This window comes from Mycolicibacterium monacense (assembly GCF_010731575.1).
GTDB lineage: Bacteria > Actinomycetota > Actinomycetes > Mycobacteriales > Mycobacteriaceae > Mycobacterium > Mycobacterium monacense.
In genome coordinates this window covers 2,353,066-2,468,408 of record NZ_AP022617.1, presented here as the reverse complement: position 1 = coordinate 2,468,408, position 115,343 = coordinate 2,353,066, and the positions used below count along the sequence as shown (strand labels likewise).

Sequence of the window (115,343 nt, the reverse complement as noted above, 5' to 3'; positions counted from 1 at the left end):
CCTTTCGTGCCGCACGCTGAAGCACGTCGACGAATGCCAGCCGTTCCTGCTCGTCGGCGAGGCCCTGACCGCCGATGCCGAGGTGCCGGGCGGCTTCGAACAACCGGTCGTCGCCCTGCCTCATCAGGCGCCGGCCGATCCGCAGATGGATCCGCCGCTTGTCCTCGGCCGACAGGCCCACCCGTGCCGCCTCGGCCACCCGGTCATGGCTGAAGCGGTACCGCGCGTCGCGGCTGATCGCATTGGCGATGCGTCGACCACCGCCGTCGACGGCCTCGATCAGGCGCAGTTCGAGTGCCGACCAGAGTGCGTGGGCCACCACATCCGCCGGACGTGCGGCCGCCGCCGTCGCGTCGTCGAGATCGAACTCACCGGCGAAGCACGTGAGCGAACCCAGCACCGCGCGGTCGATCGGGCGCAACTGGCCGAGGAGGTGGCCGAGGAACTCCGCCGTCGTCGCGGTCACCTCGATCGAGGACAGCACGCGCAGATCCCAACAGGGCCGGCCGCCGGTGCCGGACGTGATCAGCGCGCCGTCGCGCTGCGCGCGGTGCAGCAGCTGGCGGACCTGCAGCGGATTGCCGCCGGTGCGGTGATGGAATTCCGCGGCGACGTCCCCCAGTTCCAGCCCCCGGCCGCACACCACGGCCAGGAGCTCCTCGAGATTCTTGCGGGTCAGCGGTGCGAGTTCGAGGGTGCGTACCTGTGCGGAGGCCAACCCCGCCACGGCCGGGTCGAATTCGCCCGACCGATGGGTGCCGAGGACCAGCACGTTGCGAAGCGACGTCGTCAACAGTTCCGACAGCAGCAGCAGCGAATCCCGGTCCGCCCAGTGCAGGTCGTCGATCGCCAGCGCGACCGGCCGGAACGACGACGTGTCGGAGATCAGGCGGATCGCGGCCCGGTGCAGCCGGCGGCGGGCCTCGGCGGCGTTGAGGTCGCTGACCTTGGTGGTCTCGCCGAGCACGCGGGCAACGTCGGGCACGAGGTCGCCGAGAACACCTGACAGCGCTGACATCCCGGACAGGAGCTCCGCGCGCCACCTGTCGCGTTCGGGTGCGGCGGTGGACTCCATGGCCCGCACGATCCCGCCGAGCGCGTCCGATAGCGCTGCGTAGGGTGCCGGTTGTCCGTCGCGGCATCGGCCGTAGGCGAACACGCACCCGTGCTGGGTGATCTCGTCGCCGAACGCCTGGACGAGGGTCGATTTCCCCACGCCCGGCGCACCGCTGAGCAGGACGCAACCGCCGCCCGCGCGTTCGGCGGCCTCCACCGCCGAGCGCAGTGCGGCGAGCTGATGCCCGCGCCCCACCACGCGACCGTCGAGATCGAGCAGACGCGCGGTCACGGCACCTGGCCCGCTGTCGTGGGCGGCGTTTGCCAGCCAGCGCGCCACGGTGGTCGCCCGGTGTTGCGCATGCTCCGTCCTCCGCTTAACAGGCCAGGTCATCATCGTATTGACCGGTCCGTCAGCACGCAGCCGGGACAGCGGAAGACGCGGGACCCTATTTGCGCTGTCAATGAGCGGCGATCACGTCAGCTAATCCCCGCGCGGGATGACTAGGGTCACGGTCATGACCCGACCCGACCCCGCTTCACTCAACGACTTCAACCAGGCCATCATCGACGAGTTCCGCAACAACGACGGCGTCGTCGGCGGGCCCTTCGAGGGCGCCACACTGCTGTTGCTCCACACCGTCGGCGCCAAGACCGGTAAGGCGCGGTTGTCACCGCTGGCCTATCTCACCGTCGACGGCAGGATGCTGATCGTCGGCTCCTACGCCGGGGCGCCGAAGGATCCGGCGTGGGTGCACAACCTGCGCGCGCTGCCGAAAGCACACGTCGAGGTCGGCACCGAGGCCTACGACGTCGAGGTGCGCGAGTTGCCGCGCGAGGAGCGCGATGAGCTCTACGCCAAGATCGTCGAGATGGCGCCCACGTTCGCCGAGTATCAGGCGAACACCGACCGCGTGATCCCGCTGTTCGAACTCACCCGGGTCTGAGGCCGGGTCCGCGTCTGTCCCACTCTCACTTTACGGTCGGGGTGGGGGCTTGCGGCAAGGCCCCCGACCTGCTGCACAATCGCCGTCCAGCTACTACGGACGGGGGTTGTTGTGACCAAACCTTTCGAGATCCACGAGTCGGGCGCCTACTTGCACGGCACCAAGGCCGACCTCGAGGTGGGTGACCGGTTGGTGCCGGGGCGGCCGTCGAACTTCGAGGACGGCCGCGTCTCGAATCACGTCTACGTGACACAGACGCTGGATGCCGCCGTGTGGGGAGCCGAGTTGGCCGCGGGCGAGGGCCGGGGCCGCATCTACATCGTCGAACCCGAAGGCGCACTGGAGGACGACCCGAACGTGACCGACAAGAAGTTCCCCGGCAACCCGACCCGCTCCTACCGCACCCGTGAGCCGGTGCGGGTGGTCGGCGAACTCACGGACTGGGTGGGGCACGCACCCGAACAGCTCCAAGCCATGCAGGACACCCTCGCGGACCTCCGCCGGAAGGGACTCGCCGTCATCTACGACTGAGTGCGGCGTGATTTCGGCGTGGCTGGTCGCGCTCAGCGCGACCAGCCACGCCGAAATCGCTCAGAGGCGCTCGATGATCGTCGCGTTGGCCATCCCGCCCGCCTCGCACATGGTCTGCAGCCCGTAGCGGCCGCCGCGCTGCTCCAACGCGTTGACCAACGTGGTCATGATCCGTACGCCGCTGGCCCCCAACGGATGACCGATCGCGATGGCGCCGCCGTTGACGTTCGTCTTGTCGAGATCGGCGCCGGTGTCCCGTGCCCATGCCAGCACGACGGGTGCGAAGGCTTCGTTGACCTCGAACAGGTCGATGTCGGCAAGCGTCAGGCCCGCCTTGGCCAGCACCTTCTCGGTCGCGGGGATGACTCCGGTCAGCATGTAGAGCGGATCGGATCCGACGGCCACCGCGGTGTGGATACGCGCCAGCGGCCGCAGCCCCAGCCGTTTGGCCGCCTCGGTCGTGGTGATCAGCACCGCGGCGCTGCCGTCGGACAGTGGTGACGAGTTGCCCGCGGTGATCTCCCAGCCGATCTGCGGGAAACGCTCCTCGTAGGTGGGGTGGTAGAACGCCGGTTTGAGTCCGGCCAGCGTCTCCACGGTGGTGCCCGGACGGATGATCTCGTCGGTGGCGAGCCCGGCGATCGGGGCAAGTTCGCCCTCGAACAGACCCGCCTTGGTCGCCGCCGCGGCCTTCTCGTGGCTGCCCGCGGAGAACTCGTCGAGCGCGGTGCGTGAGAGCCCCCACTTGGCGGCGATCAACTCCGCGGAGATACCCTGCGGCACAAGGCCGTCGGGGTAGCGGCGGGCGAAGTCGTCACCGAAGGGGTTGCTGCCGGGCAGGACCGACGACCCCATCGGTACCCGGCTCATCGACTCCACGCCCGCGGCGATCGCGATGTCGTACGCGCCGGAGGCCACGCCCTGCGCGGCGAAGCTGATGGCCTGCTGGCTGCTACCGCACTGGCGGTCGACGGTGGTGCCGGGAACCGACTCCGGAAAGCCCGCTCCGAGAAGCGCATTGCGGGCGATGTTCACAGCCTGATCGCCCACCTGGGTGACGGCGCCGGCGATGACGTCGTCGACCTGGGCGGGATCGACCCCGGTGCGGGTGACCAATTCGCGCAGGCTGTGCGCGAGCAGGTCGGCCGGCAGTACCTCGTGCAGCCCGCCGCCCGGCTTACCCTTGCCGATCGGCGTCCGTACCGCCCCGACGATGACGGCGTCGCGTCCCGTGAATCCACTCATGTCGACTCCACTCTGAGTATGGTTGTGGCTACCTAGACGTGTGTACCACCTAGGTATAGTGAAAACAACTCAGAGATGGGGATGATTCCGTGGCCGTGCTGCAAGGGCCGCTCGCCGACCGCGACGCCTGGTCGGCGGTGGGGCAGTGCCCGATCGAGAAGACGATGGCGCTGCTGGGCACCAAGACGACGATGCTGCTGATGCGCGAGGCCTTCTACGGCACCACCCGCTTCGAGGATTTCTGGCGACGGGTCGGGGTGACCAAGGCCGCCGCGGCGGCGCGTCTGTCCGAACTGGTCGACGCCGGCCTCCTGGAGCGCAGGCCCTATCAGGAACCCGGTCAGCGGCGGCGCGACGAGTACGTGCTGACCGACACCGGCCGTGACTTCATGCCGGTGGTGTGGGCGATGTTCGAGTGGGGCCGGCGCCACATCGACGACAGCCGGCTGCGGTTGACCCACCTCGGGTGCGGTGAGGAGGCGACCGTGGAGATCCGCTGCGCGGCCGGCCACGAGGTGCCCGCCGCCGAACTCGGTATGCGACTCGTCAAGCGAAGCGAGGCGTGACAGCGCTGCGATGACGCTACCCTCGGGCCGTGCTGCATCTGCGGGTCATCGCGCCGCCCGACCTGTCTGACCCAGTACTCGAGCTACTGACCGACAACCCCGGTGTCGCACACCTCGTCATCCACCGCGACGCCGCGCTCGACCCGCGCGGCGACGAGATCACCGCCGACATCGCACGCGAATCCGCGAACGAGGTCGTCGACGGGCTCAAGGCGCTCGGTGTCAAGGACCGCGGCGCGATCACCCTCGACGTCGTCGACACCGTGCTGTCGGTGCGCGCCTACCGCGCCGAGGACGAGGCCGAGGGTGACCCCGCCGATGCGGTGGTGTGGGACGAACTCGCCGCGCGCACCCGCGAAGAGTCCACTCTCAACGTGACGTTCGTCGCCTTCCTCACCCTGGCCTGCCTGATCGCCGCGGTCGGCGTCGTCACCGACTCGCCGGTCACCGTGGTCGGCGCCATGGTGGTCGGGCCCGAATTCGGCCCGCTCGCCGCGCTGGCGGTCTCCTTGGTGCGCCGGCGCACACACCTGACACGCCGCGCCCTGGCCGCCCTGCTCATCGGCTTCCCGATAGCGATGGCCGTCACCGCGTTCGGGGTAATGGCCGGGGAGGGGCTCGGCTGGATCGAGCTGGCCAGCACCCGCGACCTCGAGGAGGTCGACTTCATCTTCCAGGTGGGGCCGCTGTCGCTGGTCGTCGCGCTCCTGGCCGGCGCGGCAGGGATGCTGTCCCTGGTCTCGGCGAAGTCCGCCGCACTCGTCGGTGTCTTCATCTCCGTCACCACCGTGCCCGCCGCCGGTTTCGCGGTCGTGGCCGCCACGGTCGGCGACTGGGACATCGCCGGAGAGTCGGCCGCCCAGCTCGCGATCAACCTGACCGGGATCGTCGCCGCAGGCGTCGCGGTGTTGTGGATCCGTAAACTCGCCGACCGCCACCACCACCGGCCGGCCTGACCGCCCCGGACCCGGACGGCGCGGGCATGCGCACCCCCACGCCTTGTGATGGGATCAGCGGATGGGCATCAAGGTGGCGCTGGAGCATCGCACCAGCTACACGTTCGACCGGCTGGTGGAAGTGCACCCGCACGTCATCCGGCTGCGTCCGGCGCCGCACTCCCGAACGCCCATCGAGGCGTACTCGCTGACCATCGAGCCCGATGACCACTTCGTCAACTGGCAGCAGGACGCCTTCGGCAATTTCCTTGCCCGCGTAGTGTTTCCGACGCGCACCCGGCAGCTCACGATCACCGTCGGCCTGATCGCCGACCTGAAGGTGATCAACCCGTTCGACTTCTTCATCGAGGAGTACGCCGAGCGGATCGGATTCGCCTACCCCAGGGCGCTGGCCGAGGATCTCAAACCGTATCTGAAACCGGTCGACGAGTTCGGCGACGGATCCGGGCCCGGAGACCTCGTGCAGGCGTGGGTGAAGAACTTCACCGTCGCGCCCGGCACCAGCACCATCGAGTTCCTGGTCGCCCTCAACCGCGCGATCAACGCCGACGTCGGCTACAGCGTCCGCCTCGAACCCGGGGTGCACACCCCCGATCACACGCTGCGCGTCGGCATCGGCTCGTGCCGCGACTCGGCCTGGCTGTTGGTGTCGATCCTGCGCCAACTCGGGCTGGCGGCCCGGTTCGTGTCCGGCTACCTCGTCCAGCTCACCTCCGACGTGCAAGCGCTCGACGGCCCGTCCGGACCGGCCGCCGACTTCACCGATCTGCACGCGTGGACGGAGGTCTACATCCCCGGCGCCGGGTGGATCGGCCTGGACCCCACCTCGGGGCTCTTCGCCGGTGAGGGACACATCCCGCTCTCGGCGACCCCGCACCCCGACTCGGCCGCACCGATCACCGGTGCCACCGAACCGTGTGAGAGCACACTGGACTTCGCCAACCTCGTCACCCGTGTCCACGAGGATCCGCGCGTCACGCTGCCCTACACCGAGACCGCGTGGGACGCCGTCTGCGCGCTGGGCGCCCGGGTCGACGACCGGCTGACCAAGGGCGATGTCCGTCTCACCGTCGGCGGGGAGCCGACATTCGTGTCGGTCGACAACCGCACCGACCCCGAATGGACCACGGCGGCCGACGGTCCACACAAGCGGGAGCGGGCCTCGGCGCTGGCCGCCGGGCTCAAGACGGTGTGGGCGCCGCAGGGGTTGGTGCAGCGCGGCCAGGGCAAGTGGTATCCCGGAGAACCGTTGCCGCGCTGGCAGATCGGCCTGTACTGGCGCACCGACGGGGCACCGCTGTGGACCGACGCGTCGCTGCTGGCCGATCCGTGGGGCGCCGAGACGCACACCGTGGACGACGACGCCGCGCGGCGACTGCTCGCCGCCGTCGCGGCCGGCCTCGGGCTCCCCGGCACACAGGTCCGGTCGGCGTTCGAGGATCCGCTGAGCCGGTTGGCTGCCGCGGCCCGCCGCCCCGCCGGGGAGCCCGTCGCCCCCGACGACGATCTCGCCGACGACACCGCCCGGGCCCGCGCGGACCTGCTGGCCCGGCTCGACACCAGCGTCACCGAACCGGCCGCGTTCGTGCTGCCGCTGCACCGCCGCGACGACGACTCGGCATGGGCCAGCGCCGACTGGCGGCTGCGCCGGGGCCGCATCGTGCTCCTGGACGGCGATTCACCCGCCGGGCTGCGGCTGCCGCTCGACGCGATCAGCTGGCAGCCACCGCGACCCGGCTATCCCGCCGACCCGCTGGCCCGGCGCGGTGCGCTCGCCTCCGTTGCGGACGCTGCCGAGCAGACCGACGCCGAGGTCGAGGATGCCGACTCGCTGCCGACGACGGCGATGGTCACCGAGGTGCGAGACCGGGTGCTCTACGTATTCCTGCCGCCCACAGAGGAACTCGAACATTTCGTCGACCTCGTCGGCCGGATCGAGACCGCCGCGTCGGCGATCGGCTGCCCGGTGGTCATCGAGGGCTACCCGCCGCCCGCCGACCCGCGCCTGACGTCGGTGACGATCACACCCGACCCGGGGGTCATCGAGGTCAACGTGGCCCCGACCGCCAGCTTCGCCGAACAGCGGACCCAGCTCGAGACGCTCTACGAACAGGCGCGGCTGGCCCGCCTGACCACCGAACAGTTCGACGTCGACGGCACCCACGGCGGCACCGGCGGGGGCAACCACATCACGCTCGGCGGTCCGACGCCCGCGGACTCACCGCTGTTGCGCCGCCCCGACCTGCTGGTGTCGATGCTCACTTACTGGCAGCGCCACCCCGCGCTGTCCTATCTGTTCGCCGGCCGGTTCATCGGCACCACGTCGCAGGCGCCGCGGGTCGACGAAGGCCGGTCCGAGGCGCTCTACGAACTCGAGATCGCGTTCGCCGAGATCGCCCGGCTCTGTGGTGGCTCCGGGCCCAAGCGAGCCAGCGCGTGGGTCACCGACAGGGCTCTTCGCCACCTCCTCACCGACATCACCGGCAACACCCACCGCGCCGAGTTCTGCATCGACAAGCTCTACAGCCCCGACAGCGCCAGGGGGCGGCTCGGCCTGTTGGAGCTGCGGGGCTTCGAGATGCCGCCACACTTCCAGATGGCGATGGTGCAGTCGCTGCTCGTGCGCGCCCTGGTGGCATGGTTCTGGGACGAGCCGCTTCGTGCGCCGCTGATCCGCCACGGGGCCAATCTGCACGGCCGATACCTGTTGCCGCACTTCCTCATCCACGACATCGCCGATGTCGCGGCCGACCTGCGCGCCCACGACATCCACTTCGACACCAGCTGGCTGGACCCGTTCACCGAGTTCCGCTTCCCCCGCATCGGCGCTGCCGTGTTCGACGGTGTGGAGATCGAACTGCGCGGCGCCATCGAGCCGTGGAACGTCCTCGGTGAACAGGCCACCGCGGGTGGCACGGCCCGGTACGTCGACTCGTCGGTCGAACGGTTGCAGGTGCGGTTGATCGGCGCCGACCGGCACCGCTACCTCGTCACCTGCAACGGCCACCCCATCCCGATGCTGGCCACCGACAACCCCGACATCCAGGTCGGCGGGGTGCGGTACCGCGCCTGGCAGCCGCCCAGTGCACTTCACCCGACGATCACCGTCGACGGGCCGCTGCGCTTCGAACTCGTCGACACCGCCGGTGGCGTGTCCCGCGGTGGTTGCACCTACCACGTCGCCCATCCCGGCGGCCGGTCCTACGACACCCCGCCCGTCAACGCGGTCGAAGCCGAATCGCGGCGCGGACGCCGCTTCGAGGCCACCGGATTCACCCCCGGACGCATCGACCTGTCCGACCTCCGGGAGAAGCAGGCCAGGCAGTCCACCGACCTGGGCGCGCCGGGCATCCTCGATCTGCGTCGGGTGCGTACCGTTCTGCGGTGATGATCCTGTCTGCCGAGGGTCCGACCGGACCCGCCGATGTCGACGGCGTGCTCGCCGAGTACCGCGCCGCCCGCGCCCAGCAGGCGCTGTTCGACGTGCGCGGTGGTGCGGGCTCGGGGTACGACGAGTTCGTCGACGCGGCGGGGGAGATCCGACCCGCGTGGCGGGAGCTGGCGCAGTGTGTCGTCGAACGCGGCCGCGACGGGCTCGACCGGTTGCGGGCGGTCGTGCGCAGCCTGGTCGACAACGACGGCATCACCTACATCCACGTCGACCAGCACGGTGAGGCGGTCACCACCGACGATGACGCCGTACCCGGGCCGTGGCGGCTCGACGGTCTGCCGTTGGTGATCTCCGCCGACGACTGGGACCGGCTGGAATCCGGTCTGGTGCAACGGTCCCGGCTGCTCGACGCGGTGCTGACCGACCTGTACGGCCCGCAGCGGTCGATCACCAGCGGGGTGTTGCCCCCGCAACTCCTCTTCGCCCACCCCGGCTACCTGCGCGCCGCCCGCGGCATCGAGATCCCCGGCCGGCGCCAGCTGTTCCTGCACGGCTGCGATGTCAGCCGCACCGCGGACGGCTCGTTCAACGTCAACGCCGACTGGACGCAGGCGCCGTCCGGCGCGGGTTACGCGCTCGCCGACCGCCGCGTGGTCGCCCACGCCATCCCCGAACTGTACGAACAACTCGGGCCGCGACCGGCGTCACCGTGGGCGCAGGCCCTGCGCCTGGCGCTGATCGACGCCGCCCCGGAATCGGCCGAGGACCCCTTCGTCGTGGTGCTCAGCCCCGGCATCCACTCCGAGACCGCGTTCGACCAGGCCTATCTCGCTAGCGTGCTGGGCTTCCCGCTGGTGGAGAGCGCGGACCTGGTGGTGCGCGACGGCAAGTTGTGGATGCGCTCGTTGGGCACCCTCAAGCGGGTGGACGTGGTGTTGCGGCGGGTGGACGCCGACTACGCCGACCCGCTCGACCTGCGCGCCGACTCCCGCCTCGGGGTGGTGGGTCTGGTCGAGACGCTGCGCCGCGGCGCGGTCACCGTGGTCAACACCCTCGGCAGCGGCATCCTCGAGAGCCCCGGGGTGCTGCGGTTCCTGCCCGAACTCGCCGAGGAACTGCTGGGGGAGACACCGCTGCTGGCGACGGCGCCGGTCTACTGGGGCGGAATCGACCTGGAACGCTCACACCTGTTGAGCCACACCGCATCGCTGTTGATCACGCCGGTGACGGGCGGCGACACCATCGTCGGGCCGGCACTGTCGCGAAGCCAGCGCGACGAACTGGTGGCCCGGATCGAGGCGGCCCCGTGGCAGTGGGTCGGCCGGGAACTGCCGCAGTTCTCCTCGGCCCCGACCGTGCACCGCACGGGCGGGCTGTCGGCGGCCAGCGTCGGCATGCGGCTGTTCACCGTGGCGCAGCGCGGCGGGTACGCGCCGATGATCGGCGGCCTCGGCTACCTCTTGGCGCCTGGAAACCCCGCGTATGCGTTGAACAGCGTTGCGGCCAAGGACATCTGGATCCGGACGCCGGCCCGTGTCACCGCCGAGCGCACGGTGCCCGTCGAGCCCGAGGTCGTGGCGCCGCCCGCGCCGGTCACCCCGAGCCGCACCCACGAGGTCAGCTCCCCGCGCGTACTGTCGGACCTGTTCTGGCTCGGCCGCTACGCCGAGCGCGCCGAGTACACCGCCCGGCTCCTCAACGTCACCCGCGAGCGCTACCACGAATACCGGTACCGGCAGGAGATGGACGGCAGCGCATGTGTCCCGGTGCTGCTCACCGCGATCGGCAAGCTCACCGGTACCGACACCGGTGCCGGCGGTGACTACGCCGAGATGATCGCGATCGCGCCGACCACACTGTGGGCGGTCACCGCCGACCGCCACCGCGCCGGATCCCTGGCCCAGTCCATCGAGCGGCTCGGTCTGGCGGCCCGGTCGGTGCGCGACCAGATGTCGAACGACACCTGGATGGTGCTCGCGGCCGTCGAACGCGCCGTGCTGCGGTCCTCGTCCGCGCCACCGGAGTCGAAGACCGAAGGCGATGCCTACCTCGCGTCGGCGCACAGCGCGACACTGGCCGGGATGCTCGCACTGTCCGGGGTGGCCGCCGAATCGATGATCCGCGACGCCGGCTGGACGATGATGGACATCGGCAAGCGCATCGAACGCGGCCTCGGACTGACCGGCCTGTTGCGCGCCACCCTCGTCGAGGCGCGCACCCCCGACGCCGAGCAGACCATCACCGAATCGACGTTGGTGGCGTGCGAGTCCTCCGTCATCTACCGGCGCCGGATGCTGGGCACGGTCCGGGTGGCCGCCGTGGCCGACCTGCTGCTATTGGACGCGGAGAACCCCCGCTCGCTGGTCTACCAGTTCGACCGGCTGCGCGACGGGTTGCGGGCACTGCCGGGGTCGTCGGGCTCGTCGCGTCCGGAGCGGCTCGTCGACGACCTCGTGACCCGGTTGCGCCGCGTCGATCCGGCCGACCTCGAAGAGGTCACCGCCGACGGCCGCCGAGCCGACCTGGCCGATCTGCTCGACGGTGTGCACCGCGACCTGCGCGCGCTGTCGGGGGTCATCACCGCGGCGCACCTGTCACTGCCCGGCGGCATGCAGCCGCTGTGGGGCCCGGCCGAGCGGCGGATGGTCCCGTGACCGCGGCCGACCGACCCACCCGGACCTACCGGATCACCCACCGCACGGTGTACCGCTACTCCGATGTGGTCACCAGCTCCTACGGGCGCGGCTTCCTCACCCCGAGGGATTCGCTGCGCCAGCGCTGTCTGACCCACGAACTGCAGATCGACCCGGAGGCCGCCGACCGCTCGACCAGCCGCGACGCGTACGGCAACCTCAGCTCGTATTTCCATGTCACCGAACGCCATCAGAGGCTGAGCATCACCAGCAGATCGGTGGTCGAGGTGGACCCGCCGCCGGACACCGTCTACGGGGGAGGGTCGGCCAGGGCGCCCTGGGAGATCGCCCGGCCGGTCGGCGCCGACGGCGCACTGGCCACCGAGTTCACGCTCGACCTGCAGCCGCCGGAGATCACCGCGGCCGTACGTGACTACGCCGCACCGAGTTTCACCCCCGGCCGACCGTTGATCGAGGTGCTGCGCGACCTCACCTCGCGGATCTACCGCGACTTCACCTACCGCTCCGGGTCCACCACCGTGTCCACCAAGGTCAGCGAAGTTTTGGCGGCGCGCGAAGGGGTATGCCAGGACTTCGCTCGGCTGGCGATCGCCTGCCTGCGCGCCAACGGCCTGGCCGCCAGCTACGTCTCGGGATACCTGGCGACCGACCCCCCTCCCGGAAAGGAACGCATGGTAGGCATCGATGCGACGCACGCCTGGGCCTCGGTGTGGACACCGCAGGACCAGTGGCTCGGACTGGATCCCACCAACGACCAGATGGAGGACGAGCGGTACATCCGGGTCGGCATCGGCCGCGATTACGCCGACGTCCCGCCGTTGCGCGGCATCATCTACACCGACTCCGAGAGCAGCAAGATCGAGGTGTCCGTCGACGTCGCACCCGTGGAATCCGCGGCCGGGGGCGTGCGCTGATGCGGGACTTCAACTGCCCGAACTGCGGCCAGCGGCTGGCGTTCGAGAACTCGCTGTGCCTCAATTGCGGTAGCGCGCTGGGGTTCTCGCTCGACGACATGGCACTGCTGGTGATCGCCCCGCCGAAGGAGAGCGACCACGCGGGTGCGGTGTCGGCGCGGCATTACCAGTTGTGCGCCAACATGCATCTCGCAGAGTGCAACTGGCTCGTGGAGACGGGGCCGGTCGCGCTGTTGTGTGAGGCCTGCGCCCTGACCCGCACCCGGCCCAACGACGCCGACGCGAAGGCGCTGGCGGCCTTCGCCGTCGCCGAACGGGCGAAACGCCGGCTGATCGCCGAACTGCACGAACTCAAATTGCCGATCGTCGGTCGCGACGAGGACCCCGACTACGGACTGGCGTTCGACCTGCTCTCCAGCGAGAACGAGAAGGTGTTCACCGGGCACGCCAACGGGGTGATCACCCTGGACCTCGCCGAGGGCGACGATGTGCACCGCGAACAGTTGCGCATCTCGATGGACGAACCGTACCGGACCCTGCTCGGCCACTTCCGCCACGAGATCGGGCACTACTACTTCTACCGCCTGATCGGCCCGTCTGCCACCTACCTCGAGGGTTTCAACGAACTGTTCGGCGATCCCGACCTGGACTATCAGGAGGCGCTGGACCGCCACTACAGCGAGGGCGCCCCCGCGGGGTGGGAGGAGAACTACGTGTCCTCCTACGCCACCATGCACCCGGCCGAGGACTGGGCCGAGACGTTCGCCCACTACCTGCACATCCGCGACACGCTGGACACCGCCGCGGCGTTCGGGTTCGCGCCGGCCGGCGCCACGTTCGAGCGACGGGTGCTGGGCCCCAGCGGATTCGACACGATCATCGAGATGTGGCTGCCGCTGTCGTGGGCGCTGAACATGGTGAACCGGTCCATGGGCAAGGACGATCTCTACCCCTTCGTGCTACCGCCGCCGGTACTCGACAAGATGCGCTTCATCCACCACGTCATCGACGAGGTCACCGCGGACCCCACCAAACTCGCCAGCTCCACCGCATCCCAGCAGCAACAGCAGGGTTAGCGGGCAACACGCGGGGTGGGCGTTCGGCCGTGAACGCCGTCACCGTCCCTACGATCACCCGGTGACCGATCGCTACGGCCGCGACGTGCTGGCCCGCAACCCCCATGCGCCCAAACGCGTGCGCTCCACCGAACACCCCGTGGAATCGGGCATGGTGGTCGAGGACGCGCAATCCGGCTACGTGGGCGCCGTGGTCCGCGTGGAGACCGGCCGGGTCGAGCTGGAGGACCGTCACGGCAAGGTGCGCACCTTCCCGCTGGGACCCGGATTCCTGCTCGACGGGCGTCCGGTCATCCTGACGGCGCCACGGCGTGCCCCCGCGGCGCCGGCCCGCACCGCGTCGGGTTCGGTGGCGGTGGCCGGCGCCCGCGCAAAGGTGGCGCTGGCGAGCCGGATCTACGTCGAGGGCCGGCACGACGCCGAACTCGTCGAGCAGGTCTGGGGTGACGATCTGCGCATCGAGGGTGTGGTGGTCGAGTACCTCGGTGGCGTCGACGATCTGACCGCGATCGTCGAGGAGTTCCGACCGGGTCCCGGCCGCCGGCTCGGCGTGCTCGTCGACCACCTCGTCACCGGCTCGAAGGAGTCCCGTATCGCCGAGGCCGTCGGCCGCGGTCCGTACGGTGCGCACACGCTCGTGGTCGGCCACCCCTACATCGACATCTGGGAGGCGGTGAAACCCGCCCGGCTCGACATCCCGGCGTGGCCGCGGGTGCCGCGCGGCACGGACTGGAAGCACGGGGTGTGCGCCGCACTGGGCTGGCCGCACGACACCCAGGCCGATATCGCGCGGGCCTGGCAGCGCATCCGGGGCCGTGTCCGGAACTGGACGGATCTGGAGCCCGAACTGATCGGCCGCGTCGAGGAGCTGATCGATTTCGTGACGGCTCCCGCGTCGCCGTGACGTGGTAAGCACGAGACGTGTCCGACTCGCTGTTCGATCTGCCGGCTGACGGCCCCGTCGCGGCGGCCGGTGCACCGGTGTCGGCGCCCCTGGCGGTGCGGATGCGTCCGGCGAGCCTCGATGAGGTGGTCGGTCAGCAGCACCTGCTGAAACCGAACTCGCCGCTGCGCCGCCTCGTCGAGGGATCCGGCGCCGCCTCGGTGATCCTCTACGGTCCGCCCGGCACCGGCAAGACCACGCTGGCATCCCTCATCTCGCATGCGACCGGCCGCCGGTTCGAGGCGCTGTCGGCGCTGTCGGCGGGCGTCAAAGAGGTGCGCGCCGTCATCGAGACCGCTCGCCAGGGCATCCTGCGGGGGCAGCAGACCGTCCTGTTCATCGACGAGGTCCACCGGTTCTCCAAGACCCAGCAGGATGCGTTGCTGGCCGCGGTGGAGAACCGGATCGTCCTGCTGGTCGCGGCGACCACCGAGAACCCGTCGTTCTCGGTGGTGGCGCCGTTGCTGTCGCGGTCGCTGATCCTGCAGCTGCAGCCACTGGCCCCCGACAGCATTGCCGAGGTGGTCCGCCGCGCGGTCGCCGATCCGCGCGGGCTCGCCGACAGCGTCGACGTCAGCGACGACGCCGTCGACCTGATCGTCCAGTTGTCGGCCGGTGACGCCCGCCGGGCGCTGACGGCGCTCGAGGTCGCCGCCGAATCGGCCGCGGCGGCCGACGGCCGCGTGACGGTCGACATCGTCGAACAGTCGTTGGACAAGGCCGCGGTGCGCTACGACCGCGACGGCGACCAGCACTACGACGTTGTCAGCGCCTTCATCAAATCGGTCCGCGGTTCCGACGTGGACGCCGCGCTGCACTATCTCGCTCGGATGCTGGTGGCGGGGGAGGACCCCCGATTCATCGCGCGCAGGCTGATGATCCTCGCCAGCGAGGAGATCGGCATGGCCGATCCGACGGCGCTGCCCCTCGCGGTCGCGGCGGCGCAGACGGTCCAGCTGATCGGGATGCCCGAGGCGCAACTGACCCTGGCCCACGCGACCGTGCATCTGGCCACCGCCGCGAAGTCCAACGCCGTCACGACCGCGCTCGGGGCCGCGATGAGCGATGTCCGCAACGGCAAGGCCGGCCAGGTCCCCGCCCACCTGCGCGACGGCCACTACTCCGGTGCGGCCAAGCTCGGTAACGCCGTCGGGTACGTCTACGCCCACGATCACCCGGACGGGGTTGTGCCGCAACAGTATCCACCCGACGAACTGGTTGGCGTGGACTACTACCGGCCCACCGGCCGCGGCGCCGAACGGGAGATCGGCGGTCGCCTCGACCGGTTGCGCGCCATCATCCGCAAGCGGCGCTGACCGAACCCTTGACACCCGGACGGCACAAGCCTACCGTTGTAATCAACAAACGGGTTGATAAAGGAATCGGTTTACAAATGGTGGGTGGTGACGGTGACGAGCAGTTGGATCGGGCGTTCATGGCGCTCGCCGATCCGGTGCGACGGGCCATCGTCGCGCGACTGTCCCGCGGACCCGCCACCGTCAACGAACTCGCCGCACCGTTCGACATCACCAAACAGGCGGTGTCCCGCCACATTTCGGTGCTCGAGCAGGCGGGGCTGGTCACCCGCACCCGCGACGCACAGCGGCGCCCCGTGCATCTCGACGCTGCCGCCCTCGAACGGCTCACCGGCTGGATCGACCGCTACCGGCTCGACGCCGAACGCAGCTACCGCCGGCTGGACGCCGTGCTGGCTGAGATTTCCGACAGGACAACAGAAAACCCAGAGAAAGGACGATCATGAACAACGGACTCGATCTCGTCGCGCCGGTGGACACGCTGGCCATGGACTACACCCGCGACTTCGATGCCCCCGTCGCGGCGCTGTTCCGCGCCCATGCCGAACCGGATCTGGTCCGGCAGTGGCTCGGGCCGCACGGTGTCGAGATCTCCCTCGAGCGGTGGGACTTCCGCGCCGGTGGTGGCTACCGCTACGTGCACTCGGATGAGAACAGCAGCTATGCGTTCAACGGCGTCTTCCACAGGGTGCGCGAGGACCTGGTGATCCAGACCTTCGAGTTCGAGGGCGCGCCGGACATGGTCAACATCGAGTTCCTGTGGTTCGAGGATCTCGGGGACGGGCGCAGCCGGCTGCGCGGCCGGTCGATCTGCCCGAACACCGACGCACGCGACGCGCTGCTGTCCTCGGGGATGGAAGGCGGCATGACGGAGGGTTACGAGCGGCTCGACGCACTGTTGCCGTCGCTGCACAGCTCCCGGTCACCGAATTCGCATTGATCTCGCAGATTCTCCGCCATTTCTGGGAGCCGGCACAAATGGCGTTCAGATTCCCGGTGAGTTTTCAGGAAAACGCCGTCTAGCTGCGGTTATACGCTCGAAAAGCGGTGATGTCCCGCCCTTGTCCGTTATTTCACAAATGGGGAATTCGGGGATTCAATTTCGTTTTCCGGCCGTTGGACCGCGTATGACAGATACCGCATTGCACAGCCCGTCCGACGTCACCGCCACCACCGACCGGGGGGCTCCCCGGATCGCGGGGACGGCGACGGCCTTCACCGCCAACCGACACACACAGGAAGAGGTCGCACAAGCGCTCACCGAATTCGCCGATCCCGCATTCGCCCGCTTCGCCCGCACCAGTGGCGTGGAGTACCGCAACCTCGCACTCCCGCTGGAGCGGTACCCGAGGCTGTCCGGGTTCACCGAGGCGAACGCCGCCTACGTCGAGGTGGCGACCGAGTTGGGCGAGCGGGCCGTCCGGTCGGCACTCCACGAGGCACACATCCGGCCCGACCAGGTCGACGCCATCGTCGCGGTGTCGAGCACCGGGGTGGCCGTGCCCACCATCGACGCGACCATCTGTTCGCGCCTGGGGTTCCGGCCCGACGTCAAGCGCATCCCGCTGTTCGGGCTCGGGTGTGTGGCCGGAGCCGCCGGCATGGCGCGCGTCCACGACTACCTGCGGGGCTATCCAGACCACGTCGCCGTCCTGCTCTCGGTCGAGCTGTGCTCGCTGACACTGCAGCGGGACGACACGTCGATTCCCGCGCTGATCGGGTTGTGCCTGTTCGGCGACGGAGCCGCCGCGGTGGTGGCGACCGGAGCGGACCGCGCTCCGGCGCGGGGCCGTCCTGCGCCGCGTGTGCTGGCGACCAGGAGCAGGCTGTTCCCCGACACCGCGGAGGTGATGGGCTGGAACGTCAGCTCCAGCGGGTTCCAGCTCGTGATGTCGCGCGACGTGCCCGCGATGGCCCAGAACCACCTGGGCGACGAGGTCGACCGGTTCCTCGCCGACCACGGACTGACCACGAACGACGTCTCGACATGGATCTGCCATCCCGGCGGACCGAAGGTGCTCGAGGCGATCCACGGCGCGGTCGGAATGCCCGCGGACGCGCTGCGGCACAGCTGGGAGTCGATGCGCGACAACGGCAACATCTCCTCGGCGTCGGTGCTCGACGTCCTGGACCGCACGGTCGCACAGCGCCCGACCGACGGCACGTTGGGACTGATGCTGGCAATGGGGCCCGGCTTCGGCTTCGAACTGCTGCTGCTGAGCTGGTGAGACCGCCATGTATCCGGTGATCTACTACCTGTTCATCGTCGCGGTGGGCGTCGAGCGGGTGCTCGAGCTCGTGGTGGCCCGTCGACACACGCGGTGGTCGATCGCGAACGGCGGCAGGGAATTCGGGCGCGGGCACTACCCCCTCATGGTGACGATGCACACCCTGCTACTGGTGTCGTGCGTCGTCGAGGTCTCGGTTGCGCACCGGCCGTTCATCCCCTGGCTCGGCTGGACCATGGTCGCGGTCGTGGTCGCCAGCACCGTCGTCCGCTGGTGGTGTGTGTCGGTGCTCGGGAACCACTGGAACCCAAGGCTCATCGTCATCCCGGGCGCACCGCTGGTCCGGCGCGGTCCCTACCGGTGGGTGCACCACCCCAACTACATCGCAGTCGCCGCCGAGGTCGCCGCACTACCCCTGATCCACTCCGCGTGGGTGACGGCGATTGTGTTCACCATCGCCAACGCGCTGGTGCTCACCGTCCGGATACGCGCCGAGAACGTGGCCCTGGGATATCAGAACGTGGTGACGAAACCGCCGGTAGGCCACCATTCGCCGACGTGATGAGGGACGATGACGCCGTGCCTCAACGAGGTGTGCTGGCCCGGATCGCCGCCTTCTCCATCGCGGCACCGCGGCGGATCATCGCGGCCGCGATACTGGCTGCGGTGGCCGCCGCCGTGTTCGGGGTCCCGGTAGCCGGCAAGCTGTCGCCCGGTGGCTTCGAGAACCCCTCCGCCGAATCCTCCCGGGCCACAGCGCTCCTCGCGCAGCGGTTCGATCAGGGCGACACCCAGTTGCTCATCACGGTCACCTCGCCGCGGGGAGCGATGGCGGACCCGGCCCGCGCGGTCGGCACCGACATCGTCGACACCCTGCGCCGTTCACCGCACGTCGTCTCGGTGACGTCGGCCTGGACGGAGTCGGGTCCGGCCGCCGAGAGGTTGCTCAGCGAGGACGGTGACACCGGACTGGTGGTCGCCGGGGTGACCGGCGGCGACGAGGCCGCCCGCAACGCCGAGGACCTCGTCGAGGCCGTCGGCGGTGACCGCAGCACCCGCGACGGGGTGACGGTGCGGGCCGGCGGCGTCGCGATGGTCAACAGCCAGATCACCACCCAGACCCAGCACGACCTGTTGCTGATGGAGTCGATCGCGATTCCCTTCAGTTTCCTGGTCCTGGTCTGGGTCTTCGGCGGCCTCCTGGCCGCTGCCGTTCCGGTGGGTGTCGGGCTGATCGCGATCGTCGGTTCGCTCGCCGTTCTGCACGTCATCACGTTCCTCACCGACGTGTCGATCTTCGCCCTGAATCTCTGCATGGCGATGGGCCTTGCGCTCGCCATCGACTACACCCTGCTGATGGTCAGCCGGTACCGCGACGAACTGGCCGCCGGCGCCGACCGCGATGTGGCGCTGACCCGCATGATGCTCAGCGCGGGCCGCACGGTGGTGTTCTCCGCGACGACGGTGGCGCTGCCGATGCTCACGATGGTGCTGTTCCCGATGTACTTCCTCAAGTCGTTCGCCTACGCGGGGGTGGCGACGGTGGTCTTCGCGGCGGTCGCGGCGCTGGTGCTGACCCCGGCCGCGATCGCGTTGCTCGGCGACCGCATCGACGCCCTCGACGTGCGGCGGCTCGGGCGTCGGCTGCTGCGTCGTCCCGAACCCGCACCGAAACCGGTCCAGCGCCAATTCTGGTACCGCAGCACCAAATTCGTGATGCACCGGGCGGTGCCGGTCGGGCTTGCCGGCATCGCGGTGCTGATGCTGCTCGGTCTGCCTTTCCTCGGGGTCCGGTGGGGCCTACCCGACGATCGCGTGCTGCCGCAGTCGGCGTCCGCCCACGAGGTCGGTGACCAGTTGCGCACCGAATTCGCCGCCGACCCGGCGACAGCGGTCACCGTGGTGATCCCGGATGCGCGTGGGGCGACCGAATCCGAGCTGAGCCGCTACGCCACCGACCTGTCCCGGGTCGCCGACGTATCGTCGGTGTCGGCGCCGACAGGCACCTACGTCGCCGGGCGGCGAGTCGGACCGCCGACCGCGGCGACCGGAGTGCGCGACGGCAGCGCGTTCCTCACGGTGTCCACCGATGCGCCGCTGTTCTCCGATTCGTCTGCCGCGCAACTCGAGCGGTTGCACGAGGTCACCGGACCCGCCGGTCGCCCCGTCGAACTGGCCGGCGTGGCGCCGAGCAACAGCGACAGCGTCGCCGCCATCACCTCACGCCTTCCGCTGGTGCTCGGCCTGATCGCGGTGTCCACGTTCTGTCTGCTTTTCCTGCTGACGGCCAGCGTGGTGCTGCCGCTGAAAGCGCTGCTGCTCAACGTGCTTTCGCTGAGCGCGGCGTTCGGCGCCATGGTCTGGATCTTCCAGGAGGGTCACCTCGGCGCGCTGGGCACCACTCCCACCGGGACGCTCGTCGCCAACATCCCCGTGCTGTTGTTCTGCATCGCGTTCGGGCTGTCGATGGACTACGAGGTGTTCCTGATGTCGCGGATCCGCGAGTTCTGGCTGGCGTCCGGACGTACCGCCGCCGACGTGACCGAGAGCGTGGCGCTCGGACTGGCGCGGACCGGTCGTGTCGTCACCGCGGCCGCCCTTGTGATGTCGATCAGCTTCGCGGCGCTCATCGCCGCGAACGTGTCGTTCATGCGCATGTTCGGGTTGGGGCTGACCCTCGCGGTACTCGCCGACGCGACGCTCGTGCGGATGGTGCTCGTGCCGGCGTTCATGCGTGTATTGGGCCGGTGGAACTGGTGGTCTCCGAAACCGTTGGCACGCCTGCATCGCAGGATCGGGTTGGCCGAGGCTCCGGCGGCGGGCTGAACCGGCGACTCAGACGGCCGCCGAGACGTCCATTCCACGCGTTGCAGCGGGAATCTACGGCGACGGCAATAATCCCTCTGGGGAGTCGCGGCCGGGGGTGCCGGGGCAGAGGGCGGTCCGGACCGGCGACGGATCGAGCAAGGAATGTGACTCACGCCACACCCGATGTGACGCCGCCTTCGTGGGCGGCCAACAGCACTGCTGATCGGAAAGTGTCCATCGCACCACGGTCGGCGAACTCGGCAGCCGTGCTATGCGGTGGCGCGGTCGATTCGGAGATGCACGCAGATCGGCTCTGCGGCACGAAATGACAGCGCCGTCAACAGGGTTCGGCCCACCGGTCGGCTCTCGGCCGAGCCGGGTGTCCGAGCGGGTGATTCCGGCGCGAAAGGTGAATCCTCATCGCTAACTCGCTCGGTGCGCCAAGGAGATGAATTCGGTGACGGACCGCCGTAAATACGACTTCCTGTGCTCATACGCGACGATCAACATCAAAACTCGATCAAAGAATGAATTGCCGTTCAAGATCATGGAATTCACCGCAAATCGAATTATTTCTATTTCGCGCACAATGCGCGGGATGAATAGTCTGGCAAACTATGAATTTGGCGGATGTATCAACGGTCCGGTACCGGTTCGCGTCGGAGGTGATACCGCGCACGATCGGGGAAGGCCGGCTGTGCGGGCCAGTCGCGCGGCCATGGGTGCGGGAAAACCGCTGCGAGGAATCCTGAACAGCGTAAATGCTGGCGAGCGCACACCTGTGGGAAGCATCTGGTCCGGCTCCGGCGGCGTCGCTCCTGGCCGGTGTGCGGGGGGGGCCGGTCGCGCGGCGGACCGTCGTCGTGAACGTAATCAGGCAAATATTCAAGTAAGCGAAAACAATCTAAGTTCCACGATTCGGATGCAGTTCTCCCGGGTAGGTTCTATTTCAGAAAGTGGCCAACACAACCATCCAGGTCCGGCCGGATGCGACCGAACCCCGTCATATACAGGAGGAGGGCATCATGGCCAACGGATCAAAAGTAGCGCTGGCAGTCGGGGCGGGGTACTTCCTCGGGCGAACGCGCAAGATGCGGCTTGCACTCATGCTCGCCGCAGCAGGAATCACAGGAAAGTTCCCCGCCAGCCCCACTGAACTCGTGGCGCAGGGCTTGAAATCCCTGGGGGCATCGGCGGATGTGACCCAGCTGAGTGACCAGCTTCGCGGTGAGCTTCTCGGCGCAGCGCGCGCCGCGGCGCTGGCGGCGGCGACGAATCAGGTGAACGCGCTCAATGACCGCATCGGCGGTGTGACCTCGGCGGTTGACACGGAAGAGGTGCTCGACGACGTCGGAGGCACGGTCGGTGACGTCGGTGACACGGTCGGCGGCACAGTCAGCGGCACGGTCCGGGGAACGGGGAAGGGCCTCAGGTCGGCGCGGCGACTCGGGCGCCGCCGCCACACGCCCGAGGAGGCCGTCGACGAGGACGTCTACGACGACGAGGTCGAGGACGAGCAGGATCTGCTGGAGTCCGAGGACGACGTCGACGATCTGTCGGACGACGACGAGGATCAAGCCGTCGATGAGGAGACCGACGAAGACACCGACCTGGATGAGGAACCCGAGGAGGAACCGGAACCGGAACCGCCGCCACGGCGTCGGCGAGCAGCCCGGCAACCCGCAGCGGCGAAGACCGCGATGCGTCGCTCGTCACGGGCGACCGCTGACGACGTGCCGGCGACTTCCGCTGCCCGCCACGGCCGTTCGGCCACCAAGCGGGCCCCTATTCGGCGAGGACGGTGAGACCGGTGACACAGAACACCACAAGCGCGACCAGCGCGAAGAACGCACCCTCGGGTCAACTGCGAACGTCTCTACAACAACTCGCAGGAACATTCACAGACCGCGCGGTGAACAAGGTCACGGATCGCGTGGGCGGCACCACCCAACGGCTCACCGACTACGCCCAGAGTGGCGGGGGCAACGGGGGACTGTTGGCGGCCGCCACGGGCAGCGAGAAGCTCCTGTCCGGCGAATCACCGGTGAAGGCGGCGTTGGCCGGCGGTCTGGCGGGGGCGAAGGAGAAGGCCAAGGATGCGCTGAAGGGCGTGACCGGCGCCCTGACAGGTAAGGGCGGCGGCGGCGACAAGATCAAGGTCACCAACATCGTCGAGCAGATCGACGTGGGTGTGCCGGTGGACCTTGCGTACCGGCAGTGGACGCAGTTCGCCGACTTCCCGAAGTACATGAAGAAGGTCGAGCAGGTCGAGCAGGTCTCGGACGAGAAGCTGGTGTGGAAGGCGCAGATCTTCCTCTCGCACCGCAGCTGGGAGTCGACCATCACCGAGCAGGTGCCCAACGAACGGATCGTGTGGCGCTCGAAGGGCGACAAGGGATACGTCGACGGTGCGATCACATTCCACGAGCTGGCGCCGAACCTCACCAGGGTCATCGTGGTCCTCGAATACCATCCGAAGGGCCTGTTCGAACGCACGGGCAACCTCTGGCGAGCGCAGGGACGCCGAGTGCGTCTGGAACTCAAGCATTTCCAGCGTGAGGTCATGGCGCACGCCATGCTGAACCCCGACGACGTCCAGGGCTGGCCGGGCGAGATCCGCGATGGCGAGGTTGTCGAGGACGGAGAGCCCGACCCGGGTGCCGACGAGCCGGCCGACTCCGACTCCGATACCGGACCGGACTCCGACGACGAGGCCGCACCGCCCAAGCAGCGCCGGCGAGCCACCGCCCGCACCCGCGGCGGCGACCGCGCCGCTTCGCCGGTGCGCCGCGCCGCGAAGACCCGGAAGACCCGAGCATGAGCACCGCGATCCAACCCGCGGGCACCGCCGGCGGCGGAGGTTCCGACTCCAACGGGCTGGCCGACGTCGTCGACACCATCCTCGACAAGGGCCTGGTGCTCGACGCCTACGTCCGGGTCTCCGTGGTGGGAATCGAGATCCTGACCGTCGACGCACGCGTGGTGGTGGCCAGCGTCGACACCTATCTGCGTTACGCCGACGCGGTGAACCGGCTGGACATCGTGAACGAGGATCCGAAGTCGGACCTCGGGGGCCTGGTCGGCGACGTGGCCGAGAGTGCCACCAGCGGTGTGGCGAAGGGCAAGACGACCGGCGTCCTCGAAGCCGCGGGCGAGAAGCTGGGCGACATGCTCACATCGGACGAACCCGAGCCGAGGAAGGCGACGCGGGTGCGCAGCCGGAGGGCCGACAGGTGACGGCCGCCGACCAAGTCGAACGCGCCGAGGGCCGAGACGCGGGACGCGCCGTCTACGTGTACGGAATCGTGCCCGCCGACGTCGCCGTCGAGGAAGACGCCGTCGGTGTCGGGGATCCGCCCTCGGAGGTCGAGATCGTCAAAGAGGGGGACATCGCCGCGCTGGTGAGTCGGATAGCCACCGATCATCCGCTCGGCACCCCGGACGATCTGCAGGCGCATGCTCACCTGTTGGACGGTGCGGCGGCCGTCGCGCCGGTGCTGCCGCTGCGCTTCGGTGCGGTGATGACGGACGCGGAATCGGTGGCCGAAGAGCTTCTTCGCGAACACCACGACGAGTTCCGCGAGACACTGGAGAAACTCGAGGGGCACGCCCAGTACGTCGTGAAGGGCCGATACGACCAGCAGACGTTCCTGCGGGATCTCCTCGAGGAGAGCGAGCAGGCCCGCGCGCTGCGTGACGACATCCAGAGCAAACCCGAAGACGCATCCCGTGATTCGCGGATGGCGCTGGGGGAGTTGATCGCGAACACCATCGAAGCCAAACGGCAGGCCGACACGAACACGGCCGTCGACGCGCTCAACACCGTCGCGCAGGCGGTCAACGTCCGCGAACCGACCCACGAGTGGGATGCCGTCAACGTCGCGGCGCTCGTCGAGGTGAAGGCGCAGGCCGACGTCGAAGCGGTCGTCGACGAGCTCGCCGAGAACGCTGCGGGACGGGTCGATCTGCGACTGCTCGGCCCGATGGCCGCATACGACTTCGTCGTGACTTCGAATCCCGAGGGCTGACTGATGGGACTGTTCTCGGCCATCCTGCTCGCCCCGCTGCTTCCGGTCCGCGGGGTGATCTCGTTGGCCGAGGTGATCCAGCGGCAGGTCGAGCAGGAGATGAACGATCCGGCGAGGACTCGTGAGCAGTTGGAGGCGCTCGCCGAGGCCCGTGATTCCGGTGAGATCTCCGCCGAGGAAGAGAAGGCGGCGCAGCGAGAGATCCTGGCGGAGCGGATGGAACCGCAGACTCCCGAGGCGACACCGCCTGAAAGTGGGTGACGGACATCATGGCAGAACGCACACGCGCCCGGCCGACCGACGACGGCGGTGCCGACCCTCCGCCGCTGACGGCGCGGGAGGCGATCGATCTCGCCCGCGAGCAGATCACCGATCTGCTCGGACGCGAGGAGGTCCAGATGACCTCGGTGGCGCCGACGCAGGAGGGTGGGTGGGTGATCGAGGTCGAGGTGGTGGAAGACCACCGGATACCGTCCTCGTCGGACATCCTCGCGCTGTACGAAGTGGAACTCGACGCCGACGGCGAGCTGCTCACGTACCGCCGGACCCGCCGGTACGGGCGCGGACGCACCGGTAACGGGAACGGGGGTGGTCTCGAGTGACGCTTGCCGGCGACGACAGTTACTCCCCGGTGCCGCGGAGCTCCGGTTCGCCTCTGAGCAGCCCACAGGGCACCAACCTCGGCGACATCCTGGAGCGGGTGCTCGACAAGGGGATCGTCATCGCGGGCGACATCCGGGTGAACCTGCTCGACATCGAACTGCTCACCATCAAGCTGCGCCTGGTCATCGCATCACTGGACACCGCAAGGGAAGTGGGCATCGACTGGTGGACCCACGACCCGTGGCTGACGGGCAACAAGTCTGCGCTGCAGTTGGAGAACGACGAACTGCGGTCCCGGATAGCACAACTCGAGATGGGCAACGGCCGCCGTGCGGCGGTCGAAGTGGACTACGTGGAGCCCGAGGATGTCGACTGACGGGACCGGTGTCTGGGCGTATGCGATCTTCCCCGATGACTCGGGGGACGAGCGCGTCGCCGGCCTGGTGGGGGTCGCCGGCGAACCGGTTCGCGTGATCAGCGGCGCGGGGCTCGCCGCGGCGGTCGGCACCGTCGGACTCGACGAGTTCGGCGAGGAGGCGTTGCGGCGCAACCTCGAGAACCTGGACTGGCTGGGTGTCAAGGCGCGTGCGCACGACGCCGTCGTCTCCACGCTCGCGCGCTCCGAGCCGGTCATCCCGGTGCGGATGACCACCGTCTACCTGACCGACGAACGGGTGCGGCGGATGCTCGAGAACGGACGAACCGTATTCCGCGCCGCGCTGGACCGGGTCACCGGCCGGGTGGAGCTCGGCGTCAAAGCCTACGCCGACCCGAAAGCACTTGTTGCCGAGGATGATCCGGTTCAGGAACCGGGCGGTCGCGGATCGGGTGCGGCCTACCTGCTCCGGCGCAAACGCCAGCTCCACAGCCAGGAACGGGCGCACGGGATCGCGGCCGCCGCAGCGGAGCGGTTCCACCGGGCTCTACTCGCGGGCGCGACCGACGGTAAGCGCAAACCGGTGGCCGACAACAGTCTCTCGGGCCGGTCCGGCTGGACCGTGCTCAACGGCACCTATCTGGTGGATGTCGACCGGGTCGACGAGTTCCGCAGCATCGTGACGTCTCTCCAGAGCGACTCCGACGGAATCGAATTGGAGATCACCGGGCCGTGGCCGCCCTACTCGTTCACCGGGGATGTGGTGTCCGCCGATGAGTGAGGTTCTGCCCGCCGACAACAACCGCGAGATCGCGCTGGTCGACCTCCTCGACCGGGTGCTCGCGGGAGGCGTGGTGATCAGCGGTGACATCACCCTGTCGATCGCCGACGTCGACATGGTCGTCATCTCGCTACGGACGTTGATCTCGTCGGTGGGCACGCTGCTGGGACCCGAGGACCTCGAGTGACCGGCCCCACGCCGCGGCAGCGGATCAACTCGGATCCGGAGAGCGTCGAGCGCGGTCTGGTGAGCCTGGTGCTGACGCTGGTCGAGTTGTTGCGCCAGTTGATGGAACGCCAGGCCATCCGCCGGGTCGACAGCGGCGACCTGACCGACGAGCAGATCGAGCGGATCGGGACCACACTGATGTTGCTCGAGGAGAAGATGGAGGAGTTGCGGGAGCATTTCGGTCTCGAACCCGAGGACCTCAACATCGACCTCGGACCGCTGGGGCCGCTGTTGCCGCGCGAGTGACGCGTCAGCGGGGCTGCGGTTCCGTGCCGGCTTCCAGACTGTGCTTGACCGCGAGGCGGCGCAGCTTGCCCGACGACGTGCGTGGCAGCGAACCCGGTCTGACGAAGACCACGTCCGAGGGCACCACACCGCATTGCGACGCCACCTGTTGCACCAATTCGCTTCGCGCACCGGCCTCGTCGCGACCACGGAACTCCGCCGCGATGACCAGGCCCGGCCGGATCGACCCTTCCCCGGTGCCCACCGCGACGACGGCTCCCTCCCGTACCCCCGGCACCTGGGCGGCCACCCGTTCGATCTCGGCGGGGAAGATGTTGCGCCCGGCCACCGTGATCAGTTCCTTGGCGCGGCCGCACACCACCAGCGCACCGTCGACGAGATAACCGAGATCGCCGGTGGCGAACCAGGTCTGCGCATCCAGCGATGCGCCGCCGACGTAACCCGACATCATCGAGGAGCCGCGGATCTCGACCTCGCCGACCTCGCGCCCGGACACGTCGGCGTCGCCCTCGCGCGGTGAGATGCGCACCTGCATACCGGGAATGGCATGACCCAGGACCGCGTGTCGGCGCAGCGACACCCCGTCGTCCGTGCCGACCGCCACCTCGTCGGTGCGCAAACCGTCCCCGGGCTCCGGAACCGTGACCGCACAGGTCGACTCCGCCAGTCCGTACGACGGTGCCAGGGCGCCCGCGGAGAATCCGAATCGGCTCATCGCGGTGGCGAACAGCGCGGTGAGTTCGCAGTCGACCGGCTCGCCGCCGTTGAGCGCGAACCGGACGTTCGAGAGATCGACGTCGGTGACACGGCGGGCGTACTTGCCGATCATCCCGAACGCCATGTTCGGCGCCGCGGTGATGGTCGCGCGGCTGTCGCTGAGCCAGTTCAACCACCGGAAGGGTGACGCCTGGAATGCCGATGTGGGGGCCTGCCATGTCTCGACTCCGGCGAGCGCCCCGGTCAGCAGGAAGCTCAACCCCATGTCGTGGTAGAGCGGCAGCCACGAACACCCGACGTCGTGGCCCCGCTCGAGACCGATGCGGGCGCTGAGGCCGGTGAGGTTCGCGAGTACGGCATCGGGTGACAGTCGCACCGTGCGAGGCGTTCCGGTCGAACCGGCGGTGCCCTGCAGGATCGCGACGTCACCGGTGGGCAGTGACGCGTCGAGAGGCGCCGACCGGTTCGGTCCGGCCCATGTCGTCACGTCATGGACCGCCGCGGAACCGTCGGCGACGCGCAGGTGTCCCAGGTGGCTGCCGTGTGTCAGGACGTGGCTGACTCCCGCACCGGCGAAACGGGCCAGGGTGTTGTGCGCCCACTGGTCGGCGGCGGCGCCGCGGACCGGTCCGGGTAGCACGGACACGCCTCGCCCGGCCAGGAAGGACCCGACGATCGCGGCGACGAACTCGACGTTCGGTTCCCCGATCACACCCACCGCGGACGCGTCGGCGTCGCCGATCCGTTCGGCGACGTTCATCGAGCGGGCGAGCACCTCTGACCACGGGTGGCGCCGCCACGCCCCGCTCTCACGGTCGAGCAGCACCAGATCGGTGTCGGCGGCGGCCATCGAATCGGACAGCGCCGATGCCAGGGGGTTGGTCCTCAGCGTCACGCACGCACAGTACAACCCGAAGATAGGTGAGGCTATGCTCAGTCCCGCATATCCGCGCTCGAAGCGGTCTGAGAACGTCAGAGCCCGGCCGACGGGTGTCGGCCGGGCTCGTCGGGGTAAAGGGTCAGCGCATCATCGGGCGCCGCCGGCCGCCCATCACGCCGCCGCGGCGGCGACCCATCAGCGTGGCCACCAGGGCTACACCGATCATCGCGACGACCACCTGAACCAACAGTTCCAGCCAGTCGACGCCGCTGGTCGCGGTGGGCAGACCGATCGCGCGGGCGACCGCTGTACCGATGAGGGCCGACACGATGCCGACCAGGATCGTCACGATCATGCCGATGCTCTGCTTACCCGGTAGCAACAGACGGGCGAGCACACCGACGACGATGCCGATGAGAATTGCGCTGATAACACCGGTGACTGTCATGGTTCCTCCAAGAGGTGTGGGTGCCGCGGAGATACCCGGGCAGCGCCACGAATAAACGCGCGCGTCAATCGCATGTGCGTCAGGCCATTTCGGGGACGCGCAGGTTCGCGATCACCAACTCGAACTCGCCGACGTCGAGTTGGTCGGCGCCGAGATCGCGCAGCCGGGCGGTGCGCAACGAGCGGGCCTGATCGCGGGTGCGGTCCATCGCTCCCATCGAGTCGAACGACACCGAGGAGACCGCCCGCCCCGAGGTGCGGTCGATCATCAGGCTGGCGCTGCAGAACCCGTCCAGTTCCTCGATCGACGGCAGCACCTCTGAGCGGTAGAAGGCGACCGCCTGATCGAACTGTTCTGGGCGGGCCCTCAGCCAGGTCGCCCGTACCCCGGCGCCGGCGCCGGCGCGGTGTTCGCGGTGCAGGACCGCGATCTCCCACTCGTCGACGACCGGAGTGCCGCCGAACACCTCCGCGGCGCGCTCGCGTACCGGCCGCACCCGCTCCTCGGCGGCGTGCATCGCCTCGACCGACTCCCAGGCGGTGGTCGCGATGCACCGGGACGACTCCCGATCCACCAGAAGGGACAGCCCGACACAGCCGTCGACGTCGCGCAGTACCGGCATGACCTCGTTGCGGATGTGAGCGACGCCGGCGTCCACCGCGTCCGGTCGTGCCTCGATTGTGGTTGTGCGTGCGAACACAGCCTCACCCCCTTCGGGTGACGGGGCAGCGCCCCGGTGGCGCCACCGGTTCCCCTCTCACTGTCCTCCCTCGCATCGGACCGGGCAATGGTCTGAGCGGCTCGTACGCTGAGGTTCATGGACACCGATCTCCTCGACGTGGACACCTCCCGGCGCCGCATCGTCGATCTGACCGACGCCGTCCGGTCGTTCTGCGGGCAGCGCCGCGACGGCCTGTGCAACGTGTTCGTGCCCCACGCCACCGCCGGGGTGGCGCTCATCGAGACCGGATCCGGTTCCGACGACGACCTGCTCGACACGCTCGAACGGCTGCTCCCGCGCGACGACCGCTACCGCCACGCGCACGGCTCGCCGGGGCACGGCGCCGACCATGTGCTGCCCGCGTTGATCTCACCGTCGGTCACGGTGCCGGTGCAGGACGGCCAACCCCTTCTCGGGACGTGGCAGAGCGTGGTGCTCGTCGATCTCAACAGGGACAATCCCCGCCGCTCCGTGCGGTTGAGCTTCCTCGGACGGTGAGCGCGGTCGTCGACCGGACGGCGCGGCAACGGCGGCGGGTACTGTAGATCGGTCGAATTACCCAACCCTTTAAGGATGCCCCAGACGTGCAGACACACGAGATCAGGAAGCGCTTCCTCGATCACTTCGTGAAAGCGGGCCACACCGAGGTGCCGAGCGCCTCGGTGATCCTCGACGACCCCAACCTGCTGTTCGTCAACGCCGGCATGGTGCAGTTCGTCCCCTTCTTCCTGGGCCAGCGGACCCCGCCCTACCAACGGGCCACCAGCATCCAGAAGTGCATCCGCACGCCGGACATCGACGAGGTCGGCATCACCACGCGCCACAACACCTTCTTCCAGATGGCCGGCAACTTCTCGTTCGGCGACTACTTCAAGAAGGGCGCCATCGAGTTCGCCTGGACGCTGCTGACCAACCCCGTCGACCAGGGCGGCTACGGGTTCGACCCCGAGAAGCTCTGGGCCACCGTCTATCTCGACGACGACGAGGCGATCCAGCTCTGGCAGGAGGTGGCCGGGCTGCCGCTGGAACGCATCCAGCGCCGCGGGATGGCCGACAACTACTGGTCCATGGGCATCCCCGGGCCCTGCGGTCCGTCCTCGGAGATCTACGTCGACCGCGGCCCGGAGTACGGCATCGAGGGTGGCCCGGAAGCCAACGAGGACCGCTACATCGAGATCTGGAACCTCGTGTTCATGCAGAACGAGCGTGGCGAGGGCACCGGGAAATCCGACTTCGAGATCCTCGGCCCGCTGCCGCGGAAGAACATCGACACCGGTATGGGCATCGAGCGGGTGGCCTGCCTGCTGCAGGGTGTGGACAACGTCTACGAAACCGACCTGCTGCGGCCGGTCATCGACGCCGTCGCCGCACGCGCCCCCCGCGGTTACGGCAGGGGCAGCCACTCCGACGACGTCCGCTACCGCATCATCGCCGACCACAGCCGCACCGCGGCCATCCTGATCGGCGACGGGGTGAGTCCCGGTAACGACGGCCGCGGCTACGTGCTGCGCCGGTTGCTGCGCCGGGTGATCCGCTCGGCGAAACTGCTCGGCATCGACGACGCCGTCGTCGGCGACCTGATGGCCACCGTGCGCGACGCGATGGGCCCCTCGTATCCCGAACTGGTCACTGATTTCGACCGGATCCAGCGCATCGCGGTGGCCGAGGAGACCGCGTTCAACCGCACGCTGAGTTCCGGATCGCGGCTGTTCGAAGAGGCCGCCCAGTCGACGAAGGCCGCCGGTGCCGACCGGCTCTCTGGCCGCGACGCGTTCACGCTGCACGACACCTACGGTTTCCCGATCGAACTGACCCTCGAGATGGCGGCCGAGGCGGACCTCGCCGTCGACGAAGAGGGCTTCCGCAGCCTGATGGCCGAGCAGCGGCAGCGCGCCAAGGCCGACGCCGCCGCCCGCAAACAGGCGCACACCGACCTCACCGCCTACCGCGAACTGGTCGACGCCCACCCGACCCAGTTCACCGGATTCGACGAGCTGACCACCGAGGCGCGCATCCTCGGGATCTTCGTCGACGGCCGTCGGGTCCCCGTCGTCGGGCACGACACCGCCACCGCCCAGCACCGCATCGAACTGGTCCTCGACCGCAGCCCCTTCTACGCCGAATCCGGCGGCCAGATCGCCGACGAGGGGACCATCACCGGCACCGGCGCGTCCCAGACGGCCAAGGCCGCGGTGTCCGATGTCCAGAAGATCGCCAAGACGCTGTGGGTGCACCGCGTCACCGTGGAGTCCGGCGAATTCGTCGAAGGCGACACCGTGACGGCGGCGGTCGATCCGCGTTGGCGGCACGGCGCCACCCAGGGCCACTCCGGGACCCACATGGTGCACGCCGCGCTGCGGCAGGTCCTCGGGCCCAACGCGGTGCAGGCCGGTTCGCTCAACCGGCCCGGTTATCTGCGCTTCGACTTCAACTGGCAGGGTGCGCTCACCGACGATCAGCGCACGCAGATCGAAGAGGTGACCAACGAGGCCGTGGAGGCCGACTTCGAGGTGCACAGCTTCACCACCGAGCTCGAGAAGGCCAAGTCGATGGGCGCGATGGCGCTGTTCGGCGAGGCCTACCCCGACGAGGTCCGGGTGGTCGAGATCGGCGGACCGTTCTCGCTCGAACTGTGCGGCGGGACGCACGTGCGCAGCTCGGCCCAGATCGGGCCGGTCACCATCCTCGGTGAATCCTCGGTCGGATCCGGCGTCCGGCGGGTCGAGGCCTACGTCGGCCTGGACTCGTTCCGCCACCTCGCCAAGGAGCGCGCGCTGATGGCCGGGCTGGCGTCGTCGCTGAAGGTGCCCTCCGAGGAGGTTCCCGCGCGGGTGGCCGGTCTCGTCGAGCGCCTCAAGGCCGCGGAGAAGGAGCTCGACCGGATGCGGCTCGCGAACGCGCGCGCCGCGGCGGTCAACGCTGTCGCGGGTGCCGAGCGGGTCGGTAAGGTCCGACTCGTGGCGCAGCGGATGGCCGGCGGTATGTCGGCGGGCGATCTGCGCACACTCGTCGGTGACATCCGCGGCAAGCTGGGCGGCGACCCGGCTGTGGTCGCGCTGATCGCCGAGGGCGACAACGACACCGTGCCCTTCGTGGTGGCCGTCAACCCGGCCGCCCAGGATCTGGGGCTGCGCGCCAACGAACTGGTCAAACAGTTCGGCGCGGCGGTGAACGGCCGTGGGGGCGGCAAAGCCGATCTGGCGCAGGGTTCCGGTAAGGGGGCGGCGGGCATCGACGCGGCATTGGCTGCGTTGCGTGCCGAGATCGACAGGAGCTGACCTCGTGACCGACAGCGACCACCGCCTCCCCGATCGCCCCGGAGAGGGCGATCCGGGCCGCGGCCGGCGGATCGGCATCGACGTAGGCTGCGTGCGGGTCGGTGTGGCCACCAGTGATCCGGACGGCGTCCTGGCCACCCCGGTGGAAACCGTGCGCCGCGAGAAGAGCTCGGACCGTCACGTGCGGCGGTTGGCGCAGCTGGTGACCGAACTCGAGGCCGTCGAGGTCGTCGTGGGGTTACCGAGGACGCTGGCCGACCGCACCGGACCGGCGGCCCACGACGCCATCGACGTCGCCGAGGCGTTGGCCCGGCGGATCGCACCGGTTCCGGTGCGGATGGCTGACGAACGGCTCACCACGGTGTCCGCGCAGCGTTCGCTGCGCGAGGCGGGCGTCCGCGCCAAGGGGCAGCGGGCCATGATCGACCAGGTCGCGGCGGTGGGAATCTTGCAGAGCTGGCTGGACCAGCGGCGCGCGGCTCTGGCCGCGCCCGGAGAGGGCGGGCATGGCTGAGGACTGGCGTCACGACCGTGCCGAACCCGTGGCGGTGGGACCGCCGCGGCGCGGCATGAGCCGTTCGGACCGGATGCGTCTGGAGCGGGGCCGCAGGAAGCGCCGGATGGCCGGTGCCCTGTCGCTCGCGCTGCTGATCGTCGTCGTGGTCGGAGCGGTCTTCCTCGGTTCGAAGCTGTGGCACAACATGTTCGGCGGCAACAGCAACGACTTCGCCGGCGAGGGTGTCAACGACGTGGTGATCCAGGTCCACGACGGCGACTCCACGACCGCCATCGGTCAGACGCTGCACGACAACAACGTCGTGGCGACGGTCAAGGCGTTCGTCGAGGCGGCGGAGGGCAACTCCGGGATCACCGCCATCCAGCCCGGTTTCTACAAGGTCCGCACCGAGATCCCGGCCGCCAACGCGGTCGAACGGCTCACCGACCCGCAGAGCCGGGTCGGCAAGCTCGTGATCCCCGAGGGCCGTCAACTCGACGACGTGTCCGACGTCAAGACCAACGCCGTCACCGAGGGCATCTTCACACTGATCTCCAAGGCCACCTGCGTCGACCTCGACGGCGAGCGGCAGTGCGTCCCCGTCGACGAACTCAAGCGGGTCGCCGAGACGGCGGCGCCGTCCGCGCTGGGCGTCCCCGAATGGGCGGTGCAGCCCGTCACCGCCATGGGCGACGACCACCGCCGCCTCGAAGGGCTCATCGCACCGGGCAGCTGGAACATCGACCCGTCCGCGACACCGCAGGACACCCTCGCCACGCTGATCCGCGCGAGTGCGAACCAGTATGCGCAGAGCGGCTTGCTCGAAACCGCCACGGCGATGAACCTGTCGCCGTACCAGGTGCTGACGGTGGCGTCGCTGGTGCAGCGCGAGTCGAAACCGGAGGACTTCGCGAAGGTCGCCCGGGTGATCTACAACCGACTCGCCGAGAACCGCACCCTCGAGTTCGACTCGACGGTGAACTATCCGCTGGACCGCATCGAGGTCGCCACCACCGACGGCGACCGCGGCCAGATGACCCCGTGGAACACCTACGTGCGGCCGGGTCTGCCCGCCACTCCCATCTGTTCACCCAGCCAGCCGGCCCTGGTCGCGGCCGAGAAACCCGCGGAGGGGGACTGGCTGTACTTCGTCACCATCGACCTGCAGGGCACCACGCTGTTCACCCGGGATTACAACGAGCACCTGGCCAACATCGAACTGGCGCAGCGCAACGGTGTCCTCGACAGTGCCAGATAGGCGGCTCGCCGCCGTGCCCGATAGGCGGCTCGCCGCCGTGCCAGATCGGCGGCTCGCCGCCGTGCCAGATCGGCGGCCCGCCGCCGTGCCAGATCGGCGGCCCGACAGCGCGCGTAAGGCGGCCGTCCTCGGCTCACCGATCGCGCACTCGCGGTCACCGCAGTTGCACCTCGCGGCCTACCGTGCGCTCGGCCTGACCGACTGGACCTACGAACGCATCGAGTGCACCGCCGAACAACTGCCCGGGCTGGTCGGCCGATTCGGCCCGGAGTGGGTCGGGGTCTCGGTGACGATGCCGGGCAAATTCGCCGCGCTGCGCTTCGCCGACGAACGCACCGAACGCGCGGAGTTGGTCGGGTCGGCCAACACCCTGGTCCGCACACCGAACGGGTGGCGGGCCGACAACACCGACGTCGACGGTGTGGCCGGGGCGCTGGGAAACGTCGACGGGCCGGGGATCGCCGTGGGCTCCGGCGGGACCGCTCCGGCCGCCGTGGTGGCGCTCGCCGGACTCGGCGCCACCCGTCTCACGATCGCCGCCCGCAACGCGGACAAGGCGGCGTCGCTGGTCGACCTGGCGCACCGCCTCGGCGTCACCGCGCGGTGGTGCGACCTCGACGACCCGGACCTGACCGCACTCGCGGCGGCCGCCGGTGCGGTCGTCAGCACCGTCCCCGCCGACGTGGCGCAGCGGTATGCGGCGACGTTCGCGGGCACGCCGGTCCTGCTCGACGCGATCTACGATCCGTGGCCGACACCGCTGGCGGCGGCGGTGCAGGCCGCGGGCGGCCGCGTGATCGGCGGGCTGCAGATGCTGCTGCACCAGGCCTTCGCGCAGGTCGAACAGTTCACCGGCCTGCCGGCGCCGAAAGAGGCGATGAGGGCGGCGCTGCAGACCGCTTAGCCTCGATTCGTGGTGGCGGGCGTCGTGCTGGTGTGGCTTAGCGCGCTGACCGTGTACGACCTGCGGTGGCGCAGGCTGCCCAACTGGCTGACCCTGCCCGGCGCCACGGTGATCCTGGTCGGCGCGGTACTGGCCGGCCGAGGGACCCCCGCCGCACTCGGCGCCGCGGCGCTGTTCACGCTCTACGCCGCCACACACCTGCTTGCGCCCGCGGCGATGGGCGCAGGTGACGTGAAGCTCGCCCTCGGGGTGGGCGGGCTGACCGGTGCGTTCGGCGCCGACGTCTGGCTGCTGGCCGCACTGGCCGCACCGCTGCTGACCGCGATCTGCGCACTCGCGACGCTCACCCGGCGCGACCGCACGGTGCCGCACGGCCCGTCGATGTGCGCGGCGAGCGCGGCGGCCGTCGCGTTGGTGGTGCTCTGACGGCGGTCGGCGGGTCAGTCGCTCACCCGCACCAACACCTTGCCGGTCACCCCGCTCTTGACCGCATCGTGGGCACCCGCGGTTTCCTCGAGAGCGAAGTAGTGCAGCGGCAGTCCGTTCTCTTCGCCGACGCCCATCGCACCGTCGCCGACCGCCGCGGCGACGTCCTCGCGCGCGTTGGCCAGCGCGTCGTCGCCGACTGTGTAGAGGACCAGGAACTGGTAGCGGGCGTTGACCCACATGTTCGGGATGATGTCGAGTTCGACGCTGCTCCCGCCGTCGTTGGCGTAGATCGCGATCGTCGCCCGGTTCGACACCACGGCCGCGTCCAGCGCGGCGTTCGGTGCCGGCGCCACCTCCACGACGATGTCGACGCCGTCGGGGGCCACCTCCCGGATCGCCGCCGCGGTGTCGCCCGCCCTGTAGTTCACGATGTGGTGGGCGCCGGCCGCCGCCGCCAGCGCCTCCTTCTCGGAGGTGCTCACGGTCGTGATCACGCGCGCGCCCGCCCACCGGGCCAGCTGGATCGCGGCATGTCCGACGGCGCCCGCGCCGCCCGCGACGAGCACCGTCGCTCCCTCCAGCGCCCCGGGCCGCAACCGTGACGGCCAGCCCTCGGCGACCGTGAGCGCACGGTGCGCGGTGATCGCGGGCACCCCGAGGCTCGCGCCCACCTCGAAGCCGACGCCGTCGGGAAGCGGCACCACCGATGCGACGGGCAGCACGAGGTACTCCTGCGCCGTACCGTCCGGGCGTTGGTGTTGCGCCATGAACACCCACACCCGGTCGCCGACGGACAGTTCGGAGACCCCGGCGCCGACGGCGTCGACCACGCCGGCGCCGTCGTGGTGGGGGACGACCTCGGGGTATTCGAGTTCCTGACCCGGCGCCGCGCCCCTTCGGTGCTTCCAGTCGGTGGGATTGACCCCGGACACCACGACGCGCACCCGCACCTCCCCGGCGCCGGGTTCGGGAAGCGGACGGTCCTGCAGCTGCAGTACGGAACTGTCTCCCGTGCGGGAGTAGGTGATCGCCTTCATGGGACCCACAACCGGCCCGGTGCGCACGATGTTCCGAGCAGGTTGGCGGATTTAGCCGTGAGCAGCGGGCATGGGAAGATGGGACGCGTGTTGCGTTGGACCACTGCCGGTGAATCCCATGGCCGCGCGCTCGTGGCTGTGCTCGAGGGCATGGTCGCGGGCGTCTCGCTGACGACCGAGGACATCGGCGCTCAGCTCAGGCGCAGGCGGCTCGGCTACGGCCGCGGCGCCCGCATGAAGTTCGAGCAGGACGAGATCACGATGCTCGGCGGCGTCCGCCACGGCGTCACGCTCGGTGGTCCGATCGCGATCCAGATCGGCAACACGGAGTGGCCCAAGTGGGAGACCGTGATGGCCGCCGACCCGGTCGACCCCGCCGAACTCGCCGAGATCGCGCGCAACGCGCCGCTGACCCGGCCGCGGCCCGGTCACGCCGACTACGCCGGCATGCTCAAGTACGGGTTCGACGACGCCCGCCCGGTGCTCGAACGGGCCAGCGCCCGCGAGACCGCCGCGCGCGTCGCCGCGGGCACCGTCGCGCGGGCGTTCCTGCGTCAGGCGCTCGGCGTCGAGGTGGTCTCGCACGTCATCTCCATCGGCGCATCCACCCCCTACGACGGTCCGCCGCCGCAGCCGGCCGACCTGACCGCGATCGACGACAGCCCGGTGCGGGCCTTCGACGAGGCGGCCGAGAAGTCGATGATCGCCGAGATCGAGGCGGCCAAACGCGACGGTGACACGCTCGGCGGCGTCGTCGAGGTCGTGGTGTCCGGACTGCCGGTCGGGCTCGGCTCGTTCACCAGCGGCGACAACCGCCTCGACAGTCAACTGGCCGCCGCGGTGATGGGCATCCAGGCCATCAAGGGCGTCGAGATCGGTGACGGGTTCGAAACCGCACGGCGGCGGGGCAGCGTCGCGCACGACGAGATCTATCCCGGACCCGACGGCGTCGTGCGGTCGACCAACCGCGCCGGCGGCCTCGAGGGCGGCATGACCAACGGTCAACCGCTGCGGGTCCGTGCCGCCATGAAACCCATCTCCACGGTCCCGCGCGCTCTGGCCACCGTCGACATGACCACCGGTGACGAGGCCGTCGCGATCCATCAGCGCTCCGACGTCTGCGCGGTACCCGCCGCAGGCGTCGTCGTCGAGACGATGGTGGCGCTGGTGCTGGCGCGGGCGGCCCTGCAGAAGTTCGGGGGCGACTCCCTGACCGAGACCAGGACCAACGTGGAGTCCTATCTGCGGGCCGTCGCCGCACGCGAACCGGCCACCGCGCAGCGGGCGCAGGCGTCGGGCTGATGGCGCCGCGGGCAGTACTGGTCGGCCTGCCCGGGTCGGGCAAGTCGACCATCGGCCGTCGCCTCGCCAAGGCGCTGGGGCTGACGCTGCTCGACACCGACGCCGCGATCGAGGAGACCACCGGGCGCACGATCGCCGACATCTTCGCCACCGACGGTGAGCAGGAGTTCCGGCGTATCGAGGAGGAGGTCATCCGCTCGGCGCTGCAGACCCACGACGGTGTGCTCTCGCTCGGCGGCGGGGCCGTCACCACCCCGGGTGTGCGCGATGCGCTGGCCGGGCACACCGTGATCTACCTGGAGATCAGCGCCGCCGAAGGGGTGCGCCGCACCGGCGGCAGCACCGTCCGTCCGCTGCTCGCCGGACCCGACCGCGCCGAGAAGTACAAGGCCCTGATGGACGCCCGCGTCCCGCTGTACCGGCGGGTGGCCACCATGCGGGTGAACACCAACCGGCGTAATCCCGGCGCCGTGGTCCGCCACATCGTCGCCCGGCTCGAGAAGTCCGCTCCGCGGGCCGAGGCGGCCACCCCCGCGCCGCCCACGCCGAACCGGCCGCGGCGCCGTCGTCGCCCACCGTGGCGGCGTGACGCCGCGAAGGACCAGCAGGAGTCCGACGGCCCGCCGACGCCCGCGATCATGGCCGCCCGCGCGGCGGAGCGGGCATCGGATCCCCATCGCGATACGACCCTGGAGAAGAACACGTGAGCGAGCCGGTCACCGTCGACGTACTGGTCGACCCGCCCTACCCGGTGATCATCGGCACCGGACTGCTCGGCGAACTCGGCCGGCTGCTCGAGGGTAGGCACAAGGTGGCCATCCTGCATCAGCCGACGCTCTCGGTGACCGCCGAAGCGGTGCGAAGCCACTTGGCCGACAAGGGAATCGATGCCCACCGCATCGAGATCCCGGACGCCGAAGCCGGTAAGGACCTGCCGGTGGTGGGGTTCATCTGGGAGGTGCTCGGCCGGATCGGGGTGGGGCGCAAGGACGCGATCGTCAGCCTCGGCGGGGGAGCGGCCACCGACGTCGCCGGATTCGCCGCGGCGACCTGGTTGCGCGGTGTCGACATCGTGCACGTCCCGACCACGCTGCTCGGGATGGTCGACGCGGCGGTCGGCGGTAAGACCGGCATCAACACCGACGCGGGTAAGAACCTCGTCGGCGCCTTCCATCAGCCCGCCGCCGTGCTGATCGACCTCGCGACCCTGGAGACGTTGCCGCGCAACGAGATCGTCGCCGGTATGGCCGAGGTCGTCAAAGCCGGGTTCATCGCCGATCCGCACATCCTCGACCTCATCGAGGCCGATCCGGAAGCCGCCCTCGACCCGTCCAAAGATGTTCTGCCGGAACTGATCCGACGTGCGGTCGCGGTCAAGGCGGAGGTGGTCGCGGCCGACGAGAAGGAATCCGCGCTGCGCGAGATCCTCAACTACGGGCACACGCTGGCCCACGCGATCGAACGCCGCGAGCGCTACCAGTGGCGCCACGGCGCGGCGGTGTCGGTCGGCCTGGTGTTCGCCGCCGAACTCGGCCGCCTGGCGGGCCGACTCGACGACCAGACGGCCGACCGGCACCGGTCGGTGCTGGAAGCGCTGGGGCTGCCGGTGAGCTATGACCCCGACGCGCTGCCGAAACTCCTGGAGTACATGGCGGGCGACAAGAAGACCCGCTCGGGTGTGCTGCGGTTCGTGGTGCTCGACGGGCTGGCCAAACCCGGCCGGCTCGAAGGCCCCGACCCGTCGCTGCTCGCCGCGGCCTACTCGGTGGTGGGAGGGACCCGATGAGCGCCACGTCGACGGTCAACGTGATCAACGGCCCGAACCTGGGTCGGCTGGGTCGTCGCGAACCCGCCGTCTACGGCAGCACCACCCACGCCGACCTGGTGGCGATGATCGAGCGGGAGGCCGCCGACCTGGGGCTGAAAGTCTCTGTGCGCCAGAGCGACAGCGAAGCCGAACTGATCGGCTGGATCCACGCCGCCGCCGACGCCGGGGAACCGGTCGTGCTCAACGCGGGGGCGCTGACCCACACCTCGATCGCGCTGCGCGACGCATGCGCGGGGCTGAGCGCACCGCTGATCGAGGTGCACATCTCCAACGTGCATCGCCGCGAGGAGTTCCGGCACCACTCGTACCTGAGTGGGGTCGCGACCGGCGTGATCGTCGGCCTGGGCGTGCAGGGCTACGTGCTGGCCCTGCGCTACCTCGCAGCCGGTTAGGCCCGCGCTAGGCGCGCTGCTGCTCTGTGGTCGGGGAATCGTCGTGGCCGTCGCGACCGTCCTGGCCGCCCGGACGGACCGCGGCGAACACGTCGGTGTCGGCGCGGTCGTCGTCCTCACCGTGCCGCTTGCGCGGCTCGTCGGGCGTCTTGCGGTCGACCAGCCAGCGGCCCAGCGCCACGCCGATGAGCGCGAGCACGAACGTCAGCAGCGCGGTGAACGCCGCGAACGTGGTGAGTTCGTTGAGCAGCGCCTCGACGTAGAGGTTCTTGTAGAACACCCCGATCAGCCACGCGACGAACCCGCTGACGATTCCGGCGAACAGACCGGTCAGCAGCCACGTCATCGCCAGATCCGAGCGGCGGTCCGGATCGGGGTTCTGGCGCGCGTCCCGTCGACCGTCGACGAATCCCCACGCGAAGGCCACGAGGGCGTACACCGACACGAGAACGATGCTGATCGTCGCCGCCCTGGTTTCCCACGTGTTGATCATCGCTCCCTGCAGCAATCGGACGATCACCATCAGGGCTGCGAACACCAGTCCGCGCAGTAACCACTTGCTCATGGCGCAACAGCGTAGCGAGTACCGTCAGCGGCTGTGACTCTTTCCCAGCGTAGAGACCGCCTGCGCGAGCGGCTGGCCGCCGCCGAACTGGATGCGATGCTGGTCACAGACCTGGTGAACGTCCGATACCTGTCCGGATTCACCGGTTCGAACGCCGCGCTGCTCATCCGCGTGTCCCACACCACCCCGATCCTCGCCACCGACGGCCGGTACCGAACCCAGGCCGCCAGACAGTCACCCGACTCCGAGGTCGTCATCGAGCGGGCGTGCGCCCCGTACCTCGCGGGCCGCGCCGCGGGTGAAGGTCTGCGCCGCCTCGGCTTCGAGAGCCACGTGGTCACCGTCGACGGCCACCGCGGCCTGCTCAAGGCCGTCGGTGACACCGAACTCGTCCGCGCCCCCGGCATGGTGGAGGCGCTGCGCGAAGTCAAGGACGCCGGTGAGATCGCGATGCTGCGGCTCGCCTGCGAGGCCGCGGACGCCGCGCTGCACGATCTCATCGCCGGCGGCGGTCTGCGCCCCGGCCGCACCGAGAAGCAGGTGCGGCGGGACCTGGAGGCGCTGATGCTCGACCACGGCGCCGACGGCCCGTCGTTCGAGACCATCGTCGCGACCGGACCCAACTCGGCGATCCCGCACCACCGGCCCACCGACGCGGTGCTGGCGACCGGCGACTTCGTCAAGATCGACTTCGGCGCGTTGGTGAGCGGCTACCACTCGGACATGACCCGGACGTTCGTCCTGGGCCGGGCCGGCAAGATCGAGGACTGGCAGCGCGATCTCTACGACCTGGTCGCCACCGCGCAGCGGGCCGGCACCGACGCGCTGACCGCGGGTGTCACGCTGTCCGATGTGGACGCCGCATCGCGGCAGGTCATCGCGGACGCCGGGTATGCCGAACGCTTCGGCCACGGCCTCGGGCACGGCGTGGGACTGCAGATCCACGAAGCGCCGGGAATCAACGCGGCCGCCGCCGGTACACTGCTTGCTGGCTCCGTGGTGACCGTGGAGCCCGGTGTCTATCTGCCCGACCGCGGCGGTGTCCGCATCGAGGACACGCTCGTCGTCGGCCTCGAAGCGGATCCGCGAACGGGTACGGGATCAGACGCCCCCGACTTGCTGACCCGGTTCCCCAAGGAACTGGCCATCCTCTGACAAAGAGAGCTAGGAGATTCACCCAACGTGGCATCGACCGCCGACTTCAAGAACGGGCTCGTCCTGCAGATCGACGGCCAACTGTGGCAGATCGTCGAGTTCCAGCACGTCAAGCCGGGCAAGGGCCCGGCCTTCGTGCGTACGAAGCTCAAGAACGTGGTCTCGGGCAAGGTCGTCGACAAGACCTACAACGCGGGCGTGAAGGTGGAGACCGCCACCGTCGACCGGCGTGACGCGACCTACCTGTACCGCGACGGCTCCGACTTCGTATTCATGGACTCCGAGGACTACGAGCAGCACCCGCTGCCCGAATCGCTCGTCGGCCGCGCCGCGGACTTCCTGCTCGAGAGCATGCCCGTGCAGATCGCCTTCCACGACGGCGTCCCGCTGTACCTGGAACTGCCGGTGACCGTCGAACTGCTGGTGGCCTCCACCGAGCCGGGCCTGCAGGGCGACCGCTCCAGTGCGGGCACCAAGCCGGCGACGATGGAGACCGGCGCCGAGATCCAGGTGCCCCTGTTCATCAATACCGGCGACAAGCTCAAGGTCGATTCGCGCGACGGCAGTTACCTCGGCCGCGTCAATGCCTGACCATGTCTGACCGCAGGCCCGACCGGGGCCGCCACCAGGCGCGCAAACGCGCGGTCGACCTGCTGTTCGAGGCGGAAGCGCGCGGACTGACCGCCGCCGAGGTGGCCACGTCCCGCAACAAGCTGGCCGGAACCCAGCCCGATGTGACCGCGCTGAACCCGTACACCGTCACCGTCGCGCGCGGGGTCACCGACCACCGCGACCACATCGACGACCTGATCTCGGCGCACCTGCAGGGCTGGACGCTCGATCGGCTGCCCGCCGTCGACCGCGCGATCCTGCGGGTCGCGGTGTGGGAACTGCTGCACGCCGAGGACGTCCCCGAACCGGTCGCGGTCGACGAGGCGGTCGAACTGGCCAAGCAGCTGTCCACCGACGATTCACCCGGATTCGTCAACGGCGTGCTCGGACAGGTGATGCTCGTGACGCCCCAGATCCGGGCGGCGTCGCAGGCGGTACGCGAATCCGCGCAGGGGCCGTCGGAAGGCTGAACCGAGAGGGCCCTCAGTCCGGCAGCGTGATCGCGTCGGCGGTGCGGAACCACAGGCGCGAGGCGATGGGGCGCAGCGGCCAGCGCTGCATCCACTTCATCGCGGTGGCGTTGTCGGAGATCTCCTTCTCCGTCATCGGGGCATACCGGTCGAGGGTGTTGTTCAGTTTCTGGCAGCGGTCCACATAGGGACGCATCTCCACGTCGTACCTGCGGAACGCCGAGCGGAGTCGGTCGACGGTCAAATCGGTTCCCGCCGAGCCCAATTCGCGGGCCAACAGATACCCGCCGACGAGTGCGAGGCTGGTGCCCATCCCCGAGAGCGGGGACGCGCAGTACCCGGCGTCGCCGACGAGGGTGACCCGGTCCGACGACCAGGTCACCATCTTCACCTGCGTGAACGAGTCGAAGTAGAAGTCCTCGGCCCGCTCGGCCGCCTCGATCAGGGCGTCGCACTGCCAGCCCACGCCGGTGAAGCGCTCCCGCAGGATCTTCCGCTGTTCGCCCAGGTCACGACGGTCGTAGACGATCGGTTCGGAGCGGAACGACAGGCTGGCCTTGACGGTCGACGGATCGTGTGACGGTCGCATCGACGCGTTGAGCCCGCCCGGCGCCTGGAACATCAGGTACCAGCCGTCGAGGCCGACGGTGTCCGGCGCCGAGAACCACGCGTTGTAACCCCCCAGTGGCGTGACGAACCGCTCCTCGGGCCCGAACACCAAGCGGCGCACTGCCGAATGCGGTCCGTCGGCGCCGACGACGAGGTCCGCGCGCATCTCACCGCCGTCCGCGAACGTCACGTCGACACCCGCATCGTGTTCGGCCAGGGTTTCGATCCTGGTGCCGAACCGGTATTCGCAGACGTCCTTGGTCGCCCCGTACAGGACGTCGACGAGGTCGCCGCGCAGGATCTCGAGTTTCGACACCGGGCCGTTGCCGTCGAAGGCGGTCACCGGCATCTCGGCGCGCCGACTGCCGTCGGACCGCACCCAGGCGATACCCCGCTGGAACAGCGCCCGGCGCTCCATCTGCTCGAGCAGACCCATCCGCGCCACCACGTCGGCGCCGGCACCGCGCAGGTCGACGGTCTGCCCTCCCGGCCGGATGTCCGCGGCGGTCTCGACCACCACGACGCGATACCCGTTGCGGGTCAACCAGAATGCGAGTGCGGGGCCGGCTATCCCGGCGCCGCTGACGAGGACGGTCGGCGCAGACATGGCGACAGGCTAACCGTGACTGCGGCGCCGTGCCTTCATATGCCGAGCGCCGAGTACGTGCGTCGCACGAACTTCGGTTGCACCGACTGCAGTTTCATCAACGAGGTGTTGCCCGCGACCGCCGCGGCGGCGTCGGCGCCGAAGTCGGGCAGGTTCTGGATCAGGTAGATGAGGATCAGATCGTTGGTCGGATCGGCCTGCCACCACGTGCCGTAGGCACCCGGCCAGCTGAACGTGCCCAGGCCGCCCGGCCCGAACAGCTGACGCGATTTGGCGGGGTCGGTGACCACGGACAGGTTCAACCCGAAACCCCGCCCGAGCCAGAACGGCATCCCCAGGAACGGGTGCCGCTTCTGGTCGGCGGTCAGCCGGTCGGTGCGCATCGATTGCACGGACGCCTCGGAGAGCACCCGCACCCCGTCCACCTCGCCTCCGGCGAGCAGCATGCGGGCGAACCGCAGATAGTCGTCGGCAGTGGAGAACAGATTCGCCCCGCCCATGCAGAACGGTGGCGGCGTGGTGGCCGGCGGGCCCATCGCATCGTGGCTGAGCGTGTCGTCGCTGGTGAGCTTGTACATCGTCGCGACCCGGCCGCGGTTGCGCGGCGCCACGTAGAACGCCGTGTCCGCCATCCCCAACGGGCCGAGGACACGTTCGGTGAGCACCTCCTGCAGCGACTTGCCCTCGATGCGTTCGAGCAGGACGCCCAGCACATCGGTGGAGTTGCTGTAGGTCATGCGCTCACCCGGCTGGTGTTCGAGCGGCAGTGCGGCGATCTCCGCGAGCCATGCATCCGGGTTCTGCTTGGCCGAGATCCGGCCGTAGGCGCGCGCCAGCGGCCCGCTGACCGAGAAGAAGTAGGCCAGCCCGCTGCGGTGGGTCATCAAATCGTCGACCGTGATCGCCCTGCGCGCGGGGTGGGTGCGGTCCAGCGGACCGCCCGGGGTGTCGAGCACCTGCATGTCGGCCAGCTCCGGCAGCCACGTGGTGACCGGATCGCTGAGCGTGAACCGGCCCTCGTCGACCAGGCTCATGGCCGCCGCCACGGTGAGCGGTTTGGTCATCGACGCGATGCGGAAGATCGTGTCGCGTTGCATCGGCAGCCGCGCGCCGATGTCGCGGTGGCCGAGTTCGTTCACCTGCACCACCCGCCCCGCCTGCCAGACGAGCGTGACGGCGCCGGACAACAGCCCGGCGTCGACAGCCTCACGGATGGACGCCTGGTTGCCGTCGAGATTCACGCTGCCCAGGCTAGCCAGGACCGGGAGGATGCCGCTGCGGTGGTAGGCTTCCCGCAGTTTGACATCCTTTAACGATCCGTCCGGCGAGGCGGAGAAGGAGGTCTGGATCGCGCGTGGGCAGTCCTGACAACCCCGACCGGGAATTGATGACCGCGGCGGATGTGACCCGCACCATTTCCCGTATCGCGCATCAGATCATCGAGAAGACCGCACTCGACGGTCCCGACGCACCGCGGGTGGTGCTCCTCGGCATCCCGACCCGCGGGGTCACCCTGGCGGCCCGGCTGGCCGAGAGGATCGAGACGTTCTCCGGTGTGACGGTCCCGCACGGCGGTCTCGACATCACGCTCTACCGCGACGACCTCGACACCAAGCCGCCCCGGCCGCTGGAGGACACCTCGATCCCCACCGGCGGCATCGACCACGCGCTGGTGATCCTCGTCGACGACGTGCTCTACACCGGGCGTTCGGTGCGTGCCGCTCTCGATGCGCTGCGCGACATCGGCCGCCCGAACGTGGTGCAACTCGCGGTGCTCGTCGACCGCGGCCACCGCGAGTTGCCGCTGCGCGCCGACTATGTCGGCAAGAACGTGCCGACGTCGCGCAGTGAGAACGTCAAGGTGCGGCTGGCCGAGACCGACGAGGTCGAGGGCATCTGGATCGCACCGCACGGAGGGCCCCAGCGATGAGCGCCTGCGCGAAGAGCAGAAAGGTTCAGCGCTAGTGACCCGACATCTGTTGACCGCGGCCGACCTGAGCCGCGACGAGGCCACCGCGATCCTCGACGACGCCGACCGGTTCAGCCAGGCGCTGCTCGGCCGCGAGGTCAAGAAGCTGCCGACGCTGCGCGGGCGCACGGTGATCACGATGTTCTACGAGAACAGCACCCGCACCCGGGTCTCGTTCGAGGTCGCGGGCAAGTGGATGAGTGCCGACGTGATCAACGTCAGCGCGTCCGGTTCCTCGGTGGCCAAGGGGGAGTCGTTGCGCGACACCGCGCTCACGTTGCGCGCCGCGGGCGCCGACGCGCTGATCATCCGGCATCCCGCGTCCGGCGCCGCCCAGCAACTCGCGGAGTGGACGGCCGCCGAGGCGGGCGCCCCCAGCGTGATCAACGCCGGCGACGGCACCCACGAACACCCCACCCAGGCGTTGCTCGACGCGCTGACCCTGCGCCAGCGGCTCGGCGGCATCGAGGGCAGGCGGGTGGTGATCGTCGGCGACGTACTGCACAGCCGCGTGGCCCGATCCAACGTGCTGCTCCTGCACACCCTGGGCGCGGAGGTGGTGCTGGTGGCGCCGCCGACCCTGCTCCCGGTGGGTGTGCGCCAGTGGCCGGTGACGGTGTCGCACGACCTGGACGCCGAACTGCCCGCCGCCGACGCGGTGCTCATGCTGCGGGTGCAGGCCGAGCGGATGAACGGCGGGTTCTTCCCGTCGGCGCGCGAGTACTCAGTGCGCTACGGCCTGTCCGACAAGCGTCAGGCGTTGCTGCCCGATTCCGCGGTGGTGCTGCACCCGGGGCCGATGCTGCGCGGTATGGAGATCTCCTCGTCGGTGGCCGACTCGTCGCAATCGGCTGTGCTGCAACAGGTTTCCAATGGTGTGCACGTCCGGATGGCGGTGCTCTTCCATCTGCTCGTCGGCGCGGAACAGGAGGCGATCAGCGCATGAGTCTGCTGATCCGGGGTGTGCGTCCCTACGGTGAGGGCGATCCGGTCGACGTGCTCGTCGAGGACGGTCAGATCGCCGAGATCGGGGAGCGGCTCAGCGCGCCGGAAGGCGCAGACGCGGTCGATGCCCACGGCCAGATTTTGCTGCCGGGGTTCGTCGACCTGCACACCCATCTGCGCGAGCCCGGCCGCGAGTACGCCGAGGACATCGAAACGGGTTCTGCCGCAGCCGCTCTCGGCGGGTACACCGCTGTCTTTGCGATGGCCAATACCACCCCGGTGGCCGACAGCCCGGTGGTCACCGACCACGTGTGGCACCGCGGACAGCAGGTCGGGCTGGTGGACGTCCATCCGGTCGGCGCCGTCACGATGGGCTTGCAGGGCAAACAGCTCACCGAGATGGGCATGATGGCCGCGGGTGTCGGCCAGGTGCGGATGTTCTCCGACGACGGTGTCTGCGTCGACGATCCGCTCATCATGCGGCGGGCGCTCGAATACGCCTCCGGTCTGGGTGTGCTCATCGCCCAGCACGCCGAGGAGCCCCGGCTCACCGTCGGCGCCGTCGCGCACGAGGGACCCAACGCGGCCCGGCTCGGGCTGGCCGGCTGGCCGCGCGCCGCCGAGGAGTCCATCGTCATCCGGGACGCGCTGCTGGCACGCGACGCCGGTGCGCGCGTGCACATCTGCCACGCGTCGACCGCCGGCACCGTCGAGCTTCTGCGGTGGGCCAAGGAACAGGGCATCGCGATCACGGCCGAGGTCACCCCGCACCACCTGCTGCTCGACGACAGCCGCTTGGCGACCTATGACGGGCGCAACCGGGTCAATCCGCCGCTGCGTGAGGCCGGTGACGCCGAGGCTCTGCGCCGTGCGCTGGCCGACGGGGTGATCGACTGTGTGGCCACCGACCACGCCCCGCACGCCGAACACGAGAAGATGTGCGAATTCGCCGCAGCCCGGCCCGGAATGCTGGGGTTGCAGACGGCGCTGTCGGTGGTGGTGCGGACCATGGTCGAACCCGGCCTGCTGAGCTGGCGCGACGTCGCGCGGGTGATGAGCGAGGCCCCGGCCCGCATCGTCGGCCTACCCGATCAGGGCCGTCCGATCGAGGTCGGGGAGCCGGCCAACCTGACCGTCGTCGATCCCGACGCCACCTGGACCGTCAGCGGCTCCGCGCTGGCCAGCCGCTCCGACAACACGCCGTTCCAGGAGATGACGTTGCCCGCCACGGTCACGCTGACCATGTTGCGCGGCAAGGTGACCGCCCGCGACGGGAAGAGTCCGAGCCTGTGAACACCGGGACCCTCGTCACGTCGCTCGTCCTGGCGGCCGTCATCGTCGTGGCGATCGGGCTGCTGATCCGGGCCATGATGCGCGGGTGGCACAGCCGCGCCCAACGGCAGGTCAAGTTGATCGGTAAACTGCCGCCGCTGCCGGATACGGTGAGCCAGGCCGTCATCCCCCCGATGAAGGGCCTCTACGTCGGCTGCACGCTGGCGCCGAACTGGCACGACCGGATCGTCGTGGGTGATCTCGGTTACCGCACCAAGGCGGTGCTGACCCGGTTCCCCGAGGGGATCATGGTGCAGCGCAGTGGCGCCCACTCGATCTGGATCCCCGCGGAATCGGTGACCGCGATCCGCACGGAGCGCGGCATGGTCGGCAAAGCCCTCACCCACGACGGCATCCTGGCCATCCGATGGCGCCTCCCGTCGGGTACCGAGATCGACACCGGATTCCGCGGCGACGACCGCACCAAGTACGACCGCTGGCTGGAGGAAGTAGCGTGAGCAACACGAGCGAGACGCGAAGCGGATCGCGCATCGATGGGGCCGTGGCCCTTCTCGTCCTGGAGGACGGGCGGGTCTTCACCGGGGTGCCCTACGGCGCCGTCGGGCAGACACTCGGTGAGGCGGTGTTCTCGACCGGGATGTCGGGATACCAGGAGACTCTCACCGACCCCAGTTACTACGGCCAGATCGTGGTCGCGACCGCACCGCAGATCGGCAACACGGGCTGGAACCACGAAGACGCCGAGAGCCGCGACGACAGGATCTGGGTAGCCGGCTACGCCGTCCGCGACCCGTCGCCGCGCGCCTCGAACTGGCGCGCCACCGGCACCCTCGACGAGGAACTGGTCCGCCAGGGCGTCGTCGGCATCGCCGGTATCGACACCCGCGCGCTGGTGCGCCATCTGCGCACCCGCGGCGCCATGAAGGCGGGCATCTTCAGCGGCGACGAGTCCGCCGCACCGATGTCGGAACTGCTCGAACGCGTCCGCAGCCAACCGGGCATGCTCGGCGCGAGCCTGGCGGACAAGGTCAGCACCGACGATGTCTACATCGTGGAACCCGAGGGGGCCCACCGGTTCACCGTCGCGGCGATCGACCTCGGCATCAAGACCAACACCCCGCGCAACTTCGCGCGGCGCGGCATCCGCAGCCATGTGCTGCCCGCCCGGGCCACCTTCGAGCAGATCGCCGACCTCAAACCCGACGGGGTGTTCCTGTCCAACGGGCCGGGCGATCCGGCGGTGGCCGACCATGTCGTCGAGGTCACCCGGGAGGTGCTGGGCGCCGGCATCCCGCTGTTCGGCATCTGCTTCGGCAACCAGATCCTCGGCCGGGCTCTGGGCCGGGGCACCTACAAGATGGTGTTCGGTCACCGCGGCATCAACGTGCCGGTGATGGACCACGCAACCGGTCGCGTCGCGATCACCGCGCAGAACCACGGTTTCGCGCTCGAAGGCGAAGCGGGTGAACGTTTCGACACCCCGTTCGGGGCGGCCGTCGTCAGCCACACCTGCGCCAACGACGGGGTCGTCGAAGGCGTCAAACTCGTCAACGGGCGGGCCTTCTCGGTGCAGTACCACCCGGAGGCCGCGGCCGGCCCGCACGATGCGAACTATCTGTTCGACCAGTTCGTCGACCAGATGTCGGAGGAGAAGTAATGCCACGTCGGACAGACCTGCGCCACGTCCTGGTGATCGGCTCCGGGCCGATCCTGATCGGACAGGCCGCCGAATTCGACTACTCCGGGACCCAGGCCTGCCGCGTGCTGCGCGCCGAAGGCCTCACGGTCACACTGATCAACTCCAACCCGGCGACGATCATGACCGACCCGGAGTACGCCGACTACACCTACGTCGAACCCATCACCCCGGACTTCGTCGAACGGGTGATCGCCCAGCAGGCCGAACGCGGTAACAAGATCGATGCGCTGCTGGCCACCCTCGGCGGGCAGACCGCGCTCAACACCGCGGTCGCGCTGTCGGAGAACGGAGTGCTCGAACGCTACGACGTCGAGTTGATCGGCGCCGACTTCGACGCGATCCAGCGTGGCGAGGACCGGCAGCGGTTCAAGGACATCGTCACCAAAGTGGGTGGGGAGTCAGCGAAGTCGAGAGTCTGTTTCACGATGGAGGAGGTCCGCGAGACCGTCGGGGAACTGGGCTTGCCCGTCGTCGTGCGGCCGTCGTTCACGATGGGCGGTCTGGGCTCCGGCATGGCGTACTCGGCCGAGGACGTCGAGCGGATGGCGGGCCACGGCCTGGCCTCGTCGCCGAGCGCCAATGTGCTGATCGAGGAATCGATCTTCGGCTGGAAGGAATACGAACTCGAGTTGATGCGCGACCGCCACGACAACGTGGTGGTGGTGTGCTCGATCGAGAACTTCGACCCGATGGGCGTGCACACCGGCGATTCGGTGACCGTCGCCCCGGCGATGACGCTGACCGACCGCGAATACCAGACCATGCGCGACCTCGGCATCGCGATCCTGCGGGAGGTCGGTGTCGCGACCGGCGGATGCAACATCCAGTTCGCGGTGAACCCGAAAGACGGCCGGCTCATCGTCATCGAGATGAACCCGCGGGTGTCGCGGTCGAGTGCGCTGGCGTCGAAGGCCACCGGCTTCCCGATCGCCAAGATCGCGGCGAAGCTGGCGATCGGCTACACCCTCGACGAGATCCTCAACGACATCACCAAGGAGACCCCGGCCTGCTTCGAGCCGACGCTGGACTACGTCGTGGTCAAGGCGCCGCGGTTCGCGTTCGAGAAGTTCCCCGGCGCCGACGCCACCCTGACCACGACGATGAAATCGGTCGGCGAGGCGATGTCGTTGGGCCGCAACTTCATCGAGGCGCTCGGCAAGGTGATGCGTTCTCTGGAGACCGGCCGTGCCGGCTTCTGGACCGCACCGGACCCGATCGCCACCGTCGACGAGGTGCTGGAGAACCTGCGCACCCCGACCGATGGGCGGCTCTACGACATCGAGTTCGCGCTGCGGCTCGGGGCGTCGGTCGAGCAGGTCGCGGAGGCCTCCGGTGTCGACCCGTGGTTCGTCGACCAGATCGCCGGGCTGGTGGCGCTGCGCACCGAACTCCTCGACGCCCCGGTCCTCGACGGCACGCTGCTGCGCCGGGCCAAGAACAGCGGGCTGTCCGACCGCCAGATCGCCGCGCTGCGCCCGGAACTCGCCGGCGAGGTCGGGGTGCGGGCACTGCGTCAGCGCCTGGGCATCCACCCGGTGTTCAAGACCGTCGACACCTGCGCCGCGGAGTTCGAGGCCAAGACGCCCTACCACTACAGCAGCTACGAACTCGACCCCGCGGCCGAGTCGGAGGTGGCGCCGCAGGCCGAGCGGCCCAAGGTGCTGATTCTCGGCTCCGGGCCCAACCGGATCGGGCAGGGCATCGAATTCGACTACAGCTGTGTGCATGCCGCGACCACGCTGAGCGAGGCCGGGTTCGAGACGGTGATGATCAACTGCAACCCGGAGACGGTCTCCACCGACTACGACACCGCCGACCGGTTGTACTTCGAGCCGTTGACCTTCGAGGACGTCCTCGAGATCTACTACGCCGAATCAGCCTCCGGCGCAGGCGGACCCGGCGTGGCCGGGGTGATCGTGCAACTCGGCGGCCAGACGCCGCTGGGCCTGGCCGAACGGCTCGAGCAGGCCGGTGTCCCGATCGTCGGCACCAGCCCCAAGGCCATCGACCTGGCCGAGGACCGCGGCGCATTCGGTGAGGTGCTGCGCACCGCCGGGCTGCCCGCACCGCGTTTCGGCCTGGCCACCACGTTCGACCAGGCCCGCCGCATCGCTGCCGACATCGGCTACCCCGTGCTGGTGCGGCCGTCCTACGTGCTGGGCGGCCGGGGTATGGAGATCGTCTACGACGAGCAGACCCTGGAGGGTTACATCACCCGGGCCACCCAGCTCTCACCGGAACACCCGGTGCTGGTCGACCGGTTCCTCGAGGATGCGATCGAGATCGACGTCGACGCCCTCTGCGACGGCACCGAGGTCTACATCGGGGGCATCATGGAGCACATCGAGGAGGCCGGCATCCACTCCGGCGACTCGGCGTGTGCGCTGCCCCCGGTGACGTTGGGCCGCAGCGACATCGAGTCGGTGCGGCGCGCGACCGAGGCGATCGCCCACGGCGTCGGCGTGGTCGGGCTGCTCAACGTGCAGTACGCGCTCAAGGACGACGTGCTCTACGTCCTGGAGGCCAACCCGCGGGCCAGCCGCACGGTGCCGTTCGTATCCAAAGCCACGGCAGTGCCACTCGCCAAGGCGTGCGCGCGGATCATGCTCGGCGCCAGCATCGCCCAGTTGCGCGAGGAGGGCGTCCTGGCCGCGACCGGCGACGGTGCGACCACTGCGCGCAATGCGCCCGTCGCGGTGAAGGAAGCGGTGCTGCCGTTCCACCGGTTCCGCAAGGCCGACGGCGCCCAGATCGATTCGCTGCTCGGCCCGGAGATGAAGTCGACCGGTGAGGTGATGGGCATCGACCACGACTTCGGCAGCGCGTTCGCCAAGAGCCAGACCGCGGCCTACGGTTCGCTGCCGTCGGAGGGCACCGTGTTCGTGTCGGTGGCCAACCGCGACAAGCGGTCGCTGGTCTTCCCGGTCAAACGGCTCGCCGACCTCGGGTTCAAGGTGCTCGCCACCGAGGGCACCGCGGAGATGCTGCGCCGCAACGGGATTCCGTGCGACGAGGTGCGCAAGCATTTCGAGGAACCGGGTGCTGGCAGGCCCGCGCGTTCGGCCGTCGAGGCCATCCGCGCCGGTGATGTCGCGATGGTGATCAACACGCCCTACGGCAACTCCGGTCCGCGCATCGACGGGTACGAGATCCGGTCGGCCGCGGTGTCGATGAACATCCCGTGCATCACCACCGTGCAGGGCGCGTCGGCGGCCGTGCAGGGCATCGAAGCCAGCCTGCGCGGCGACATCGGGGTGATGAGCCTGCAGGAGTTGCACAGCGAGCTGGGAAACTGACGGTGTTCGGGCAGCGGCTCGCCGAGGCGGTCGCGAGCCGCGGACCGCTGTGCCCGGGTATCGACCCGCATCCGGAACTGCTGACCTCGTGGGGGCTGTCCGTCGACGCCGACGGCCTGGGCCGGTTCTGTGAGATCTGCGTCGAGGCGTTCGCCGGATTCGCGATCGTCAAACCCCAGGTGGCGTTCTTCGAGGCGTACGGCTCGGCGGGGTTCGCGGTGCTCGAACGCACGATCGCCGAACTGCGCGCGCGCGGCGTCCTGGTGCTGGCCGACGCCAAACGCGGCGACATCGGCTCCACGATGGCGGCCTACGCCCAGGCGTGGGCGGGGGAGTCGCCGCTGGCCGCCGACGCGGTGACCGCATCGCCGTATCTGGGCTTCGGCTCGCTTCAGCCGCTCCTCGACACCGCCGCCGCACACGGGCGGGGCGTGTTCGTGCTCGCCGCCACGTCGAATCCGGAGGGGGCGAGCGTGCAGCGCGCCCGGGTCGACGGCCGCACGGTCGCGCAGTCCATCGTCGACGCCGCCGCCGCGGTGAACCGTGAAGCCGGGGGTCCGGGGTCGGTCGGAGTGGTCGTCGGCGCCACCGTCACCGAACCGCCCGATGTGAGCGCACTCGGTGGCCCTGTGCTGGTGCCCGGTGTCGGCGCCCAGGGCGGCCGTCCGGAGGCTCTCGGCGGTCTCGGAGGCGCCCGTCCCGGCCAGCTGCTGCCGACGGTGTCACGTGAGGTGCTGCGCGCCGGGCCGGACGTGGACGCGTTGCGCGGCGCCGCCGAGCGGATGCGCGACGACGTGGCGTACCTCGCGCACCGAGTGTGAACCCACGGCGAGAAAACGGCCCGAACAGCGCCGTGGCTTCACACTCGGTGCCCTGGATACCCAGTCGGTTGAGCGCGGGCTGCGCGGCGGTGGCGTCCGCGCAAGGCGTCCCCGACACGCCCGACACGCCGTGACCAGCGAAAATTTAAGTTTGCGGCCTACCCCCGCCGAACCCTCTACCTGCACTTCAGACCCAGCCGGGACGGTTCGTGGGCACATTTCGGCCGCAAAACCCCTGTTGGACAGGCAAATCGGCCGTTGCGGCCGGCGTGCAGCCCGCGCGACGCGCCGACGCTCCGCAGCGTCGCGCACCACTACACGCTGGGCTTTTGATCGAGAAACGCGGGGGTGGGGTTAGCTTTCGTCGGGCTGCGTGGGTACGGTCGTCGTCGCTGGCTGGTTCTACCAGCCGAGACAGAAAAAGATGGCCGAGAGAAATCGCCAGAGACGGAGGAACCCCGTGGCCCTTCCCCAGTTGACCGACGAACAGCGCGCGGCAGCGTTGGAGAAGGCTGCTGCCGCACGTCGAGCGCGTGCCGAGCTCAAAGATCGGCTGAAGCGCGGCGGCACCAACCTCAAGCAGGTGCTCAAGGATGCCGAGACCGACGAGGTCTTGGGCAAGATGAAGGTCTCCGCGCTGCTGGAGGCATTGCCGAAGGTCGGCAAGGTCAAGGCGCAGGAGATCATGACCGAACTCGAGATCGCCCCGACCCGCCGGCTGCGCGGTCTCGGCGACCGCCAGCGCAAGGCTCTGCTCGAGAAGTTCGATCAGTCCTAGGGCGCACACGTTGAACACCGGCCGAGGGGTCGGACGGGTCGTTGTCCTGTCCGGCCCCTCCGCTGTCGGGAAGTCCACCGTGGTGCGGTGCCTGCGCGAGCGCATTCCCGACCTGTACTTCAGCGTCTCAGCCACCACGCGGGCCCCGCGTCCGGGCGAGGTGGACGGGGTCGATTACTCCTTCGTCACCCCCGAGGCGTTTCAGCAGCTCATCGACGACGGCGCCCTGTTGGAGTGGGCCGAGATCCACGGCGGCCTGCACCGCTCCGGCACCCCGGCCCGGCCGGTCCGCGAGGCCACCGCGGCGGGTCGGCCGGTGCTGATCGAGGTCGATCTGGCCGGCGCCCGGGCGGTCAAACAAGCCATGCCCGAGGCCCTCTCGGTGTTCCTCGCCCCGCCGAGCTGGGAGGTGCTGGAACGCCGGTTGGTGGGTCGCGGCACCGAAACGCCGGACGTGATGAGCCGACGGCTGGACACTGCGCGCACCGAGTTGGCCGCGCAGAGCGACTTCGATGTGGTCGTCGTGAACAGCCAGTTGGAATCTGCCTGCTCAGAATTGGTATCCTTGCTGGTGGGCCACACGTCGGCCGGCACGAATCCGGCCTGATCCGCCCCAAGCAGAGGTGAACCTCTCACCTTCCGCACATCGCCAGGAGATTTTTTACGTGAGCACCCCGCACGCCGACGCGCAGTTGACCGCCGTGGACGACCTGACCATCGACGCGGCCGCCGCCGGCGCCTACGACACGCCGCTGGGCATTACCAATCCGCCCATCGACGAGTTGCTGGATCGGGCGTCGAGCAAGTACGCGCTGGTGATCTACGCCGCCAAGCGCGCCCGCCAGATCAACGACTACTACAACCAGCTCGGTGACGGCATCCTCGAGTACGTCGGCCCGCTGGTCGAGCCCGGCCTGCAGGAGAAGCCGCTGTCGATCGCCCTGCGCGAGATCCACGAGGACCTGCTCGAGCACACCGAGGGCGAGTAGCTCAGGGCGTCCGGAGTGGACCGCAAGCGGATCATCGTCGGCGTCGCCGGAGGCATCGCCGCCTACAAGGCGTGCACGCTGGTCCGTCAGCTGACCGAAGCCGGACACGACGTCCGCGTGCTGCCCACCGAGTCGGCGCTGCGCTTCGTCGGCGCCGCGACGTTCGAGGCCCTGTCCGGCCACCCCGTCCACACCGGGGTCTGGGATGACGTCCACGAGGTGCCGCACGTGCGCATCGGGCAGGACGCCGATCTGGTGGTCGTAGCGCCGGCCACCGCCGACCTGCTGGCCCGTGCGGTCGCCGGCCGCGCCGACGATCTGCTGACCGCCACGCTGCTGACCGCCCGGTGCCCGGTGCTGTTCGCCCCGGCGATGCACACCGAGATGTGGTTCCACCCCGCGACCGTGGACAACGTCGCGACCTTGCGCCGCCGTGGCGCGGTCGTCCTCGAACCCGCCTCCGGGCGGCTCACCGGCGCCGACAGCGGTGCCGGCCGGCTGCCCGAGGCCGAGGAGATCGCCACCCTGGCCCAACTGCTGCTGGTGCGCGGTGACGCGCTGCCCTACGACCTGGCCGGGGTGAAGGCCCTGGTGACCGCCGGCGGCACCCGCGAACCGATCGACCCCGTCCGGTTCATCGGCAACCGCAGTTCCGGTAAGCAGGGCTACGCGATGGCGCGGGTGTTGGCCCAGCGCGGCGCCGACGTCACGTTGATCGCCGGGAACACCGCGGGTCTGGTCGACCCGGCCGGTGTCGAGGTGGTGCACATCGGGTCCGCGGCCCAACTGCGCGATGCGGTGTCCAAACACGCCCCCGCCGCGCACGTGCTGGTGATGGCGGCCGCGGTCGCCGACTTCCGGCCCGTCCACGCCGCGACCAGCAAGATCAAGAAGTCCAGCGATCCCGGCGAGGACGCGCCGACGATCGACCTGACCCGCACCGACGACATCCTCGCCGGGGCGGTCCGGGCGCGCGCCGACGGACAGCTGCCCAACATGCGGGCGATCGTGGGTTTCGCCGCCGAGACCGGCGACGCGAACGGTGACGTGCTGTTCCACGCCCGCGCCAAGTTCAAGCGCAAGGGCTCGGACCTTCTGGTCGTCAACGCGGTGGGCGATAACCGCGCGTTCGAGGTCGACAACAACGACGGTTGGCTGCTGGCCGCCGACGGAACCGAGACCGCGCTGGAGCACGGTTCGAAAACTCTGATGGCCAGCCGTATCGTGGACGCGATCGTCGCCTTTCTGCAGAACAGCAACGGGTGACCGGCGGGGGATTCGGCTGCATCAAAGGGTTGCGCGGGGCTCGGGTACACGCTTGGGTGCAACTGGGCACCGATACGATTTGACGGGCTAATCAAACATGCGGAAGTTCAGTACAAGTCTCAATACGAGTGAGGATCAGACGTGAGTAAAGGTCGGCTGTTTACCAGTGAGTCGGTCACCGAAGGGCACCCCGACAAGATCTGTGACGCCATCAGCGACTCGGTCCTCGACTCGCTGCTCGCGCAGGATCCCCGGTCGCGTGTCGCGGTCGAGACCCTCGTCACCACCGGCCAGGTGCACGTCGTCGGCGAGGTGACCACCTCGGCGAAAGAGGCGTTCGCCGATATCACCAACACCGTGCGCCACCGCATCCTCGAGGTCGGCTACGACTCGTCGGACAAGGGTTTCGACGGCACCACCTGCGGTGTGAACATCGGTATCGGCGCGCAGTCGCCGGATATCGCCCAGGGTGTCGACACCGCCCACGAGACCCGCGTCGAGGGCGCCGGTGACCCGCTGGACCTGCAGGGCGCCGGAGATCAGGGCCTGATGTTCGGCTACGCCATCAAGGACACCCCCGAGCTGATGCCGCTGCCGATCGCGCTGGCCCACCGGCTGGCCCGCCGGCTGACCGAGGTGCGCAAGAACGGCGTGCTCGACTACCTCCGGCCCGACGGTAAGACCCAGGTCACCGTGCAGTACGACGGCGTGACGCCGGTGCGGTTGGACACCGTCGTGCTGTCCACACAGCACGCCGAGGGCATCGACCTCGAGGGCACCCTCACCCCGGACATCCGGGAGAAGGTCGTCAACACCGTGCTGTCGGATCTGAACCACGACAGCATGGACACCTCCGACTTCCGGCTGCTGGTCAACCCGACCGGCAAGTTCGTGCTCGGCGGCCCGATGGGTGACGCCGGCCTGACCGGCCGCAAGATCATCGTCGACACCTACGGCGGCTGGGCCCGCCACGGCGGCGGCGCGTTCTCCGGCAAGGATCCGTCCAAGGTGGACCGTTCGGCCGCGTACGCGATGCGCTGGGTGGCCAAGAACGTCGTCGCGGCAGGCCTCGCGGACCGCGTCGAGGTCCAGGTCGCCTACGCGATCGGCAAGGCCGCCCCGGTCGGGCTGTTCGTCGAGACCTTCGGCACCGAGACCGTCGACCCGGCGAAGATCGAGAAGGCCATCACCGAGGTGTTCGACCTGCGCCCCGGCGCGATCGTGCGCGACCTCGACCTGCTGCGCCCGATCTACGCGCCGACCGCCGCGTACGGCCACTTCGGCCGCACCGACATCGACCTGCCGTGGGAGCGGACCGACAAGGCCGACGCGCTCAAGACCGCCGTCTGACGACGATGCGGGGCGAGTACTCGTAGTCGTCGAGAGGAAACCGCCGGCTGCGCCAGTACGCCTCGAGCGTGCTGGCCGGCCGTAGCGGCACGTCGCCGTTGCGGTCGAAGTAGTAGCTGCGCGCGTCGCGGCAGCTGTCCTGCCAGAAGATCTGGCGGTGCCGCTTGCGCATCATCTCGTCGAAGTACCGGTCGTTGGCCGCCCGGCTCACCTCGACCCGGTCGGCCGACTGCTGCCGCGCCTCCCGCAGACACCGCACGATGTGGCGGGTCTGGGTCTCGATGAGGGCGAAGTACGACGAGCCGACATATCCGTACGGGCCGCTCACCGAGAACAGGTTCGGGAACCCCGGCACGCTGACGCCCTCGTAGGCCTGCAGCCGGTTGGTCTCCCAGAACTCCGCAAGCGACCGGCCGCCGGAACCGTGGATCGCGAAGGTCTGCGCGTCGGTGTCGGCCACCTTGAAGCCGGTGGCCAGGATCAGCACGTCGACGTCGTGGCTCTGCCCGTCAGTGGTGCAGACCCCGGACCCGGTGATCTTGTCGATCGGCTCGGTGATCAACCGGACGTTGCTGCGGTTGAACGTGGCCAGATACGTGTTGTGGAAGCCGGGGCGTTTGCAGCCCACCGCGTAGCGCGGCGTCAGCTTGTCCCGGGTCGCCGGGTCGTCGACCTGCTTGCGCAGATAGGACCTGCCCATCGTGTCCATCCGCTTGGCCAGCGGGTTGATGGTGAAGTACTGCGCGGCCAGCGGGAACGTGAACTCGACGTAGGCCTGACTCAGCAACCGCTGCACGGCTTTTCCGCCCGGCAGCCGCATCGCGCCGCGCAGCGCCCGCGGCAGCGGCACGTCGAACTTCGGGAAGCACCAGATCGGTGTGCGCTGGAAGACGTCGAGGCGCTCGACGAGCGGGGCGATCTCGGGGATCACCTGCACCGCGGACGCCCCGGTGCCGATGACCGCCACCCGCTTACCGCGCAGGTCCACTCCGGCGTCCCAGCGGGCGGTGTGCATGGTGGTTCCGGCGAAGGAGTCGACGCCCGGGATGTCGGGCATGTTCGGCACGGTCAGCACACCGGTCGCGTTGATCAGGAACCGTGAGGTCAGTTCGTCACCGGAGTCCAGGCGCAGCCGCCACTCGTCGGCGCCTTCGTCGAACGTCGCGCCGAGCACTTCGGTGCCGAACCGGATCCGGTCCCGCAGGCCGTACTTGTCGACACAGTGTTCGGCGTAGGCCCGTAGTTCGTGGCCCGGCGCGTACGTGCGCGACCAGTCCGGGCTCTGCTCGAAGGAGAACTGGTAGGAGAACGACGGGATGTCGACGGCGATGCCCGGGTAGGTGTTCCAGTACCAGGTGCCGCCGGGTGCGTCTCCGGCCTCGACGATGCGGTAGTCGGCGAAACCCGCCTTGTCCAGTGCGATCGCCGCGCCGATCCCGGCGAAACCGGCGCCGACGATGAGGGTGTGGTGGTCGGGCATCGTGCCGCCTTCCGTCGCGGGCCTCGCCTGCCGTTCTAGCCGACGCCGCGGCGATCGGTCAAAGGGGTCACGTGGTGGTGGGTCGCGCGGTCATCGTGGCCAACTCGTCGAGCAACTCGCGAAGGTGCTGCGCCAGATCACGCTGATCGCCACCGGCGACCCAGCGCTCGAAGGCGATGCGGAAGACGGCGACGCCGGTCTCCGCGGCCAGCCGAGCGGTCGTTTCGGCGACGTCGCGGGCGCGCAGCGCATCTGTCAGCGCGGCGGCCAAGAGTGCCAGTTTCGACGATTCGCGCTCCTGGAGGGCCGGCGTGGCGGCGATGACGGCCTGACGCCGGCGGACGTCGTCGAGACGGCCGTCGAAGGTGGCCGCCACCGCGTTCAGCGCCGATGCGACAGCTTCGATCGGTGCGACGGAATCCGGCGCTGCGGCAACGGCTTTGACCATCAGATCGATCATTGCGGTCTGGCCGCCGAACAGCGCCTCGCGCTTGTCGGCGAAGTACCGGAAGAAGGTGCGTTCAGTCAGGCCGGCCCGGTCGGCGATGTCGGCGACCGTGGTCCCGTCGAAACCGCGTTCCGCGTACAACTCCAGGGCCGCCTGCTCGAGGCGCCCCCGGGCGTCGGGTTGCCAGCGGACCATGCCCAGATCCTAACGGGATGACAGTGACTGTCATCGGCGTTACTCTGATGACAGTCACTGACATCAGGAGGAATCATGCGGATTTTCGTCACCGGCGCTTCCGGTTTCATCGGCTCGGCCGTCGTCGCCGAGTTGATCGCGGCCGGTCACAGCGTCGTCGGGCTGGCGCGGTCGAGCGCGTCAGCCGACGCGATCGCGGCGGCCGGAGCAGAGGTGCACCGCGGTGACCTGACCGATCCCGACGGCATCCGAGCGGGGGCCGACGCCTGCGACGGCGTCATCCACCTGGCGTACCGCCACGACTTCGACGATTACGCGAACGCCGCGGAGCTCGACCGGCGCGCGATCCAGACGCTCGGCGCCGTGCTGGCCGGATCGGATCGGCCTCTCGTCGTGGCCTCCGGGATGGCCGGTCTCGCGAGTCCGACCGGGTTCATCACCGAACAGGTTGCGGCGGGCGCGGGTTCGATGCGCTTGTCGGAGGCGGCGGCGCTGCCGTGGGCCGACCACGGGGTCCGGGTCTCGATCCTGCGGCTGCCGCCCACCGTGCACGGGGAGGGCGATCACGGCTTCGTCGCCCACCTGATCGGCATCGCGCGTCGCCAGGGCGTGTCCGGTCATCCCGGCGACGGCACCAACCGGTGGCCTGCGGTGCACCGGCTGGACGCCGCAGCACTGTTCCGGCGTGCGGTGGAGGACGCACCCGCCGGCGCCGTCCTGCACGCGGTCGACGACGAGGGCGTGCCGGTCCGCGACATCGCCGAGATCATCGGCCGACACCTCGACGTGCCGGTCAGGTCGATTCCGGGGCCGTCGACGGCCGCTCACTTCGGGTGGATCGGTGCGCTGTTCGCTCTCGATGTGCCCGCCTCGAGCGATCTCACGCGACAGGCGTTCGCCTGGAAGCCGACGCACGTCGGGCTGATCGACGATCTCGAGCAGGGGCACTACTTCTCGGGACGCTGACCCGCCTCGGGGTGTAGCGCCGCCCGCAACGCCGCCAGCCCACGGTCGGTGGCCGCCGTCGCCGAGGGCACCACACCCGCGTAGCCGAGGTATCCGTGCACCAGCGTCTCCGCATTGTGCACTTCGACCGGAACGCCTGCGGCGGAGAGCAATTCGGCGTAGCGGATACCGTCGTCGCGCAGCGGGTCGTGCCCCGCGACCGCGATGTACGCCGGCGGCAGCCCGGTGAAGTCGTCCGCCAGGCCCGGCGCCAGCTCGTGCCCGGGATCGGTCAGTTCACCGGCATACCAGCGCGACAGCCCGTCCATCGCGGTGCGGTCCAGGATCGGTGCGCCGGCGTTCTCGGTCACCGACGGCAGCGACATGTCCCACATCGTCACCGGATACCACAGCAGCTGGAAGGCGATGGGCGGTCCGCCCCGCGTACGGGCGCGGTGGGTCATCACCGCCGACAGGTTCCCGCCGGCGGAATCGCCGGCCACTGCAAGGCGGTTCGTGTCCACCGACAGTTCGGCGCCGTGTCCGGCGACCCAGGTCAGCGCCGCCCACGCATCCTCGACCGCGGCCGGGTACGGATGTTCGGGCGCCAACCGGTAGTCCACGGCCACCACGACCGCGTCGGCGGCCACCGCGTGGTGCCGGCATTCACCGTCGTGGGTGTCGAGGTCTCCGGCGGCGAACCCGCCGCCGTGGAAGAACACCACCACCGGCGGTGACGACTCCGCGGTCGCGGGCCGGTACACGCGGATCGGGATGTCGCCCGCGGGCCCCGGGATCGTCCGGTCCTGCGCCTCGACCTCGGGATGGACCTCCCGCCGGGGCAGGTCACGCAGCTTGCGGCGAATCACCTCGGCGCCCTCGTCGACCGAGAACTGGAACGGCACCGCGTCCAGTACCTTTCTCAGAATGTCGTCGATCGGCGGTTTCTCGTCAGCCACAGACACGACCTCACCGTACGCACACCGGCGGACCGCCCTGTGGTGGGCCGCCGCGGCCGCCGTCGCGGCCGGCTACGGGGTGTTCCTGATCGTCACCGCGCTGCGGGTGCCGTCGGGCGCGGAACTGACCGGCCAGTTCGTCGCCCAGCCAGCGGTGAAGGCGTTGGCCGCGGTGCTGCTGGCGGTGGCCGCGGCCGGCCATCCGATCCGCCGGGAGCGCCGCTGGCTGGTGCCCGCGCTGGTGTTCTCCGCATGCGGTGACTTCCTGCTGGCGATCCCGTGGTGGGAGCCGTCGTTCGTGCTCGGCCTCGCGTCGTTCCTCGTCGCGCACCTGTGCTTCCTGGCCGCGCTGGTTCCGCTCGCCGCCCGGTCGGCGCCGCGGTCGGTGGCCGTCGCGCTCACCGTGATCGCGTGCGGTGCGCTGCTGGTGTGGTTCTGGCCGCGCCTGCTCGCCGACGGGATGGCCGTGCCCGTCACCGCCTACATCACCGTGCTCGGCGCCATGGTGTGCGCCGCGCTGCTGGCCGATCTGCCCACCCCGTGGACGGCGCTCGGTGCGGTCTGCTTCGCGGTGTCGGACGCGATGATCGGGATCGGCAAGTTCGTGCTCGCGCCCGAAGACACGGAGGCGCTCGCGGTGCCGATCTGGTGGGCCTACGCGGCGTCGCTGTTGCTGATCACCGCTGGCTTCTTCTTCGGTCGCACGGTAAACCGGCCGGAAACGTGAGCTAACCGGACCGAAACGTAGCGTGGCTAACGTCGCGCCATGAGCGGAACACACGGGTTCGGGCGCAGGGGATTCCTTCAGACGGCGGTGGTCGGTGTCGGGGCCACCGCGGTGGCCGCGGCATGCGCCAGGGACACCTCGTCGGCCACGACCGCCGACCCCCCGTACGCGTCGATCCCGGTGCTGCAGCCCGGTCAGGGTGACCGCAGCGGCGACCACTACCTGTCGTCGCTGCCCGACCAGGTGCTGTGGGGTTACGTCCCGACCGTGCACGCCACGCCGGTGCTGCGGATGCGGTCCGGGCAGACCGTCACCATCGACGCCCTTTCGCACGAGGGCATCCTCGAAGACCAGGGCCGCAACCCGGTCGAGTACTTCGGCGGGCTCGGTGTCAGCGAGGCCGATGTCCTCGATGACGCGAAAGCCATTGCCGCCGAGTACAACCGGACACCCCGCAACTTCGCCAAGGACGGCCCGCACGTGGTGACGGGCCCGATCTTCGTCGAGGGCGCCGAACCCGGCGACGTGCTGAAGATCGAGACACTCGAGACGATCCCGCGGGTGCCCTACGGCGTGGTGTCGAGCCGGCACGGGAAGGGGGCGCTCGGGATGACCGCCGACAAGGCGGCGCCCGCGGGAATCTCGCTGGCCGAGGTGATGCCGCCGACGGACACCGACGGCCGATCCGATCCCGACCCCACCAAATGGGGTGACGTCTCGGTGTTCACCCCCGTCGAAGAGGGCCGCGGGGTGATGCCGGTCGGGGCGGGCGGGTCGGTGCGCTTCCCGCTCAACCCGTTCATGGGCATGTTGGGCGTCGCGTTCGCCCGAGACGAGAGCCTCAACGCCCCCAACGCCAACTCGATCCCGCCGACCCTCGGCGGCGGCAACATCGACATCAAGCTGCTCGGCGCCGGATCGACGTTCTACCTGCCGGTGTTCGCCCCGGGTGCGCTGTTCTACGTGGGGGATCCGCACATGGCGATGGGTGACGGTGAGGTGGCGCTGACGGCGATGGAGGGCTCGCTGCGGGGCACATTCCGGCTCACGGTGTGCAAACCCGGCTCCGGGGACGCGCCGAGCGTGGCCTACCGCTACCCGTTCGCCGAGACCGAACAGGCCTGGATTCCGATCGGGCTGTCCGACCCGGACGGCGCCGTCGGCGGGCAGGGCAGCGATCTGGACGTCGCGATGCGCCGCGCCGTGGTCAACGCCCTGGACTATCTCGAACGCGACCGCGGGATGGACCGCGCCACCGCCTACGCGTACCTGTCGGCGGCGAGCGACTTCACCATCTCCCAGGTCGTCGACCGCACCGTCGGCGTGCACGGGCAGATCTACAAGGAGCACTTCGGGTCCTGATCCGCGCGGCCCTCGCACCGGCGTGTCCGGGCCGTCTGCTAGAGGTGTCGGGTGACGAAAACCCGGCAGCCGGCCGAACACGAGCCGATCGCGCGTGTGCTGCCGATGCTGTCGGTGCCCCATCTCGACCGGGAATTCGACTATCTGGTGCCCGCCGAGTGCTCCGACGACGCCCAGCCCGGTGTGCGGGTGCGGGTGCGTTTCCACGGCCGCCTGGTCGACGCGTTCCTGCTCGAGCGGCGTTCGGAGACCGACCACCCCGGGCAGCTGGGCTGGCTGGACCGGGTGGTCTCGCCGCAACAGGTGCTGACCCCGGACGTGCGCCGGCTCGTCGACGCGGTCGCCGCCCGCTATGCCGGCACCCGCCCCGACGTGCTGCGCCTGGCGGTACCGCCGCGGCACGCCGGCGCCGAGAAGAAACCGGCCGCCGAGCTGCCCGCGGTCGACGTCCCCGCGATCGACCTCACGGCCTGGCGGGCCTATCCGCGCGCCGAACAGTTCCTCGGCGCGGTGGGTGAGGGGCGCGCCGCCCGTGCGGTGTGGCAGGCGCTTCCCGGTGAGCGGTGGGCGACCCGGCTGGCGGAGGCGGCGGCGCTCACCGTGGGCAGCGGCCGCGGCGTGCTGGCGATCGTGCCGGATCAGCGTGACGTCGACGCCCTGCACGCCGCCGCGGTCACGCTGCTCGCCGACGAGCGGGTGGTCGCGCTTTCGGCCGGACTCGGCCCGTCGCAGCGGTACCAACGCTGGCTGTCGGTGCTGCGCGGCGGTGCCCGGTTCGTGATCGGCACGCGCAGTGCGGTGTTCGCCCCGGTCTGCGACCTCGGGCTGGTGATGGTCTGGGACGACGGTGACGACAGCCTGGCCGAACCGCGCGCACCGTATCCGCACGCACGCGAGGTGGCCATGCTGCGCGCGCACCAGTTGCGCTGCGCGGCCCTCATCGGCGGCCACTCCCGCACCGCGGAGTCCCAGGCGCTGGTCCGCAGCAGGTGGGCCCACGACCTCGTCGCCCCGCGCCCGGTGGTGCGGGCGGCGGCACCGCGGGTGATCGCACTGGAGGACAGCGGATTCGAGCAGGAGCGCGATCCGGCCGCGCACACCGCACGTCTGCCGTCGGTGGCGCTGCGCACCGCCCGCGCCGCCCTTCAGGCGGGCCGACCCGTGCTGGTGCAGGTACCCCGTCGCGGTTACCTGCCCGCGCTGGCCTGCGCGCGGTGTCGCGCCATCGCCCGGTGCAGGCACTGCACCGGCCCGCTGTCGCTGCTCGAGCGCGGCGGTGCGGCGATGTGCCGGTGGTGCGGCCGCGAGGAACTCGGATTGCGTTGTGGCCGTTGTGGATCGGATTCGATGCGGGCGGTGGCGGTGGGCGCTCGACGCACCGCCGAGGAGCTCGGCCGGGCGTTCGCGGGTACACCGGTGGTCACCTCCAGCGGTGAGGCGATGGTGGGCACCGTCGCCGACGAACCCGCGCTGGTGGTCGCCACCCCGGGCGCCGAACCCGAACCCGCGGCCGGATATGGCGCCGCGCTGCTGCTCGACGGCTGGGCACTGCTCGGGCGGCAGGATCTGCGCGCGGCCGAGGACACCCTGCGCCGGTGGATGGCGGCCGCGGCGCTGGTGCGCTCACGCGCGGACGGCGGCGTGGTCACCGTGGTCGCCGAGTCGGCGATCCCGACGGTGCAGGCGCTGATCCGCTGGGACCCGGTGGGACACGCGGAATCCGAACTGGACTCGAGATCCGAGGTGGGGCTGCCACCCGCGGTGCACATCGCCGCCGTCGACGGCGACTTCGCGGCGGTGACGGCGTTGCTCGAGACCGCGGACCTGCCCGACGACGCCGAGACCCTGGGCCCGGTCGATCTGCCCGTCGGCGCCCGGCGGCCGCCCGGCACATCGCCGGACGCCGCGGTGAGCCGGATGCTGGTGCGCGTGCCCCGCGATCGCGGGCTGGCGTTGGCGGCCGCCCTCCGGCGGGGGACCGGCGTGTTGAGTGCCCGTCACGACACCGAGCCGGCGCGTGTGCAGATCGACCCGTTGCACATAGGGTGAGGCGAACCGACCGGACAGGAGAACGGTATGCGGCGGCTGCTCGCGTGGTCGATCACCTTGTTGCTCATCGCCGCCGGGCTGCTGTGGCCGCTGCTGTTCGACGGCGGCGGATCCGGTGGCGGCACCGTCGACGACCCCATGGTGATCCGGGACTACCGGGCCGACTTCGTCGTCGCCGACGACGGTGAACTGACCGCGGTCGAGACCATCACCGGCGAGTTCCCCGCCGACAGGCACGGCATCTTCCGTTACTGGGATGTGGTCAACCCCAACAGCCCCCGGATCCGCCAGCGCCCCGTCGTCGAGTCGGTCACCCGCGACGGCGCCCCGGAACCCTACGAGATGCTGTGGGAGAGCGGCGAACGGTTCCGCGTCGCCAAGATCGGCTCGGCCGAGGTCACGCTCAGCCCGGGTGACCACGTCTTCGAAATGCGTTACCGCATCCCGGGTGTGCTCGATCCGGGGGACACCGGCGCCGACCGCCGCTTCGCCACCACCACCGGGGACCCGAACGCGCCGTCGACGTTCTTCTGGAACGTCATCGCACCGTCGTGGAACAACCGGATCGACCGCGCGGAGATCAGCGTGACCCTGCCCGCCGACGTCACCGGCGTCCAGTGCAGCGTGGGTTACGGCGTCGGGCGGGCGTGCGACCTGACCACGACCGGTCGCACGGTGCGCATCGAGGCGCGCGATCTGCCGCCCCGCACCCCGGTCACCGTCCGCACCGGCGTCGACGCCGACCCACCCCCGCGCGACGAACTGCCCTGGTCGCACCGCTGGGACCGGATCCTCGGCGGTTCGGTCGACGGTCTGACCTGGATGCTCGGGCTCAGCGCCCTCGCCGCACTCGGCGGATACGTGTGGACCAGGTCGGCCGTCGAACGCCCGCCGGCGTTCCCGCTGCAGTACGCCCCGCCGCCCGGAATCGGTCCGGTCCAGGCCGAGTACATCCGCACGGAGAAGGTGCCCCGCCACGGGCTGACGGCCACGCTGTTCCACCTCGCCGAACAGGACCTCGTCACGCTGGTCCAGGTCAACTCCAAACAGTGGGAGGTCCGCGGGACCGCGGGCAAGAGCCGCTGGGCCGATGTCGACCCGGTCGGCGTCGCGGTGGGCTCGGCGCTGAAGGTCATCGGCACAGGCACCGAGTTCGAGGCCAAACACACCGCCAGAGCGGGGGAGAAGCTGAGCAAGGCCCGCACCGATATGGCTGCCGCCGTGAAGGACTGGGCGCTCGACGACGGTGTGATGGTCAAACGCGGCCGGGAGGGCTGGCTGCAGACAGCCAACATCCTGGCCGCGGTCCTCGCGGTGTGCGGCTTCTTCGGCTGGGGTTTCGCGACCACCATGGCGGGTCTGCCGTTCGCGATGTTCTTCGTCGTGACCATCCCGGCGTGGTTCGGCGGCCTCGGAACCCGTCGCACCCCCGAGGGCCGCCAATTGTGGTCGCAGGTGGGCGGTTTCCACCGGATGCTGTGCACCGACTCCGCCGAGGCGCGGTTCGATTTCGCCGCCCGCAAGGACCTCTACACCGCGTACCTGCCGTTCGCCGTGGCCGCGGGTGTCGCCGCGCTGTGGGCCAAGAAATACGAGATGGTGATGGGAGTGCCCGCCCCACAACCGGAGTGGTACCACAGCTCGACGCCGTCGGGTTCGAGTTTCACCGGCGGCTCCGACGGCGGCGGCGGGTTCGAGAGTTTCGAATCGGCGCTGTCGTCGTCGATCAACGCCTACACGGCATCGCAGGCGGCCTCGTCGTCGTCGAGCAGCAGTAGCAGCAGCGGGAGCAGCTTCTCCGGCGGTGGCGGGGGCGGCGGCGGAGGAGGAGGCGGCGGTTCATGGTGAGCTTCGTGTTGGTGCTCGTGCTGGTGCTGGCGGTGCTCGCGCTGGCCGGATTCGTGATGGGCTACAACAAACTCCGGGCGGCCGACGTCCGGGTCGCCGAGGCGCTGGCCGGGATCGACGTCGAGTTGACGCGCCGGGCGTCGCTCATCCCGAGCCTCGTGCACACCGTGCAGACCTTCGCCGCGCACGAGAAGACGATCCTCGACCACGTCAGCACCGCGCGGGCGGCCGTGGCGTCCGCGACGGCGGGGCGGTCGGTGGCGCAGCGCAGCGCCGCGGAGAGGGAACTCGACACCGCCGTCGGCCAGGTGCTCGCGCTGGGGCAGGCGTACCCGAAGCTCAACTCGTCGGCCAACTTCCTCGATCTGCAACGCAACCTCGCCGATACGGAGAACAAGTTGGCCTTCGCGCGGCAGTACTACAACGACGCGGTCGCCACGCTCAACCGGCTCACCACCACCATCCCGTGGATGTTCGTCGCGGGCCCGGCCGGGGTGTCCGAGCGTGAGTACTACCAGACCCCGCGCTGAGCCCTCCTAGACTGTCTCGGTGCGTCTCGTCTTCGCCGGCACCCCCGAGCCCGCCCTGCCCTCGCTGCAGCGGTTGATCGCATCGCCCCGCCACGAGGTGGTGGCCGTGCTGACCCGCCCCGATGCGGCGGCGGGCCGCCGCGGTAGGCCGACCCCCTCGCCGGTCGCGCGGCTCGCACTCGACCACGACATCCCGGTGCTTCGACCGCCGAAGCCCAACTCCGAGGAGTTCGTCGCCGAACTGCGCGAGTTGGCGCCGGACTGCTGCGCCGTGGTCGCCTACGGCGCGCTGCTGTCGGAGCGACTGCTCGCCGTGCCGCCGCACGGCTGGATCAACCTGCACTTCTCGCTGCTGCCGGCCTGGCGCGGGGCCGCGCCGGTACAGGCCGCGATCGCCGCCGGGGACGCGGTGACCGGCGCCACCACCTTCCTCATCGAACCGGCACTGGACTCCGGCCCCGTCTACGGCGTGGTCACCGAGACGATCCGCGCGAACGACACCGCCGGTGAACTCCTCACCCGCCTCGCCGAATCCGGTGCGCACCTGCTGGAGAGCACCCTCGACGGCATCGCCGACGGCCGCCTGCAGGCGGTGCCGCAACCCGCCGACGGCGTCACCGTCGCCCCCAAGATCACCGTGGACGAGGCCCGCGTCCGGTGGGATCTGCCCGCCCACGTCGTGGACCGCCGGATCCGCGCCGTCACCCCGAATCCGGGCGCCTGGACGGTCATCGGCGACGCGCGCGTGAAGCTGGGACCGGTCGCCCCCGAGTCCGCCGAACCCCTCGCCCCGGGTGCCATCCGCGTGCTCAAGAACGCGGTGCACGTCGGCACCGCGACGGAACCGGTGCGGTTGGGCACCGTCCAGCCGCCGGGCAAGAAACCCATGAACGCCGCCGACTGGGCGCGCGGCGCCCGCCTCGACGCGTCGGTGTCGGCGCAATGACCCGCCCGCCGCACCGTCCGCAGCGCAACCGCCGCAAACCGCTGGACCCGGCCCGCCGCGTCGCGTTCGACGTGCTGCGCGCGGTATCCGAACGCGACGCGTATGCCAACCTCGCGCTGCCCGCGCTGCTCAACGAGCGCGGCCTCGACGGGCGCGACGCCGCGTTCGCCACCGAACTCACCTACGGCACCTGCCGCAGCCGCGGTCTGCTCGACGCGGTCATCGAGGCCGCCGCGGGGCGGCCGGTGGACCGGATCGACCCCGTCCTGCTCGACCTCCTGCGGCTCGGCACCTATCAGCTGCTGCGCACGCGGGTGGAACCGCACGCCGCGGTGTCGACCACCGTCGAACAGGCCGGTATCGAATTCGACACGGCGCGAGCGGGTTTCGTCAACGGGGTGCTGCGCAAGATCGCCGGCCGCGACGAGCAGTCCTGGGTCGCCGAGCTCGCACCGCCCGCCGACACCGACCCGGTCGGCCACATCGCGTTCACCCATGCGCATCCGCGGTGGGTCGCACAGGCTTTCACCGATGCGCTCGGCGCCCGCGCCGGTGAGCTGGACGCACTGCTCGCCAGCGACGACGCCCGCCCGCTGGTGCACCTCGCCGCCAGGCCCGGGGTGCTGAGCGCCGAGGAACTCGCGGCGGCCGTCGGCGGCGAGGTGGGTCGCTATTCGCCCTACGCGGTGTACCTGCCCGGCGGGGACCCGGGCCGCCTCGACCCGGTCCGCGACGGAAGTGCGCTGGTGCAGGACGAGGGCAGCCAGCTGGTGGCGCGTGCGCTCACCCTGGCCCCCGTCGACGACGACCGTGGCCGGTGGCTCGACCTGTGCGCCGGGCCGGGCGGGAAGACCGCGATGCTGGCGGCGCTGGCCCCCGGCCCGCTCACCGCGGTGGAACCGGCACCGCGCCGCGCCGAGATGGTGGAGGAGAACACCCGCGGCCTCGACGTCACGGTGCTGCGGGTCGACGGCCGCGACCCCGGCCTGGAACCCGGTTTCGACCGGGTGCTCGTCGACGCACCGTGCACCGGCCTCGGCGCACTGCGGCGGCGGCCGGAGGCGCGGTGGCGCAGGCAACCCGGCGACGTGCCGGGGCTGGCCCGCCTGCAGCGTGAACTGCTGGCCTCGGCGATCCGGCTCACCCGTCCCGGCGGCGTGGTGCTCTACGCGACGTGTTCACCGCACCTGGCCGAGACCGTCGGCGTGGTCGCCGACGCGGTCCGCAGACAGCCGGTCACCGCACTGGACACCCGGGCGCTGTTCGACCCCGTCGACGACCTCGGCGACGGCCCCTACGTCCAGCTCTGGCCCCACCGTCACGGGACGGACGCGATGTTCGCCGCAGCGCTGCAAGTAATCTGATCCGCATGGCGCACCCCCTCATCGCACCGTCGATCCTGTCCGCCGACTTCGCCCGGCTCGCGGACGAGACCGCCGCGGTCACCGGCGCCGACTGGCTGCACGTCGACGTCATGGACAACCACTTCGTCCCGAACCTGACCCTCGGGCTGCCGGTGGTGGAGTCCCTGCTGAATGTGACCGACATCCCGATGGACTGCCACCTGATGATCGAGAACCCCGAGCGGTGGGCGCCGCCGTACGCCGAGGCTGGGGCGCACAACGTCACGTTCCACGCCGAGGCCACCGACAATCCGATCGCGGTCGCCCGCGACATCCGCGCCGCCGGCGCGAAGGCCGGGCTCGCGGTGAAACCGGGCACCCCGATCGATCCCTACCTGGAGATCCTGCGGGAGTTCGACACCCTGCTGGTCATGTCGGTCGAACCCGGTTTCGGCGGGCAGAAATTCATCCCCGAGGTGCTCCCGAAGGTGGGCATCGTGCGGCGCCTGGTCGACTCCGGTGAGCTGACCGTGCTGGTCGAGATCGACGGCGGCATCAACGAAGACACCATCGCCGCCGCCGCGGAGGCCGGGGTCGACTGTTTCGTCGCCGGATCCGCCGTGTACAGCGCGCAGGACCCGGCCGCGGCGGTGCGTTCGCTGCGCGAGCAGGCCGGCGCCGCGTCCAAACATCTGTCCTGATGACTCCCGAGGCCGCGATGGCGCTGGCCGTCGAACAGGCCGACCGCGTCAAGGGCGGCACGTATCCGAATCCGCCTGTCGGCGCGGTCATCCTGGACGCCGACGGTGAGGTCGCCGGGGTGGGTGCGACCCAGCCGCCAGGTGGCCCGCACGCCGAGGTGATGGCGTTGCGGCGCGCCGGACGGAAGGCGGCCGGCGGCACCGCGGTGGTGACGCTGGAGCCCTGCAACCATCACGGCCGGACCCCACCGTGCGTGGATGCCCTTCTGGCAGCGGAGGTTTCGGCCGTCGTGTACGCGGTGCCCGATCCGAATCCGGTGGCGGCCGGGGGAGCGGCCCGGCTCGGTGAATCCGGTGTCACCGTGACCGCCGGGGTGCTCGGCGATGCCGTCGCCGGCGGGGTGCTGCGGGAGTGGCTGCACAAACAGCGCACCGGTAAACCCCACGTGACCTGGAAGTTCGCCACGAGCGTGGACGGCCGCAGCGCCGCCGCCGACGGCAGCAGCCAGTGGATCACCAGCGAGGCGGCCAGGACCGACGTGCACCGCCGCAGGGCGGTCGCGGATGCGATCGTCGTCGGCACCGGCACGGTGCTCGTCGACGATCCGGTGCTGACCGCGCGGCTGCCCGACGGCAGCCTGGCCGAACGCCAACCCCTGCGGGTGGTGGTCGGCAAGCGCGAGATCTCCTCGGATTCGCGTGTGCTGAACGATGATTCGCGCACCATGGTGATCCGCACCCGTGACCCGCAGGAGGTGCTGCGGGCGCTGTCCGATCGCACCGACGTCATCCTCGAGGGCGGGCCGACACTGGCGGGGGCGTTCCTGCGGGCCGGGGCGATCGACCGGATCGTGGCCTACGTCGCGCCGATCCTGCTCGGCGGGCCGGTCACCGCCGTCGACGACGTCGGCGTGCTGAGCATCGCCCACGCCCAGCGGTGGCGCTTCGACGGGATCACCCCGATCGGGCCCGACGTCCTGCTCTCACTGGTGCCCGGCTGAGCCCAGCCCGACCGTCGGGCAAACTCACAGTGAACAGCCGACATGCCCCCAACTGGGGAAAGCCAATTCGGTGGCGTCTCTCGGTACACTTGTACCAAAGCGCTTTCACCGACGATGTGCGCGCGATGAGCACGAACAAAGGACGTCACGCGTGACTGCACTACAGGAATGGTTCAGCATCCCGGCCGCCGCACCCCGCGCCGTGGGGTCGTTCGTCTGGGGTCCGCTGCGCGGCGTGCTCCCCGGCCGTCCCGACGCCCGGGAGGGCCACCGCCTGCTCCGGCCCGGTATCGAGCGCTGCTGACTCAGACTTCGTCGCGGTGCCTGCCCGGTGTCTGCCGCGGTAGGCGCGTGGTCTGATCGGCGTCTCCCGAGGCGCCTGCCACGTTGATGAACTGGGTGGGCGCATCGTCCCCGTGATCGGCACCCACGGGCACCGGGGACTCGTCCGCATGCTCGTTCCTGCCGCTGATCAGCAGCCCGAGCAGTGCGCCGACCACACAGATGATCGTGGTGACGATGAAGATGTCGCCGTACTGCAGCACGTACGCCGCGCGGTAGCGGTCCGCCTCGGCGGCCAACCGCTCGGCCAGCGTGTCGGCCCCGGGCGGGAACGGCAGCGTCTGCAGGTGCTGGTTGAGCCGGTACAGCCCCCACGCGGACAGCGCCGCCAGCCCGATCAGCATGCCGATCATCCGGGACACCACCACCGCGGCCGACGCGATGCCGTGCTGTGCGGCGGGCACCACCCGCAGCGACGCCGACGTCAGCGGACCGATCACCAGGCCGAGGCCGATCCCGGCGATCACCAGGTCGGTGTCGAGGACCGGCAGGGTGACGAACCCGAGATCGTGACGGGCCGAGAGCAGGTCGACCGGCCACTTCGAGATCAACAGGTATCCGCCCGCGGCGATCATCAGGCCGGCGAACGCCACCAGCCGGTCACCGATGCGGCTGGCCAGCCAGCCACCGAGCAGCGCTCCGATCGGCAGGGCGATCAGGAACCGAAGCAGGAGCAGGACGGCCTCCGTCTGATCCTTGCCGAGCACGCCCTGGCCGAAGAGTTCGACGTTGACCAGCGTGACCATCAGCGCCGCACCCGCGCAGAGCGACGCGCCCAACGCCGCCAGGAACGGCCGGAAGTGCACACCGGCCGGTTCGATCAGACGGGTGCGGGCGAATCGCTCCCACACGAAGAAGGCCACGAACGCGGCGACGGCGCCGATCAGCGTCGGCGGGCCGTAGTCGGGCAGGATCTGTTTGCCGTCGGGGGCCGGGTTGTACAGGCCGATCACCGACAGGCCGAGCGCAATCGCCAGCAGGACGCCGCCGACCACGTCGACCTTCTCCGGTCGCTCCGGTTTGAGACGGGCAGGCAGGCTGAAGTGGATCAGCACCATCGCGATCGCCGCGAGCGGCACGTTGATCCAGAACACGTCACGCCAGGTGCTCAGCGCGGCCACCACGGCGATTCCGTAGAGCGGGCCCAGCACGCTGCCCAGTTCCTGCGCCGCGCCGATCCCGCCGAGCACCGAGGCGCGGTTGCGGGTCGCCCACAGGTCGGCGGCCAGTGCCAGGGTGACCGGCAGCAGTGCGCCGCTGGCCACACCCTGGATGAAGCGGCCGATCACCATGGGTGTCAGGTCATTCGACAACGCCGTGACCACCGACCCGATCGCGAAGCCGGCCAGGCTGAGCTGCAGCACCAGCTTGCGTCCGAACCGGTCGGACGCCCGGCCCAGCAGCGGCATCGCGGCGATGTAGCCGAGCAGGTACCCGGTGATGATCGGCGTGACGCGTTGGATCTGGTTTATCGCGATCCCGATGTCGAACATGATGTCGCGGATGATCGCGATGACGACATAGGTGTCGAGCGCGCCGAGCAGGACCGCGAGACTGCCCGCGCTGATCGCGATCCGACGGCTTCGGCTGTTCGCCGGTGCGATGGCCGGCCCGACCTCGGTGGGCTGCATCACACCGCCGGCTTTGTGACGGTGACCTGCTTACCCCAGTCCGACAGCGTCATCGTGACGCTGTTGCCCGCGCTGGGCTCCAACTTGACCTGCGCCAGGTTGTGGCTGCCCTCTTCTTCGATCCAGGCCACCGCGGGCACCGGGCCGGTCGCGCCGATCTGGGGGGCGATCGCGTTGACGGCCTCGGCGCTGACCGTGCCGGTCACCCGCACGGTGTCCACACCGCTGACGGTCTCGCGGCCCTCGGACTTCGGATCGCTGAAGTTGGAGAGCACGTTGGCCAGGCCCTTGTCGGGACTGAGGATGGCCGCGACGTCGTAGATGTCGACGGCGGGGCCGAAGTCCTGGAAGCTGCCCGCGCTGATGGCCCCGTAGAGGTTGCCGTCGGCGACGACGAACTCGACGCCGTCGAGGCGCTGGCCGAGGAAGACGATGTTCGCCTTACCCGAGGCGGCCACCGCCGGGGTGTTGGTCAGATCGCCTTCCAGCGATTCGATCGGCAACTCCTCGATCGTGCCCTGCACCGTCAGGTTCAGGTGCACGCTCTGGAGGTCACGGGTGGTCTGAGTGGAGTCCTGGAGCAACGTCGCTGCATCCGGAAGTGGTTTGTCGGCGTCCTCCGACGACGAGGAGCAACCCGCGACGAACATCGCGGCGGCGAGGAGGACGGCGATCAGGGCCTGGGCGGCATGGCGAGGGCTCGTCGGCATGACTGCATCGTAGAGGGTGGCGACCCGGGGATCCGGTTGCGCGGTCGGCGCGGACCCCGTTGCGCGGGGACTAGCCTGGTCGGGTGTTCACGGGAATCGTCGAAGAAGTCGGCGAGGTCGTCGGCAAAGAAGACCTCACGGATGCGGCCCGGTTGGTGATCCGCGGGCCGGTCGTCACCGCCGACGCCGGCCACGGCGACTCGATCGCGGTCAACGGGGTGTGCCTGACCGTGGTGGAGATCCAGCCCGGCGGCGTGTTCAGCGCCGATGTGATGGGTGAGACCCTGGACCGCTCCAGCCTCGGCGATGTGGGCGTGGGCAGCCGGGTCAACCTCGAACGCGCCGCCGCGGTCAACAGCCGCCTGGGCGGGCACATCGTGCAGGGCCACGTCGACGGCACCGGGCATGTGATTGCGCGCACACCCTCGGAGCACTGGGAGGTGGTGCGCATCGCGCTGCCGACGGCGCTGGCGCGCTACGTCGTGGAGAAGGGGTCGATCACCGTCGACGGGGTCTCGCTGACCGTGTCCGCGCTGGGTCGCGCCTCGGAAAACGACTGGTTCGAGGTGTCGTTGATCCCCACCACACGGGAACTCACCATCCTCGGCACGGCGCCGATCGGCACCCGGGTGAACCTGGAGGTCGACGTCATCGCCAAATACGTCGAACGCTTGATGAGCACGTCCCGTGAGTGACGCCGAGTAGCACTGGCAATAATCGGCCCGCTCCGGTGGTTCATACTGAAGCTGAGACGTTGATTTTTCCTGGTTCTGCGGATTCGGGAACCGGTAAGGGTGGCAGACAATGACCAGGCTCGATTCGGTCGAACGGGCGATCGCGGACATCGCGGCCGGTAAGGCCGTCGTCGTGATCGACGACGAGGACCGCGAGAACGAGGGCGACCTCATCTTCGCCGCCGAGAAGGCCACCCCCGAACTGGTCGCGTTCATGGTCCGCTACACCTCCGGCTATCTGTGCGTCCCGCTCGACGGCGCGATCTGCGACCGGCTCGGCCTGCTGCCGATGTACGCGGTCAACCAGGACAAGCACGGCACCGCCTACACCGTCACCGTGGATGCGAAACACGGTGTGGGAACTGGTATCTCGGCTTCCGACCGGGCCACCACGATGCGGCTGCTGGCCGATCCGACGTCCAACGCCGACGAGTTCACCAAACCCGGCCACGTGGTGCCGCTGCGGGCGAAAGACGGCGGTGTGCTGCGCCGTCCGGGCCACACCGAGGCCGCGGTGGACCTGGCCCGGCTCGCCGGGCTGCAGCCGGCGGGCACCATCTGCGAGATCGTCAGCCAGAAGGACGAAGGCGCGATGGCGCAGACCGACGAACTGCGGATCTTCGCCGACGAGCACGATCTGGCGCTGATCTCGATCGCCGATCTCATCGAGTGGCGGCGCAAACACGAACGTCACATCGAGCGCATCGCCGAGGCCCGCATCCCCACCCGCCACGGTGAGTTCCGGGCGGTCGGCTACACCAGCATCTACGACGACGTCGAACACGTGGCGCTGGTCCGCGGCGACGTCGCCGGACCCCACGGCGACGGTCACGACGTGCTCGTCCGGGTGCACTCGGAATGCCTGACCGGCGACGTCTTCGGCTCCCGGCGCTGCGACTGCGGCCCGCAACTCGACGCCGCGATGGCGATGGTCGCCCGCGAAGGCCGCGGCATCGTGCTCTACATGCGCGGCCACGAGGGTCGCGGCATCGGCCTCATGCACAAACTGCAGGCCTACCAACTGCAGGACGCCGGCGACGACACCGTCGACGCCAACCTCAAGCTGGGCCTGCCCGCCGACGCCCGCGACTACGGCATCGGCGCGCAGATCCTCGTCGACCTGGGCGTGCGGTCGATGCGTCTGCTGACCAACAACCCGGCCAAACGCGTCGGGTTGGACGGGTACGGCCTGCACGTCATCGAACGGGTGCCGCTGCCGGTCCGGGCCAACGCCGAGAACATCCGCTATCTGATGACCAAGCGGGACCGGATGGGCCACGACCTCACCGGACTCGACGAGTACGACGAGGCCAACAGCATGGACGACTACGACGAAGGCGTGTACCTGCTCGGCGAACGCCGCCCGACCGACCTCGGCGGCAGCCGGTGAGCGGTGGCGCGGGTGTGCCGGATCTGCCGCAGATCGACGCGTCCGGCATGAAGGTGGGCATCGTCGCGAGCACGTGGCACTCCACGATCTGCGACGCCCTGCTCGACGGTGCGCTCAAGGTCACCGAGTCGGCCAACGTGAGCGAGCCGACCGTTGTGCGGGTGCTCGGCGCCATCGAGATCCCGGTGGTCGCACAGGCACTCGCGGCCGACCACGAGGCGGTCATCGCGCTCGGCGTCGTGATCCGCGGCCAGACACCGCATTTCGACTACGTCTGTGACGCGGTGACCCAGGGCCTGACGCGTGTCTCCCTCGACGCCTCCACACCGGTCGCCAACGGCGTCCTGACCACCAACACCGAGGAGCAGGCGCTCGACCGCGCGGGTCTGCCCGGTTCGGCCGAGGACAAGGGCGCGCAGGCCGCCGCCGCGGCGCTGTCCACCGCGCTCACCCTGCAGGGGCTGCGCGGACGCTCATGAGTGACTGGGAAGTGGTGATCCGACCGCACCTCACCCCGTACTTCGCCTACGCCGCGGCCGCGGTGATCGTGGCGGCGCACGTCGCCGTGGGCTTCCTGCTCAAGATCGGTTCCAGCGGCGTCATCTTCCAGACCGCCGACCAGGTGGCGATCGCACTGCTGGGTGTGATCATCGGCGGGGTGGTGACACTGTTCGCCCGCCCGCGGGTGCGGGTCGGCCCGCGCGGCCTGGCAGTGCGCAACCTGTGGGCCGAACGCGTTCTCGAGTGGCCCGACATCGTCGGCGTGTCGTTCCCCCGCGGCGCCCGCTGGGCGCGGGTCGACCTACCCGACGACGAGTACATCCCGCTGATGGCCATCCAGGCCGTCGACAAAGAGCGTGCCGTCGAGGCGATGGAGCAGTTGCGGGATGCGCTGGCGCGCTACCGTTCACACACTCAGTGACATGGCCAGTTCGTGGCGCGGGCCGACGGTCGCGGCCGAGATCCGGAACCCGACGCTCTCGTACACCGCACGCGCCACCGCATTGTCGGCGGCCACCCGCAGCGTCACGGTGTGCGCCCGCTGGCTGCGCGCCCAGTCCACCGCCGCCTCGACCAGTGGGCGGGCCAGCCCGTGTCCGCGCGCATCCGGGTCCAGCCACAGCGAGTACAGGTAGACCGACTGCGTGCTCTCGCGCTGGGCGCTGATCAGACCGACCGGACGGCCGTCGGCGAGGACCGCGAACTGGGCGTGTTCGCGCAGTCGGCGGCGCCACTGCGTGGCGGTGAAGGAGGACTCGTGCCGGTACTGCGGGTCGTCGACACCGAGCGAATCGGTCAGCGCCCGCAACCGCACCACGGCGAACTGCTGCCAGTCGGCTTCTGTCAGCTGGGTGACGTGCGGTGCGGTCACCGGCCGTCGCCCATGACCATTCCCTCGCGGCGTGGGTCGGCGCCGCCGATCCAGCCGGTGTCGTCGCGGACGATCGCCGACAGCCCACTGGACTGGTCGGCCAGATCGACGCGGTGACCGAGTCTGCGCAGACCTGTCACGAGCGGATCGTGGTCGCCGTTGTCGGCGATGTCGACGTTGGGATGTTCACCGCCGACGTTGGTCTCCGGGCTGTTGTCGGCCCCGAAATCCACCATGCCCACCGCCTGCTGCGGATCCAGACCCCAATCCAACATTCCGACAACGGTTTTCACCACGAACTGGATGATCACCGCGCCGCCGGGGGAGCCGAGCACCGCGTAGAGCGGACCCCTGGTGCCGGGCGGACCGGTCGAAGCGTCGAAGACCAGCGTCGGGGCCATGGTGCTGCGCGGCCGCTTACCCGGCTGCACGCGGTTGGCCACGGGTACGCCGTCGGGGCCCGCCGGTTCGGCGGCGAAGTCGGTCAGCTGGTTGTTCAGCAGGAACCCGTCGACCATGTGGAACGAGCCGAACTGCGACTCCACGGTGGTGGTCAGCGACGCCGCGTTCCCGTAGGAGTCGACGATGCTGACCTGGCTGGTGCCGTGCTCGCGTGGTTGCGGGGTGGGTGCGGCGGGCGGACCGAACTCTCCGGGTTTGGCGACGCCCATGCTGCGCTGCTCGTTGATCAGTGCGGCGCGGCCGGCCAGGTAGGCGCTGTTCAGCAGCGTGTCCGCCGTGCCGCCGGGCAGCGGCACGAACGCGGTGTCGGCGACGTAGCGGTCCCGGTCCGCGTAGGCCAGCCGCTCGGCCTCGGAGATGAGGTGCACGCCCATCGCGTCGGGCCTGCCGCCGTTGCGGTCGATGTCGTCGGGGCGGTGGTCGGCCATCGGGAAGCGCTCCAGCATCCCGAGTGTCGCAAGCACCGCGAGACCGCCCGACGACGGCGGCGGCATCCCGCAGATCTCCTTACCGCGGTACGGACGGCACAGGGGCTGCCGGACCTCGACTTTGTACGCGGCGAGATCCTGCAGCGTCATCGCGCTGGGGGTGCGTCCACCCGAGGTGTCCGCCGCGGCCTCGACGACCGCCTCGGCGATCGCACCCGTGTAGAACGCGTCGGCGCCGTCGGAGGCGATCGCGCTCAGGGTCTTGGCGTAGGCGGGGTTGGTCAGGCGGCTGCCCGCGGTCTTCGGCTTGCCGTCGGCGTTGAGGAAGTACTTTCCGGCGGCGGTGTCGGCGCTCAGTTCCGCCCGGCTGTCGGAGATCGCCGCCGCCAGCCGGGGGCTGACGTCGAAGCCGCCGTCGGCGAGTTGGACGGCCGGTTCGAACAGCTCACGCCATGTGGTCTTCCCGTGCGCCTCGTGCGCGGTCTGCAAGAGCCGCACGATGCCGGGGACGCCGATCGAACGCCCGGACGCCCGCGCATCGGGTTTGGGTGGTGTCCGGTCGGTGTCGCTGACCCACCGCAGGTAGTTCTCCGTGGCCGCGGCGGGGGCGACCTCACGGCCGTCGTAGGCCTGCACCGCGCCCGATGCGGCGTCGTAGTACAGCAGGAAGCCACCGCCGCCGACGCCGGAGGACTGGGGTTCGACGAGTCCGAGCGTCGCCTGGGCGGTCACCATCGCATCGGCCGCGGTGCCGCCGTTGCGGAGCACCCGGCACGCGGCCTGGGTGGCCAGCGGATTCGCCGTCGACACCGAGTAACGAGCGGTGCGCACCGCCGTCATGTCCTTGCGGTACCCGGTGCCCACCTCCGGCTCGTTGGCCAGGTCTTCCCCGGCCTGCCCCGGGGGCGCGGCCGCGGGGGTCTTGGGCGTGGGAGTGCCGTTCGACACCATTTCGCACGGCACCGGAGGCGGGGTGGGAGGAGCCTGCTCGGCATCGGAGCATCCGGCCATGAGCAACACGACCCCTCCGAGCAGGGCGGTCACCTTCTGCACCGACGCCGGTATCCGCACCCTTCGACGGTAGCGGAGTCACTCGCGACCTGTCCGTAGGTCACGCCGTGGCTTGTCGGGCGGGTCGCGCGGCTCCAACCCGCTGTCGCCGCGGCAGTAACCTAAGAGCGTGCCCGATCCATCGACGTACCGACCCGCACCCGGGTCGATCCCCGTCGAACCGGGCGTCTACCGGTTCCGCGACCCGCACGGCCGGGTGATCTATGTCGGCAAGGCGAAGAGCCTGCGCAGCCGGTTGAACTCGTACTTCGCCGACCTCTCCGGTCTGGCGCCGCGGACCAGGCAGATGGTGATGACGGCGGCCAAGGTCGAGTGGACCGTCGTCAACACCGAAGTCGAGGCGCTGCAGCTCGAGTACAACTGGATCAAGGAGTTCGATCCGCGGTTCAACATCCGCTACCGCGACGACAAGTCCTACCCGGTGCTGGCCGTCACCCTCAACGAGGAGTTCCCGCGGCTGAAGGTGTACCGCGGCCCGCGTAAGAAGGGGGTGCGCTACTTCGGCCCGTACTCGCACGCCTGGGCGATCCGCGAGACCGTCGACCTCCTCACCCGGGTGTTCCCGGCGCGGACCTGCTCGGCCGGAGTGTTCAAGCGGCACAACCAGATAGACCGTCCGTGCCTGCTCGGCTACATCGACAAGTGCTCGGCGCCGTGCGTCGGGCGGGTCAGCGCCGAGCAGCACCGCCAGATCGTGCTGGATTTCTGCGACTTCCTGGCGGGTAAGACCGACCGCCTGGTCCGCGACCTGGAACGGAAGATGACCGCCGCCGCCGAGGACCTCGACTTCGAGCGGGCAGCGCGGCTGCGCGACGACATCGGCGCCCTGCGGCGCGCGCTGGAGAAGCAGACCGTGGTGTTCGGCGACGGGACCGACGCCGACGTCGTGGCCTTCGCCGACGACGATCTCGAGGCCGCGGTGCAGGTGTTCCACGTTCGCGGCGGCCGGGTGCGCGGTCAGCGCGGCTGGATCGTCGAGAAGTCCGGCGAGCCCGGCGAATCCGGGGAGGGGCAGCTGGTCGAACAGTTCCTCACCCAGTTCTACGGTGATCAGGCCGAACTCGGCAGTGCCGGCGACAATGCGGGCGACTCCGGCCAGGACGAGGCGACCAATCCCGTTCCGCGTCAGGTGCTGGTGCCGTGCCTGCCCGACAATGCCGACGAGTTGACCGAGTGGCTGTCGCAGCTGCGGGGCTCCCGGGTGGCACTGCGGGTGCCGCAGCGCGGCGACAAGAAGGCGCTCTTCGAGACCGTGCAGCGCAACGCCAAAGAGGCGCTGGCCCAGCACAAACTGAAACGGGCGGGCGACTTCACCGCGAGAACCGCTGCGCTGCAGAGCATTCAGGACACACTCGGGTTGGCCGATGCCCCGTTGCGGATCGAGTGCATCGACATCAGCCACGTCCAGGGCACCGATGTGGTGGCCTCACTGGTGGTGTTCGAGGACGGGCTGCCCCGCAAGTCGGACTACCGGCACTACGCGATCCGCGAAGCCGCGGGCGACGGCCGCAGCGACGACGTCGCCTCCATCGCCGAGGTAACCCGGCGCCGCTTCTACCGGCACCTGCACGACACCCAGCACCCGACGGAGTTGTCCGCCGAAGGAAAGTCACGGAAGTTCGCCTACCCGCCCAATCTGTTCGTCGTCGACGGCGGCGCACCGCAGGTCAACGCGGCGCAGGCGGTCCTCGACGAGCTGGGGATCAGCGACGTGGCGGTGATCGGGCTGGCCAAACGCCTCGAGGAGGTGTGGGTGCCCTCAGGGTCAGATCTGGGGCCCGAACCCATAATCCTCCCGCGCAACAGCGAGGGCCTCTACCTGCTGCAGCGGGTTCGCGACGAGGCGCATCGCTTCGCCATCACCTATCACCGCAGCAAGCGGTCCAAGCGGATGACGGCGTCGGCGCTCGACTCGGTGCGCGGTCTCGGCGAACACCGGCGCAAAGCGCTGGTCACGCACTTCGGTTCGGTGGCGCGACTGAAGGAGGCGTCGGTCGAGGAGATCACCGCGGTGCCCGGGATCGGGGTCACCACCGCACGTGCCGTGCTCGAGGCGCTGGGCGTGCCGCAGGCCGCACCGGCCGATTCGGGCACGGCGGCAGCGGTGATCGACGATGATCAACGCAGGGTGACGGGATGACAGAGTCGGACATGAGCGAACAGCTGCGGGGGGATGTCGATCACCCGGAATCGGGGATCGACGTCGTCCTCGTCACCGGGCTGTCCGGGGCAGGCCGCGGAACCGCGGCGAAGGTGCTCGAAGACCTCGGGTGGTATGTCGCCGACAACCTGCCGCCCGAGCTGATCGCCCGCATGGTGGAACTGGGGCTGGCCGCCGGCTCACGCATCACCCAACTCGCGGTCGTCATGGACGTACGCTCGCGTGGGTTCACCGGCGACCTGGACTGGGTGCGTCGCGATCTGGCCACCCGCAACATCACCCCGCGCGTGCTCTTCCTGGAGGCCAGCGACGACATCCTGGTGCGCCGCTACGAGCAGAACCGCCGCAGCCACCCGCTCCAGGGCGACCAGACGCTCGCCGAGGGCATCGCACGGGAACGGGCACTGCTCGCACCGGTGCGCGCCTCGGCCGATCTCGTGATCGACACGTCGAAGCTGTCGGTGCACGCCCTGCGGGAGAGCGTCGAACGCGCCTTCGGCGGCGAGGTCGTGGCGGAGACCAGCGCCACGGTCGAATCGTTCGGCTACAAATACGGCCTGCCGATGGACGCCGACATCGTCATGGACGTGCGGTTCCTGCCCAATCCGCACTGGGTCGACGCGTTGCGCCCGCACACCGGTCAGCACCCCGACGTCCGCGACTACGTGCTGGGCCAGCCCGGCGCGGAGGAGTTCCTCGACACCTACCATCGACTGCTGAACGTCGTGATCGACGGATACCGACGGGAGGGGAAGCGCTACATGACCGTCGCGATCGGCTGCACCGGCGGCAAACACCGCAGTGTGGCGATAGCCGAGGCGCTGGCGGGGCGGTTGCAAGGCGGTGACGAGCTCACGGTGCGGGTGCTGCACCGGGATCTGGGGCGCGAATGAGCTTCCCCGCACGCGAGGGGGACAGGTGAGCCCACGCATCGTCGCACTCGGCGGCGGACACGGGCTCTATGCGACGTTGTCCGCCGCGCGTCGGCTCAGCCCGCACGTCACCGCCGTGGTCACGGTCGCCGACGACGGCGGGTCCTCGGGCCGGCTGCGCAGCGAATTGGACGTCGTGCCGCCGGGCGATCTGCGAATGGCGTTGGCCGCGTTGGCCTCCGACAGTCCGCACGGCCGGCTGTGGGCGACCATCATCCAGCACCGGTTCGGCGGCAGCGGGGCGCTGGCCGGACATCCGATCGGCAATCTGATGCTGGCCGGGCTCTCGGAGGTGCTGGCCGACCCGGTCGCCGCCCTCGACGAGTTGGGCCGCATCCTCGGGGTCAAGGGACGGGTGCTGCCGATGTGCCCGATCGCACTGCAGATCGAAGCCGACGTCGCCGGCCTGGAATCCGATCCCCGGATGAGCCGCGTGATCCGTGGTCAGGTGGCGATCGCGACCACCGTCGGCAAAGTGCGCCGGGTGCGGCTGCTGCCGGGTGATCCGCCGGCCACCCGCCAGGCCGTCGACGCGATCATGTCGGCCGACCTGGTGGTGCTGGGACCCGGATCGTGGTTCACCAGCGTCATCCCGCATGTGCTGGTGCCGGAACTCGCCGCGGCGTTGCGCGCCACCTCGGCGCGCCGGGCGCTGGTGCTCAACCTCGCCGCCGAGCCGGGGGAGACGGCGGGCTTCTCCGTCGAACGCCACATCCACGTGTTGTCCCAGCATGCGCCGAACTTCACCGTGCACGACATCATCGTCGACGCCAGCCGGGTGCCCAGTGACCGGGAACGCGACCAGCTGAGCCGGACGGCGAAGATCCTCGACGCCCGAGTGGAGTTCGCCGACGTCTGCCGACCTGGTACACCTTTACATGATCCGGCGCGACTGGCCGCGGCCCTCGAAGGTGTCCGGCTCCGCGGGACGGCGGGGGGCCGCGATGAGGTGCCGACGGCGTCCACCCCGACTTCGAACCGACCGAGAGGTGACGACTCGTGGCGATGACAGCCGAGGTCAAAGACGAGCTGAGCCGACTCGTGGTGAACTCGGTGAGCGCTCGCCGCGCCGAGGTCGCGTCGCTGCTGCGCTTCGCCGGCGGGCTGCACATCGTGTCCGGCCGGGTGGTCGTCGAGGCCGAGGTGGACCTCGGGATCATCGCGCGCCGGCTGCGCAAGGACATCTACGATCTGTACGGCTACAACGCGGTCGTACACATGTTGTCCGCCAGCGGTATTCGCAAGGGCACGCGGTACGTGGTGCGGGTGGCCAAGGACGGTGAGGCGTTGGCCCGGCAGACCGGGCTGCTCGATCTGCGTGGACGCCCGGTGCGTGGGCTGCCCGCCCAGGTGGTCGGCGGCAGCGTGGCCGATGCAGAGGCCGCCTGGCGGGGCGCGTTCCTGGCGCACGGTTCGCTCACCGAACCGGGCCGGTCCTCGGCGCTCGAGGTGAGCTGCCCCGGCCCCGAGGCGGCGCTCGCGCTCGTCGGGGCCGCCCGCAGGCTCGGCGTGAGCGCCAAGGCGCGGGAGGTCCGCGGCAGCGACCGGGTGGTGGTGCGCGACGGGGAGGCGATCGGTGCGCTGCTGACCCGGATGGGCGCCCAGGACACGCGGCTGACGTGGGAAGAGCGGCGGATGCGCCGGGAGGTGCGGGCCACCGCCAACCGGTTGGCGAACTTCGACGATGCGAACCTGCGGCGTTCGGCGCGCGCAGCGGTCGCGGCGGCCGCGCGGGTGGAACGCGCGCTCGAGATTCTCGGTGACACCGTGCCCGACCATCTGGCGTCCGCGGGCAAGCTGCGTGTCGAGCACCGGCAGGCCTCGCTGGAGGAACTGGGCCGGCTGGCCGATCCGCCGATGACGAAAGACGCTGTCGCCGGGCGCATTCGGCGGCTGCTGTCGATGGCCGACCGCAAGGCCAAACAGGACGGCATCCCGGACACCGAATCCGCCGTCACGCCCGATCTGCTCGAGGACGCCTAACCTGCGAGGGCGGTGGTGATCAAGGTTCTGCCGATCTCGCGGCCGACCGTCGACCGGCGGCGGCGCGCGTCGCGCAACCTCATCGCGAGTTCCCCGGTGAGCACCACAAGGATCGCTTCGGCCAGACCGTCCGGATCGCCGCACGGAAGCTGAGAGGCCAACTCGCGCAACCGTTCCCGTAGATAGTCCGTATCGCGTGCGACGGCGTCGGCGATCTCCGCGGGCGGATCGGCGTACTCCGCGGCGGTGCCGAGGAAGGCGCACCACCGCGCGCCGTCCGGTCGCCGGGCGAAGGCGTCGACCGCGTCGAACACCGCGAGCAGGCGTTCCTCGTCATCGGTGGCGGCGGCGATCGCCCGTTCCCACACCACCCGCCACCGCTCGTGGCGACGTTCGAGGGCGGCCGCGATCAACGCCTCCTTGCTGCGGAAGCCGCGGTACAGCGTGGCCGCCGACACGCCGGCCCGGGCGAGCACCGCATCCACCGGAGTCGATTCGATGCCGCGCGAGAACACCAGGTCGTCGACCGCATCGAGCAGTCTGTCCTCGGAGCTCTTGCGCACCGGCATGGGGCTCAGCCTAGACTGGCGAAAGTGAAACGGTCGTTTTCGTTTGTCGGCGGGCGTGACCCCCTGGTCATCGCCTTTGGCACCAGCTTCATCGCCGCCATGTACGGGCTCGTGCGGTTGGCCTACGGGTTGTTCCTTCCCGACATCCAGGCCGACCTGCACCTCGGTGCGGCCGGCGCCGGATACATCTTCTCGGCGTCGTCTCTGCTGTATTGCGCGGCCGCGGCCACCGGCTTCGTGCTCGGTCACCGGATGCCGCGAGTGTTGGTCGTGGTGGCCGCCGTGACAGCCTGCGGCGGCGTGTGGGGGATGGCGGCGGCGCCGGGCGTCGCCGTCTTCAGCGTCTTCGCCGTCGTCAGCTCCGCCGGTGCCGGCCTGGCTTCACCGGCGTTGGTGAGCATCGTGGCCCGCAACGTCGACCCCCGCCGCGTCGACAGCGCGCAGTCGATGGTGAACGCCGGTACGGGTCCCGGTCTGGTCGCAGCCGGGGTGCTGGCCCTGATGCTCCTTCCTCAGTGGCGTGTCACGTGGGTGCTGATCGGAGTGCTCACCGCGGTATGCGCGCTCGCTGTGCTGGCCGTCGACCGACGCCGCACCGGGCCGGCGCAGGGGCAGCACCTCAGACCCTCGAAGGCCTGGGTAGCCCGCCACATCGGCGCGATCGCCGCCGCGATCCTCATGGGCGCGGGGTCCAGTGCGGTGTGGACCTACGGCCGCAGCCTGCTCGTCGAGACCGGCGCCAGTTCGCAACGCGGCACGATCACCGCGTGGATCGTGCTCGGCCTGGGCTCTGCCGCACTGCTGCTGACCGCCAAACCACTGGCCCGACTCACGCCGGTGGCCGCCTGGATCCTGACGTGTTCGGTGATGACCGGCGCCATCGCCCTGCTCGCGATCGTCCCGCAGGTCACGGTGGCGGCACTGGTGGGCTGCTTCGCCTTCGGCTGGGGATTCACCGCGGCCACCTCGTCGCTCATCCTGTGGACCACCGCCATCGACCCGGCGCATGCGGCGGCGGGCACCGCCATGTTGTTCATCGCGCTGATGTTCGGTCAGGCGGTCGGCGCCACCGCGCTGGGCGTGATCATCAGCGGCGCGCACTTCGCCCCGGCGTTCGGCGTCGCCGCGGCGCTGTCGGCGGCGTCGATCGCCCTCGCGGCATACCAGCGGCGCCGCCGGGGCATACCGAAATCTGAAACACCCGTAGCGGTTTCCTGACGCCAACCGGTATGCGATCGATCGCTTTGCGCAGCAACCGATTCAAGGCGGGCCGACTCGCTCAGTTGGTGGTGGGTGGCGGCGGTTGGAATGGTGTGTACCACCACCAGTCGGCGCGCTCGCCGGATGGTCCCCGGTAGGGCGGCACTGTGGGTGGGGGTGTGGTCGGTGGGCGGGCCAACGAGCCCGAGTGCAGTCGTCGGCCGGCGGCATCGGCGACGGTGAGATTTGATGCGGGTCCGGTGATGGTGATGACGCCGCGGTGGTGCAGGCGGTGGTGGTAGGGGCAGACCAGCACGAGGTTGTCGAGGTCGGTGGGTCCGCCGTCTTCCCAGTGCTGAATGTGGTGGGCGTGCAGTCCGCGGGTGGCACCGCAGCCGGGGACCACGCAGGTCCGGTCGCGGTACTCCAGGGCGCGCCGCAGTCGGCGGCTGATCAGGCGGGTGGTGCGCCCGGTGCCGATGGGTTGCCCGTCGCGTTCGAACCACACTTCGCAGGTGGCGTCGCAACCCAGGAAGCGCCGGTCGGCATCCGACAGCAGCGGGCCCACATGGAGGGCGGCGATACGGTCGTTGATGTCGAGGTGCATGACCACCGTGATGCGGTCTCCATGCGGGCGGCGGGCGGCCTCGGCGTCCCAGCCGGTGTCGATGATGTCCATGAACGCATCAGCCAGCCGCGGCATCGGCGGCCGCCCGAACCCCCGGGCGTCCTTGTGGTCGGTGTCGCCGTGGTCGCCGTGGTCGCGTTTCCATTGGGCGATGAGCCCGTCGAGGCGGGAGTGCAGCGCGGCGTCGACTTTCGCCGCGTCGACGTGGGGCACCTTGATGTGCCAGTAGGTGTACTGCTCGTCGGAGGTTGTGGTGATCGAGGGCTGTAGGTCCGCCGGATCGGGGAGGGGTTTCGGTTCGACGTCGGCATCGCTGTCGGCGTCGGGTTCGGGTTCGGGTTCGGGTTGGGGTGGGGGTTCGAGTTTGATGGCGGTGCGGAGTTGGCTGACAGAGGCGTTGGCGGCCAGTTCGGCGTAGTGCTCATCGGAACCCTCGCCCGCCCCGTCGGCGATGGCTCCGACCTGATCCAGTGACAGTCGGCCCATGCGGAGAGCTCGGGTGCAGCGGGGGAACTCGTCGAGCCGGTGGGCGATGGCGGCGATGGTCTTCGCATTCTTCGACGACAGTCCGAGTTTCCATGCCACCAGTGCGGGGATGGAGCGGGCACCGGTGGCGCCCCACAGTCCGTCACGGTCGATCTCGGCCACGATCTCCACGATGCGCCCGTCGATGGCGTTGCGTTTGCCCGCCAGTTCCGACAGCTCCTCGAAGCACGCCTCCAGCTGCGCAGCGCGAGGTGCGCTGGGAACGAAACCCGGTGCGCTCGAAGGCATGACCCCATCGTCGCAGGGGGGTCTGACATCGATGACGAAGGAGCGCACCGTGGAGTCGTGACCCTGGGTCCTCACGATTAGGGCGTCATCGATCACGACATGACTACCGTGGCCGGTATGGGCACACTCCGCGTCGGCATCGTCGTTCCCAACCCGCCCTTCACCGGAATGCCGGGTGGGCTCGACGTCGACCTGGCCAATGCGATCGCCGACGCCCTCGGTGACCGGGCGGAGTTCGTCGACTACCGAACCGTCGACGAGGTCCTCGAAGCGCTGGGCAGCGGCGACGTCGACTGCGCGGCCGGCGGCCTCACGGCCACCGACGGACCGGTCGCCTTCGCCCCGCCCTACCTCATCGCCGGCCAGGCGCTTGCCGTCGACGCCGAGAACCACCCGAACGTGCATTCCGTCGACGAGCTCGACGGACTCACCGTCGCCGTGCAACGAGGGAGCGCCGCCGAGCGGTTCGCGGCCCAGCTCAAGGGACCCGTCAAGCGATGCGACCGGCTCGACATCGACGGATGTGATGCCATCGTCGCCCTGGCGCCTGTGCTGACCGAATACGCCAAGGGCCGATCCGACGTCGACGTCGTGCAGAAGGGGTTGTCCGTCGAGCACATCGCACTCGCGGTGGCCGGCCACGACCAGCAGATGCTCAGCCGGATCACCGTCGCGCAGGCCGAGTTGGAGGAGGCGGGCACGCTGCAGCAGATCCGCCGTAGATGGTTGGGCAATCCGTACGCCGATCAGAGCCTGGCCGTGCACTGACCAGCCCGCGCGTCCGAAATCCGGCCCCACTAGGCTGGCGGGCGAGCAATACACCAGAGGCAGACAGGGGAGATCCACGTGACCATCCGGGTAGGCGTCAACGGCTTCGGCCGCATCGGCCGTAACTTCTTCCGCGCGCTGGATGCGCAGAAGGCCGAAGGTAAGAGCACCGATATCGAGATCGTGGCGGTCAACGACCTCACCGACAACGCCACGCTGGCGCACCTGCTGAAGTTCGACTCCATCCTGGGCCGGCTTCCCTACGAGGTCAGCCTCGAAGGTGACGACACGATCGTCGTCGGCGACACCAAGATCAAGGCCCTCGAGGTCAAGGAAGGCCCCGCCGCCCTGCCCTGGGGTGATCTGGGCGTCGACGTCGTCGTCGAGTCGACCGGCATCTTCACCAAGCGCGACAAGGCCCAGGGCCACCTGGACGCGGGCGCCAAGAAGGTCATCATCTCGGCGCCGGCCAGCGACGAGGACATCACGATCGTGCTGGGCGTCAACGACGACAAGTACGACGGCAGCCAGAACATCATCTCCAACGCGTCGTGCACCACGAACTGCCTCGGCCCGCTGGCCAAGGTGCTCAACGACGAGTTCGGCATCGTCAAGGGCCTGATGACCACGGTCCACGCCTACACCCAGGATCAGAACCTGCAGGACGGGCCGCACAAGGACCTGCGCCGTGCCCGCGCCGCCGCCCTCAACATCGTTCCCACGTCCACCGGCGCCGCCAAGGCCATCGGCCTGGTGCTCCCGGAACTCAAGGGCAAGCTGGACGGCTACGCGCTGCGGGTGCCGATCCCCACCGGCTCATGCACCGACCTGACCGCCGAGTTGGCCAAGCCGGGCACCGCCGAGGAGATCAACGCCGCGATGAAGGCGGCAGCGGACGGTCCGCTCAAGGGCATCCTCAAGTACTACGACGCGCCGATCGTCTCCAGCGACATCGTCACCGATCCGCACAGCTCGATCTTCGACTCGGGCCTGACCAAGGTCATCGACAACCAGGCCAAGGTCGTGTCCTGGTACGACAACGAGTGGGGCTACTCCAACCGCCTCGTGGACCTGGTCGCTCTGGTGGGCAAGTCCCTTTGATGGCCGAGTGGAGCGACGGGGAAAAGAACTAGCGACATGGCCGTCAAGACGCTCGAAGACCTGCTGAACGACGGCGACAGGGAGATCGCGGGGAGGGGCGTCCTCGTGCGCTCCGACCTCAACGTCCCGCTCGACGACAACGGCGCCATCACCGACCCCGGCCGCATCATCGCCTCCGTGCCGACGCTCGAGGCGCTCGCCGAGGCCGGCGCGAAGGTGATCGTCACCGCCCACCTCGGGCGGCCGAAGGGCGGGCCGGACCCGAAGTACTCGCTCAAGCCGGTCGCGGCCGCGCTGAGCGAAAAGCTCGGCCGGCACGTGCAACTCGCCGGTGACGTGGTCGGAACCGACGCTTTGGCCCGCGCGGAGGGGCTCACCGACGGTGACGTCCTGCTGCTGGAGAACATCCGTTTCGACCCGCGCGAGACCAGCAAGGACGACGGCGAGCGGCGGAAGCTGGCCGAGGCGCTGGTCGAGCTCGTCGGCGACGACGGTGCCTTCGTCAGTGACGGCTTCGGGGTGGTGCACCGCAAGCAGGCGTCGGTGTACGACATCGCCACCCTGCTGCCGCACTACGCGGGCACGCTGGTGGCCGCCGAGGTCAAGGTGCTCGAACAGCTCACCAGCTCGACCGACCGCCCGTACGCGGTGGTGCTCGGCGGTTCGAAGGTCTCCGACAAGCTCGCGGTGATCGAATCGCTGGCCAAGAAGGCCGACAGCCTGGTGATCGGCGGCGGGATGTGCTTCACCTTCCTCGCCTCGCAGGGGGTTTCGGTCGGCAAGTCGCTGGTGCAACCGGAGATGATCGACACCTGCCGTGAACTGCTCGACACCTACGGCGACGTCATCCACCTGCCCGTCGACATCGTCGTTGCGCCGGAGTTCTCCGCTGATGCCGAACCCGAAACCGTTGCGGCGGATCGCATCCCGGAAGACAAGATGGGCCTCGACATCGGCCCCGAGTCGGTGAAGCGGTTCACCAACCTGCTGTCGAACGCCAGGACGGTGTTCTGGAACGGCCCGATGGGCGTGTTCGAGTTCCCCGCGTTCGCCGCAGGCACCAAGGGTGTCGCCGAGGCGATCATCGGTGCCACCGCCAAGGGCGCGTTCAGCGTCGTCGGCGGCGGCGACAGTGCCGCGGCGGTGCGCCAACTCGGCCTGGCCGAGGACGGCTTCTCCCACATCTCCACCGGCGGCGGCGCGTCGCTGGAATACCTCGAGGGCAAGGAACTGCCCGGCATCCAAGTACTGGAGTCCTAGACCATGGCCCGTAAGCCGCTGATCGCCGGCAACTGGAAGATGAACCTCAACCACTTCGAGGCCATCGCGCTGGTGCAGAAGATCGCCTTCTCCCTGCCGGACAAGTACTTCGACAAGGTCGACGTGACGGTCATCCCGCCGTTCACCGACCTGCGCAGCGTGCAGACGCTCGTCGACGGGGACAAACTGCGCCTGAGCTACGGCGCACAGGACGTCTCGCAGCACGATTCCGGTGCCTACACCGGGGAGATCAGCGGTGCGTTCCTGGCCAAGCTGGGCTGCTCGTTCGCCGTCGTGGGGCACTCGGAGCGCCGCACCTACCACCACGACGACGACGCGCTGGTGGCCGCCAAGGCCGCCGCGGCGTTCCGGCACGGCATCACCCCGATCGTCTGCATCGGTGAGCACCTGGAGGTGCGTGAGGCGGGCAACCACGTCGAGCACAACGTCGAGCAGTTGCGCGGTTCGCTGGCGGGGCTGACGTCCGAGCAGATCGGTCAGGCCGTCATCGCCTACGAACCCGTGTGGGCGATCGGCACCGGCCGGGTGGCCGGCGCCGCCGACGCGCAGGAGGTGTGCAAGGCCATCCGCGACGAGCTCGGGAAGCTCTCCTCACCGCAGCTGGCGGCCGGGATCAGGGTGCTCTACGGCGGGTCGGTGAACGCCAAGAACGTCGGGGAGATCGTGGCCCAGGAAGACGTCGACGGTGCGCTGGTCGGTGGGGCCTCCCTGGACGGTGAGCAGTTCGCCACGCTGTCGGCGATCGCCGCCGGCGGGCCCCTGCCCTGACCGCAGGTTCCCGGCCTGTAGGCTGTCCGCCATGGTTCTCGCACTGCAGATCACGTTGATCGTCACCAGCTTGCTGGTGGTGCTCCTGGTGCTGCTGCATCGTGCCAAGGGCGGCGGTCTGTCGACCCTGTTCGGGGGCGGCGTCCAGTCGAGCCTCTCGGGCTCCACGGTCGTCGAGAAGAACCTCGACCGGTTGACGCTGTTCGTCGTCGGCATCTGGGTGGTCTCGATCGTCGGCGTGGCGCTGCAGATCAAGTACAGCTGACCCGTCACACCCGTCACAGACGGGTTGCCGCAAGCTCGCGGTGGGTATCGACCTGTCATGGCTCGAGACGACAACCCCGATATCAGCGACGTGATGGTGCCGACCGAAGAGGTGCATCCCGATCATCGCGAGCACGCGAAGGAACCGCGCCCGCTCGATGACGACGAACTGGAACGTCGCGTGCAGCACGAGCGTGACATCACCGGCGCCGACAAGCCCGCCGGCGACGTCTGACCTGACCCCACGACCACCGTCCCGTGGACCCGCCCGCCATGCGGCGGGTCCGCCGGACGCCGATACTGGAACGCATGGCTGACCTCCCAGAAGCGCTCGAACCGATCGGCTCGGTGACCCGGACCGAGGTGGGCCGCGAAGCCAGTGAGCCGATGCGCGAAGACATCCGGTTGCTGGGCGCCATCCTGGGTGACACGGTCCGCGAGCAGAACGGTGAGGACGTGTTCGACCTCGTCGAACGCGCCCGCGTGGAGTCCTTCCGGGTCCGCCGCTCCGAGATCGACCGGGCCGAACTCGCCGGACTGTTCGACGGTATCGGGGTGCGCGCCGCGATACCCGTCATCCGGGCGTTCACCCATTTCGCACTGCTGGCCAACGTGGCCGAGGACATCCACCGCGAGCGCCGCCGTGCCGTGCACGTGGCCGCCGGTGAACCGCCGCAGGACAGCAGCCTGGCAGCGACGTACGCCAAACTCGATTCCGCACAACTGGATTCCGACGAGGTGTCGGCCGCGCTGAGCGGTGCGCTGGTGTCGCCGGTGATCACCGCCCACCCCACCGAGACCCGCAGGCGCACGGTGTTCGACACCCAGCACCGCATCACCGAGCTCATGCGGCTGCGGGCACACGGTCACGAGACCACCGACGACGGGCGCGACATCGAGCTGGAATTGCGCAGGCACATCCTCACGCTGTGGCAGACGGCGTTGATCAGGCTGTCGCGCTTGAAGATCCAGGACGAGATCGAGACCGGGCTGCGCTACTACCGCGCCGCGTTCTTCGAGGTCATCCCACGCGTCAACGCCGAGGTCCGCTCCGCACTGCAGACCCGGTGGCCTGACGCGGACCTGCTGGCAGAACCGATCCTGAGGCCCGGCTCCTGGATCGGCGGCGACCGTGACGGCAATCCCAACGTCACCGCGGAGGTGGTGCGGCAGGCCACTTCCCGCGCCGCCTACACGGCCTTCGAGCACTATTTCGCCGAGCTGACCGGGCTGGAGCAGGAACTGTCGATGTCCGCGCGGTTGGTGCACGTGAGCGACGAACTCGCCGCACTGGCCGATGCCTGTCACGAGGCCGCCCGGGCCGACGAACCGTACCGGCGCGCGCTGCGGGTGATCCACGGCAGGCTCACCGCCACCGCCCTGGAGATTCTCGACAACCAGCCCGAACACGAACTCGACCTCGGCCTGGAGCGCTACGCCACGCCGGCCGAGCTGCTCGCCGACCTCGACGTCATCGATGCGTCGCTGCGGGGCCACGGCAGCGCCGTACTCGCCGACGACCGGTTGCTACGCCTGCGAGAAGCGGTGCGAGTCTTCGGTTTCCACCTGTCCGGCCTGGACATGCGGCAGAACTCCGACGTCCACGAGGAGGTCGTGGCGGAACTGCTGGCGTGGGCGGGTGTGCACGACGACTACGCCTCGCTGCCAGAGTCGGACCGTATCGACCTGCTGGTCTCTGAGCTGGCCACCCGTCGCCCGCTCACCTCCCAGAAGGCCGAACTGTCGGAACTGGCACGAAAAGAACTCGACATCGTCCGGGCCGGGGCGCGTGCGGTGCGGGTGTTCGGCCCGCAGGCGGTGCCCAACTACATCATCTCGATGTGTGAGTCGGTGTCGGACATGCTCGAAGCGGCCATCCTGCTCAAAGAGGCCGGCCTGCTCGACGTCTCGGATGACGAACCGTACGCCCCGGTCGGCATCGTCCCGCTGTTCGAGACGATCGACGACCTACAGCGCGGATCGTCGATCCTCGAAGCGGCCCTTGACCTTCCGCTGTACCGCGGCATGGTCACCGCACGCGGTGACAGCCAGGAGGTCATGCTCGGCTACTCCGACTCCAACAAGGACGGCGGCTATCTCGCCGCGAACTGGGCGCTCTACCGGGCCGAACTCGACCTGGTCGAATCGTCCCGCAAGACCGGTATCCGGTTGCGGCTCTTCCACGGACGCGGCGGCACCGTCGGCCGCGGTGGTGGACCGAGCTACGACGCGATCCTCGCGCAACCGCCAGGCGCGGTGAACGGTTCGCTGCGCATCACCGAACAGGGTGAGGTGATCGCCGCCAAGTACGCCGAACCGCGGATCGCGCACCGCAACCTCGAGACGCTGGTGGCCGCGACGCTGGAATCGACGCTGCTCGACGTCGAGGGGTTGGGGGACGAGGCCGGGCCGGCTTACGAGGTACTCGACGATCTCGCGGCCAGGGCGCAGCGGGCATACGCCGAACTGGTCCACGAGACACCGGGATTCGTCGACTACTTCAAGGCGTCCACCCCGGTGAGCGAGATCGGGGCGCTCAACATCGGCAGCAGGCCGGCCTCACGCAAGCCGACGACGTCCATCTCCGATCTGCGGGCCATCCCGTGGGTGCTGTCGTGGAGCCAGTCCCGGGTCATGCTGCCCGGCTGGTACGGCACCGGCAGCGCCTTCGAGCAGTACATCGCCGAAGGGGCGGCCGAATCCGAGGACCGGCTGGGGGTGCTGCAGGACCTCTACCGGCGGTGGCCGTTCTTCCGCACCGTGCTGTCCAACATGGCGCAGGTGCTGGCGAAGTCGGATCTCGGTCTGGCCGCGCGGTATTCGGAGCTCGTCGAGGACGAGGACCTGCGGCGCCGTGTATTCGACAAGATCGCCGACGAACACGAGCGCACCATCCGGATGCACAGGCTGATCACCGGTCAGGACGATCTGCTGGCCGACAACCCGGCGCTGGCCCGCTCGGTGTTCAACCGGTTCCCGTATCTCGAACCGCTCAACCATCTACAGGTCGAACTGCTGCGCCGGTACCGGTCGGGGGAGGACGACGAACTGGTGCAGCGCGGGATCCTGCTCACCATGAGCGGGCTCGCGACGGCGCTGCGCAACAGCGGTTAGGACCCGACTGCACCTCCCAGCGCGAGCAGACAGAAATGTCCGCGACACGCCGGGTGATTGGGTACATTCGCGTCTGCTCGCGCAGAAGAAGTCAGAGGCCGGTGCTGCGGCGCACCGCGTTGAGTGCGCCGCGCACCGCGTTCTCCGTCGCCGCCAGCGGGCCGAGCACCGCCTCACCCATACCGACGAGGCGTTCGACGCGGCCGACGATGCCCTCCATCTGGTCGACCACTGCGATGAGCCGCGGCGCCAACGCGTTGATCTGGTTGATGGTCTCGTTGAAGCGTTCCAGCGTGACGTCCAAGTTGGCCGTCGACCGGTTGAGATCGTCGAGGGTGTCGCTGAGGCCGTCGAGGATGGTGTCGACCTGCTCGACCGTCACGTCGGCGTTGAGCGCCGCCTGGGCGAGCTTCCTGATGCGTTCAGTGCCCGTGCGTGTGGTACCCCGACCGCTTCTGTCCACCATGATCGCCATTATGACGGGTCGGGGGAACCGGCGACGCCGTCCTGACGTCTCAATTGCGTGCAGTCCCGCGAATGCGAGAACGCCCCCAGACCCTCGGGCACCGGCGACGTGCTGCGCCGCATCGCCGACTACACCGCCGGCTACGCCGCCGCACAGAACGACGCCCAGGCCCAGCGGGTCGGCGAGGAGTAGCGGGTCAGAGCCGCGAGGCGGCGCCCTCGTCGAGGAACCACACCGTCGCCTCGCGTCCGACGGCGCCGGCGGCCGGCCAGTCGTCGGGGTCGGCGCCGCCGACGGCGGCGGCGACCGCCTCGGCCTTACCGTCACCCGACACCACCAGCCACACCTCGCGGGAACGTTGAACCGCGGGCAGCGTCAACGTGATCCGCTGGGGCGGCGGTTTAGGGGAGTCCGTCACGCCGACCACCATGCGGGCGGTCTCGCGCACCGCCTGGGTATGCGGGAAGAGCGAGTTGACATGTCCCTCGGGGCCCATCCCGAGTAGGTGCACGTCGAACACCGGCGTCGGTTCGTCCTGTTCGGCCTGCCCCGCCAGCACCTGCTCGTAGGCCAGCGCGGCGGCGTCGAGGTCGTCCCCGAACTCACCGTCGGCCGCGGGCATCGCGTGGACATTGGCCGTCGGGATGTCGATGTGGTCCAGCAGGGTCTCGCGGGCCTGTTTGTCGTTGCGTTCGTCGTCCGCCTCGGGCACGTACCGCTCGTCGCCGAAGAACACATGCACCTTCGACCAGTCGATGCGATCGTCGTGGGTGCCGAGGCGGGCAAGGAGCTTGATGCCGGTGCCGCCGCCGGTCAACACGATGTTCGCCCGCCCGCGGAACTCGACGGCCGACACGATCTCGTCGGCGAGCCGGTCACCGACCGCCGTGACCAGCGCATCGCCGTCCGGGTACCGGCGCACTGAAACCGTCATGCGTACACCACCTTGTCGATACCCTGCAGCGCCTCGTGGTAGATCTCGTCCGCGTCGAGGCGGCGCAGATCCTCCGCCAGACAATCCCGCGCCTCGCGCCGGGCCAACGGCAACAGCGCGTCCGGGCGGCCCGTGCGGCTCAGGGTCGCCGTGATGCCCTCCTGCGGACGGCGCAGCGTGATGGTCGAACTGGGGCGGACGAGCTCCACCCGCAGCGGTCCCACCTCCCGGCGCACCTCCCCGTCGACACGGCTGGCCAGCCACCCGGCCAGGACGTCGAGTGCGGGTTCGTCCTTCAGCCCGGACACGACCACCGAGGTGATCGGCTCGTAGGGCGGCTGGTCGACCGCCGAGGTGAGCAGGGCACGCCAGTAGGTGATCCGGCTCCAGGCCAGGTCCGTGTCACCGGCGGTGTAGCCCTTCAACCGGCCCTTGATCGACGCCAGCGGATCCGCAGTCCCGGTCGCATCGGTGATCCGCCGGATCGCCAAACGGCCCAACGGATCCTGTGCCGGCACATCCGGGGCGACACCCGGCCACCACGCCACCACCGGCGTATCGGGCAACAGGAACGGCAGCACGACGCTGCTCGCATGCGCGGCCAGCGGTCCGGAGGTGCGCAGCACGACGACCTCACCGGCCCCCGCGTCGCCGCCGACGCGCAGCTGCCCGTCGAGGCGGGGTGCGTCGGCGATGGGGTCGTCGGGGACCACCACGATGATGCGGCAGGGATGCTCACGGCTCGCCGAGACGGCCGCGTCGATCGAGAACTCGACCAGGTCCTCGCAGTCCGGGGCGATGACCAGGGTGAGCACCCGGCCCAGCGTGATCGCGCCGCCCTCCTCACGCAGCGACGTGATCTTCTTGTTCAGATCGTTGGTGGTGGTGTCGGGCAGGTCGACAATCACGGCCGCCTCCATTCGCGGCCGTCTCGCCGCAGCATCTCGAACGCCGACTCCGGCCCCCACGTGCCCGACTCGTACGGATCCGGCTTGCCGTGCGAAGCCCAGTAGTCCAGCACCGGATCCAGGATGTTCCAGGACAGTTCGACCTCGGCGTTGACCGGGAACAGCGACGGTTCACCGAGCAGCACGTCGAGGATCAACCGCTCGTAGGCCTCGGGGGAATCCTCGGCGAACGCCGACCCGTAGGAGAAGTCCATGTTGACGTCGCGGACCTCCATCGCGCTGCCCGGCACCTTGGAGCCGAACCGCAGCGTGATGCCCTCGTCGGGCTGCACCCGGATCACCAGCGCGTTCTGGCCCAGTTCCTCGGTCATCGTCGCGTCGAACGGCAGGTGCGGCGCCCGGCGGAACACCAGCGCGATCTCGGTGACCCTGCGGCCCAGTCGTTTTCCGGTGCGCAGATAGAACGGCACCCCGGCCCAGCGGCGGGTGTCGATGTCGAGGGTGATCGCGGCGAACGTCTCGGTCGTCGACGTCTTGGAGAACCCCTCCTCGTCGTGCAGGCCGACCACCTTCTCACCGCCCTGCCACCCGCCGGTGTACTGACCGCGGGAGGTGGTCTGGTCGAGGGGTTGAGCCAACCGCACCGCGGAGAGCACCTTGATCTTCTCGGCCTGCAGCTCGTGGGGATGGAAGCTGACCGGTTCCTCCATCGCCGTCAGCGCCAACAGTTGCAGCAGGTGGTTCTGGATCACGTCGCGGGCGGCGCCGATGCCGTCGTAATAGCCTGCGCGCCCGCCCAATCCGATGTCCTCGGCCATCGTGATCTGGACGTGGTCGACGTAGTTGTTGTTCCAGACCGGCTCGTACAGTTCATTGGCGAACCGCAGCGCCAGGATGTTCTGCACGGTCTCCTTGCCGAGGTAGTGGTCGATGCGGAACACCGACTCCTCGGGGAACACGCTGTTCACCACCGAGTTGAGTTCGACCGCGCTCTCGAGGTCGTGGCCGAACGGCTTCTCGATCACCACCCGGCTCCAGCGGCCCTCCTGGGGACGCGCCAGCCCGGATCTACGCAGCTGTTCGCAGACCACCGGGAACGCCTTCGGCGGGATCGACAGGTAGAACGCGTGATTGCCGCCGGTGCCGCGTTCGACGTCGAGCTTCTCCAGGGTTTCGGCGAGAGTGGCGAAGGCGGCTTCATCGTCGAATGTGCCCTGGACGAACCGGATTCCCTCGGCCAGCCGGTCCCACACCTCCTGGCGGAACGGGGTGCGGGCGTGCTTCTTGACCGCCTCGTAGACGACCTGTCCGAAATCCTCGTCGGCCCAGTCCCTTCGGGCGAACCCGACGAGCGAGAACGACGCGGGCAGCAGCCCCCGGTTGGCCAGGTCGTAGATCGCCGGCATCAGCTTCTTGCGGGACAGATCGCCGGTGACCCCGAAGATGACCACACCGCACGGCCCGGCGATCCGGGGCATGCGCTTATCGCGTTTGTCACGCAGCGGATTCCGCCAACCCGCCGGGGCGGGAGTCGGCACTCCGGGGACCGGCCGGTTCACCGCCACCATGCGCGGCTCAGGACTTCTTCTCGTCGAGCTGGCCCTGCGTGGCCTCGAGCAACTCCTGCCACGACTTCTCGAACTTCTCGACGCCCTCGGTTTCCAGCACCAGGAACACGTCGCGCAGGTCGATGCCGACGGCGTCGAGCTTGTCGAACACCGCCTGCGCTTCGGCGGCCTTGCCGGTCACCGTGTCGCCGGTGATCACACCGTGGTCGGCGACCGCCTCGAGCGTCTTCTCCGGCATCGTGTTCACCGTGTTCGGCGCGACGAGTTCGGTGACGTAGAGGGTGTCGGAGTAGTCGGGGTTCTTCACCCCGGTCGACGCCCACAGCGGCCGCTGCACCCGGGCGCCGGCGGCCTTGAGCTCCTCGAACCGCGACCCGCCGACGAAGACCTCCTCGTAGGCGGCGTAGGCCAACCGGGCGTTGGCGACGCCGGCCTGACCGCGCAGCGCCAGGGCCTCCTCGGTTCCGACCTTCTCCAGGCGGTTGTCGATCTCGGTGTCGACGCGCGAGACGAAGAACGAGGCGACCGAGTGGATCGTGGACAGGTCGTGGCCGGCCTCCTTGGCCTTCTCCAGACCCGCCACGTAGGCGTCCATCACCGCGCGGTGACGTTCGACGGAGAAGATCAGCGTCACGTTGACCGAGATGCCCTCGGCGATCACCGCGGTGATGGCAGGCAGACCCGCCTCGGTGGCCGGGATCTTGATCAGCAGGTTGGGCCGGTCGACGATCTTCCACAGCTCGATGGCCTGCAGGATCGTCTTGTCCGTATCGTGCGCCAGCCGCGGGTCGACCTCGATGGACACCCGCCCGTCGACGCCGCCGGACAGTTCGTACTGCTTGGCCAGCACGTCGCAGGCGTTGCGCACGTCGTCGGTGGTGACGGTGCGGATGGTGGCGTCGACGTCGGCGCCGCGCTCGGCGAGTTCCTTCACCTGGGCGTCGTAGGCGTCACCCTTCGACAGCGCCGCCTGGAAGATCGACGGGTTGGTGGTCACCCCCACGACGCTGCGGGTGTCGATCAGCTCCTGCAGGTTTCCGGTCTGCAATCGCTCACGGGACAGATCGTCGAGCCATACGGACACCCCGGCGGCGCTGAGCGCCGCGAGGTTCGAATTCTGAGTCATCGTCTGATACCTGCCCTTGCCTTGTCGGTTAGTTGTTTATGGTGCGCTCCGCGGCGGCGGCCACGGCCTCGGCGGTGAAGCCGAACTCGCGGAACAACGTCTTGTCGTCGGCGGACTCCCCGTAGTGCTCGATGGAGACGATCTCGCCGGTGTCGCCGACGAGCTTGTACCAGCTCTGGGCGACGGCGGCCTCCACTGCGACGCGCGCGGAGACGTTGGGCGGCAGGACGCTGTCGCGGTATTCCTTCGGCTGCGACTCGAACCACTCCACGCACGGCATGGACACCACGTATGCGGTGAGGTCCTTCTCGGCGAGGAGCTTCTTCGCCTCCACCGCGAGCTGGAGTTCGGATCCGGTCGCGATGATGATGACGTCGGCGTCATCGGAGGGATTCCCGCCGCCGAGGACGTATCCGCCGCGGGCGACGCCGTCGGAGTCGGTGCCCTCCAGCACCGGGATGCCCTGTCGGGTCAGGATGAAACCGACCGGGCCGCTGCCGTTGCCGCGGGCCAGGATGCTGCGCCAGGCGTAGGCCGTCTCGTTCGGGTCACCCGGCCGGACCACCGACAGGTTCGGGATCGCCCGCAGCGCGGCGAGATGTTCGATCGGCTGGTGCGTGGGGCCGTCCTCGCCGAGACCGATCGAATCGTGGGTCCAGATGTAGATGGTGTCGATGTCCATCAGCGACGCCAACCGCACCGCCGGCCGCATGTAGTCGGAGAACTGCAGGAACGTCCCGCCGAAGGCGCGCGTCGGGCCGTGCAGCACGATGCCCGACAGGATCGAGCCCATCGCGTGTTCGCGGATACCGAAGTGCAGCACCCGGCCGTACCAGTCGGCGGTGAAGTCGTCGGTCGAGATCGACGGCGGGCCGAACGATTTCACGCCCTTGATGGTCGTGTTGTTGCTACCGGCCAAATCGGCCGAACCGCCCCACAATTCGGGCAGCTTCGGCGCGACGTCGTTGAGCACCTGGCCGAACGCGGCGCGGGTGGCGACCGCCTTGCTGCCCGGCTCCCAGTACGTCAGATCGGCGTCCCAGCCGTCCGGCAGCTCCTGGGCGAGCAGCCGGTCGAGCAGCTTCTTGCGCTCGGGTTCGCGCTCGGCCCAGGCGTCGAACTCGGGCTGCCACTTCTCGTGGGCTTCGCGGCCCCGCTGGACGAGCTTGCGGGTGTGCTCGATGACCTCGTCGCGCACCTCGAACGTCTTGTCCGGGTCGAAGCCGAGAACCTCCTTGACCGCCGCGACCTCGTCGTCACCGAGCGCCGAGCCGTGCACGCCGCCGGTGTTCATCTTGTTCGGCGCCGGATAGCCGATGATCGTGCGCACCGCGATGAAGGACGGGCGGTCCGTGACCGCCTTGGCGGCCTCGATGGCTTCTTCGATTCCGACGACGTTCTCGCCGCCCTCGACCTCCTGGACGTGCCAGCCGTAGGCGCGGTAGCGGTCGGCGACATTCTCCGACAGCGCGATGTTCGTGTCGTGCTCGATGGAGATCTGGTTCTGGTCGTAGAAGACGATGAGGTTGCCCAGCTGCTGGGTACCCGCCAGCGACGACGCCTCGCTGGTCACACCCTCTTCGATGTCGCCGTCGGAGGCGATCACGTAGATGTGGTGGTCGAACGGGCTGGTGCCCGGCGCGGCGTCCGGGTCGAACAGCCCGCGCTCGTAGCGCGCCGCCATCGCCATACCCACGGCCGAGGCGAGGCCCTGACCGAGCGGGCCGGTGGTGATCTCCACACCCTTGGTGTGCCGGAACTCGGGATGGCCCGGGGTCTTCGACTTGAAGGTCCGCAGCGCCTGGATGTCCTCGAGCTCGAGACCGAACCCGCCCAGGTAGAGCTGGATGTAGAGCGTCAGGCTCGAATGACCGCAGGACAGGACGAACCGGTCCCGGCCCAGCCAGTGCACATCGCTGGGGTCGTGCCGCATGGTCCGCTGGAACAGCGTGTACGCCAGCGGCGCCAGGCTCATCGCCGTACCGGGATGGCCGTTGCCGACCTTCTGCACGGCATCCGCCGCCAGCACCCGCACGGTGTCGACCGCGACGGAGTCCAACTCGGACCAGTCGTCGGGGTGGTGGGGTTGGGTCAGCGTCGCGATGTCGTCGACGGTGGTCACTGGCTCGCTCCTTGGTGGCAATGTTCGGTCAGCGGCCGCACACAACCTTTCGGACCGCGCCTCCAACCCTAGTGCTCCCGGCTGCGGCGCCGCATGGTGCATGCGGGGAGATTTCGTGCTCCCGTTACGGTAGTGGTGCGGAAATGACCCTGCGGTCATCCGCAGGGTCCCCAGCGGTCTACCATCGTCTGTAGTAGATGTTGCGCGGCGGCTGTGACCATCACCAAGCGGAAGACCATCAACATCGCCAAGACCACCGCCAACGATGAGGGAGTTGACTGCGTGAGCATTCGCGAGCGCCACCTCAGCCATGGGGCGCCGTCTCGCATCCGCACCACGGTTCTGGCCTATCTGGCGCTGACGAAACCGCGCGTGATCGAGTTGCTTCTGGTCACCGCGATCCCGGCGATGCTACTGGCCGATCGCGGCTCGGTCGATCCGCTGCTGATCCTCAACACGCTCATCGGCGGCATGCTGGCCGCCGCAGGTGCGAACACACTCAACTGCGTCGCCGACGCCGACATCGACAAGAAGATGAAGCGGACCGCGCGCAGGCCGCTCGCCCGCGACACCGTCCCGACCCGCAACGCGCTGATCTTCGGCCTGGTCCTGTCGGTCGGCTCGTTCTTCTGGCTGTGGGGCACCAGCAACCTGCTGTCCGGCCTGCTGGCCGTGGCCACCATCGCGTTCTACGTCTTCGTCTACACGCTGCTGCTCAAGCGTCGTACCTCCCAGAACGTGGTGTGGGGCGGGGCGGCCGGTTGCATGCCGGTGATGATCGGCTGGTCGGCGGTCACCGGCACCATCCAGTGGCCGGCGCTGGTGATGTTCGCGATCATCTTCTTCTGGACGCCGCCGCACACCTGGGCGCTGGCGATGCGCTACAAGGATGACTACAAAGCGGCGGGTGTGCCCATGCTGCCTGCCGTGGCCACCGAGCGTCAGGTCACCCGCCAGATCCTGATCTACACCTGGCTGACGGTGCTGACCACGCTGGCGCTGGCGCTGGCCACCGGCTGGCTGTACGCCTCGGTGGCGGTGCTCGCGGGCACCTGGTTCCTGGTGATGGCCCACCAGCTCTACAACGGGGTCAAGCGCGGCGAGCCGGTCAAGCCGCTGCGACTGTTCCTGCAGTCGAACAACTATCTGGCCGTCGTATTCGCCGCGCTGGCGGTCGACTCGGTGCTGGCGCTGCCGACCCTGCTGGGCAGCTAGCCACCCACCGGGGCGCGCCTATCCGGGCAGCCGCACACCCGTCTGCGGGTCGAAGCGGTGCACGTCGGCGGGCCGCGCGGACAGCTCGACGGCGGTGCCGGGGGAGATGTCGGCCAACTGTGCGGCGGCGACCACGCTGGTGAGCCGTTCGTCACCGGCGCGCACCGTCACGATCGCGCGCGGACCCAGCAACTCGACCAGTTCGACCGTCGCCGCACCGTCCGCGGCCGCCGACAGCGTGAGGTCGTCAGGACGCACACCGATCGTCACGGCTGGGGCGTCGGGGCCGCCGACGGTCATCCGCAGGCCGTCACAGCGCAGCTCCCCGGCCGCCACGGCGCCGGTCACGAGGTTCATCTTCGGGCTGCCGACGAACGTCGCGACGAACGTGTCGGCGGGGCGTCGATACACCTCCGCCGGGGGAGCGGCCTGGGCGATCCGGCCGTCGCGCATCACCACGATGCGGTCCGACAGCGTCATCGCCTCCTCCTGGTCGTGGGTGACGTAGAGCGAGGTGATCCCGAGCCGGCGCTGCAGACGCAGCAGTTCGGTCCGGGTCTCCACGCGCAGCTTCGCGTCGAGGTTGCTCAGCGGTTCGTCGAACAGGAACACCGACGGTTCACGGATGATCGCGCGGCCGATCGCCACACGCTGCTGCTGGCCGCCGGACAGATCCTTGGGTTTGCGTGCGGTGAGGTGACCGAGGCCAAGCGACTCGGCGATCCCATCGGCCCGCCGCAACGCCTCGGTGCGCGCGATCTTCTTGGCGCGCAGCGGAAACGCGATGTTCTCGCGCACCGACAGATGCGGATACAGCGCGTAGTTCTGGAACACCATCGCGATATCGCGTTCCTTGGGTTCCAGTGCGGTGACGTCGCGGTCGCCGATGTGGATGGACCCGGAGCTGACCTTCTCGAGCCCGGCGAGCATGCGCAGCGACGTGGTCTTACCGCATCCCGACGGTCCGACCAGCACGGTCATGCTGCCGTCGGTCAGTTCGAGGTCGAGTTCCGAGACCACGGTGGCGTCGCCGAACGCCTTGGTGACCGCTGAGAAGGTGACCGATGCCATGTGGGGGAGTTCCTCGCTACTAGTACTTGACCGCGCCGCCGCTGATCCCCTGGACCAGGCGTCGCTGGATGAAGAAGCTGGCGACCACCACCGGCACGATGGCGATCATGATCGCGGCGCTCATCGTCCCGATCTGGACGCCGCGGAAGGTGTTGAAGTTCGAGATCGCCACCGGCAGGATCGCGGCATTGCCGGGCGCCAGGATGAGCCCGTAGAACATGTCGTTCCACGACAGCGTGAACCCGAAGATCCCCGCCGCGCCGATGCCGGGCAGCACCTGCGGCAGCACGACCAGCCGGAACGCCTGCCACCGGGTGAACCCGTCGACGCGGGCCTGCTCCTCGAGTGAGGCCGGGACGGCCTCGAAGAATCCGATCAGAAACCAGGTCACCAGCGGCAGCACGAACGACAGGTGCGCGAAGATCACCGGCACCAGCGTGTCGGTCATCCGCAACGCCTGGGCCATCGTCAGGAACGGGAAGACCATCACCGCGGGCGGAACCACTTGCGCGGCAAGCATGCCGAAGCGGGTCAGCGAGCCACCCGCGCGGTATTTGGCGATCACGTAGGCGCCCATGCTGCCAACCACGAGGCTCACCACCACGGTGACCACACCGACCACGACGCTGCGGCCCGCGGCGGCGAAGATGCCCGAGTCGAGCACCGCGCGCCAGTTGTCCAGGGTGGGGCCGAACGCGATGAGGAACGGCTCGGACATCTGCGCCGGCGTCTTGAAACTCGCCAGCGCGACCCAGGCGATGGGAAACAGCACGAACACCAGCGCCGCGGTGAGCACGGCGATGCGCAGGACCTCGAGGGGACGCGGCCGGGTCATCAGGCGGTGGTCCTTTCGCGGCTGCGCTCCATCGCGCGGAAGGCGACGACGATCACGGCCAGCACCAGCACCAGCACGATGAAGGCCATGGCGCTGGCTTGGGCGAGCCGGAAGAACTGGATGCCCTCGAGATACATGAAGTACTGCAGGGTCTGGGTCTCGGTGCCGGGCCCACCGCGGGTGGTGGCGTAGACGTACTCGAACACGCGCAGCGCGTCGAGTCCGCGGAGCAGCACCGCGACGGTCAGCACCGGTGCCAGCATCGGGATCAGGACCCGCCGCAGCCGGTAGACGGGGCCGGCGCCGTCGACGCGGGCGGCCTCCATCGGCTGTTTGGGCATCGACTCCAGGCCCGCCAGGATGAGCAGCACCATGAACGGCGTCCACTGCCACACGTCGATGAACGCCAGGGTGAGCAACGCCTTGCCGGAGCCGAAGAAGTCGTAGTCGGTGCCGACCGCGTGCAAAAGCGCCGGGATGGCGCCGATCTGGTCGTTGAGCAGGAACCGGAAGATCAGCCCGACGGCAATCGGGGTGATGAACATGGGCGCCAGCACGATCGCCCGGGACAGGTCCTTGGCCCACTTCTGCTGGTGCAGCGCCAGAGCGAGTGAGAACCCGATGACCAGTTCCAGTGAGACCGCCACCACCACGTAGATCGCGGTGGTGCCGAACGCCTCCCAGAACGCGGAGTTCGAAAGCGCGGACCCGAAGTTCGCGATGCCGACGAAGTCCGGGGCCCGGCGGTCGGTCAGCCGATAGTCGGTGACCGACAGGTAGGCCGCATAGCAGAGCGGGAATCCGACGGCCACGCCGAACAAGGCGAGCAGCGGCATCAGCATGCCGTACTTGAATCTCATGTTCTCGTTCCCGCGACCGTCGCATTCCCCTGTGTCACTGCTGGATTCGCTCTGCGGCCGCCTGGGCGTCGCGCAGTGCGTCGGCCACGCTCTTGTTGCCCGCCGCCGCGTCGTTGAGCTCGGTTCCCACGGCCTGGATCATCTCCTCACCACCGCGGCCCTGGGAGAGCGGGGCTGCGTCGGCCAGGATCTCACCGACGACGCGGTAGTACTCCTCGCCGTACCCGTCGGCCAGCACCTTCGGATCGGTCAGCGAACCCTTGCGGGTCACCGCACCGCCCTCGGCGACGCGCTGGGCGTCGACGGCGGGTGAGGTGATCCAGGACGTGAACGCCCAGGCCGCGTCCGGAGCCGCCGAGTTCGCCGGGATCGCCCAGCTCCACAGGCCCAGCGCGGACTTGCCGCCGGGAATCGGCGCCAACGCGAACTGTCCGGCGCGCGCACCCGACGCCCCGGCGGGGTCGTTGAGCGCGGGCAGGTTCCAGTTGTAGCCGATCATCGAGGCGGCGTTGCCGCCGGAGACCGAGCGGAAGGCCTCGTCGAAGCCCCAGTTCAGGCTGTTGGCCGGGGCCGCGGTGCGGTAGGTCTCGATGTAGGCGTCCAGGGCGCGGGCGGCCTGCTCGGTGTTCAGCGTCGGCTTACCCTCCGCGTCGTAGATCGACCCGCCCGCGGCGAACAGCCAGTTCGCCCATTCCTCGAAGATCTTGTACCCGCGCTGCGGCTGCATGGCGATACCGGCGCGGTCGCCCGCCTTGAGCCGCTGCGACGTCGACACCAGCGCGTCGAGGTCAGTCGGCACCTGCAGGTTCGCGGCCTGCAGATCCGGCTTGTTGTAGATGTAGCCCAGTGCGTAGTTGTAGAACGGCACCCCGTAGGTCGTGCCGTCGACGTCGGTGATGTCGGTCAGCGACGGGAAGAAGTCGTCCGGCTGGTAGTCGGGGGTCGAGGAGATCCGGTCGTTCAGCGGCTCGAGGAAGCCCGCGGCGGCGAAATCGTCCATCCACGGGTTGTCGACGACGATCAGGTCGTAGGCGGGTTCGGCCGACTGGAACGACGACACCAGGCGGTCACGCATCTGGTCGAACGTCATGGTCTCGATCTGGACCTTGATGTCGGGGTACTTCTCGTTGAACTGTCCGACCATGCCCTGCACGATGTCGGTGTCGGGCACGTTCTCCATGAGCACCCGCACGGTTGCGTTGGTGTCGGTCGGGATGTCCCCCAACCCCGACGAGCTCTGCTCGTCGCCGGAGCCACCGGATCCGGCGCAGCCGGCCAAAGCGAGTCCTGCGGTCATGGCCAATGCCGGCATCCAGCGCGTGGCTTTCCGCCGCGCTGGGCGCCGGCCGAGCTTCGGGATCTTCATGGGTACTCACTTCCTACTGGGTTGGCTGGATCGAGTTCACCGGGTCGGCGGCCCCGGCTCAATCCATGTAGGCACCGCCGTTGACCGAAAGAGCTTCCCCGGTGATGAACCGGGCGTCGTCGGAGACCAGGAACGCCACCGCGCGGGCGACGTCGTCCGGAGTCTGCAACCGGGCCAACGGCGTTGCGTCGATCCAGCTTTGACGCACCGCGTCCGGGGTGGAGCCGGTCAGCCGCGCCTCCCACTCCAGTTCCCGCGACTGCATGGGGGTGGCGACGAAGCCGGGGCACACGCAGTTCACCGTGATCTGGTGGTCGGCCAGCTCGTAGGCCATCGCCTGCGTCAGGCCGAGCACCGCGAACTTCGACGCCACATAGTCGGTGAGGAACGGTACGCGGCCCTGTTTGGCGGCCATGGACGCGGTGTTGACGATGGTGCCCTGGCGTCCGGTGCGGATCATCGCCCGCGCCGCGGCCTGCCCGCAGAAGAACACCGCCTTGGTGTTGATGTCCAGGGTGCGGTCGTACTGGCCGGGTGTGACGTCGACGAACCGCTCCATCGCCGATACGCCGGCGTTGTTGACCCACGCGTCCAGGCCCAGCCGGTCGGCGACGTCGTCGGCGAGCCGGGCGGCCGCGGCGGCGTCGGTGACGTCCAACTGCAGGGCCTCGTGGCCGCGGCCGGCGGCATCCTCGAGTCCGGCCACCGTCTCCTGGGCCCCGGTGAGGTTCACGTCGGTGACGATGACGCGCCAGCCGCGGGCCGCGAGCGTCGTCGCTATGGCGCGGCCGATCCCGGATCCGGCGCCGGTGACCACGGCGGTCTGGAGCGTGGGTGAATCGGCAGTCATCACTTGGCCTTTCGGGCGAGTTGGTGGGAGACGGGGGTGAGCACGCCGCCGAGAGTGCGCCACAGGGAGTAGGCCTCGGCGTACCGGTCGACGTGGCGCGGGTCGGGTTCGACGGCGTCGCCGAGGGTGAGGAAACGTGCGGCGCCGTCCCAGTCGTCGAGCGCGCCGACGCCGATCGCCGCAATCACCGCCGCACCGAGCGACGCCCCCGGGTGCCCGACCACCGGCCACAGCGGGGTGTCGAGGACGTCGGCGAGGATCTGTTTCCACAGCACCGATTTGCTGCCGCCGTTGGTGACCATCGCCCGCTGCAGCGGGACGCCGATCGAGGTGAACACGTCGGTGTGGTGTCTGAACCCGAACGCGATCGCCTCGAGCACCGACCGGTACATGTCCGCCCGGGTGTGGGCCAGGTCGAGTCCGACGAAGGCGCCGCGCAGATCGGGATCGTGCAGGGGGCTCTTCTCGCCGAGAAAGTAAGGCAGGCAGAGAATTTCGGCGGCGTCGCGGCCGGCTGCCTCGTCGTCGAGCTGCAGGAGGTCCACGCCGCCGATCAGGGTCTGGAACCACCGGATCAGACTCCCGCTGGTGGCCATGCACCCGTTGGGCAGCCAGCGACCCGGTACCGGATGGGCGTCCAGGTAGAGCCGGCCGTCGATGACGGGTGTATCGCTGGCGGCAAGGACGTCGCCCGCGCCGCCGAGCTTCACCAGCCAGTCACCCGCGGCGTTCACTCCTGCCGCGTACGCGGACAGGACGTGATCGGCCCCGCCGACGATCAGCGGCAGCCCCTCGGGAAGCCCGGTGGCCGCCGCCGCTGCGGCACTGAGGGTTCCGGCCTGAGCGCCGGGGGCCAGCACCTCGGGCATGGTGTCCGCGCCGAGGTCGGCCGCGGCGAACATCGGCTCGTACTGCTGTCCGTCGAGGGTGCCCAGGCCGGACTCGATGGCCCAGTTCAATTCGACGTGGGGGCCCGCGCCCAGCGCCATGAGCACCCAGTCGTACGACCCGACCAGACGGGCGGTCCGGTGCCAGGTGTCAGGATCGTTCTCGCGCAGCCACATTGCGGTCGGCGCCACCGACTGCTGCGTGATCGCCGATCCCGTGGCGGCCAGGACGTCGGCGGCGTCGAGCGCCTCCCGCAACCGCTCGATCTGTGCGGTGGCGCGGGCGTCGTTCTGCAGCAGCGCCCGGCGGACCGGGACGCCGTGGGCGTCGACGGGCACGACCGCGGGCACCATACCGGTGGTGGACAGCGCGCCGACCTGTCCGGGGGCCACCCCGGACTCCGCGAGGACGGCCCGAATCGTGCTGTGCGCGTTGTCGATCCACTGTGCGGGGTCGGCCTCCGCATGTCCGGGTGCATCGGCGAAGAGCCGGCTCTCGGCGGACGCCTGGGCGACGATGCGCGCGGCCGCGACGTCGACGAGCACCGTCTTGGTCCCCGTGGTGCCGATGTCGACACCGATCGTGAACTGCGACATGCCGTCCTCTCGTTCGCTCGGATGCTGACCGTACCGCGTATCTGTTAGATTCTCACACGTTGTGTGTAACCGTCACGTAAAACGCTGCACTGCCGCACGTTGACTGTTATTTAATAACATCCAGGATGTCGTCGACAACCGTGAGAGGCGTTCCATGACCAATTGGCTCGATGAGGTGTTCGCGGTACAGAAGCCCGTGATCGCGATGCTGCACCTGTCTGCTCTGCCCGGCGATCCCGGATACGACTCCGCGGCCGGGATCCGCGCTGTGGTGGACCGTGCCAAGGGCGAACTCGCCGCCCTGCGGGACGGCGGCGTCGACGGCGTGATGATCTCCAACGAGTTCAGCTTGCCGTATCTGACCAAGACCGAACCCATCACCGCCATCACAATGGCCCGGATCATCGGGGAGCTGCTGCCCGACCTCACACTGCCCTACGGCGTGAACGTGCTGTGGGACGGCCGGGCCTCGATCGACCTCGCGGTCGCCACCGGCGCACAGTGGGTGCGCGAGATCTTCACCGGCGTGTACGCCAGCGACTTCGGCCTCTGGGACACCAACGTCGGCGCCGTGGCCCGCCACCGGCACCGCATCGGCGGGGCCGGCGTGAAGCTGCTGTTCAACATCGTGCCGGAGTCGGCGGTCTACCTGTCCGACCGGGACCTCGCATCGATCACCAAGACGACGGTCTTCGCGACCCGACCCGACGGCATCTGCGTGTCGGGGCTGACCGCGGGCGCATCGACCGACTCGCAGGCGCTGCAGGTGGTCAAGGACGAGGCCGGCGACGTACCGGTGTTCGTCAACACCGGTGTGCGCGCCCACAACGCGGCCGAGCAGTTGTCGATCGCCGACGGCGCCATCGTCGGGACCTACTTCAAGGAGGACGGCGTGTTCGAGAACCGCGCCGTCCAGTCCCGGGTCACCGAGCTGATGACCGTCGTGCGGGAATTCCGCGCCACATTGTGAACATCCGGGAGATGTCGACGTCGTCCGGCGAGCTCGAGGATCTCGCGGTGGCCGCAGCGCAGACGGGCGCCGAACTCTGCCTGCGGCGGCTCGGTGAACCGATCATCGTCAGCACCAAGAGCGCGGCCGGCGACGTCGTCACCCCGGTCGACCGGGCGGCGGAGGAAGCCGTGCGCGAGATTCTCCTCGCCGCCCGCCCCGGCGATTCCGTGCTCGGGGAGGAACTGCCCGCGCACACGGGGGTGAGCGGGTTGGAGTGGGTCGTCGACCCGCTGGACGGCACCACCAACTACACCCGGTTGATCCCGTACTTCGCGACCTCCGTGGCGGTGCGCCGCACCTCAGACGGCGTGTGGCTCGCCGGGGCGGTGACCGCACCCGCGCTGGGCGCCACCTGGAGTGCGGCCAGGGGCGGGGGTGCGCAGCTCAGGTCGCCGGCTCAGCGGGCGGTGCTGCCGCTGCAGCTGCCCGCGACGTCGGCGCGGCTCATCGGCACCGGCCTGTCCTACGACCCCGGACGCCGCCGGCGTCAGGTCCGCGAACTCGGCGCGTTGGTGGCCGACTACACCGACATGCGCCGCTTCGGCGCCGCGGCCGTCGACCTGTGTCTGGTGGCGCAGGGCAGCCTGCACGCATTCGTCGAGGACGATCTCGCGGTACACGACTGGGCCGCCGGTGCGCTCATCGCCGAGGAGGCGGGTGCGACGGTGTGCCGGCCGGCCGACGGTGACGAGAGCGTCTCGGCCCGCTGGGGTTGATCAGCCGACGCAGACCACCTGGACGCCCGCGGCGCGCAACGACTCCAGCGTGGGGTGTTCGCACGGCCCGTCGGTGACCAACACCGAGATTTCGGACACCGGAGCGACGTTGATCAGCTGCACGCGCCCGAGTTTGGTGGCGTCGGCGGCCACGATGACCCGGTCGGCCGACCGCATCGCCGCCTGCTTGACGTTGCCTTCTTCGCGGTGGTACTCCGACGCGCCGCGTCTGCCGTCGACGCCGGCGATGCCCATCACATAGGTGTCGCAGTTGTAGCGCAGGTAGAAGTCCTCCGCCTCGGCGCCGATGAGGCTCAGCTCGCCGGGGCGGACCTTCCCGCCGGTGAGCAGGATCGTGGTGTCGGGTTCATCGGCGAGCTCCACGGCGACCAGGACGCTCGGCGTGATCACCGTCAGGCCCAGCCCGCGGCCCTTGATCGCCCGGGCCACCGCCAGCACGGTGCTGCCGCTGTCGAGGATGACCGTCTCCTGCGGGGTCAGCAGATCGGCCACCGCGCTGGCGATGTGGATCTTCTCGTCGGCCGCCTCGGCCGCGCGGGCGGCGAACGACGGCTCGGTCGACTTGCCGCCGAACGCGATCGCGCCGCCGAGCACCCGCCGGGCGATGCCTTGGTCCTCCAGCCGCTCGATGTCGCGCCGGATCGTCATCTCGGAGACGTCGAATTCCTCGGCGAGCGAAGCGAAGTCGACTTCCCGGTCGGCGTTGATCCTGGCGGCGATCGCGGCCCGCCGGGCGTGCGCGTTCAGTGTGGGCACCGCTCCAGCGTAGGCCAGACGTGTGAAACTTTCACACCGATCACACGATCGTTACGGAATCAGGACCACCGATCCGACGGTCTTGCGCCCCTGCAGATCGCGGTGCGCGCGTTCGGCCTCCTGTAGCGGATAGTGCTCGCTGACGGTCACCGTGATGGCACCCTTCGCGATCGCGTCCAGCACTTCGCCTGCGCGCCAAGAGAATTCGTCGGGGGTGCGGGTGTAGTGCACCAGGCTGGGCCGGGTCAGGTACACCGACCCCGCAGAGTTCAGCCGCTGCGGGTCGACCGGGGGGACGGGACCGCTGGCGCCGCCGAACAGGACGAGGGTGCCGCGCACCGCCAGGCTGGCCAGGCTGGCGTCGAACGTCGCCGCCCCGACCCCGTCGTACACGGCGGCCACACCGTTACCGCCGGTGAGTTCGCGGATCCGGGCGCCGAACTCCTGCGCGTCGTCCGGGTAGTCGAGCACCTCGATCGCCCCGGCCTGGCGTGAGAGTTCGGCCTTCTGCGGTGTGGAGACGGTCGTGATGACCTTGGCCGCCAGGCTGGTCGCCCACTGCGTGAGGATCAGCCCGACGCCGCCGGCCCCGGCGTGCACCAGCACCGTGTCGCCCTGCTGCACCGGATACGTCGACTTGATCAGGTAGTGGGCGGTCATCCCCTTCAGCAGCGAGGAGGCGGCGACCGCGGGGGCCACGCCGTCGGGCACATAGGCCACGAAATCCGCGGGCGCCAGGGTGTATTCGGCATACGCGCCGAGCGCCTTGTCGGTGACCACCCGGTCGCCCACCTGAAGCGCCGCGACGT

113 protein-coding genes (2 of these 113 only partly in view) are annotated in these 115,343 nt (G+C 69.5%); 81 read left to right on the top strand and 32 right to left on the bottom strand.

All coding sequences use genetic code 11. The features are described from left to right. A protein-coding gene (locus G6N49_RS11725; RefSeq protein WP_179967835.1) for an AAA family ATPase crosses the window boundary here: on the bottom strand, positions 1–1,336 show its 5' end (the start). Its footprint begins 2,969 nt before the window's first position; 1,336 of the gene's 4,305 nt are visible here — the first part of the coding sequence; its start codon is at positions 1,334–1,336; its stop codon lies beyond the left edge, outside the window. A gap of 238 nt (positions 1,337–1,574) precedes the next feature. Between G6N49_RS11725 and G6N49_RS11720 the strand changes: the two genes are divergently transcribed. Continuing rightward, positions 1,575–2,003 carry a nitroreductase family deazaflavin-dependent oxidoreductase gene (locus tag G6N49_RS11720; protein ID WP_011855519.1) on the top strand — a complete coding sequence of 143 codons (429 nt, stop codon included), beginning with the start codon at positions 1,575–1,577 and terminating at the stop codon, positions 2,001–2,003. Between the two features lie 111 nt (positions 2,004–2,114). Beyond that, positions 2,115–2,534 carry an NAD(+)--rifampin ADP-ribosyltransferase gene (arr, locus tag G6N49_RS11715; protein ID WP_011559714.1) on the top strand — a complete coding sequence of 140 codons (420 nt, stop codon included), beginning with the start codon at positions 2,115–2,117 and terminating at the stop codon, positions 2,532–2,534. 60 nt (positions 2,535–2,594) lie between these two features. On the opposite strand, the gene G6N49_RS11710 is transcribed toward arr, so the two are convergent. Further along, the gene (locus G6N49_RS11710) at positions 2,595–3,779 is read right to left on the bottom strand and encodes a thiolase family protein (protein WP_011855520.1); all 1,185 of its coding nucleotides are present in this window, start codon (positions 3,777–3,779) and stop codon (positions 2,595–2,597) included. 89 nt (positions 3,780–3,868) lie between these two features. Between G6N49_RS11710 and G6N49_RS11705 the strand changes: the two genes are divergently transcribed. From G6N49_RS11705 to G6N49_RS11590, 23 genes are all read left to right on the top strand, one after another. Then, positions 3,869–4,345, top strand: a complete 477-nt coding sequence (locus tag G6N49_RS11705; protein ID WP_011559716.1) for a winged helix-turn-helix transcriptional regulator — start codon at positions 3,869–3,871, stop codon at positions 4,343–4,345. 29 nt (positions 4,346–4,374) lie between these two features. Continuing rightward, a complete protein-coding gene (locus tag G6N49_RS11700) occupies positions 4,375–5,301 on the top strand; it encodes a DUF389 domain-containing protein (protein ID WP_011855521.1) in 927 nt (308 codons plus the stop codon). Positions 5,302–5,362: 61 nt separating this feature from the next. Then, positions 5,363–8,689, top strand: coding sequence for a transglutaminase family protein (locus tag G6N49_RS11695; RefSeq protein ID WP_011855522.1), 3,327 nt, complete (start codon positions 5,363–5,365; stop codon positions 8,687–8,689). After that, positions 8,689–11,346, top strand: coding sequence for a circularly permuted type 2 ATP-grasp protein (locus G6N49_RS11690; RefSeq protein WP_011855523.1), 2,658 nt, complete (start codon positions 8,689–8,691; stop codon positions 11,344–11,346). The genes G6N49_RS11695 and G6N49_RS11690 overlap by 1 nt, the downstream gene beginning before the upstream one ends. Continuing rightward, positions 11,343–12,260 carry a transglutaminase family protein gene (locus tag G6N49_RS11685; RefSeq protein WP_083045136.1) on the top strand — a complete coding sequence of 306 codons (918 nt, stop codon included), beginning with the start codon at positions 11,343–11,345 and terminating at the stop codon, positions 12,258–12,260. The genes G6N49_RS11690 and G6N49_RS11685 overlap by 4 nt, the downstream gene beginning before the upstream one ends. Next, positions 12,260–13,336: a zinc-binding metallopeptidase family protein gene (locus G6N49_RS11680; protein ID WP_011855525.1), complete on the top strand. Its 1,077-nt coding sequence runs from the start codon at positions 12,260–12,262 to the stop codon at positions 13,334–13,336. The genes G6N49_RS11685 and G6N49_RS11680 overlap by 1 nt, the downstream gene beginning before the upstream one ends. Positions 13,337–13,397: 61 nt before the next feature. Next, complete coding sequence (locus tag G6N49_RS11675) at positions 13,398–14,240, top strand: DUF3097 domain-containing protein (protein WP_011855526.1); 843 nt, start codon at positions 13,398–13,400, stop codon at positions 14,238–14,240. Positions 14,241–14,257: 17 nt separating this feature from the next. Beyond that, a complete protein-coding gene (locus tag G6N49_RS11670; RefSeq protein ID WP_083045123.1) occupies positions 14,258–15,595 on the top strand; it encodes a replication-associated recombination protein A in 1,338 nt (445 codons plus the stop codon). Positions 15,596–15,672: 77 nt separating this feature from the next. Next, a complete protein-coding gene (locus tag G6N49_RS11665; protein ID WP_011559724.1) occupies positions 15,673–16,041 on the top strand; it encodes an ArsR/SmtB family transcription factor in 369 nt (122 codons plus the stop codon). Further along, a complete protein-coding gene (locus tag G6N49_RS11660) occupies positions 16,038–16,535 on the top strand; it encodes an SRPBCC family protein (RefSeq protein ID WP_011855528.1) in 498 nt (165 codons plus the stop codon). Before G6N49_RS11665 ends, G6N49_RS11660 begins: the two co-directional genes overlap by 4 nt. A 187-nt stretch (positions 16,536–16,722) precedes the next feature. Beyond that, positions 16,723–17,823: a type III polyketide synthase gene (locus tag G6N49_RS11655; RefSeq protein WP_011855529.1), complete on the top strand. Its 1,101-nt coding sequence runs from the start codon at positions 16,723–16,725 to the stop codon at positions 17,821–17,823. 19 nt (positions 17,824–17,842) lie between these two features. Next, the gene (locus G6N49_RS11650; protein ID WP_049771614.1) at positions 17,843–18,385 is read left to right on the top strand and encodes an isoprenylcysteine carboxyl methyltransferase family protein; all 543 of its coding nucleotides are present in this window, start codon (positions 17,843–17,845) and stop codon (positions 18,383–18,385) included. Between the two features lie 32 nt (positions 18,386–18,417). Further along, positions 18,418–20,649, top strand: coding sequence for an MMPL family transporter (locus G6N49_RS11645; protein ID WP_041309642.1), 2,232 nt, complete (start codon positions 18,418–18,420; stop codon positions 20,647–20,649). A gap of 938 nt (positions 20,650–21,587) precedes the next feature. Further along, on the top strand, positions 21,588–22,436 hold the full coding sequence (locus G6N49_RS11635) for a hypothetical protein (protein WP_235679513.1): 849 nt from the start codon (positions 21,588–21,590) through the stop codon (positions 22,434–22,436). A gap of 5 nt (positions 22,437–22,441) precedes the next feature. Then, positions 22,442–23,452, top strand: coding sequence for an SRPBCC family protein (locus G6N49_RS11630; RefSeq protein ID WP_011855532.1), 1,011 nt, complete (start codon positions 22,442–22,444; stop codon positions 23,450–23,452). Then, a complete protein-coding gene (locus G6N49_RS11625; RefSeq protein ID WP_011559732.1) occupies positions 23,449–23,868 on the top strand; it encodes a gas vesicle structural protein GvpA in 420 nt (139 codons plus the stop codon). The genes G6N49_RS11630 and G6N49_RS11625 overlap by 4 nt, the downstream gene beginning before the upstream one ends. Further along, positions 23,865–24,659: a GvpL/GvpF family gas vesicle protein gene (locus tag G6N49_RS11620; RefSeq protein ID WP_011559733.1), complete on the top strand. Its 795-nt coding sequence runs from the start codon at positions 23,865–23,867 to the stop codon at positions 24,657–24,659. The genes G6N49_RS11625 and G6N49_RS11620 overlap by 4 nt, the downstream gene beginning before the upstream one ends. 3 nt (positions 24,660–24,662) lie before the next feature. Next, positions 24,663–24,920, top strand: coding sequence for a gas vesicle protein GvpG (locus G6N49_RS11615; RefSeq protein WP_011559734.1), 258 nt, complete (start codon positions 24,663–24,665; stop codon positions 24,918–24,920). 8 nt (positions 24,921–24,928) lie between these two features. Beyond that, entirely contained in the window at positions 24,929–25,261 is a 333-nt protein-coding gene (gvpO, locus tag G6N49_RS11610) for a gas vesicle protein GvpO (RefSeq protein WP_011559735.1), read from the top strand. Beyond that, complete coding sequence (locus G6N49_RS11605; protein WP_011559736.1) at positions 25,258–25,638, top strand: gas vesicle protein; 381 nt, start codon at positions 25,258–25,260, stop codon at positions 25,636–25,638. Before gvpO ends, G6N49_RS11605 begins: the two co-directional genes overlap by 4 nt. Then, a complete protein-coding gene (locus G6N49_RS11600) occupies positions 25,628–26,419 on the top strand; it encodes a GvpL/GvpF family gas vesicle protein (protein WP_083045124.1) in 792 nt (263 codons plus the stop codon). Before G6N49_RS11605 ends, G6N49_RS11600 begins: the two co-directional genes overlap by 11 nt. After that, positions 26,412–26,606: a gas vesicle protein gene (locus G6N49_RS11595; protein ID WP_011559738.1), complete on the top strand. Its 195-nt coding sequence runs from the start codon at positions 26,412–26,414 to the stop codon at positions 26,604–26,606. The genes G6N49_RS11600 and G6N49_RS11595 overlap by 8 nt, the downstream gene beginning before the upstream one ends. Then, complete coding sequence (locus G6N49_RS11590; protein WP_011559739.1) at positions 26,603–26,893, top strand: gas vesicle protein K; 291 nt, start codon at positions 26,603–26,605, stop codon at positions 26,891–26,893. The genes G6N49_RS11595 and G6N49_RS11590 overlap by 4 nt, the downstream gene beginning before the upstream one ends. Before the next feature lie 4 nt (positions 26,894–26,897). Here the strand turns inward: G6N49_RS11590 and mbtM are convergent, their stop codons facing one another. From mbtM to G6N49_RS11575, 3 genes are all read right to left on the bottom strand, one after another. Further along, complete coding sequence (gene mbtM, locus G6N49_RS11585; protein ID WP_179967834.1) at positions 26,898–28,484, bottom strand: long-chain-fatty acid--ACP ligase MbtM; 1,587 nt, start codon at positions 28,482–28,484, stop codon at positions 26,898–26,900. Between the two features lie 145 nt (positions 28,485–28,629). Then, positions 28,630–28,938, bottom strand: a complete 309-nt coding sequence (locus G6N49_RS11580; RefSeq protein WP_011559741.1) for a GlsB/YeaQ/YmgE family stress response membrane protein — start codon at positions 28,936–28,938, stop codon at positions 28,630–28,632. 79 nt (positions 28,939–29,017) lie between these two features. After that, positions 29,018–29,638 (bottom strand): antibiotic biosynthesis monooxygenase, encoded by a 621-nt coding sequence (locus G6N49_RS11575; RefSeq protein ID WP_011559742.1) that lies wholly within the window; start codon positions 29,636–29,638, stop codon positions 29,018–29,020. Positions 29,639–29,755: 117 nt separating this feature from the next. Here G6N49_RS11575 and G6N49_RS11570 point away from each other — a divergent pair, with 117 nt between their 5' ends. The 6 genes from G6N49_RS11570 to G6N49_RS11545 all read left to right on the top strand — a co-directional run bounded on the left by G6N49_RS11570 (position 29,756) and on the right by G6N49_RS11545 (position 36,021). Next, the gene (locus G6N49_RS11570) at positions 29,756–30,157 is read left to right on the top strand and encodes a secondary thiamine-phosphate synthase enzyme YjbQ (protein ID WP_011559743.1); all 402 of its coding nucleotides are present in this window, start codon (positions 29,756–29,758) and stop codon (positions 30,155–30,157) included. Between the two features lie 86 nt (positions 30,158–30,243). Next, positions 30,244–32,937, top strand: a complete 2,694-nt coding sequence (gene alaS / locus G6N49_RS11565; protein WP_011559744.1) for an alanine--tRNA ligase — start codon at positions 30,244–30,246, stop codon at positions 32,935–32,937. A 4-nt stretch (positions 32,938–32,941) separates the two neighbouring features. Next, complete coding sequence (gene ruvX, locus G6N49_RS11560; protein WP_011855534.1) at positions 32,942–33,451, top strand: Holliday junction resolvase RuvX; 510 nt, start codon at positions 32,942–32,944, stop codon at positions 33,449–33,451. Continuing rightward, positions 33,444–34,691 (top strand): endolytic transglycosylase MltG, encoded by a 1,248-nt coding sequence (locus G6N49_RS11555; protein ID WP_011559746.1) that lies wholly within the window; start codon positions 33,444–33,446, stop codon positions 34,689–34,691. Before ruvX ends, G6N49_RS11555 begins: the two co-directional genes overlap by 8 nt. 85 nt (positions 34,692–34,776) lie before the next feature. Next, positions 34,777–35,595 carry a shikimate dehydrogenase gene (locus G6N49_RS11550; protein WP_179967748.1) on the top strand — a complete coding sequence of 273 codons (819 nt, stop codon included), beginning with the start codon at positions 34,777–34,779 and terminating at the stop codon, positions 35,593–35,595. 9 nt (positions 35,596–35,604) lie between these two features. Next, entirely contained in the window at positions 35,605–36,021 is a 417-nt protein-coding gene (locus tag G6N49_RS11545) for a prepilin peptidase (protein WP_234786783.1), read from the top strand. A gap of 14 nt (positions 36,022–36,035) precedes the next feature. Here the strand turns inward: G6N49_RS11545 and G6N49_RS11540 are convergent, their stop codons facing one another. Then, a complete protein-coding gene (locus G6N49_RS11540; RefSeq protein WP_083045126.1) occupies positions 36,036–37,061 on the bottom strand; it encodes an NADPH:quinone reductase in 1,026 nt (341 codons plus the stop codon). A gap of 87 nt (positions 37,062–37,148) precedes the next feature. Here G6N49_RS11540 and aroC point away from each other — a divergent pair, with 87 nt between their 5' ends. From aroC to aroQ, 4 genes are read left to right on the top strand one after another with little or no spacing between them, the layout of a single operon-like run. Beyond that, positions 37,149–38,363 carry a chorismate synthase gene (gene aroC, locus G6N49_RS11535; protein ID WP_011559750.1) on the top strand — a complete coding sequence of 405 codons (1,215 nt, stop codon included), beginning with the start codon at positions 37,149–37,151 and terminating at the stop codon, positions 38,361–38,363. Beyond that, positions 38,363–39,070: a shikimate kinase gene (locus G6N49_RS11530; protein ID WP_011559751.1), complete on the top strand. Its 708-nt coding sequence runs from the start codon at positions 38,363–38,365 to the stop codon at positions 39,068–39,070. Before aroC ends, G6N49_RS11530 begins: the two co-directional genes overlap by 1 nt. Further along, on the top strand, positions 39,067–40,149 hold the full coding sequence (gene aroB, locus G6N49_RS11525) for a 3-dehydroquinate synthase (protein ID WP_011559752.1): 1,083 nt from the start codon (positions 39,067–39,069) through the stop codon (positions 40,147–40,149). The genes G6N49_RS11530 and aroB overlap by 4 nt, the downstream gene beginning before the upstream one ends. Further along, positions 40,146–40,583, top strand: coding sequence for a type II 3-dehydroquinate dehydratase (gene aroQ / locus G6N49_RS11520; RefSeq protein WP_011855537.1), 438 nt, complete (start codon positions 40,146–40,148; stop codon positions 40,581–40,583). Before aroB ends, aroQ begins: the two co-directional genes overlap by 4 nt. Positions 40,584–40,590: 7 nt before the next feature. Here aroQ and G6N49_RS11515 read toward each other — a convergent pair whose 3' ends face one another. Continuing rightward, positions 40,591–41,148 (bottom strand): B-4DMT family transporter, encoded by a 558-nt coding sequence (locus G6N49_RS11515; protein WP_011855538.1) that lies wholly within the window; start codon positions 41,146–41,148, stop codon positions 40,591–40,593. Positions 41,149–41,181: 33 nt separating this feature from the next. Between G6N49_RS11515 and G6N49_RS11510 the strand changes: the two genes are divergently transcribed. The 3 genes from G6N49_RS11510 to nusB are packed head-to-tail and all read left to right on the top strand — an operon-like array spanning position 41,182 to position 43,385. Continuing rightward, positions 41,182–42,303 carry a M24 family metallopeptidase gene (locus G6N49_RS11510; protein WP_011768216.1) on the top strand — a complete coding sequence of 374 codons (1,122 nt, stop codon included), beginning with the start codon at positions 41,182–41,184 and terminating at the stop codon, positions 42,301–42,303. A gap of 27 nt (positions 42,304–42,330) precedes the next feature. Continuing rightward, a complete protein-coding gene (gene efp, locus G6N49_RS11505; protein WP_011559756.1) occupies positions 42,331–42,894 on the top strand; it encodes an elongation factor P in 564 nt (187 codons plus the stop codon). Between the two features lie 2 nt (positions 42,895–42,896). Then, positions 42,897–43,385, top strand: coding sequence for a transcription antitermination factor NusB (gene nusB / locus G6N49_RS11500; protein WP_011559757.1), 489 nt, complete (start codon positions 42,897–42,899; stop codon positions 43,383–43,385). A 13-nt stretch (positions 43,386–43,398) separates the two neighbouring features. On the opposite strand, the gene G6N49_RS11495 is transcribed toward nusB, so the two are convergent. Beyond that, entirely contained in the window at positions 43,399–44,601 is a 1,203-nt protein-coding gene (locus G6N49_RS11495) for an FAD-dependent monooxygenase (RefSeq protein ID WP_083045127.1), read from the bottom strand. Positions 44,602–44,636: 35 nt separating this feature from the next. Beyond that, positions 44,637–45,842, bottom strand: a complete 1,206-nt coding sequence (locus tag G6N49_RS11490) for a serine hydrolase domain-containing protein (protein ID WP_011855540.1) — start codon at positions 45,840–45,842, stop codon at positions 44,637–44,639. 113 nt (positions 45,843–45,955) lie between these two features. On the opposite strand from G6N49_RS11490, the gene pyrR reads away from it, so the two are divergent. From pyrR to metK, 12 genes are all read left to right on the top strand, one after another. After that, positions 45,956–46,531 carry a bifunctional pyr operon transcriptional regulator/uracil phosphoribosyltransferase PyrR gene (pyrR, locus tag G6N49_RS11485; protein WP_011559760.1) on the top strand — a complete coding sequence of 192 codons (576 nt, stop codon included), beginning with the start codon at positions 45,956–45,958 and terminating at the stop codon, positions 46,529–46,531. A gap of 34 nt (positions 46,532–46,565) precedes the next feature. Beyond that, positions 46,566–47,516 (top strand): aspartate carbamoyltransferase catalytic subunit, encoded by a 951-nt coding sequence (locus G6N49_RS11480; RefSeq protein ID WP_011855541.1) that lies wholly within the window; start codon positions 46,566–46,568, stop codon positions 47,514–47,516. Further along, positions 47,513–48,808, top strand: coding sequence for a dihydroorotase (locus G6N49_RS11475; protein ID WP_083045128.1), 1,296 nt, complete (start codon positions 47,513–47,515; stop codon positions 48,806–48,808). The genes G6N49_RS11480 and G6N49_RS11475 overlap by 4 nt, the downstream gene beginning before the upstream one ends. Beyond that, a complete protein-coding gene (locus G6N49_RS11470; protein ID WP_011855543.1) occupies positions 48,805–49,305 on the top strand; it encodes a PH-like domain-containing protein in 501 nt (166 codons plus the stop codon). Before G6N49_RS11475 ends, G6N49_RS11470 begins: the two co-directional genes overlap by 4 nt. Then, entirely contained in the window at positions 49,302–50,465 is a 1,164-nt protein-coding gene (gene carA, locus G6N49_RS11465; RefSeq protein WP_011855544.1) for a glutamine-hydrolyzing carbamoyl-phosphate synthase small subunit, read from the top strand. Before G6N49_RS11470 ends, carA begins: the two co-directional genes overlap by 4 nt. Then, the gene (gene carB, locus G6N49_RS11460; protein WP_011559765.1) at positions 50,465–53,803 is read left to right on the top strand and encodes a carbamoyl-phosphate synthase large subunit; all 3,339 of its coding nucleotides are present in this window, start codon (positions 50,465–50,467) and stop codon (positions 53,801–53,803) included. The genes carA and carB overlap by 1 nt, the downstream gene beginning before the upstream one ends. Then, the gene (gene pyrF / locus G6N49_RS11455; protein WP_179967833.1) at positions 53,800–54,624 is read left to right on the top strand and encodes an orotidine-5'-phosphate decarboxylase; all 825 of its coding nucleotides are present in this window, start codon (positions 53,800–53,802) and stop codon (positions 54,622–54,624) included. The genes carB and pyrF overlap by 4 nt, the downstream gene beginning before the upstream one ends. 460 nt (positions 54,625–55,084) lie before the next feature. After that, positions 55,085–55,402, top strand: a complete 318-nt coding sequence (gene mihF / locus G6N49_RS11450) for an integration host factor, actinobacterial type (RefSeq protein ID WP_003889986.1) — start codon at positions 55,085–55,087, stop codon at positions 55,400–55,402. 10 nt (positions 55,403–55,412) lie between these two features. Then, entirely contained in the window at positions 55,413–56,009 is a 597-nt protein-coding gene (gene gmk, locus G6N49_RS11445; protein ID WP_011855546.1) for a guanylate kinase, read from the top strand. Between the two features lie 58 nt (positions 56,010–56,067). Then, positions 56,068–56,391 (top strand): DNA-directed RNA polymerase subunit omega, encoded by a 324-nt coding sequence (gene rpoZ, locus G6N49_RS11440; RefSeq protein ID WP_011559768.1) that lies wholly within the window; start codon positions 56,068–56,070, stop codon positions 56,389–56,391. A 15-nt stretch (positions 56,392–56,406) separates the two neighbouring features. After that, entirely contained in the window at positions 56,407–57,657 is a 1,251-nt protein-coding gene (gene coaBC, locus G6N49_RS11435; protein WP_011855547.1) for a bifunctional phosphopantothenoylcysteine decarboxylase/phosphopantothenate--cysteine ligase CoaBC, read from the top strand. A 141-nt stretch (positions 57,658–57,798) separates the two neighbouring features. Next, on the top strand, positions 57,799–59,007 hold the full coding sequence (gene metK / locus G6N49_RS11430; protein WP_011559770.1) for a methionine adenosyltransferase: 1,209 nt from the start codon (positions 57,799–57,801) through the stop codon (positions 59,005–59,007). On the opposite strand, the gene G6N49_RS11425 is transcribed toward metK, so the two are convergent. Both G6N49_RS11425 and G6N49_RS11420 read right to left on the bottom strand, forming a co-directional pair. Continuing rightward, entirely contained in the window at positions 58,991–60,487 is a 1,497-nt protein-coding gene (locus G6N49_RS11425; protein ID WP_083045129.1) for a flavin-containing monooxygenase, read from the bottom strand. The genes metK and G6N49_RS11425 overlap by 17 nt on opposite strands. Before the next feature lie 67 nt (positions 60,488–60,554). After that, positions 60,555–61,130 carry a TetR family transcriptional regulator gene (locus G6N49_RS11420; RefSeq protein ID WP_083045130.1) on the bottom strand — a complete coding sequence of 192 codons (576 nt, stop codon included), beginning with the start codon at positions 61,128–61,130 and terminating at the stop codon, positions 60,555–60,557. 75 nt (positions 61,131–61,205) lie between these two features. On the opposite strand from G6N49_RS11420, the gene G6N49_RS11415 reads away from it, so the two are divergent. Further along, positions 61,206–62,096: an SDR family oxidoreductase gene (locus G6N49_RS11415; RefSeq protein ID WP_083045131.1), complete on the top strand. Its 891-nt coding sequence runs from the start codon at positions 61,206–61,208 to the stop codon at positions 62,094–62,096. On the opposite strand, the gene G6N49_RS11410 is transcribed toward G6N49_RS11415, so the two are convergent. Further along, entirely contained in the window at positions 62,078–63,040 is a 963-nt protein-coding gene (locus tag G6N49_RS11410) for an alpha/beta hydrolase (RefSeq protein WP_179967747.1), read from the bottom strand. The two genes, G6N49_RS11415 and G6N49_RS11410, sit on opposite strands and share 19 nt — an antisense overlap. Here G6N49_RS11410 and G6N49_RS11405 point away from each other — a divergent pair. The 10 genes from G6N49_RS11405 to G6N49_RS11360 all read left to right on the top strand — a co-directional run bounded on the left by G6N49_RS11405 (position 63,003) and on the right by G6N49_RS11360 (position 73,845). Next, the gene (locus G6N49_RS11405) at positions 63,003–63,761 is read left to right on the top strand and encodes a lysoplasmalogenase (RefSeq protein ID WP_083045132.1); all 759 of its coding nucleotides are present in this window, start codon (positions 63,003–63,005) and stop codon (positions 63,759–63,761) included. The genes G6N49_RS11410 and G6N49_RS11405 overlap by 38 nt on opposite strands. Before the next feature lie 39 nt (positions 63,762–63,800). Then, entirely contained in the window at positions 63,801–65,123 is a 1,323-nt protein-coding gene (locus G6N49_RS11400) for an acetamidase/formamidase family protein (RefSeq protein WP_234789265.1), read from the top strand. Positions 65,124–65,174: 51 nt separating this feature from the next. Next, the gene (locus tag G6N49_RS11395) at positions 65,175–67,172 is read left to right on the top strand and encodes a primosomal protein N' (protein ID WP_083045133.1); all 1,998 of its coding nucleotides are present in this window, start codon (positions 65,175–65,177) and stop codon (positions 67,170–67,172) included. A gap of 27 nt (positions 67,173–67,199) precedes the next feature. Next, a complete protein-coding gene (locus tag G6N49_RS11390) occupies positions 67,200–69,020 on the top strand; it encodes a DUF2207 domain-containing protein (protein ID WP_163647413.1) in 1,821 nt (606 codons plus the stop codon). After that, a complete protein-coding gene (locus G6N49_RS11385) occupies positions 69,014–69,550 on the top strand; it encodes a LemA family protein (RefSeq protein ID WP_011559779.1) in 537 nt (178 codons plus the stop codon). The genes G6N49_RS11390 and G6N49_RS11385 overlap by 7 nt, the downstream gene beginning before the upstream one ends. 19 nt (positions 69,551–69,569) lie before the next feature. Next, positions 69,570–70,496 (top strand): methionyl-tRNA formyltransferase, encoded by a 927-nt coding sequence (gene fmt / locus G6N49_RS11380; protein WP_011559780.1) that lies wholly within the window; start codon positions 69,570–69,572, stop codon positions 70,494–70,496. Then, positions 70,493–71,860, top strand: a complete 1,368-nt coding sequence (locus G6N49_RS11375) for an RsmB/NOP family class I SAM-dependent RNA methyltransferase (protein WP_011855552.1) — start codon at positions 70,493–70,495, stop codon at positions 71,858–71,860. The genes fmt and G6N49_RS11375 overlap by 4 nt, the downstream gene beginning before the upstream one ends. 5 nt (positions 71,861–71,865) lie before the next feature. Continuing rightward, positions 71,866–72,540 carry a ribulose-phosphate 3-epimerase gene (gene rpe / locus G6N49_RS11370; protein WP_083045626.1) on the top strand — a complete coding sequence of 225 codons (675 nt, stop codon included), beginning with the start codon at positions 71,866–71,868 and terminating at the stop codon, positions 72,538–72,540. Further along, on the top strand, positions 72,540–73,541 hold the full coding sequence (gene ribD, locus G6N49_RS11365; RefSeq protein ID WP_011559783.1) for a bifunctional diaminohydroxyphosphoribosylaminopyrimidine deaminase/5-amino-6-(5-phosphoribosylamino)uracil reductase RibD: 1,002 nt from the start codon (positions 72,540–72,542) through the stop codon (positions 73,539–73,541). Before rpe ends, ribD begins: the two co-directional genes overlap by 1 nt. A gap of 151 nt (positions 73,542–73,692) precedes the next feature. Next, the gene (locus tag G6N49_RS11360) at positions 73,693–73,845 is read left to right on the top strand and encodes a hypothetical protein (RefSeq protein ID WP_163647412.1); all 153 of its coding nucleotides are present in this window, start codon (positions 73,693–73,695) and stop codon (positions 73,843–73,845) included. 1 nt (position 73,846) lies between these two features. Here G6N49_RS11360 and G6N49_RS11355 read toward each other — a convergent pair whose 3' ends face one another. After that, complete coding sequence (locus tag G6N49_RS11355; RefSeq protein WP_011855553.1) at positions 73,847–75,514, bottom strand: MFS transporter; 1,668 nt, start codon at positions 75,512–75,514, stop codon at positions 73,847–73,849. Then, complete coding sequence (locus tag G6N49_RS11350) at positions 75,514–76,224, bottom strand: LppX_LprAFG lipoprotein (protein ID WP_011559785.1); 711 nt, start codon at positions 76,222–76,224, stop codon at positions 75,514–75,516. The genes G6N49_RS11355 and G6N49_RS11350 overlap by 1 nt, the downstream gene beginning before the upstream one ends. Positions 76,225–76,307: 83 nt before the next feature. On the opposite strand from G6N49_RS11350, the gene G6N49_RS11345 reads away from it, so the two are divergent. From G6N49_RS11345 to G6N49_RS11330, 4 genes are all read left to right on the top strand, one after another. Continuing rightward, on the top strand, positions 76,308–76,919 hold the full coding sequence (locus G6N49_RS11345; RefSeq protein ID WP_011559786.1) for a riboflavin synthase: 612 nt from the start codon (positions 76,308–76,310) through the stop codon (positions 76,917–76,919). Between the two features lie 109 nt (positions 76,920–77,028). Continuing rightward, positions 77,029–78,348, top strand: a complete 1,320-nt coding sequence (locus G6N49_RS11340) for a bifunctional 3,4-dihydroxy-2-butanone-4-phosphate synthase/GTP cyclohydrolase II (protein ID WP_011559787.1) — start codon at positions 77,029–77,031, stop codon at positions 78,346–78,348. Then, positions 78,345–78,827 carry a 6,7-dimethyl-8-ribityllumazine synthase gene (ribH, locus tag G6N49_RS11335; protein WP_011559788.1) on the top strand — a complete coding sequence of 161 codons (483 nt, stop codon included), beginning with the start codon at positions 78,345–78,347 and terminating at the stop codon, positions 78,825–78,827. Before G6N49_RS11340 ends, ribH begins: the two co-directional genes overlap by 4 nt. Continuing rightward, positions 78,824–79,270: a PH domain-containing protein gene (locus tag G6N49_RS11330; protein ID WP_011559789.1), complete on the top strand. Its 447-nt coding sequence runs from the start codon at positions 78,824–78,826 to the stop codon at positions 79,268–79,270. Before ribH ends, G6N49_RS11330 begins: the two co-directional genes overlap by 4 nt. Here G6N49_RS11330 and G6N49_RS11325 read toward each other — a convergent pair. After that, the gene (locus G6N49_RS11325) at positions 79,256–79,720 is read right to left on the bottom strand and encodes a GNAT family N-acetyltransferase (protein WP_011559790.1); all 465 of its coding nucleotides are present in this window, start codon (positions 79,718–79,720) and stop codon (positions 79,256–79,258) included. The two genes, G6N49_RS11330 and G6N49_RS11325, sit on opposite strands and share 15 nt — an antisense overlap. Continuing rightward, positions 79,717–81,621 (bottom strand): gamma-glutamyltransferase, encoded by a 1,905-nt coding sequence (gene ggt, locus G6N49_RS11320; RefSeq protein ID WP_083045628.1) that lies wholly within the window; start codon positions 81,619–81,621, stop codon positions 79,717–79,719. Before ggt ends, G6N49_RS11325 begins: the two co-directional genes overlap by 4 nt. A 169-nt stretch (positions 81,622–81,790) precedes the next feature. Here ggt and uvrC point away from each other — a divergent pair, with 169 nt between their 5' ends. Genes uvrC through whiA form a run of 4 tightly spaced genes read left to right on the top strand, consistent with a single transcriptional unit; the run spans position 81,791 to position 86,757 of the window. Continuing rightward, on the top strand, positions 81,791–83,821 hold the full coding sequence (uvrC, locus tag G6N49_RS11315; RefSeq protein WP_011855556.1) for an excinuclease ABC subunit UvrC: 2,031 nt from the start codon (positions 81,791–81,793) through the stop codon (positions 83,819–83,821). Continuing rightward, positions 83,818–84,735, top strand: coding sequence for an RNase adapter RapZ (gene rapZ / locus G6N49_RS11310; protein ID WP_011559793.1), 918 nt, complete (start codon positions 83,818–83,820; stop codon positions 84,733–84,735). The genes uvrC and rapZ overlap by 4 nt, the downstream gene beginning before the upstream one ends. A 25-nt stretch (positions 84,736–84,760) precedes the next feature. Then, entirely contained in the window at positions 84,761–85,783 is a 1,023-nt protein-coding gene (yvcK, locus tag G6N49_RS11305) for a uridine diphosphate-N-acetylglucosamine-binding protein YvcK (RefSeq protein WP_011559794.1), read from the top strand. Continuing rightward, complete coding sequence (gene whiA / locus G6N49_RS11300; protein ID WP_011559795.1) at positions 85,780–86,757, top strand: DNA-binding protein WhiA; 978 nt, start codon at positions 85,780–85,782, stop codon at positions 86,755–86,757. The genes yvcK and whiA overlap by 4 nt, the downstream gene beginning before the upstream one ends. On the opposite strand, the gene G6N49_RS11295 is transcribed toward whiA, so the two are convergent. Further along, complete coding sequence (locus tag G6N49_RS11295; protein WP_011855557.1) at positions 86,754–87,326, bottom strand: TetR/AcrR family transcriptional regulator; 573 nt, start codon at positions 87,324–87,326, stop codon at positions 86,754–86,756. The two genes, whiA and G6N49_RS11295, sit on opposite strands and share 4 nt — an antisense overlap. Before the next feature lie 24 nt (positions 87,327–87,350). On the opposite strand from G6N49_RS11295, the gene G6N49_RS11290 reads away from it, so the two are divergent. Next, on the top strand, positions 87,351–88,544 hold the full coding sequence (locus G6N49_RS11290) for an MFS transporter (protein WP_083045627.1): 1,194 nt from the start codon (positions 87,351–87,353) through the stop codon (positions 88,542–88,544). Between the two features lie 61 nt (positions 88,545–88,605). On the opposite strand, the gene G6N49_RS11285 is transcribed toward G6N49_RS11290, so the two are convergent. Next, positions 88,606–89,928 (bottom strand): HNH endonuclease signature motif containing protein, encoded by a 1,323-nt coding sequence (locus tag G6N49_RS11285; protein WP_011855559.1) that lies wholly within the window; start codon positions 89,926–89,928, stop codon positions 88,606–88,608. 99 nt (positions 89,929–90,027) lie between these two features. Here G6N49_RS11285 and G6N49_RS11280 point away from each other — a divergent pair, with 99 nt between their 5' ends. The 7 genes from G6N49_RS11280 (at position 90,028) to ppc (ending at position 97,224) form a co-directional block, all read left to right on the top strand. Next, positions 90,028–90,696 carry an ABC transporter substrate-binding protein gene (locus G6N49_RS11280; RefSeq protein WP_011855560.1) on the top strand — a complete coding sequence of 223 codons (669 nt, stop codon included), beginning with the start codon at positions 90,028–90,030 and terminating at the stop codon, positions 90,694–90,696. A gap of 78 nt (positions 90,697–90,774) precedes the next feature. Beyond that, positions 90,775–91,797: a type I glyceraldehyde-3-phosphate dehydrogenase gene (gene gap / locus G6N49_RS11275; protein ID WP_011559801.1), complete on the top strand. Its 1,023-nt coding sequence runs from the start codon at positions 90,775–90,777 to the stop codon at positions 91,795–91,797. Between the two features lie 36 nt (positions 91,798–91,833). Then, on the top strand, positions 91,834–93,057 hold the full coding sequence (locus G6N49_RS11270; RefSeq protein WP_011559802.1) for a phosphoglycerate kinase: 1,224 nt from the start codon (positions 91,834–91,836) through the stop codon (positions 93,055–93,057). Between the two features lie 3 nt (positions 93,058–93,060). Further along, positions 93,061–93,846 carry a triose-phosphate isomerase gene (tpiA, locus tag G6N49_RS11265; protein WP_083045503.1) on the top strand — a complete coding sequence of 262 codons (786 nt, stop codon included), beginning with the start codon at positions 93,061–93,063 and terminating at the stop codon, positions 93,844–93,846. Positions 93,847–93,877: 31 nt separating this feature from the next. Then, positions 93,878–94,111, top strand: coding sequence for a preprotein translocase subunit SecG (gene secG, locus G6N49_RS11260; RefSeq protein WP_011559804.1), 234 nt, complete (start codon positions 93,878–93,880; stop codon positions 94,109–94,111). A gap of 57 nt (positions 94,112–94,168) precedes the next feature. After that, positions 94,169–94,345: a hypothetical protein gene (locus tag G6N49_RS29200; protein WP_165607532.1), complete on the top strand. Its 177-nt coding sequence runs from the start codon at positions 94,169–94,171 to the stop codon at positions 94,343–94,345. Positions 94,346–94,419: 74 nt separating this feature from the next. After that, on the top strand, positions 94,420–97,224 hold the full coding sequence (gene ppc / locus G6N49_RS11255) for a phosphoenolpyruvate carboxylase (protein ID WP_041310134.1): 2,805 nt from the start codon (positions 94,420–94,422) through the stop codon (positions 97,222–97,224). 91 nt (positions 97,225–97,315) lie between these two features. On the opposite strand, the gene G6N49_RS11250 is transcribed toward ppc, so the two are convergent. Further along, positions 97,316–97,690, bottom strand: coding sequence for a hypothetical protein (locus tag G6N49_RS11250; protein ID WP_041310137.1), 375 nt, complete (start codon positions 97,688–97,690; stop codon positions 97,316–97,318). A gap of 57 nt (positions 97,691–97,747) precedes the next feature. Between G6N49_RS11250 and G6N49_RS29700 the strand changes: the two genes are divergently transcribed. Beyond that, a complete protein-coding gene (locus tag G6N49_RS29700; RefSeq protein ID WP_268793940.1) occupies positions 97,748–97,882 on the top strand; it encodes a hypothetical protein in 135 nt (44 codons plus the stop codon). A gap of 4 nt (positions 97,883–97,886) precedes the next feature. On the opposite strand, the gene pgl is transcribed toward G6N49_RS29700, so the two are convergent. Genes pgl through tkt form a run of 5 tightly spaced genes read right to left on the bottom strand, consistent with a single transcriptional unit; the run spans position 97,887 to position 104,348 of the window. Continuing rightward, on the bottom strand, positions 97,887–98,624 hold the full coding sequence (pgl, locus tag G6N49_RS11245) for a 6-phosphogluconolactonase (protein WP_083045502.1): 738 nt from the start codon (positions 98,622–98,624) through the stop codon (positions 97,887–97,889). Further along, positions 98,621–99,532 carry a glucose-6-phosphate dehydrogenase assembly protein OpcA gene (gene opcA, locus G6N49_RS11240; RefSeq protein WP_011559808.1) on the bottom strand — a complete coding sequence of 304 codons (912 nt, stop codon included), beginning with the start codon at positions 99,530–99,532 and terminating at the stop codon, positions 98,621–98,623. Before opcA ends, pgl begins: the two co-directional genes overlap by 4 nt. Further along, positions 99,529–101,100 carry a glucose-6-phosphate dehydrogenase gene (gene zwf / locus G6N49_RS11235; RefSeq protein ID WP_011559809.1) on the bottom strand — a complete coding sequence of 524 codons (1,572 nt, stop codon included), beginning with the start codon at positions 101,098–101,100 and terminating at the stop codon, positions 99,529–99,531. Before zwf ends, opcA begins: the two co-directional genes overlap by 4 nt. A gap of 7 nt (positions 101,101–101,107) precedes the next feature. Beyond that, positions 101,108–102,226, bottom strand: coding sequence for a transaldolase (gene tal / locus G6N49_RS11230; protein ID WP_083045501.1), 1,119 nt, complete (start codon positions 102,224–102,226; stop codon positions 101,108–101,110). A 28-nt stretch (positions 102,227–102,254) separates the two neighbouring features. After that, positions 102,255–104,348, bottom strand: coding sequence for a transketolase (gene tkt, locus G6N49_RS11225; RefSeq protein WP_011559811.1), 2,094 nt, complete (start codon positions 104,346–104,348; stop codon positions 102,255–102,257). Between the two features lie 282 nt (positions 104,349–104,630). Here tkt and G6N49_RS11220 point away from each other — a divergent pair, with 282 nt between their 5' ends. Next, complete coding sequence (locus tag G6N49_RS11220; protein WP_011855561.1) at positions 104,631–105,563, top strand: heme o synthase; 933 nt, start codon at positions 104,631–104,633, stop codon at positions 105,561–105,563. Between the two features lie 18 nt (positions 105,564–105,581). On the opposite strand, the gene G6N49_RS11215 is transcribed toward G6N49_RS11220, so the two are convergent. The 6 genes from G6N49_RS11215 to G6N49_RS11190 are packed head-to-tail and all read right to left on the bottom strand — an operon-like array spanning position 105,582 to position 112,029. Continuing rightward, on the bottom strand, positions 105,582–106,634 hold the full coding sequence (locus G6N49_RS11215; protein ID WP_083045500.1) for an ABC transporter ATP-binding protein: 1,053 nt from the start codon (positions 106,632–106,634) through the stop codon (positions 105,582–105,584). A 19-nt stretch (positions 106,635–106,653) separates the two neighbouring features. Continuing rightward, the gene (locus tag G6N49_RS11210) at positions 106,654–107,469 is read right to left on the bottom strand and encodes a carbohydrate ABC transporter permease (RefSeq protein WP_011559814.1); all 816 of its coding nucleotides are present in this window, start codon (positions 107,467–107,469) and stop codon (positions 106,654–106,656) included. Next, positions 107,469–108,329, bottom strand: coding sequence for a carbohydrate ABC transporter permease (locus tag G6N49_RS11205; RefSeq protein ID WP_011559815.1), 861 nt, complete (start codon positions 108,327–108,329; stop codon positions 107,469–107,471). Before G6N49_RS11205 ends, G6N49_RS11210 begins: the two co-directional genes overlap by 1 nt. Before the next feature lie 34 nt (positions 108,330–108,363). After that, positions 108,364–109,695 (bottom strand): ABC transporter substrate-binding protein, encoded by a 1,332-nt coding sequence (locus G6N49_RS11200; RefSeq protein ID WP_083045499.1) that lies wholly within the window; start codon positions 109,693–109,695, stop codon positions 108,364–108,366. A gap of 58 nt (positions 109,696–109,753) precedes the next feature. After that, on the bottom strand, positions 109,754–110,545 hold the full coding sequence (locus G6N49_RS11195) for an SDR family NAD(P)-dependent oxidoreductase (RefSeq protein ID WP_083045498.1): 792 nt from the start codon (positions 110,543–110,545) through the stop codon (positions 109,754–109,756). Continuing rightward, positions 110,545–112,029 (bottom strand): FGGY-family carbohydrate kinase, encoded by a 1,485-nt coding sequence (locus tag G6N49_RS11190; protein WP_083045497.1) that lies wholly within the window; start codon positions 112,027–112,029, stop codon positions 110,545–110,547. The genes G6N49_RS11195 and G6N49_RS11190 overlap by 1 nt, the downstream gene beginning before the upstream one ends. 154 nt (positions 112,030–112,183) lie before the next feature. Between G6N49_RS11190 and G6N49_RS11185 the strand changes: the two genes are divergently transcribed. Continuing rightward, positions 112,184–112,999 carry a BtpA/SgcQ family protein gene (locus tag G6N49_RS11185; protein ID WP_011855566.1) on the top strand — a complete coding sequence of 272 codons (816 nt, stop codon included), beginning with the start codon at positions 112,184–112,186 and terminating at the stop codon, positions 112,997–112,999. 11 nt (positions 113,000–113,010) lie between these two features. Continuing rightward, complete coding sequence (locus G6N49_RS11180; protein ID WP_011855567.1) at positions 113,011–113,757, top strand: inositol monophosphatase family protein; 747 nt, start codon at positions 113,011–113,013, stop codon at positions 113,755–113,757. On the opposite strand, the gene G6N49_RS11175 is transcribed toward G6N49_RS11180, so the two are convergent. Continuing rightward, entirely contained in the window at positions 113,758–114,534 is a 777-nt protein-coding gene (locus G6N49_RS11175) for a DeoR/GlpR family DNA-binding transcription regulator (protein WP_011855568.1), read from the bottom strand. It lies immediately after the preceding gene. 51 nt (positions 114,535–114,585) lie between these two features. After that, positions 114,586–115,343 carry the 3' portion of a quinone oxidoreductase family protein gene (locus tag G6N49_RS11170; protein ID WP_011855569.1) on the bottom strand. Its footprint extends 217 nt past the window's final position, so the window shows 758 of its 975 coding nt (coding positions 218–975); the start codon falls outside the window, past its right edge; its stop codon occupies positions 114,586–114,588.

What these genes read in the sequence shown, in the direction of transcription:
- G6N49_RS11720 (WP_011855519.1), top strand. Translation starts at nt 1,575, where the DNA reads ATGACCCGACCCGACCCCGCTTCACTCAACGACTTCAACCAGGCCATC.
- G6N49_RS11710 (WP_011855520.1), bottom strand. Translation starts at nt 3,779, where the DNA reads ATGAGTGGATTCACGGGACGCGACGCCGTCATCGTCGGGGCGGTACGG.
- G6N49_RS11695 (WP_011855522.1), top strand. Translation starts at nt 5,363, where the DNA reads ATGGGCATCAAGGTGGCGCTGGAGCATCGCACCAGCTACACGTTCGAC.
- G6N49_RS11690 (WP_011855523.1), top strand. Translation starts at nt 8,689, where the DNA reads ATGATCCTGTCTGCCGAGGGTCCGACCGGACCCGCCGATGTCGACGGC.
- G6N49_RS11680 (WP_011855525.1), top strand. Translation starts at nt 12,260, where the DNA reads ATGCGGGACTTCAACTGCCCGAACTGCGGCCAGCGGCTGGCGTTCGAG.
- G6N49_RS11665 (WP_011559724.1), top strand. Translation starts at nt 15,673, where the DNA reads ATGGTGGGTGGTGACGGTGACGAGCAGTTGGATCGGGCGTTCATGGCG.
- G6N49_RS11660 (WP_011855528.1), top strand. Translation starts at nt 16,038, where the DNA reads ATGAACAACGGACTCGATCTCGTCGCGCCGGTGGACACGCTGGCCATG.
- G6N49_RS11655 (WP_011855529.1), top strand. Translation starts at nt 16,723, where the DNA reads ATGACAGATACCGCATTGCACAGCCCGTCCGACGTCACCGCCACCACC.
- G6N49_RS11625 (WP_011559732.1), top strand. Translation starts at nt 23,449, where the DNA reads ATGAGCACCGCGATCCAACCCGCGGGCACCGCCGGCGGCGGAGGTTCC.
- G6N49_RS11615 (WP_011559734.1), top strand. Translation starts at nt 24,663, where the DNA reads ATGGGACTGTTCTCGGCCATCCTGCTCGCCCCGCTGCTTCCGGTCCGC.
- gvpO (WP_011559735.1), top strand. Translation starts at nt 24,929, where the DNA reads ATGGCAGAACGCACACGCGCCCGGCCGACCGACGACGGCGGTGCCGAC.
- G6N49_RS11600 (WP_083045124.1), top strand. Translation starts at nt 25,628, where the DNA reads ATGTCGACTGACGGGACCGGTGTCTGGGCGTATGCGATCTTCCCCGAT.
- G6N49_RS11595 (WP_011559738.1), top strand. Translation starts at nt 26,412, where the DNA reads ATGAGTGAGGTTCTGCCCGCCGACAACAACCGCGAGATCGCGCTGGTC.
- G6N49_RS11580 (WP_011559741.1), bottom strand. Translation starts at nt 28,938, where the DNA reads ATGACAGTCACCGGTGTTATCAGCGCAATTCTCATCGGCATCGTCGTC.
- G6N49_RS11570 (WP_011559743.1), top strand. Translation starts at nt 29,756, where the DNA reads ATGGACACCGATCTCCTCGACGTGGACACCTCCCGGCGCCGCATCGTC.
- G6N49_RS11555 (WP_011559746.1), top strand. Translation starts at nt 33,444, where the DNA reads ATGGCTGAGGACTGGCGTCACGACCGTGCCGAACCCGTGGCGGTGGGA.
- G6N49_RS11540 (WP_083045126.1), bottom strand. Translation starts at nt 37,061, where the DNA reads ATGAAGGCGATCACCTACTCCCGCACGGGAGACAGTTCCGTACTGCAG.
- G6N49_RS11530 (WP_011559751.1), top strand. Translation starts at nt 38,363, where the DNA reads ATGGCGCCGCGGGCAGTACTGGTCGGCCTGCCCGGGTCGGGCAAGTCG.
- aroQ (WP_011855537.1), top strand. Translation starts at nt 40,146, where the DNA reads ATGAGCGCCACGTCGACGGTCAACGTGATCAACGGCCCGAACCTGGGT.
- G6N49_RS11515 (WP_011855538.1), bottom strand. Translation starts at nt 41,148, where the DNA reads ATGAGCAAGTGGTTACTGCGCGGACTGGTGTTCGCAGCCCTGATGGTG.
- nusB (WP_011559757.1), top strand. Translation starts at nt 42,897, where the DNA reads ATGTCTGACCGCAGGCCCGACCGGGGCCGCCACCAGGCGCGCAAACGC.
- G6N49_RS11495 (WP_083045127.1), bottom strand. Translation starts at nt 44,601, where the DNA reads ATGTCTGCGCCGACCGTCCTCGTCAGCGGCGCCGGGATAGCCGGCCCC.
- G6N49_RS11475 (WP_083045128.1), top strand. Translation starts at nt 47,513, where the DNA reads ATGAGTCTGCTGATCCGGGGTGTGCGTCCCTACGGTGAGGGCGATCCG.
- carB (WP_011559765.1), top strand. Translation starts at nt 50,465, where the DNA reads ATGCCACGTCGGACAGACCTGCGCCACGTCCTGGTGATCGGCTCCGGG.
- G6N49_RS11425 (WP_083045129.1), bottom strand. Translation starts at nt 60,487, where the DNA reads ATGCCCGACCACCACACCCTCATCGTCGGCGCCGGTTTCGCCGGGATC.
- G6N49_RS11420 (WP_083045130.1), bottom strand. Translation starts at nt 61,130, where the DNA reads ATGGTCCGCTGGCAACCCGACGCCCGGGGGCGCCTCGAGCAGGCGGCC.
- G6N49_RS11415 (WP_083045131.1), top strand. Translation starts at nt 61,206, where the DNA reads ATGCGGATTTTCGTCACCGGCGCTTCCGGTTTCATCGGCTCGGCCGTC.
- G6N49_RS11405 (WP_083045132.1), top strand. Translation starts at nt 63,003, where the DNA reads ATGTCGTCGATCGGCGGTTTCTCGTCAGCCACAGACACGACCTCACCG.
- G6N49_RS11400 (WP_234789265.1), top strand. Translation starts at nt 63,801, where the DNA reads ATGAGCGGAACACACGGGTTCGGGCGCAGGGGATTCCTTCAGACGGCG.
- G6N49_RS11390 (WP_163647413.1), top strand. Translation starts at nt 67,200, where the DNA reads ATGCGGCGGCTGCTCGCGTGGTCGATCACCTTGTTGCTCATCGCCGCC.
- G6N49_RS11385 (WP_011559779.1), top strand. Translation starts at nt 69,014, where the DNA reads ATGGTGAGCTTCGTGTTGGTGCTCGTGCTGGTGCTGGCGGTGCTCGCG.
- G6N49_RS11375 (WP_011855552.1), top strand. Translation starts at nt 70,493, where the DNA reads ATGACCCGCCCGCCGCACCGTCCGCAGCGCAACCGCCGCAAACCGCTG.
- rpe (WP_083045626.1), top strand. Translation starts at nt 71,866, where the DNA reads ATGGCGCACCCCCTCATCGCACCGTCGATCCTGTCCGCCGACTTCGCC.
- ribD (WP_011559783.1), top strand. Translation starts at nt 72,540, where the DNA reads ATGACTCCCGAGGCCGCGATGGCGCTGGCCGTCGAACAGGCCGACCGC.
- G6N49_RS11355 (WP_011855553.1), bottom strand. Translation starts at nt 75,514, where the DNA reads ATGCAGCCCACCGAGGTCGGGCCGGCCATCGCACCGGCGAACAGCCGA.
- G6N49_RS11350 (WP_011559785.1), bottom strand. Translation starts at nt 76,224, where the DNA reads ATGCCGACGAGCCCTCGCCATGCCGCCCAGGCCCTGATCGCCGTCCTC.
- G6N49_RS11340 (WP_011559787.1), top strand. Translation starts at nt 77,029, where the DNA reads ATGACCAGGCTCGATTCGGTCGAACGGGCGATCGCGGACATCGCGGCC.
- G6N49_RS11330 (WP_011559789.1), top strand. Translation starts at nt 78,824, where the DNA reads ATGAGTGACTGGGAAGTGGTGATCCGACCGCACCTCACCCCGTACTTC.
- ggt (WP_083045628.1), bottom strand. Translation starts at nt 81,621, where the DNA reads ATGGCCGGATGCTCCGATGCCGAGCAGGCTCCTCCCACCCCGCCTCCG.
- rapZ (WP_011559793.1), top strand. Translation starts at nt 83,818, where the DNA reads ATGACAGAGTCGGACATGAGCGAACAGCTGCGGGGGGATGTCGATCAC.
- whiA (WP_011559795.1), top strand. Translation starts at nt 85,780, where the DNA reads ATGACAGCCGAGGTCAAAGACGAGCTGAGCCGACTCGTGGTGAACTCG.
- G6N49_RS11295 (WP_011855557.1), bottom strand. Translation starts at nt 87,326, where the DNA reads ATGCCGGTGCGCAAGAGCTCCGAGGACAGACTGCTCGATGCGGTCGAC.
- G6N49_RS11285 (WP_011855559.1), bottom strand. Translation starts at nt 89,928, where the DNA reads ATGCCTTCGAGCGCACCGGGTTTCGTTCCCAGCGCACCTCGCGCTGCG.
- G6N49_RS11280 (WP_011855560.1), top strand. Translation starts at nt 90,028, where the DNA reads ATGACTACCGTGGCCGGTATGGGCACACTCCGCGTCGGCATCGTCGTT.
- G6N49_RS11270 (WP_011559802.1), top strand. Translation starts at nt 91,834, where the DNA reads ATGGCCGTCAAGACGCTCGAAGACCTGCTGAACGACGGCGACAGGGAG.
- tpiA (WP_083045503.1), top strand. Translation starts at nt 93,061, where the DNA reads ATGGCCCGTAAGCCGCTGATCGCCGGCAACTGGAAGATGAACCTCAAC.
- secG (WP_011559804.1), top strand. Translation starts at nt 93,878, where the DNA reads ATGGTTCTCGCACTGCAGATCACGTTGATCGTCACCAGCTTGCTGGTG.
- G6N49_RS29200 (WP_165607532.1), top strand. Translation starts at nt 94,169, where the DNA reads ATGGCTCGAGACGACAACCCCGATATCAGCGACGTGATGGTGCCGACC.
- ppc (WP_041310134.1), top strand. Translation starts at nt 94,420, where the DNA reads ATGGCTGACCTCCCAGAAGCGCTCGAACCGATCGGCTCGGTGACCCGG.
- G6N49_RS11250 (WP_041310137.1), bottom strand. Translation starts at nt 97,690, where the DNA reads ATGGTGGACAGAAGCGGTCGGGGTACCACACGCACGGGCACTGAACGC.
- pgl (WP_083045502.1), bottom strand. Translation starts at nt 98,624, where the DNA reads ATGACGGTTTCAGTGCGCCGGTACCCGGACGGCGATGCGCTGGTCACG.
- zwf (WP_011559809.1), bottom strand. Translation starts at nt 101,100, where the DNA reads ATGGTGGCGGTGAACCGGCCGGTCCCCGGAGTGCCGACTCCCGCCCCG.
- tal (WP_083045501.1), bottom strand. Translation starts at nt 102,226, where the DNA reads ATGACTCAGAATTCGAACCTCGCGGCGCTCAGCGCCGCCGGGGTGTCC.
- G6N49_RS11215 (WP_083045500.1), bottom strand. Translation starts at nt 106,634, where the DNA reads ATGGCATCGGTCACCTTCTCAGCGGTCACCAAGGCGTTCGGCGACGCC.
- G6N49_RS11210 (WP_011559814.1), bottom strand. Translation starts at nt 107,469, where the DNA reads ATGACCCGGCCGCGTCCCCTCGAGGTCCTGCGCATCGCCGTGCTCACC.
- G6N49_RS11205 (WP_011559815.1), bottom strand. Translation starts at nt 108,329, where the DNA reads ATGAGATTCAAGTACGGCATGCTGATGCCGCTGCTCGCCTTGTTCGGC.
- G6N49_RS11200 (WP_083045499.1), bottom strand. Translation starts at nt 109,695, where the DNA reads ATGAAGATCCCGAAGCTCGGCCGGCGCCCAGCGCGGCGGAAAGCCACG.
- G6N49_RS11195 (WP_083045498.1), bottom strand. Translation starts at nt 110,545, where the DNA reads ATGACTGCCGATTCACCCACGCTCCAGACCGCCGTGGTCACCGGCGCC.
- G6N49_RS11190 (WP_083045497.1), bottom strand. Translation starts at nt 112,029, where the DNA reads ATGTCGCAGTTCACGATCGGTGTCGACATCGGCACCACGGGGACCAAG.
- G6N49_RS11185 (WP_011855566.1), top strand. Translation starts at nt 112,184, where the DNA reads ATGACCAATTGGCTCGATGAGGTGTTCGCGGTACAGAAGCCCGTGATC.
- G6N49_RS11180 (WP_011855567.1), top strand. Translation starts at nt 113,011, where the DNA reads ATGTCGACGTCGTCCGGCGAGCTCGAGGATCTCGCGGTGGCCGCAGCG.